This is a genomic window from Dactylosporangium sp. CS-047395 (assembly GCF_050942185.1).
GTDB lineage: Bacteria > Actinomycetota > Actinomycetes > Mycobacteriales > Micromonosporaceae > Dactylosporangium.
In genome coordinates this window covers 7,733,485-7,847,036 of record NZ_CP192015.1, presented here as the reverse complement: position 1 = coordinate 7,847,036, position 113,552 = coordinate 7,733,485, and the positions used below count along the sequence as shown (strand labels likewise).

100 protein-coding genes and 9 tRNA genes (2 of these 109 only partly in view) are annotated in these 113,552 nt (G+C 72.1%); 53 read left to right on the top strand and 56 right to left on the bottom strand.

What is annotated here, in order from left to right; translation table 11 throughout:
* A protein-coding gene (locus tag ACQP00_RS37015; protein WP_433205004.1) for an SDR family NAD(P)-dependent oxidoreductase crosses the window boundary here: on the top strand, positions 1-671 show its 3' portion. It extends 247 nt beyond the left edge of the window; 671 of the gene's 918 nt are visible here — the last part of the coding sequence; its start codon lies off the left edge, out of view; it ends in the stop codon at positions 669-671.
* On the top strand, positions 668-1,579 hold the full coding sequence (locus tag ACQP00_RS37010; RefSeq protein ID WP_433205001.1) for an SDR family NAD(P)-dependent oxidoreductase: 912 nt from the start codon (positions 668-670) through the stop codon (positions 1,577-1,579). The genes ACQP00_RS37015 and ACQP00_RS37010 overlap by 4 nt, the downstream gene beginning before the upstream one ends.
* Here the strand turns inward: ACQP00_RS37010 and ACQP00_RS37005 are convergent.
* Positions 1,564-3,120 (bottom strand): LLM class flavin-dependent oxidoreductase, encoded by a 1,557-nt coding sequence (locus tag ACQP00_RS37005; RefSeq protein WP_433204998.1) that lies wholly within the window; start codon positions 3,118-3,120, stop codon positions 1,564-1,566. The two genes, ACQP00_RS37010 and ACQP00_RS37005, sit on opposite strands and share 16 nt — an antisense overlap.
* Positions 3,121-3,166: 46 nt before the next feature.
* Positions 3,167-3,649, bottom strand: coding sequence for an HAD domain-containing protein (locus tag ACQP00_RS37000; protein ID WP_433204995.1), 483 nt, complete (start codon positions 3,647-3,649; stop codon positions 3,167-3,169).
* 371 nt (positions 3,650-4,020) lie between these two features.
* On the opposite strand from ACQP00_RS37000, the gene ACQP00_RS36995 reads away from it, so the two are divergent.
* From ACQP00_RS36995 to ACQP00_RS36950, 10 genes are all read left to right on the top strand, one after another.
* A tRNA-Ala gene (locus ACQP00_RS36995) sits at positions 4,021-4,092 on the top strand.
* 1 nt (position 4,093) lies between these two features.
* Positions 4,094-4,168 (top strand) — tRNA-Gly (locus tag ACQP00_RS36990).
* An 11-nt stretch (positions 4,169-4,179) separates the two neighbouring features.
* Positions 4,180-4,252 (top strand) — tRNA-Leu (locus ACQP00_RS36985).
* An 11-nt stretch (positions 4,253-4,263) separates the two neighbouring features.
* Positions 4,264-4,337: transfer RNA gene (locus ACQP00_RS36980), tRNA-Glu, on the top strand.
* Positions 4,338-4,341: 4 nt separating this feature from the next.
* A tRNA-Lys gene (locus ACQP00_RS36975) sits at positions 4,342-4,414 on the top strand.
* A 2-nt stretch (positions 4,415-4,416) separates the two neighbouring features.
* A tRNA-Met gene (locus ACQP00_RS36970) sits at positions 4,417-4,495 on the top strand.
* A 67-nt stretch (positions 4,496-4,562) separates the two neighbouring features.
* Positions 4,563-4,645: transfer RNA gene (locus tag ACQP00_RS36965), tRNA-Tyr, on the top strand.
* A gap of 16 nt (positions 4,646-4,661) precedes the next feature.
* Positions 4,662-4,735: transfer RNA gene (locus ACQP00_RS36960), tRNA-Arg, on the top strand.
* Positions 4,736-4,740: 5 nt separating this feature from the next.
* Positions 4,741-4,814: transfer RNA gene (locus ACQP00_RS36955), tRNA-Cys, on the top strand.
* A 129-nt stretch (positions 4,815-4,943) separates the two neighbouring features.
* Positions 4,944-5,321, top strand: coding sequence for a hypothetical protein (locus ACQP00_RS36950; protein ID WP_433204992.1), 378 nt, complete (start codon positions 4,944-4,946; stop codon positions 5,319-5,321).
* Here the strand turns inward: ACQP00_RS36950 and ACQP00_RS36945 are convergent.
* The 5 genes from ACQP00_RS36945 to ACQP00_RS36925 all read right to left on the bottom strand — a co-directional run bounded on the left by ACQP00_RS36945 (position 5,318) and on the right by ACQP00_RS36925 (position 9,841).
* Complete coding sequence (locus ACQP00_RS36945; RefSeq protein ID WP_433204989.1) at positions 5,318-5,815, bottom strand: LURP-one-related/scramblase family protein; 498 nt, start codon at positions 5,813-5,815, stop codon at positions 5,318-5,320. The genes ACQP00_RS36950 and ACQP00_RS36945 overlap by 4 nt on opposite strands.
* 28 nt (positions 5,816-5,843) lie before the next feature.
* Positions 5,844-6,578, bottom strand: coding sequence for a class I SAM-dependent methyltransferase (locus ACQP00_RS36940; RefSeq protein WP_433204986.1), 735 nt, complete (start codon positions 6,576-6,578; stop codon positions 5,844-5,846).
* Positions 6,579-6,715: 137 nt separating this feature from the next.
* Positions 6,716-7,642, bottom strand: coding sequence for a superoxide dismutase (locus ACQP00_RS36935; RefSeq protein WP_433204983.1), 927 nt, complete (start codon positions 7,640-7,642; stop codon positions 6,716-6,718).
* Positions 7,643-7,693: 51 nt separating this feature from the next.
* Positions 7,694-9,022 carry a methyl-accepting chemotaxis protein gene (locus ACQP00_RS36930; protein ID WP_433204980.1) on the bottom strand — a complete coding sequence of 443 codons (1,329 nt, stop codon included), beginning with the start codon at positions 9,020-9,022 and terminating at the stop codon, positions 7,694-7,696.
* 72 nt (positions 9,023-9,094) lie between these two features.
* Positions 9,095-9,841 (bottom strand): C40 family peptidase, encoded by a 747-nt coding sequence (locus ACQP00_RS36925; protein WP_433204977.1) that lies wholly within the window; start codon positions 9,839-9,841, stop codon positions 9,095-9,097.
* 275 nt (positions 9,842-10,116) lie between these two features.
* Between ACQP00_RS36925 and ACQP00_RS36920 the strand changes: the two genes are divergently transcribed.
* Positions 10,117-11,436, top strand: coding sequence for an ABC transporter substrate-binding protein (locus ACQP00_RS36920; protein ID WP_433204974.1), 1,320 nt, complete (start codon positions 10,117-10,119; stop codon positions 11,434-11,436).
* 24 nt (positions 11,437-11,460) lie between these two features.
* Positions 11,461-12,774 (top strand): diguanylate cyclase domain-containing protein, encoded by a 1,314-nt coding sequence (locus tag ACQP00_RS36915; protein ID WP_433204971.1) that lies wholly within the window; start codon positions 11,461-11,463, stop codon positions 12,772-12,774.
* Positions 12,775-12,871: 97 nt separating this feature from the next.
* On the opposite strand, the gene ACQP00_RS36910 is transcribed toward ACQP00_RS36915, so the two are convergent.
* Together ACQP00_RS36910 and ACQP00_RS36905 are read right to left on the bottom strand one after the other, a co-directional pair.
* A complete protein-coding gene (locus ACQP00_RS36910) occupies positions 12,872-13,699 on the bottom strand; it encodes a transglutaminase-like domain-containing protein (RefSeq protein ID WP_433204968.1) in 828 nt (275 codons plus the stop codon).
* Positions 13,700-13,708: 9 nt separating this feature from the next.
* Positions 13,709-14,533: a serine hydrolase gene (locus tag ACQP00_RS36905; RefSeq protein ID WP_433204965.1), complete on the bottom strand. Its 825-nt coding sequence runs from the start codon at positions 14,531-14,533 to the stop codon at positions 13,709-13,711.
* A 25-nt stretch (positions 14,534-14,558) separates the two neighbouring features.
* Between ACQP00_RS36905 and ACQP00_RS36900 the strand changes: the two genes are divergently transcribed.
* Entirely contained in the window at positions 14,559-15,053 is a 495-nt protein-coding gene (locus tag ACQP00_RS36900; RefSeq protein WP_433204962.1) for a hypothetical protein, read from the top strand.
* Here the strand turns inward: ACQP00_RS36900 and ACQP00_RS36895 are convergent.
* Positions 15,023-15,637: a hypothetical protein gene (locus ACQP00_RS36895; protein WP_433204959.1), complete on the bottom strand. Its 615-nt coding sequence runs from the start codon at positions 15,635-15,637 to the stop codon at positions 15,023-15,025. The two genes, ACQP00_RS36900 and ACQP00_RS36895, sit on opposite strands and share 31 nt — an antisense overlap.
* 130 nt (positions 15,638-15,767) lie before the next feature.
* Here ACQP00_RS36895 and ACQP00_RS36890 point away from each other — a divergent pair, with 130 nt between their 5' ends.
* Positions 15,768-17,417, top strand: coding sequence for a hypothetical protein (locus ACQP00_RS36890; RefSeq protein ID WP_433204956.1), 1,650 nt, complete (start codon positions 15,768-15,770; stop codon positions 17,415-17,417).
* On the opposite strand, the gene ACQP00_RS36885 is transcribed toward ACQP00_RS36890, so the two are convergent.
* The 6 genes from ACQP00_RS36885 to glgC are packed head-to-tail and all read right to left on the bottom strand — an operon-like array spanning position 17,405 to position 26,450.
* Complete coding sequence (locus tag ACQP00_RS36885; RefSeq protein ID WP_433204953.1) at positions 17,405-17,848, bottom strand: SRPBCC family protein; 444 nt, start codon at positions 17,846-17,848, stop codon at positions 17,405-17,407. The genes ACQP00_RS36890 and ACQP00_RS36885 overlap by 13 nt on opposite strands.
* Before the next feature lie 11 nt (positions 17,849-17,859).
* A complete protein-coding gene (glgB, locus tag ACQP00_RS36880) occupies positions 17,860-19,968 on the bottom strand; it encodes a 1,4-alpha-glucan branching protein GlgB (protein WP_433204950.1) in 2,109 nt (702 codons plus the stop codon).
* Positions 19,969-19,976: 8 nt separating this feature from the next.
* Entirely contained in the window at positions 19,977-21,299 is a 1,323-nt protein-coding gene (locus ACQP00_RS36875; RefSeq protein WP_433204947.1) for a maltokinase N-terminal cap-like domain-containing protein, read from the bottom strand.
* Positions 21,300-21,306: 7 nt separating this feature from the next.
* Positions 21,307-23,007, bottom strand: a complete 1,701-nt coding sequence (gene treS / locus ACQP00_RS36870) for a maltose alpha-D-glucosyltransferase (RefSeq protein ID WP_433204944.1) — start codon at positions 23,005-23,007, stop codon at positions 21,307-21,309.
* A 41-nt stretch (positions 23,008-23,048) separates the two neighbouring features.
* Entirely contained in the window at positions 23,049-25,160 is a 2,112-nt protein-coding gene (locus ACQP00_RS36865; RefSeq protein ID WP_433204941.1) for an alpha-1,4-glucan--maltose-1-phosphate maltosyltransferase, read from the bottom strand.
* A gap of 54 nt (positions 25,161-25,214) precedes the next feature.
* Positions 25,215-26,450 (bottom strand): glucose-1-phosphate adenylyltransferase, encoded by a 1,236-nt coding sequence (gene glgC, locus ACQP00_RS36860; protein ID WP_433204938.1) that lies wholly within the window; start codon positions 26,448-26,450, stop codon positions 25,215-25,217.
* A gap of 61 nt (positions 26,451-26,511) precedes the next feature.
* Between glgC and glgA the strand changes: the two genes are divergently transcribed.
* Entirely contained in the window at positions 26,512-27,696 is a 1,185-nt protein-coding gene (gene glgA, locus ACQP00_RS36855; RefSeq protein ID WP_433204935.1) for a glycogen synthase, read from the top strand.
* Here glgA and pcaD read toward each other — a convergent pair.
* On the bottom strand, positions 27,681-28,448 hold the full coding sequence (pcaD, locus tag ACQP00_RS36850) for a 3-oxoadipate enol-lactonase (protein ID WP_433204932.1): 768 nt from the start codon (positions 28,446-28,448) through the stop codon (positions 27,681-27,683). The genes glgA and pcaD overlap by 16 nt on opposite strands.
* A 199-nt stretch (positions 28,449-28,647) precedes the next feature.
* Here pcaD and ACQP00_RS36845 point away from each other — a divergent pair, with 199 nt between their 5' ends.
* The gene (locus tag ACQP00_RS36845; protein WP_433204928.1) at positions 28,648-31,137 is read left to right on the top strand and encodes an ATP-dependent Clp protease ATP-binding subunit; all 2,490 of its coding nucleotides are present in this window, start codon (positions 28,648-28,650) and stop codon (positions 31,135-31,137) included.
* 365 nt (positions 31,138-31,502) lie between these two features.
* Here the strand turns inward: ACQP00_RS36845 and ACQP00_RS36840 are convergent, their stop codons facing one another.
* Entirely contained in the window at positions 31,503-32,465 is a 963-nt protein-coding gene (locus ACQP00_RS36840) for a hypothetical protein (protein ID WP_433204925.1), read from the bottom strand.
* Here ACQP00_RS36840 and ACQP00_RS36835 point away from each other — a divergent pair.
* A complete protein-coding gene (locus ACQP00_RS36835) occupies positions 32,456-32,923 on the top strand; it encodes a hypothetical protein (protein ID WP_433204922.1) in 468 nt (155 codons plus the stop codon). The genes ACQP00_RS36840 and ACQP00_RS36835 overlap by 10 nt on opposite strands.
* Before the next feature lie 111 nt (positions 32,924-33,034).
* Here the strand turns inward: ACQP00_RS36835 and ACQP00_RS36830 are convergent, their stop codons facing one another.
* The 4 genes from ACQP00_RS36830 to ACQP00_RS36815 all read right to left on the bottom strand — a co-directional run bounded on the left by ACQP00_RS36830 (position 33,035) and on the right by ACQP00_RS36815 (position 38,224).
* A complete protein-coding gene (locus ACQP00_RS36830; RefSeq protein WP_433204919.1) occupies positions 33,035-34,456 on the bottom strand; it encodes a nickel/cobalt transporter in 1,422 nt (473 codons plus the stop codon).
* Positions 34,453-35,733: a tetratricopeptide repeat protein gene (locus ACQP00_RS36825; RefSeq protein WP_433204915.1), complete on the bottom strand. Its 1,281-nt coding sequence runs from the start codon at positions 35,731-35,733 to the stop codon at positions 34,453-34,455. Before ACQP00_RS36825 ends, ACQP00_RS36830 begins: the two co-directional genes overlap by 4 nt.
* Before the next feature lie 21 nt (positions 35,734-35,754).
* A complete protein-coding gene (locus tag ACQP00_RS36820; protein WP_433204912.1) occupies positions 35,755-37,332 on the bottom strand; it encodes a DUF4331 domain-containing protein in 1,578 nt (525 codons plus the stop codon).
* Positions 37,333-37,462: 130 nt separating this feature from the next.
* The gene (locus ACQP00_RS36815; protein ID WP_433204909.1) at positions 37,463-38,224 is read right to left on the bottom strand and encodes an SAM-dependent methyltransferase; all 762 of its coding nucleotides are present in this window, start codon (positions 38,222-38,224) and stop codon (positions 37,463-37,465) included.
* Positions 38,225-38,559: 335 nt separating this feature from the next.
* Between ACQP00_RS36815 and ACQP00_RS36810 the strand changes: the two genes are divergently transcribed.
* The 3 genes from ACQP00_RS36810 (at position 38,560) to ACQP00_RS36800 (ending at position 40,475) form a co-directional block, all read left to right on the top strand.
* Positions 38,560-39,408: a SigB/SigF/SigG family RNA polymerase sigma factor gene (locus tag ACQP00_RS36810; protein WP_433204906.1), complete on the top strand. Its 849-nt coding sequence runs from the start codon at positions 38,560-38,562 to the stop codon at positions 39,406-39,408.
* 86 nt (positions 39,409-39,494) lie between these two features.
* Positions 39,495-39,680 carry a hypothetical protein gene (locus ACQP00_RS36805; RefSeq protein ID WP_433045423.1) on the top strand — a complete coding sequence of 62 codons (186 nt, stop codon included), beginning with the start codon at positions 39,495-39,497 and terminating at the stop codon, positions 39,678-39,680.
* A gap of 33 nt (positions 39,681-39,713) precedes the next feature.
* Positions 39,714-40,475, top strand: a complete 762-nt coding sequence (locus tag ACQP00_RS36800; protein ID WP_433204903.1) for a methylenetetrahydrofolate reductase — start codon at positions 39,714-39,716, stop codon at positions 40,473-40,475.
* Here the strand turns inward: ACQP00_RS36800 and ACQP00_RS36795 are convergent.
* Positions 40,472-41,422 carry a GlxA family transcriptional regulator gene (locus tag ACQP00_RS36795; RefSeq protein WP_433204900.1) on the bottom strand — a complete coding sequence of 317 codons (951 nt, stop codon included), beginning with the start codon at positions 41,420-41,422 and terminating at the stop codon, positions 40,472-40,474. The two genes, ACQP00_RS36800 and ACQP00_RS36795, sit on opposite strands and share 4 nt — an antisense overlap.
* A gap of 75 nt (positions 41,423-41,497) precedes the next feature.
* Between ACQP00_RS36795 and ACQP00_RS36790 the strand changes: the two genes are divergently transcribed.
* The 3 genes from ACQP00_RS36790 to ACQP00_RS36780 all read left to right on the top strand — a co-directional run bounded on the left by ACQP00_RS36790 (position 41,498) and on the right by ACQP00_RS36780 (position 44,421).
* Positions 41,498-42,763, top strand: coding sequence for an amino acid permease (locus ACQP00_RS36790; protein ID WP_433204897.1), 1,266 nt, complete (start codon positions 41,498-41,500; stop codon positions 42,761-42,763).
* A gap of 36 nt (positions 42,764-42,799) precedes the next feature.
* Complete coding sequence (locus tag ACQP00_RS36785) at positions 42,800-43,141, top strand: YciI family protein (protein WP_433204894.1); 342 nt, start codon at positions 42,800-42,802, stop codon at positions 43,139-43,141.
* 86 nt (positions 43,142-43,227) lie between these two features.
* Positions 43,228-44,421, top strand: coding sequence for an RNA polymerase sigma factor (locus ACQP00_RS36780; RefSeq protein WP_433224122.1), 1,194 nt, complete (start codon positions 43,228-43,230; stop codon positions 44,419-44,421).
* A 67-nt stretch (positions 44,422-44,488) separates the two neighbouring features.
* On the opposite strand, the gene ACQP00_RS36775 is transcribed toward ACQP00_RS36780, so the two are convergent.
* From ACQP00_RS36775 to ACQP00_RS36735, 9 genes are all read right to left on the bottom strand, one after another.
* Positions 44,489-46,222 (bottom strand): MFS transporter, encoded by a 1,734-nt coding sequence (locus tag ACQP00_RS36775; RefSeq protein WP_433204891.1) that lies wholly within the window; start codon positions 46,220-46,222, stop codon positions 44,489-44,491.
* Positions 46,219-46,644: a MarR family winged helix-turn-helix transcriptional regulator gene (locus ACQP00_RS36770; protein WP_433204888.1), complete on the bottom strand. Its 426-nt coding sequence runs from the start codon at positions 46,642-46,644 to the stop codon at positions 46,219-46,221. The genes ACQP00_RS36775 and ACQP00_RS36770 overlap by 4 nt, the downstream gene beginning before the upstream one ends.
* Positions 46,645-46,838: 194 nt before the next feature.
* On the bottom strand, positions 46,839-47,570 hold the full coding sequence (locus ACQP00_RS36765) for a hypothetical protein (RefSeq protein WP_433204885.1): 732 nt from the start codon (positions 47,568-47,570) through the stop codon (positions 46,839-46,841).
* A gap of 115 nt (positions 47,571-47,685) precedes the next feature.
* Positions 47,686-48,855, bottom strand: a complete 1,170-nt coding sequence (locus tag ACQP00_RS36760; protein ID WP_433204882.1) for a cation:proton antiporter — start codon at positions 48,853-48,855, stop codon at positions 47,686-47,688.
* Between the two features lie 4 nt (positions 48,856-48,859).
* Positions 48,860-49,342 carry a cation:proton antiporter regulatory subunit gene (locus tag ACQP00_RS36755; RefSeq protein ID WP_433204879.1) on the bottom strand — a complete coding sequence of 161 codons (483 nt, stop codon included), beginning with the start codon at positions 49,340-49,342 and terminating at the stop codon, positions 48,860-48,862.
* A 41-nt stretch (positions 49,343-49,383) separates the two neighbouring features.
* Complete coding sequence (locus ACQP00_RS36750; RefSeq protein WP_433204876.1) at positions 49,384-50,121, bottom strand: IclR family transcriptional regulator; 738 nt, start codon at positions 50,119-50,121, stop codon at positions 49,384-49,386.
* A gap of 55 nt (positions 50,122-50,176) precedes the next feature.
* On the bottom strand, positions 50,177-53,407 hold the full coding sequence (gene lysX, locus ACQP00_RS36745; protein ID WP_433224120.1) for a bifunctional lysylphosphatidylglycerol synthetase/lysine--tRNA ligase LysX: 3,231 nt from the start codon (positions 53,405-53,407) through the stop codon (positions 50,177-50,179).
* A gap of 64 nt (positions 53,408-53,471) precedes the next feature.
* Positions 53,472-53,972, bottom strand: coding sequence for a hemerythrin domain-containing protein (locus ACQP00_RS36740; RefSeq protein WP_433204873.1), 501 nt, complete (start codon positions 53,970-53,972; stop codon positions 53,472-53,474).
* 15 nt (positions 53,973-53,987) lie between these two features.
* Complete coding sequence (locus ACQP00_RS36735) at positions 53,988-54,728, bottom strand: polyphosphate kinase 2 family protein (RefSeq protein ID WP_433204870.1); 741 nt, start codon at positions 54,726-54,728, stop codon at positions 53,988-53,990.
* A 75-nt stretch (positions 54,729-54,803) separates the two neighbouring features.
* Between ACQP00_RS36735 and ACQP00_RS36730 the strand changes: the two genes are divergently transcribed.
* Genes ACQP00_RS36730 through ACQP00_RS36720 form a run of 3 tightly spaced genes read left to right on the top strand, consistent with a single transcriptional unit; the run spans position 54,804 to position 57,000 of the window.
* Positions 54,804-55,838: a lysylphosphatidylglycerol synthase transmembrane domain-containing protein gene (locus tag ACQP00_RS36730; protein WP_433204867.1), complete on the top strand. Its 1,035-nt coding sequence runs from the start codon at positions 54,804-54,806 to the stop codon at positions 55,836-55,838.
* 38 nt (positions 55,839-55,876) lie between these two features.
* Entirely contained in the window at positions 55,877-56,650 is a 774-nt protein-coding gene (locus ACQP00_RS36725) for a DeoR/GlpR family DNA-binding transcription regulator (RefSeq protein WP_433204864.1), read from the top strand.
* The gene (locus ACQP00_RS36720) at positions 56,647-57,000 is read left to right on the top strand and encodes a DUF4406 domain-containing protein (RefSeq protein WP_433204861.1); all 354 of its coding nucleotides are present in this window, start codon (positions 56,647-56,649) and stop codon (positions 56,998-57,000) included. Before ACQP00_RS36725 ends, ACQP00_RS36720 begins: the two co-directional genes overlap by 4 nt.
* Before the next feature lie 53 nt (positions 57,001-57,053).
* On the opposite strand, the gene ACQP00_RS36715 is transcribed toward ACQP00_RS36720, so the two are convergent.
* Positions 57,054-58,646, bottom strand: a complete 1,593-nt coding sequence (locus tag ACQP00_RS36715; RefSeq protein ID WP_433204858.1) for a DHA2 family efflux MFS transporter permease subunit — start codon at positions 58,644-58,646, stop codon at positions 57,054-57,056.
* Positions 58,647-58,886: 240 nt separating this feature from the next.
* Here ACQP00_RS36715 and ACQP00_RS36710 point away from each other — a divergent pair, with 240 nt between their 5' ends.
* Both ACQP00_RS36710 and ACQP00_RS36705 read left to right on the top strand, forming a co-directional pair.
* Entirely contained in the window at positions 58,887-59,234 is a 348-nt protein-coding gene (locus ACQP00_RS36710) for a Fur family transcriptional regulator (protein ID WP_433224118.1), read from the top strand.
* Positions 59,235-59,337: 103 nt separating this feature from the next.
* Positions 59,338-60,567 carry a hypothetical protein gene (locus tag ACQP00_RS36705; RefSeq protein ID WP_433204855.1) on the top strand — a complete coding sequence of 410 codons (1,230 nt, stop codon included), beginning with the start codon at positions 59,338-59,340 and terminating at the stop codon, positions 60,565-60,567.
* 17 nt (positions 60,568-60,584) lie between these two features.
* Here the strand turns inward: ACQP00_RS36705 and ACQP00_RS36700 are convergent, their stop codons facing one another.
* Positions 60,585-61,610, bottom strand: a complete 1,026-nt coding sequence (locus tag ACQP00_RS36700) for an adenosine deaminase (protein WP_433204852.1) — start codon at positions 61,608-61,610, stop codon at positions 60,585-60,587.
* A gap of 102 nt (positions 61,611-61,712) precedes the next feature.
* Between ACQP00_RS36700 and ACQP00_RS36695 the strand changes: the two genes are divergently transcribed.
* On the top strand, positions 61,713-63,077 hold the full coding sequence (locus tag ACQP00_RS36695; RefSeq protein ID WP_433204849.1) for a cytochrome P450: 1,365 nt from the start codon (positions 61,713-61,715) through the stop codon (positions 63,075-63,077).
* Between the two features lie 11 nt (positions 63,078-63,088).
* Positions 63,089-64,591, top strand: coding sequence for an MFS transporter (locus ACQP00_RS36690; protein ID WP_433204846.1), 1,503 nt, complete (start codon positions 63,089-63,091; stop codon positions 64,589-64,591).
* Here the strand turns inward: ACQP00_RS36690 and ACQP00_RS36685 are convergent.
* Positions 64,536-65,954: a DHA2 family efflux MFS transporter permease subunit gene (locus ACQP00_RS36685; protein WP_433204843.1), complete on the bottom strand. Its 1,419-nt coding sequence runs from the start codon at positions 65,952-65,954 to the stop codon at positions 64,536-64,538. The genes ACQP00_RS36690 and ACQP00_RS36685 overlap by 56 nt on opposite strands.
* 83 nt (positions 65,955-66,037) lie before the next feature.
* On the opposite strand from ACQP00_RS36685, the gene ACQP00_RS36680 reads away from it, so the two are divergent.
* The 3 genes from ACQP00_RS36680 to ACQP00_RS36670 all read left to right on the top strand — a co-directional run bounded on the left by ACQP00_RS36680 (position 66,038) and on the right by ACQP00_RS36670 (position 68,901).
* Positions 66,038-66,712 (top strand): TetR/AcrR family transcriptional regulator, encoded by a 675-nt coding sequence (locus ACQP00_RS36680; protein ID WP_433204841.1) that lies wholly within the window; start codon positions 66,038-66,040, stop codon positions 66,710-66,712.
* 38 nt (positions 66,713-66,750) lie between these two features.
* The gene (gene serS, locus ACQP00_RS36675; RefSeq protein WP_433204838.1) at positions 66,751-68,037 is read left to right on the top strand and encodes a serine--tRNA ligase; all 1,287 of its coding nucleotides are present in this window, start codon (positions 66,751-66,753) and stop codon (positions 68,035-68,037) included.
* Between the two features lie 276 nt (positions 68,038-68,313).
* Positions 68,314-68,901, top strand: a complete 588-nt coding sequence (locus ACQP00_RS36670; RefSeq protein WP_433204835.1) for a TMEM165/GDT1 family protein — start codon at positions 68,314-68,316, stop codon at positions 68,899-68,901.
* Here the strand turns inward: ACQP00_RS36670 and ACQP00_RS36665 are convergent, their stop codons facing one another.
* The gene (locus tag ACQP00_RS36665) at positions 68,902-69,276 is read right to left on the bottom strand and encodes a VOC family protein (protein ID WP_433204832.1); all 375 of its coding nucleotides are present in this window, start codon (positions 69,274-69,276) and stop codon (positions 68,902-68,904) included.
* Between the two features lie 58 nt (positions 69,277-69,334).
* Between ACQP00_RS36665 and ACQP00_RS36660 the strand changes: the two genes are divergently transcribed.
* Both ACQP00_RS36660 and ACQP00_RS36655 read left to right on the top strand, forming a co-directional pair.
* On the top strand, positions 69,335-70,201 hold the full coding sequence (locus ACQP00_RS36660; protein ID WP_433204829.1) for a metal ABC transporter substrate-binding protein: 867 nt from the start codon (positions 69,335-69,337) through the stop codon (positions 70,199-70,201).
* Between the two features lie 10 nt (positions 70,202-70,211).
* A complete protein-coding gene (locus tag ACQP00_RS36655) occupies positions 70,212-71,612 on the top strand; it encodes a M1 family metallopeptidase (RefSeq protein WP_433204826.1) in 1,401 nt (466 codons plus the stop codon).
* Here the strand turns inward: ACQP00_RS36655 and ACQP00_RS36650 are convergent.
* A complete protein-coding gene (locus tag ACQP00_RS36650) occupies positions 71,575-72,288 on the bottom strand; it encodes a hypothetical protein (RefSeq protein ID WP_433204823.1) in 714 nt (237 codons plus the stop codon). The genes ACQP00_RS36655 and ACQP00_RS36650 overlap by 38 nt on opposite strands.
* Between ACQP00_RS36650 and ACQP00_RS36645 the strand changes: the two genes are divergently transcribed.
* From ACQP00_RS36645 to ACQP00_RS36630, 4 genes are read left to right on the top strand one after another with little or no spacing between them, the layout of a single operon-like run.
* Entirely contained in the window at positions 72,281-73,306 is a 1,026-nt protein-coding gene (locus tag ACQP00_RS36645; RefSeq protein ID WP_433204820.1) for an ATP-binding cassette domain-containing protein, read from the top strand. The two genes, ACQP00_RS36650 and ACQP00_RS36645, sit on opposite strands and share 8 nt — an antisense overlap.
* Entirely contained in the window at positions 73,303-75,030 is a 1,728-nt protein-coding gene (locus tag ACQP00_RS36640) for an ABC transporter ATP-binding protein (protein ID WP_433204817.1), read from the top strand. The genes ACQP00_RS36645 and ACQP00_RS36640 overlap by 4 nt, the downstream gene beginning before the upstream one ends.
* A 10-nt stretch (positions 75,031-75,040) precedes the next feature.
* Entirely contained in the window at positions 75,041-75,697 is a 657-nt protein-coding gene (locus ACQP00_RS36635; RefSeq protein WP_433204814.1) for a hypothetical protein, read from the top strand.
* A gap of 50 nt (positions 75,698-75,747) precedes the next feature.
* Entirely contained in the window at positions 75,748-76,278 is a 531-nt protein-coding gene (locus ACQP00_RS36630; RefSeq protein ID WP_433204811.1) for a hypothetical protein, read from the top strand.
* Positions 76,279-76,297: 19 nt separating this feature from the next.
* On the opposite strand, the gene ACQP00_RS36625 is transcribed toward ACQP00_RS36630, so the two are convergent.
* Positions 76,298-77,983, bottom strand: coding sequence for a substrate-binding domain-containing protein (locus tag ACQP00_RS36625; RefSeq protein WP_433204808.1), 1,686 nt, complete (start codon positions 77,981-77,983; stop codon positions 76,298-76,300).
* A gap of 282 nt (positions 77,984-78,265) precedes the next feature.
* Between ACQP00_RS36625 and ACQP00_RS36620 the strand changes: the two genes are divergently transcribed.
* The 7 genes from ACQP00_RS36620 to ACQP00_RS36590 all read left to right on the top strand — a co-directional run bounded on the left by ACQP00_RS36620 (position 78,266) and on the right by ACQP00_RS36590 (position 85,884).
* Positions 78,266-79,321 (top strand): hypothetical protein, encoded by a 1,056-nt coding sequence (locus ACQP00_RS36620; protein ID WP_433204805.1) that lies wholly within the window; start codon positions 78,266-78,268, stop codon positions 79,319-79,321.
* Positions 79,318-80,955, top strand: a complete 1,638-nt coding sequence (locus ACQP00_RS36615) for a VWA domain-containing protein (protein ID WP_433204803.1) — start codon at positions 79,318-79,320, stop codon at positions 80,953-80,955. Before ACQP00_RS36620 ends, ACQP00_RS36615 begins: the two co-directional genes overlap by 4 nt.
* A 71-nt stretch (positions 80,956-81,026) precedes the next feature.
* Positions 81,027-81,914, top strand: a complete 888-nt coding sequence (gene ppk2 / locus ACQP00_RS36610) for a polyphosphate kinase 2 (protein ID WP_433204800.1) — start codon at positions 81,027-81,029, stop codon at positions 81,912-81,914.
* 105 nt (positions 81,915-82,019) lie between these two features.
* Complete coding sequence (locus ACQP00_RS36605) at positions 82,020-82,856, top strand: MEDS domain-containing protein (protein WP_433204797.1); 837 nt, start codon at positions 82,020-82,022, stop codon at positions 82,854-82,856.
* 9 nt (positions 82,857-82,865) lie between these two features.
* Positions 82,866-84,572: a 4-alpha-glucanotransferase gene (gene malQ / locus ACQP00_RS36600; RefSeq protein ID WP_433204794.1), complete on the top strand. Its 1,707-nt coding sequence runs from the start codon at positions 82,866-82,868 to the stop codon at positions 84,570-84,572.
* Positions 84,569-85,483 (top strand): aminoglycoside phosphotransferase family protein, encoded by a 915-nt coding sequence (locus tag ACQP00_RS36595; RefSeq protein WP_433204792.1) that lies wholly within the window; start codon positions 84,569-84,571, stop codon positions 85,481-85,483. Before malQ ends, ACQP00_RS36595 begins: the two co-directional genes overlap by 4 nt.
* 77 nt (positions 85,484-85,560) lie before the next feature.
* A complete protein-coding gene (locus ACQP00_RS36590; RefSeq protein ID WP_433204789.1) occupies positions 85,561-85,884 on the top strand; it encodes a VOC family protein in 324 nt (107 codons plus the stop codon).
* Positions 85,885-85,890: 6 nt separating this feature from the next.
* Here the strand turns inward: ACQP00_RS36590 and ACQP00_RS36585 are convergent, their stop codons facing one another.
* From ACQP00_RS36585 to ACQP00_RS36540, 10 genes are all read right to left on the bottom strand, one after another.
* The gene (locus tag ACQP00_RS36585; RefSeq protein ID WP_433204786.1) at positions 85,891-86,274 is read right to left on the bottom strand and encodes a VOC family protein; all 384 of its coding nucleotides are present in this window, start codon (positions 86,272-86,274) and stop codon (positions 85,891-85,893) included.
* A gap of 7 nt (positions 86,275-86,281) precedes the next feature.
* Complete coding sequence (locus ACQP00_RS36580; RefSeq protein ID WP_433204783.1) at positions 86,282-87,898, bottom strand: fucose isomerase; 1,617 nt, start codon at positions 87,896-87,898, stop codon at positions 86,282-86,284.
* A 20-nt stretch (positions 87,899-87,918) separates the two neighbouring features.
* A complete protein-coding gene (locus tag ACQP00_RS36575; RefSeq protein WP_433204780.1) occupies positions 87,919-89,376 on the bottom strand; it encodes an FGGY-family carbohydrate kinase in 1,458 nt (485 codons plus the stop codon).
* Positions 89,373-90,341, bottom strand: coding sequence for a LacI family DNA-binding transcriptional regulator (locus ACQP00_RS36570; protein WP_433204778.1), 969 nt, complete (start codon positions 90,339-90,341; stop codon positions 89,373-89,375). Before ACQP00_RS36570 ends, ACQP00_RS36575 begins: the two co-directional genes overlap by 4 nt.
* On the bottom strand, positions 90,338-91,177 hold the full coding sequence (locus tag ACQP00_RS36565; protein WP_433204776.1) for an alpha/beta hydrolase: 840 nt from the start codon (positions 91,175-91,177) through the stop codon (positions 90,338-90,340). The genes ACQP00_RS36570 and ACQP00_RS36565 overlap by 4 nt, the downstream gene beginning before the upstream one ends.
* The gene (locus tag ACQP00_RS36560; RefSeq protein WP_433204773.1) at positions 91,174-91,761 is read right to left on the bottom strand and encodes a hypothetical protein; all 588 of its coding nucleotides are present in this window, start codon (positions 91,759-91,761) and stop codon (positions 91,174-91,176) included. Before ACQP00_RS36560 ends, ACQP00_RS36565 begins: the two co-directional genes overlap by 4 nt.
* 1 nt (position 91,762) lies before the next feature.
* The gene (locus tag ACQP00_RS36555) at positions 91,763-92,590 is read right to left on the bottom strand and encodes a carbohydrate ABC transporter permease (RefSeq protein WP_433204770.1); all 828 of its coding nucleotides are present in this window, start codon (positions 92,588-92,590) and stop codon (positions 91,763-91,765) included.
* The gene (locus tag ACQP00_RS36550; RefSeq protein WP_433204767.1) at positions 92,587-93,537 is read right to left on the bottom strand and encodes a carbohydrate ABC transporter permease; all 951 of its coding nucleotides are present in this window, start codon (positions 93,535-93,537) and stop codon (positions 92,587-92,589) included. The genes ACQP00_RS36555 and ACQP00_RS36550 overlap by 4 nt, the downstream gene beginning before the upstream one ends.
* A 1-nt stretch (position 93,538) precedes the next feature.
* A complete protein-coding gene (locus ACQP00_RS36545; RefSeq protein ID WP_433204764.1) occupies positions 93,539-94,861 on the bottom strand; it encodes an ABC transporter substrate-binding protein in 1,323 nt (440 codons plus the stop codon).
* 150 nt (positions 94,862-95,011) lie between these two features.
* The gene (locus ACQP00_RS36540) at positions 95,012-95,977 is read right to left on the bottom strand and encodes a LacI family DNA-binding transcriptional regulator (protein WP_433204761.1); all 966 of its coding nucleotides are present in this window, start codon (positions 95,975-95,977) and stop codon (positions 95,012-95,014) included.
* 86 nt (positions 95,978-96,063) lie between these two features.
* Here ACQP00_RS36540 and ACQP00_RS36535 point away from each other — a divergent pair, with 86 nt between their 5' ends.
* Positions 96,064-98,523: a GH116 family glycosyl hydrolase gene (locus tag ACQP00_RS36535; RefSeq protein ID WP_433204758.1), complete on the top strand. Its 2,460-nt coding sequence runs from the start codon at positions 96,064-96,066 to the stop codon at positions 98,521-98,523.
* Here the strand turns inward: ACQP00_RS36535 and ACQP00_RS36530 are convergent.
* Both ACQP00_RS36530 and ACQP00_RS36525 read right to left on the bottom strand, forming a co-directional pair.
* Positions 98,421-99,293, bottom strand: a complete 873-nt coding sequence (locus tag ACQP00_RS36530) for an SRPBCC domain-containing protein (RefSeq protein WP_433204755.1) — start codon at positions 99,291-99,293, stop codon at positions 98,421-98,423. The genes ACQP00_RS36535 and ACQP00_RS36530 overlap by 103 nt on opposite strands.
* 7 nt (positions 99,294-99,300) lie before the next feature.
* The gene (locus ACQP00_RS36525) at positions 99,301-99,621 is read right to left on the bottom strand and encodes an ArsR/SmtB family transcription factor (protein WP_433045243.1); all 321 of its coding nucleotides are present in this window, start codon (positions 99,619-99,621) and stop codon (positions 99,301-99,303) included.
* Between the two features lie 100 nt (positions 99,622-99,721).
* On the opposite strand from ACQP00_RS36525, the gene ACQP00_RS36520 reads away from it, so the two are divergent.
* Positions 99,722-100,582 carry a WD40 repeat domain-containing protein gene (locus tag ACQP00_RS36520; RefSeq protein WP_433204751.1) on the top strand — a complete coding sequence of 287 codons (861 nt, stop codon included), beginning with the start codon at positions 99,722-99,724 and terminating at the stop codon, positions 100,580-100,582.
* A 203-nt stretch (positions 100,583-100,785) separates the two neighbouring features.
* Here the strand turns inward: ACQP00_RS36520 and ACQP00_RS36515 are convergent, their stop codons facing one another.
* Positions 100,786-101,382 carry a TetR/AcrR family transcriptional regulator gene (locus tag ACQP00_RS36515; protein ID WP_433204748.1) on the bottom strand — a complete coding sequence of 199 codons (597 nt, stop codon included), beginning with the start codon at positions 101,380-101,382 and terminating at the stop codon, positions 100,786-100,788.
* Positions 101,383-101,429: 47 nt separating this feature from the next.
* Between ACQP00_RS36515 and ACQP00_RS36510 the strand changes: the two genes are divergently transcribed.
* Complete coding sequence (locus ACQP00_RS36510) at positions 101,430-102,647, top strand: NAD(P)/FAD-dependent oxidoreductase (protein ID WP_433204745.1); 1,218 nt, start codon at positions 101,430-101,432, stop codon at positions 102,645-102,647.
* 26 nt (positions 102,648-102,673) lie between these two features.
* Here the strand turns inward: ACQP00_RS36510 and treZ are convergent, their stop codons facing one another.
* Genes treZ through glgX form a run of 3 tightly spaced genes read right to left on the bottom strand, consistent with a single transcriptional unit; the run spans position 102,674 to position 108,681 of the window.
* Positions 102,674-104,374 carry a malto-oligosyltrehalose trehalohydrolase gene (gene treZ, locus ACQP00_RS36505; protein WP_433204742.1) on the bottom strand — a complete coding sequence of 567 codons (1,701 nt, stop codon included), beginning with the start codon at positions 104,372-104,374 and terminating at the stop codon, positions 102,674-102,676.
* 9 nt (positions 104,375-104,383) lie between these two features.
* Positions 104,384-106,579: a malto-oligosyltrehalose synthase gene (gene treY / locus ACQP00_RS36500; protein ID WP_433204739.1), complete on the bottom strand. Its 2,196-nt coding sequence runs from the start codon at positions 106,577-106,579 to the stop codon at positions 104,384-104,386.
* Positions 106,576-108,681 carry a glycogen debranching protein GlgX gene (gene glgX, locus ACQP00_RS36495; RefSeq protein WP_433204736.1) on the bottom strand — a complete coding sequence of 702 codons (2,106 nt, stop codon included), beginning with the start codon at positions 108,679-108,681 and terminating at the stop codon, positions 106,576-106,578. Before glgX ends, treY begins: the two co-directional genes overlap by 4 nt.
* A gap of 242 nt (positions 108,682-108,923) precedes the next feature.
* Between glgX and ACQP00_RS36490 the strand changes: the two genes are divergently transcribed.
* Both ACQP00_RS36490 and ACQP00_RS36485 read left to right on the top strand, forming a co-directional pair.
* Positions 108,924-110,921: an amylo-alpha-1,6-glucosidase gene (locus ACQP00_RS36490; protein WP_433204733.1), complete on the top strand. Its 1,998-nt coding sequence runs from the start codon at positions 108,924-108,926 to the stop codon at positions 110,919-110,921.
* 25 nt (positions 110,922-110,946) lie between these two features.
* Positions 110,947-112,401, top strand: a complete 1,455-nt coding sequence (locus ACQP00_RS36485; RefSeq protein WP_433204730.1) for a glycosyltransferase family 4 protein — start codon at positions 110,947-110,949, stop codon at positions 112,399-112,401.
* Here ACQP00_RS36485 and ACQP00_RS36480 read toward each other — a convergent pair.
* Both ACQP00_RS36480 and ACQP00_RS36475 read right to left on the bottom strand, forming a co-directional pair.
* A complete protein-coding gene (locus tag ACQP00_RS36480) occupies positions 112,398-113,015 on the bottom strand; it encodes a DUF2461 domain-containing protein (RefSeq protein WP_433204727.1) in 618 nt (205 codons plus the stop codon). The two genes, ACQP00_RS36485 and ACQP00_RS36480, sit on opposite strands and share 4 nt — an antisense overlap.
* Positions 113,016-113,025: 10 nt before the next feature.
* Positions 113,026-113,552: the 3' end of a DJ-1/PfpI family protein gene (locus tag ACQP00_RS36475; protein WP_433204724.1), read on the bottom strand. Its footprint extends 694 nt past the window's final position; the window shows 527 of its 1,221 coding nt (coding positions 695-1,221); its start codon lies off the right edge, out of view — the gene reads right to left on this strand; its stop codon occupies positions 113,026-113,028.

Here is a 113,552-nt window from a genome sequence, read left to right as displayed (position 1 = left end):
CTTCCGTGCGGAAGTTCGCCGAGGGCTGGGAAGGGCCGCTGCACATCCTCGTCAACAACGCGGGCGTGATGGCGCGGCCGCTGGGGCGCTCCGAAGAGGGGTGGGAGCTGCAGTTCGCGACCAACCACTACGGGCACTTCGCGCTCGCGACCGGGCTGCTGCCTGCCCTGCGCGCGGCCGGCGGGGCGCGGGTCGTGTCGGTGTCGTCCAGTGGGCATCACTTCTCGCCGGTGGTGTTTGACGACATTCACTTCGAGCGGCGGGAGTACGAGGCCTGGTCCGCCTACGGGCAGTCCAAGACGGCCAACATTCTCTTTGCCGTCGAGGGCAGCCGGCGGTGGGCCGATGACGGGATTTTCGTCAACGCGCTGCACCCGGGTTCCATTCAGACGAATCTGCAGCGGTACGTCGACCAGGCCGAACTCCAGCGCCTGCGCGAAAAGACCGGCAACCCGAACCCGGAGTTCAAGACCACTGAGCAGGGGGCGGCGACGTCCGTGCTGCTGGCCGCATCGCCGCTGCTCGACGGGGTCGGGGGCAAGTACTTCGAGAACTGTAACGAGGCCGGGCCGCACCTGCCGGGGACGCGGACCGGGGTCGAGGCGTACGCGCTCGATCCGGAGGCGGCCGCTCGGCTGTGGGACATCAGCGTCAAGGAGGTTCAGCGATGAGCACGTTCGGATTCGAGTCCACCGCGAGTGAGGTCCTCGCCGGAGTCGACCTCACCGGGAAGCGGGCGGTCGTCACCGGCGGCGCGTCCGGGATCGGCATCGAGACCGCCCGGGCCCTCGCGGCGGCTGGCGCCGAGGTGACCCTGGCCGTGCGCAACACCGCGGCGGCCGACGGGTTCGCCGAGGAGATCAAGGCCCAGGTGCGGCAGCTCGACCTGTCGGACCAGGCGTCGGTGCGGGCCTTTGCCGAGGCGTGGGAGGGGCCGCTGCACATCCTCGTCAACAATGCGGGCGTGATGGCGTCGCCGCTCAGCCGTACACAAGAAGGGTGGGAATCGCAGTTTGCGACGAACCACCTGGGGCACTTCGCGCTCGCCGTGCGGCTGCTGCCCGCCCTGCAGAAGGCCGGCGGGGCGCGGGTCGTCGCGGTCAGTTCGGCCGCGCATCTGCGGTCGGGGGTCGTGTTCGAGGACATCCATTTCGAGCGGCGCGAGTACGACCCTTGGCTGGCGTACGGGCAGTCGAAGACGGCCAATGTGCTGTTCGCGGTGGAAGCCGACCGGCGGTGGCGCGGGGACGGGATCAGGGTCAATGCGCTGAGCCCGGGCGGGATTCGGACGAACCTGCAGCGGCATGTCGACGTCGATGAGCTGACGGCGAGCGCGACCGCGGCCAACGGGGGCGTGCCGATCCGGTGGAAGACGCCGGAGCAGGGGGCGGCGACCTCGGTGCTGCTGGCCGGGTCGCCCACCGTCGCCGGGGTCGGCGGGAAGTACTACGAGGACTGCCAGGAGGCGCCGCTGAACCGGCCGGGGACGCGGACGGGGGTCGCGGCGTACGCGCTCGACCCCGGCGCCGCGAGCCGGCTGTGGGCGGTCTCCGAGCAGGCCACTCACATCACGTTGTAGGCGCTCAGCGGCTCGATCAGCTCGCGCTCCTCGTACGACAGGTGCGACAGGAGGGTGTCGGTGAGCAGGTCGACCGCCTCGCGCACCTGCTTGATGCCCTCCGGTTTCGCCACCATCGCCACGAGGGCCTGGTCCACCCGCTCCAGCACGTCGGCGATGACGTGGTGCTCCGCCTCCAGGCGGTCGACGACCGGCACGAGCCGGGGGTCGGCCGCCCGCAGGCGCGGGAACAGGCTCAGGTCCTCGATGGTGTGGTGGGTGGTGACGACGCGGCAGTAGCTCTCGCAGTACGTGCCCAGCGTCCAGTTGTTCTGCCGCATCGCCATCGTGTTGATCATCGAACGCGCCCGGCCCAGGTCCAGCGCGCCGGAGGCGACCTGGTCCACGAGGTCGCGCAGCTGCTGCAGCTCTTCGCGCAGATGATTGTGTACGTCCACGAGGTGCTGCCCCGACGCCCGCTGCCTCCCGCTGTACTGCACGGCGAGATCGCTCGCCGGGCCCGTCGGGCGCTCGGACTCGTCCCAGAGGCTCGTGCCCGACAGCCGCGTGCCGTCGTCCGGCGTCGGGGTGGCGAGGGTGGCATTGTGCTCGCGAACGGTCACCGCCGATGCGGGCTCGGGCAGTACAACCGCGGCGGTCGGCTCTTCGGGGCGGGTCCGCTCCGCCGCGACCAGCTCGCGCACCGCCGGCACCACCTCGGTGGCGAAGCGCTCCAGGTCGCTGTCGCCGCCCGCGCGGACCATGTAGACGAAGCCGCTCATGCCCTCACTGACCGCGAGCTCGGCGAGCTGCTCCACCCACACCTTGGGCGGGCCCTGCAGGAATTCACGGCCGTCACCGCGGAACGAACCGGCGATGTTGTACAGCCTGCGAATGTCCTCCGGCCGCCGCCCGGCCTGCTCGGCGGCCTCGTCGATCCGCCGGTTCGACTCGGCGAGCAGCTCGGGGGCCACGTAGGGCGAGCTGGGCAGCCAGCCGTCGGCGAGGCGGCCGATGAGGGCGAGCGCGCGCGGCTTGTACGCGCCGACCCAGATGCCGATGTCGTGGGCGGTGCCGGGGCCGGGGTGGGCGCCCTTGAGGTGGTAGTACTCGCCGTCGACGCGCACCGAGCGCTCGTCGCTCCACAGCGCCCGGATGACCGCGATCGCCTCCGCGAGGGCCTTGAGCGACTCGCCGGGCGTGCGCCGCGGGGCGCCCATCGCCTCGATCGCGTCCCAGAACCCGCCGGCGCCCAGGCCGAGCTCGACCCGGCCACCGCTGAGCAGGTCCAGGCTGGCCGCGGCGCGCGCGAGCACGGCCGGCGGGCGCAGCGGCAGGTTCGCGACGTTGGGGAACACCGAGATCCGCTCGGTGTGCGCGGCGATCACCGACAATTGGGTCCAGGTGTCGAGGAAGCGCCCCTGGTACGGGTGGTCCTGCAGGCTCGTCATGTCCAGCCCGAGCTCCTCGGTGCGCACCGCGAGCCGCAGCGCCTCGGCGGCGTCGGCCGCCTCGGCCGGCAGGAACGTCCCGAACCGCAGATCGTGGCCATAGTCGGTCATGCAGATAATATTTCACACAGAAGGTTCACGTTCAAAGTGTCGCCTCTCACCCTTGGCAGTATTCCTCGATGGCGTCGAGATGGGCGGGCGTCAGCCCGCGGCGCGGATCGGGCCGGATCAGCAGCGCCCGGCCGTCCGCGGTGAGCTCGTCGTAGAGCGCCCCCGGCTCCGGTACCTCGACGTCGTCGGTCCACACCAGCCGCCGCCCGCCGCGCAGTACGGCCCGGGCCGCGGCGAGCTTGGCCACCGAGAAGTCCGGCACCTCGCCGAACGCGCGGTCCAGGCCCGGCATCTTGAACAGCCGCTCCACCTCGCCCGGCCACGCGCACCACGTCGAGCACCAGCGCACCTCGGCCACCCCGTCGCGGTGCAGCCGCTGGATGCGCTGCACCAGGGCGGGGGCCCAGCGCAGCTTCCACTCGGCGCCGAGCGCGTACGCCCGGCCCTGAAAGGGCGCCGCACCCCAGCCCGGCCGCTTGACGTTGATGACGCCGTCGACGTCGAGCAGCCACACCGGTGGATCGCCCATGCGGCGAAGGTACCGCCTCCGGGCCGCGCGTGAAAGTCGCGATAAATGCATTGTGCGCCTCCCGGGGAATGCGTAAGGTATTCATCAGCACCGAGAAGACACCGAGCGGGAAGGAGAAGACCATGATGCGGCGCCGGGCACTCGAAGCCAAGCGGGCCAATGTTCTCCTTGCCTACGGTTATGCCTGTATGCGGGGCGGTTACGTCTCGGGACGGTGGAGCGGCTAGCGGCCTGCTAGCGACGCCTCCGCCGCCCGCCCCAATGGGGACCGGGCGGTTTTTCTTTGTGTTCTTTGACAATTCCACAGTGGATGGCACACGCATTCTTTTTCTTGGGTACCGCACGACGGATCGATGCCGCCGGCGGTCCATGGGCTTGTGGCGCAGCGGTAGCGCATCGGTCTGGCAGACCGAGGGTCAGCGGTTCGAATCCGCTCAGGTCCACGCGGTTGTAGCTCAGTCCGGCCAGAGCGCCGCCTCGCCATGGCGGAGGCCCCGGGTTCGAATCCCGGCTGCCGCTCGTGTGTGTGCGCCCTCGTAGCCCAACGGCAGAGGCACGACGTTGAGGACGTCGACGGTGCGCGTTCGAATCGCGCCGGGGGCACGCTCGTGTGTGGCGCGGTGGACGAATGGGAGAGTCGCCGGATTTTCACTCCGGAACGTTGCGGGTTCGAGTCCCGTCCGCGCTTCGACGTGCCGCTAGCTCAACTGGTAGAGCAGCCGGCTCTTAACCGGCTTGTTCGGGGTTCGAGTCCCCGGCGGCGCACTTGCAGGGTGGAGGAGTTCGGTCGTCCTCGCTGGTCTCATAAGCCAGAAACCGCGGGTTCGAATCCCGCCCCTGCGTCCACGTTCCATCTTCCTGACGGGGGACCGGCCGGTTGTTCCATCGGGGGCCGGCCGGCCTCCCCGTCCCCGCGGGCGCGCCGACGTTGGAGAGTCGGGATTGGCTGTAAACCAGTTGCCACGCGCTGAGGGGGTTCGAATCCCTCCGCCCGCACGCTTCACCGCATCTTGCCTTCGTAGCTCAGCGGACGAGAGTGCCGGTTTCCGAAACCGGAGGTCGCTGGTTCGAGTCCAGCCGGAGGCACCCGGGGCCGTATGCCCGAGCAGGTTCAAGGGGCTCGACTGCAAATCGAGACATGCCGGTTCGAATCCGGCTGCGGCCTCTTCCGCGTTGTGCCATCCACTGTGGATCCATTGCCCCGCAGGCGGAGCGTCGGCTGCTCGGCCGCCCCTCATAAGGGCGGAGTGCCCGGATCGACACCGGGGCCTGCGACCTTGCGTATGCTGCGCCGATGGTGCGCTATCAGCTCGACCCCGACCCGGCCTGGGACCTGTGCGAGGACCGCGACGGCGTGCTGACCGTCGAGTTGTCCTGGCTGCCCGACGGGCTGGCGGCCCGCACGACCGAGATCGTGGCGAGCCCGGCCCTGGTGGCCGAGCTGACCGCGGCCGGGCTGACCGGCTTCGACACCGCGCCCGCGGCCGGGTACTTCCGGGAGGACAGCTTCGTCGAGCCGGGCACCGCGCCGCCGGAGCTGGTGCGGCTGGTGCCGGGGGCCGACCCGGGCGCGGACTTCGCCTACGTCGAGCGGGCCGGCCTGACCGTCAGCGAGCGGGCCCTGGAGATCCTGCGGGCCCACTGCCGCCGCCTCGAAGCGACGGCGCTCTAGTCTTTGTCGTCTTCCTTCTTCTCGCGCTGGATCGCCAGTTCGAGGGCGAGGACGGCGCACAGGATGAGCAGGTGGTTCTCGCCGTCGGCGATGTTGATGGCGTAGCTGTCGCGGATGCTCAGCCAGCGCTTCGAGACCGTGGCCACCTCGCGGTCGCCGCGTTCGACGGTGAACTCGTGGTCGAACAGGTCGCCGGACATGGTCAGGTCGTCGGGCCCGGGCACGTCGATGGTGAACTTCTCGCGGAACGGCGTGAAGAGCTTCTTGCGGACCTCGCCCGCCTCCTCGCCGCCGATTTCGATCTGGTACGTCGGGCGCAGCGCGATGAGCTTGCGATGCACGGAGGCGACCTCGTTGCCGGACGGGTCCTCGATGACGAGCTTGTCCCGCAGGCTCAGCACCTTGCCGTCGACGTGCAGGACCTTGCGCCCGTGGTCGTCGGTGACGTCGAAGTCGTCGCCGAGGTCGAAGAAGCGCTCCTTGATGACATACATGCCATCAAGTGTCCGCCCGCCGCGCCAGTCACGCCCGGCGAGCGAGGACGAGGAAGCCGCGCAGGTCGAGCACCGTCCCGCCGCCGAGCTCGGACAGGGTCGCGGCCAGGACGTCGAGGAGGCGCTGCTGCAGCTGCGGGGACTTGGCGCGGAACGGGCCGAAGGTGCGCACCAGGCGCAGGTACTCCGGCGCCGCCATCGGCACCGTCCGGCTCGACTGGACGTCCCGCACGTCCGTCCACAGCCCCGCGCCGAGGACGTCGCGGTGGACCCAGTCATCGGGCCGTACCAACAAGGGGGACTCGTCGACCGAACTGAAGGCCCGGTCGAACGCCTGCTGGTGCGCGGGGTCGGCGTAGTCGTAGCGGTGGCCGAACACGGCGAGCGTGCCGCCCGGCCGCAGGGCGTCGCAGGCGAGGCGGTTGCGGCGGGCCGGGTCGAGCCAGTGCCAGGCGAGCGCGCACCCGACGACGTCGGCCGGGCCGGCGGCCGCGTCCTCGAACGGCGCGACGATCACGTGCGCCGCCGGGTGGCGCGAGCGCAGCAGGGCGGCCATCCGCGGGTCGGGCTCGACGCAGGTGAGCCGACCGCCGAGCGCGGCCAGGATCGCGGTGCCCTTGCCGGTGCCGGCGCCGATCTCCAGCACGTCCTGCGGCTCGCGCCCGTGGAAGGCGGCGATCGTGTCGGCGAGGTCCGGCGCGTACCCGGGCCGGGCGTCCTCGTAGACGTCGGCCACTTCCCCGAACTGCCTGCCGTCAGCCACGGTGTCAACGATCTCATGGAGCTGCACGACGCCGTCGCACTGGTCACCGGGGCCGGGCGCGGGCTCGGCCCGCACATCGCCCGCGAGCTGTCCTGAAACGCCGCCGCCGCGGGAAGCGGCGGCGGCGCAGTAGCTGATCAGAACGCGGTGATGGCGTTGGCCGTGTAGACGGTGTCGGGTCCCGGGGTCGTGGTGAAGCGGGCGTTGGGCAGGTAGAGCCGGTGCCCGAACTGCGCGATCGTCGTCGGCACGTCGAAGCGCGGGTCGGTGCGCTCGGCCCGCACCCGGCCCGTCGTGCCGGCCCGGTCGAGCTCGACCGCGACGACCTTGTTGTCGCGGTTCTGCACGACGTACAGCGTCCGCCCGGCCAGCCACAGCCCGTCGCCGTTGACGAACGTGCGGTCGCCGGTGTCGATGCGCCTGGTCGTGCCGGTGCGCGGGTCGATGCGGAACAGGAACCCGGTGTTGGACTGCACCGCGATCAGCGCCCGGCCGTCGGGCGTGGTCGCGATGCCGTTGAGGTTGTTGACGCCCGGCGTGAGCACGAAGTCGCCGGTGAGGGCGAGCGTGGTGAACGACTTCGGCAGTTCGCCGCGCCGGCCGGTGCTCACCTTGTACAGCACCGCCTGCCGCGAGTCGGTGAAGTACGCGGCGCCGTCGAGCAGGATGACGTCGTTGACGAACGTGGTGCCGGTGGTGAACTTGTAGGAGGCGAGCACCTTGCCGCCGCGGGTGTCCACGACCCGGGCGTCGCCGCCGCCTCCGCCGGCCACGAACAGCCGGCCGCGGCCGTCGGTCTTCAGGCCCAGCGAGGCGGTGCCGACCGCCGGGCTGAGCTGGGCGCCGGCCCCGCTGACGAGGTTGACGCGGAAGATGCGCCCGTCGGCGCGGGAGCCGAAGTAGGCGAACGGGCCGGGCCCGATCGCGATCCCCTCCGGCTGGAACCCGGCGGGCAGGTTGAGGGTCGTCGGCAGCGGGCGGTCCGCTCCCGAGGCGTTCGCCGCGGCCGGACCGGCCAGCAGCGTGGCCGTGATCGCGGCCGCCAGGGTCAGCACGACGGTCACTCGTCGATATACGGTCATGTCTAGTAGATACCCTCCCAGGCTGGGAACGGTTCAGGCCGCGGCGACGATGAACCGGCGGATCCGCTCCACGACGTCGTCCGGCGGCCGCAGGAACTGCACCCGGACCTCGGTCAGGTCGTCGCGGTGCACGACGTGCATGATCTGGGCGTGGGCCCGCACCGGCGCGCCGGCCACGTCGAGCTCGACGATCACGGTGTCGCCGGGTTGTACGGGTACCGCATCCGCCGCCTCGCACCGCAGCCCGCCGGTGCTGAGGTCGAGCATGCGCGCGGTCACGAACGCCGAGCCGCCGTCGACGCCGAGGCGCACCGGGCCGGACGTGGCGATCCGCTCGGCGTTGCGCCGCTCCAGCCGCTCGGTCAGCGCCGACATGGCGTGGATGCGCTCGCGCGTCTCGCCGACCCGGCCGGTGAGCCGCTCGACGGTCGCGTGCTGGTCGTCGGCGACGGTGTGCAGCACGGCGGTGGCCTCGCCGATCCCGCCGACCCCGGCCACCATGGCCCGGATCGTGTCCGCCATCTGCGCCGCGTTGCGCTCCAGGTCGGCCAGCACGGCCGCGATCCGCTCGGTCGACTCGGCGGTGCTGCCGGCCAGGTCCTTGACCTCGTTGGCCACGACCGTGAAGCCGCGCCCGGCCGCCCCGGCCCGGGCCGCCTCGATCGTCGCGTTGAGCGCCAGCAGCCGGGTCTGCGCGGCGATGCCGGCGATGAGCTGGGTGGTGCCCTCGACCTGGCGCAGGCTCTCGCCGAGCGCCTCCACGACCCGCTCGGCCTCCCCGGCCCGCTCGACCACGGAGGCGGTGGCCCGGTCGGCCGCCCCGACCCGCTCCTCGATGGTGCGGGCCGCCTGGCGCACCTCGCCGACCTGGGCCACCACGTCCTCGAGCTCGGCGGTGATCGCCCCGACGGACTCGTCGACGATGTCCTGGGCCTGTTCGCGCAGCCGCCGCTGGCCCTCGCGCTGCTGCTCGAAGCTCGCGTGCAGCTGTTCCTCGCGGACGTGGCGGGCCCGGCGCTGCCGCTCGTCGCGGTCGGCGAGGCGGTGCCGGGCGCCGTCGATGGTACGGCCGACATCCCCGAACTCGTCCCGCCCGGCCGGCAGCGCGGCGGGGGAGAGCTCGCCCTCGGCGGTCGCGGTGATCGCGGCGGCGGCGAGGCGGGCGTCGCGGCGGGTGCCCCACCACACCGCGGCGGCGAACCATCCGGCGGCGGCCGCGGCGACCGCGGGCGTCCAGTCCCGGGCGATCAGGGCGGCCACCAGCGGCAGCGCGACCAGGACCGCCATCCGGGCGCCCGTGCGCATCCGGTCGGACAGCCACAGGACCGGCGCGAGGAGCACGGGCCTGCGCAATCCGCTCATATCGGGCTGATCGGTCCGGCCGGGCACGCTTCTGAGAAGAAATGCCCGGCCGGGCGCGATCGGGGGGAGCGCCTACAGGAACCGGTAGGCCGTGCCGCCGCGGACCGGTGCCACCCGGATGCCCGCGGACGGGTTCGCCGCCTCGACCATCTTGCCGCCGCCCAGGTAGATGGCGACGTGGCCCGAGGTGTGGATGACGTCACCCGGCATCCACTGGCCCGAGGGCACCTGACGGCCCCGGGCGGCGATCTGCTCGCTCTGGTGCGGCAGCTTGATGCCGACCTTGGCGTACGCGGCCATCACCAGGCCGCTGCAGTCGTACGAGCCGGGGCCGGACGCGGCGTACACGTACGGCTTGCCGACCTGGGCGAGCGCGAAGTTCACGACGGTGCCGGCGGCCCCGGACGGGGGAGCCACATTCGACGTCGTCGTGGACGTGGACTTCTTCTTCGCGGGCGTGGACGTCGTGTTCTTCGTCGGCGCCTTCTTGGTGGGCGTCTTCGTCACGACCGGCGCGGGCGGCGGCGGTGGTGTCGCGGCGTCGCGTTGCGAGGCGGCGAGCTTGACGAAGGTCTCGCGGTGGGCACGGTCGGCGCGCTCGTAGGCGGCGAGCAGGCGCTCCTGCTCGGCGAGCGTCGGAGCGGGCGAGCCGGCCGGGGCCGCCTCGGTCTGCTCCGTCTGCGACGACGGTGCGGGTTGGGCCGCGGCGGCGGAGGGGCCGAGCCAGACGGCGGAGAGGGCAAGGGCTGCGGTGCCTGCTGCGATGCGGTGCAGCGGCTGGCGAGCGTTCAGGTCGGCTCCACGGACGGCCCGGTGCACTCTCGCGTGTCTCGGGTGGGAGTTCCGCCGTGGAGGCCGGAGCTGACCCGAAGTACCGGGCTAAACGGACATTGCGGTAGACCGGCCCCGGGTGGGGCCGTTGGCGACGCTAGGCCGGTTATGGCGCGGTCACGAACGGTCGTGACATTCCTCACCACCTATCTCACCCACTGATGTGCGGGTATCGACCGATATGTCCGTACCGACCGGACAACCTTTCCCGGCCGTTCGGGCGTCCGAGGTTTGCGGGCGATTTGCGGGCATATGCTGCCTTCATGGGGTTTCCGCGGGCGGCCGCCGTGGTCGCGGCCGTCGCGCTGCTGGCCGCGTGCGCCGGCACCGACGCCGCCGGCCCCGCCGCCGATCCCACGTGCGGCCCGTTCGCGCCGTACCAGGGGCATCGGGGCAGCACCGTCACGGTCAGCTCGTCGATCCGCGACGTCGAGGCCGACAAGCTCGTCAAGGCCTGGGAGACGTTCCAGAGCTGCACCGGCATCACGATCGACTACACCGGCCGGTCCGACTTCGAGACGGCCCTGGCCGGCGAGGCGGCCGCCGGCAAGGCCCCCGACGTCGCGCTCTTCCCGCAGCCCGGCCTGCTGGCCGCCATGGCCCGCGCCGGGCGCCTGCAGCCCGCGACCCCGGCCGTCGCGGCGAGTGTCGACAAGTACTACCCGGCCGACTGGCAGCGCTACGGCATCGTCGACGGCGTCCTCTACGGCACCCCGCTGGACGGCAACGTCAAGAGCCTCGTCTGGTACTCCCCGAAGTACTTCGCCGAACGCGGCTACACCGTCCCGCAGACCTGGGCCGACCTGCTCGCCCTCAGCGACCGCATCGCCGCCACCGGGGTCAAGCCGTGGTGCGCCGGGATCGAGTCCGGCGGCGCCACCGGCTGGCCCGCCACCGACTGGCTCGAGGACACCCTGCTGCGCACGGCCGGGCCCGACGTCTACGACCAGTGGGTCGGGCACCGCATCCCGTTCGACGACCCGCGGGTCGCCGCCGCCCTGGACAAGGCGGGCGGGATCCTGCGCGACCCGAAGTACGTCAACGGCGGCTTCGGCGGGGTCGCCAGCATCGCCACCACCGCCTACCAGGAGAGCGGCCTGCCGATCCTGCAACGCCAGTGCGCGCTGCACCGCCAGGCGTCGTTCTACACCAGCTTCTGGCCCGCCAACGCGACCATCGCCGAGGACGGCGACCTCTACGCGTTCTACCTGCCGCCGATCGACCCGTCCGCCGGGCGGCCGCTGCTGGGGGCGGGAGTCTTCGCGGGGGCGTTCACCGGGCGTCCCGAAGTGCAGGCCCTGCGCCTGTACCTCACGACGCCCGACTTCGCCGACCGCCGGGCCCGCACCGCCGGCATCGTCAGCCCCAACAAGGGCCTCGACCGCGACGTGCTCACGACCCCGATCGAGCAGCTGACCGCCGCCCTGCTCGCCGACCCCGGGTTCACGTTCCGCTTCGACGGCTCCGACCAGATGCCCGCCGCCGTCGGGGCCGGCACGTTCTGGGCCGGGATGACCGACTGGATCAACGGCGCCGACACCGCTACCGTCCTGCACCGCATCGAGACCGGCTGGCCGGCTTGATCACGTTGACCGGGTGCCGATGACGTGAAGGTGTTGCGGCGCGTACGGCGGCGGGTGGCGGATCTGCGGATCGCCACCAAGATCGTCAGTGTGTCCCTCGTCGTCACCGCGATCTTCACCGCGTCCGGCGTCGTCGGCCTGGTCAACCTGCAGCGGCTCGTCGACGAGCAGGACCGCGAGTACCGCGTCAACGTCGTCGCCCTGGACCGCATGACCACCGTGCGCTCCGCCGTCAGCGCCCAGCTCGAGGCCGTCCTCGCCTACATCCTGGCCGACCCCGGCTTCTACCGCGACACCTACGCCGAGGTCATCGTCGACTCCGACCGCGACATCGACGCCCGCATCGCCGAGCTCCGCGCGATCGCCCTGCCGCAGAGCGAGCGCTCCGGGCTCAAGGCGTTCGCGGCCACCATCACCATGTGGCGCACCGCCCGCCAGGCCGCCCTCGACGCCGCCAACGCCGGTGACCGGCAGCAGGCCGCCACCGTCGTGCTGGTGCGCTCCGAGGCCATCGCCCGCGCCGTCAAGGACCGCGCCAACGCCTTCCTCGACCAGCTCGTCGAGGCCGTCGCCGACGGCGCCCGGCGGGCCAAGGCCAACGGCATCCGCAACACCCAGCTCACCGCCGGGCTGCTCGCCGCGGGCGCCCTCACCGCGATCCTGCTCGCCGTGCTCACCGCCCGGGCCATCTCCCGGCCGCTGCGCGAGGTCGTCGACGTGCTGGCCCGCGTCGCCCGCGGCGACCTGAGCCGCCGCGTCGAGCTCGACCGCGGCGACGAGGTCGGGCAGATGGGCCGCTCCCTCAACGAGACCCTCGGCGTGCTGCGGGCCGCGTTCGAGGAGGTCCACCACCGCGCCTCCCACGACGGGCTCACCGGCCTGGCCAACCGCGCCCTGCTGCGCGAGCGGATCGGCGCGGCCCGGGCCAACGCCGTGCAGGGGCTGCCGGTGGCGGTGCTCATCGTCGACCTCGACGGCTTCAAACAGGTCAACGACGCCTACGGCCACAACGCGGGCGACTTCCTGCTCACCGTCGTGGCCGAGCGGCTCGTGGCCGGCGTACGCCCCGCCGACACCGTGGCCCGCCTCGGCGGCGACGAGTTCGCCGTCCTGCTCGACGGCGTCCCCTCGGCCGAGGACGTCTACCTGATCGCCGACCGGCTCTGCACCGACCTGCAGGAACCGGCCGTGTTCCGCCCCGACTGCGTCATCACCCCGCGGGCCAGCATCGGCGTCAGCCTGTGGGACGGCGAAGTCCCCATCGACGCCCTGATGCACGACGCCGACCAAGCCATGTACGCCGCGAAAACCGGCGGCAAAGGCCGCGTCGTGTTTTAGTGGGAGCCGGTGCGGTCTTGAGGGGTGTGGGTGGAGCGAAGCTCCCCCACCGCTTTTCAGGACATCGCACGGTATCCAACGGTGCCAGTAGGGCCATTTAGATCGATACCCAGCCGTCGAAGCCGCTGGGGGACATGCAGTGCACGCGGTTGGCCAGGCGCAGCGACGGATCGGTCTGGTACCGCTTGGCCAGGGTCCGCTCGGCGTCGAGGTCCCCGCGGTCGGCGGACAGCAGCAGCTCGGCCAGCTCGTCGGCGGTGCGGTCGGTGATCGCGCCCCACTGGTCCCACAGCAGCGCCTCGTCGCACTGCCGGTGCGCGACTTCGAGGAGCACCGAGTCGAGCAGGAACTGGTGCCCGCGGAACGGCAGGCCCGGGTCGACCCCGTACCGGTCCGCGTCGATCAGCCCCCGCCGGTGCGCCGTCCACGCCTGCGCCGCCGTGATGAACTGCGGCAGGTCGGCCGTGTCGAAGGGGTGGTCCGCCGGCTCCAGCTGCGCGTCGGCGAGCACCCAGCGGCGCCCGTTCCAGTACTCGGCGACCACGTGGTCGTAGTTCCAGTCGTCGGCGAAGTACGGCGAGAACCCGACCCGGCTGCGCGCCGGAACCTGCCGCTGCCGCAGCGCCGCCACGGTGAGCAGGGTGAAGTCCCGGCAGCAGCCGAGCACCCGCTCCGCGACCGGCCGCACCCCGTCCAGCGGCCCCGGGAAACGCTCCTGGTCGCGCTCCAGCATCCGCGACACCCACCGCGAGTCGATCTCCGCCAGCCGCGACCCGTCGAACGCGATCCCCGCCGCCCGGTAATGCACCACCACGTTGCGGACGGTGGCCATGAGCTCGGGGAGCCCGTCGGGCAGGCCGTCGAGGAGCTCCCCGAACCGGCCGGGGTCGCTGAAGCGCGACTGCTCGCGGTACCGCTGCAACATGGTTCGAACCTAGCAACTCTCGATGAGGATCCGCCCCAACGCGGCGTGGGCTTTGACGGCCGGGTGGGTGGGGCCGTAGTCGCCGGCGGCGGGGAGGGCGTCGGCGAAGAGGCTGTAGATCAGCGCCGGGGTGTCGTCCGCGGCGAACACGATGCCGGCCTCGTGCCGTGCGGCGCCGCGCGGATCGTGGTCGGCGCCGTGTTTGGTGGCGACCCTGGTGCGGGCGGGGCCGGGAAGATCGTGGCGTACACCATCGTGATAGCCGGACGGGGAGCGCAGGACGGCGAGCAGGAAGGCGGTGCTCGCCGGGGTCAGCAGACGGCCCGTGGCCAGGCGGGTGAGCAGGTCGTGGGTCTCGCGGGCGGTGGTGTCGCCGAGCAGGAAGCGGGCCGGGTCGGCCGCCGTGGGCGCGACCCGGGTGCGGGCGAACCCGAGGGAGGCGAGGATCTCGTTGATCTCGGGGGCGGGGACGAGCCGGCCGCACAGCCGCACGGCGGTGTTGTCCGAGACCAGCAGCAGGGCGGTGAGGACGCCGGCGACGGTGAGCTGGTCGCCGTGGACGGGCTGCAGGTGGTACAGGCCGCTGCCGCCGAGGATGTCGCCGCTCGACAGGCGGACGCGGTCGGCCAGGTCGAGGTCGCCCCGGTCGGCGCGGGACAGCAGGGCGGCGGCGACGAACAGCTTCTGGATGCTGTAGCCCTTGACCAGGCGGTCCTCGTCGTGGGCGAGCACCGTCGTGTCGCCCAGGGTGATCCGGGCGTGCCAGTCGCCGCCCGCGCGGGCCGTCAGGCGGGTGTACGCGCGGCGGATCCGCGTGACGGTGGGAAGGGCCACCAGCCGGAGTCTAGGGTTTCCAGCCATGGACGTTGCCGAGGCGCTGCGGGCTCACCTGGACCGGCTGGTGTTCGCCGACCGCGGCACCGACGAGGTCACCGAGCTGCTCATCGCCGCGACCGTCGACTGGGCGGTGGGGGAGGGCTGGCGGGCGTACCGGCGGGCGAAGAGCGTGGTGCCGCTGCCGCCGCCGTACGAGCAGCAGTTCTCGGTCGTCGACGTCGGCATCGCCCGGCCCTCGGCGCCGCCGCTGGTCGTCGAGGTCGACCACGCCGACCGGCGGCGGACCCTGGACAAACTCGCGGCGGAGGCGGCGGCGGGGCGGGAGGCGTTGTGGGTGCGGTGGGGGACGGGGCGGTTCGCGGTACCGGAGCGGCCTGTTCGGCTTGTGGCTTTTCAGGTCATCTCCCGGCGCGGGCCGTCGGGGTCGCGGGTCCACTCGCACACGGCCGAGCGGGCGGCGCCTGAACACTCCGCGCCGGACGGCTCCTATCGGGTCGTGCCCATCGAGGGCGACTGAGCCGCGTAGAGCTTGTCGAAGATCTGCATCGGGTCGAGCGTGGCGTACGAGCGGACGCGGGTCGCGGTGTAGTCGGACACGACCAGGGCCGCGCAGTTACGGTCGACCACGACGACCATCGGCCGGCGCCGCGTGCGCGGCTCGAACGTGATCACGAAGCTCAGCTGCGTCGGGAACGCCATGCGCAGGCAGGCCTGGTTGGTCTCGGGCGCGGGCAGGCTGTTGAGCACCTGCACGAAGCTCGCGAGGTCCTGGGTCAGCACCTGGGGCGGCGCCGTGGTGGGCGACGGGGTCTCCAGGGCCGTGTCGCACCGGGTCACCGTGTCGGCCCCGTAGGGCACGAACTCGCCGCCCGCGTCGGCGGGGAGGATCCCGGTGTCGTACCGCGGAATCGTCGAACAGTCCACCGCCTGCGACCCGGGCCCGGACACCACCGGCGACGGGTACGCGGACGGCGGCTCCATCGACGGCGATGCCGACGGGTCGATCGGCGGCGGCAGCCCCACGGCCTGCCCCGCCGCCACCGCGGCGACCCCGACGACGGCCACGGCGGCGACCCCGACGATCGCGAGCTTGGTACGCATAGCACTACGCAGTGTAGTCGTGTTGCGGGGAAGACGTCGTGGCAACAGCGGAAGGTTGCCCCGCGGCCGCAACTGTCGGTGATCGGACCTGACCGATGGACGACAGCGCCCGTACCCCAGAATGGCGCGGGTGAGCCCGACGCCCACGGTGACCATCCCCCGTCAGCGGACCGCCGGACCCCCGCCTCCACCCGCGCGGGCGCGCAGCCCGCTGATCGCGTGGGGCCTGCTCGTCGCCGGCGTCGCCGTGCTGCTGCTGGGCTACCTGCGCATCGCGCGCGCCAACACCACCAACGCCGACGGCGCGGCCAACGCCCTGCAGGCCGCGGACATCCTGCACGGCAACGTGTTCCTGTCCGGCTGGTCCCTGAGCGACGTCTCGTTCTTTCCGACCGAGCTGCTCCAGTACGCCCTGATCGAGCTCGTGTACGGCCTGAACCCGGACGTCGTGCACGTCGCGGCGGCCTCGACGTACGTGCTGCTGATCGTCTTCGCGGCGCTGGCGGCCCGCGGCTCGGCCACGGGCGCGGCCGCGTGGGGCCGGTCGGCGCTGGTCGTGGCCGCGCTGCTGGTCCCGGAGCCGCACGCCGGCTGGTCGATCGTGCTCAACACGCCGGACCACACCGGTACGGGCGTCCCGTTGCTGGTCGCGGCCCTGCTGATCGACCACCGGGGCGCGCTTCGCCGCTGGTGGCCGGCGGCGATCACGGCGCTGCTGGTGGTGGCCCAGATGGGCGACCCCCTCGCCATGTACATCGGCGCCCTGCCGCTGGCGGTCGTGAGCGCCTTCCGGATCGTTCGCGGCGGCTCGGCGTCGCGGATGCCTGACCTGCACCTGCTGGTGGCGGCGGTGTCGTCGGTCGCGATCGCGCACGCCGCGGTGGCGCTGATCGGGCGCTTCGGCGGGTACCAGGTGCACCCGCCGATCGCCGAGTTCACGACCTGGGCCGACGTGCCCGACCACCTGCTGATGCTGGCCCGCACGACCGCGGTCGACTGGGGCGCGTACTTCCCGTTCCTGGGCGGCGACGGCCCCTTCGTGACGGCGCTGAACTACGCCGCCGCGTCGGTGAAGCTGCTGCTGATGGCGGCCGCGCTGGCCGCGCTGGGTGTCACGGTGGCGGGGCTGCTGCGCCGGCGGCTCGCGGAGGACCGCACCGCGCAGTGGCTGGCCGCCGCGATCACGGTCAACCTGGCCGCGTTCGTGGCCTCGACCCAGGCGGCGGACATGGCGAGCGCCCGCCAGGTCGTCGCGGTGCTGCCGTTCGGCGCGGTGCTGGCCGGGCGGGTGTTCGGTGACCGGCTGGGCGCGTTGCTGCGCCGGCCGCCCCGGGGGATGCCCGTGCGGGCCGTCGCCGGTGCGCTGGCCGCGGTGCTCCTGGCCGCGTTCGCGGTGCAGGCGGCGATCGCGAAGCCGGCCCCGCCGGAGGCCGCGGAGGCGGCGGCCTGGCTGGAGGCGCACGACCTGCACTACGGCGTCGGCGCGTACTGGGCCTCGCACACGGTCACGGTCGCGACCGGCGGCCGGGTCCGGGTGGCGCCGATCGTCGACCAGGTCCCGCGCGCGTTCCACTGGGAGTCACGCGCCGAGTGGTTCGACCCCCGCCGCCACGACGCCCGCTTCGTGATCGTCGACCGCGAGCTGGAGCACTACGGCACGCTCAGCGGCGTGGTGATCCGCCTCGGCCCGCCGGTCCAGCAGGTCGACCTGCACCGCTGGACGATCCTCGTGTACGACCACAACGTCCTGTACCACCTGCCCCGCCATCAACGGCCCTGAGCGGCGGCACCCTCCGCGGCCTTGCGCAGCCCTTCGGCCTCCATCCGGATGTACCGGCGGATCAGGCTGCCGTAGAACAGCGTGACGACCCGGGCCAGGGGACCGGCGAAGGACAGGGTCAGCTCCGCCGTGCACGTCCCGTCGCCGTTGTCGACCGCCCAGTGCCCGCCGACGTTGTGCACGCCCGGGACCGACGAGGACGTCCACTCGAAGCCGTTGGTGTCGACCTTCGTGACGGTCCAGGTGGCCGGGCGGAGCTTCGGCTGCGTCACCACGACCGACTCGCCCACCGTCAGGGGACCGGCCGAGGAACGCTCCACAGTGGAGATCGACGCGGTCCAGGAGGGCCACTCCTGGACCGCGTTCATGATGCCGCCCACGACCGGGGCCGGTGCCGCGATCGCGATGGTGTCGCGGAAGTCCACGCTCATGGACGAAGACGTTAGCCCAGCTTCAACCACAGGGCGCCGAGCGGGGGGATGCGCAGCACGGCCGACGCCGGCAGGCCGTTGTGCGGCTCGCCCGTCGCCTCGACGGCGCCCATGTTGCCCACGTCCGAGCCGCCGTAGACGGCGGCGTCGGTGTTGAGGATCTCCGTCCAGCGGCCGGTGAAGGGCAGCCCGACGCGGTAGCCCTCGTGCGGGTGCGTGGCGAAGTTGACCACGACCGCCACGACCGAGCCGTCGCCGCCCCAGCGCAGGTAGGAGAAGCAGTTGCCGCCCGCGTCCTCGTTGTTGATCCAGCGGAAGCCGTCGGGCGTGGTGTCCTGGGTCCACAGGGCCGGGGTGTCCTTGTACACGGCGTTCAGGTCGCGCACGAGGCGCTGCAGGCCGCCGCGCATCGGGTCCTGGACGAGACCCCAGTCCAGGCCGCGCTCCTCGCTCCACTCCTGCTCGTCGCCGAGCTCGCAGCCCATGAAGAGCAGCTGCTTGCCGGGGAACGACCACATGTAGGCGAGCAGGGCGCGGGCGTTGGCGAGCTTCTTCCACAGGTCGCCGGGCATCTTGCCGACGAGCGAGCCCTTGCCGTGCACGACCTCGTCGTGGCTGATCGGCAGGACGTAGTTCTCGCTCCACGCGTAGACGGTCGCGAACGTCATCTGGTTGTGGTGGTACTGGCGGTAGATCGGGTCCTTGGCGACGTACGTCAGCGTGTCGTGCATCCAGCCCATGTTCCACTTGAAGCCGAAGCCGAGGCCGCCGGAGTCGGTGGGGCGGGTGACGCCGAGCCAGGCCGTCGACTCCTCGGCGATCATCATGATGCCGGGGTGGTGCTTGTAGACGGTCGCGTTCGCCTCCTGCAGGAAGGAGATCGCGTCGAGGTTCTCCCGGCCGCCGTACTGGTTCGGCGCCCACTGCCCGTGCTCGCGCGAGTAGTCCAGGTACAGCATCGAGGCGACCGCGTCGACCCGCAGCGCGTCGGCGTGGAACTCCTCGCACCAGTACAGCGCGTTGGCGACCAGGAAGTTGCGCACCTCCTTGCGGCCGAAGTCGAAGATGAGGGTGCCCCAGTCCGGGTGCTCGCCGCGGCGCCAGTCGCCGTGCTCGTACAGCGGCGTCCCGTCGAAGCGCGCGAGGGCCCAGGCGTCCTTGGGGAAGTGCGCGGGCACCCAGTCGAGGATCACGCCGATGTCGGCCTGGTGCAGGCGGTCCACGAGGTGGCGGAACTCGTCCGGGGAGCCGAAGCGCGCGGTCGGGGCGTAGTAGCCGGTGACCTGGTAGCCCCACGAGCCGCCGAACGGGTGCTCCATCACGGGCAGGAACTCCACGTGGGTGAAGCCCATCTCCGTGACGTACTCGGTGAGCTGGTCGGCCAGCTCGGTGTAGCTCAGGCCGGGCCGCCACGAGCCCAGGTGCACCTCGTAGATGCTCACCGGCTCCTCGTGGGTGCGCCGCGCGGCCCGGGCGGCGACCCAGTCGCCGTCCTTCCAGTCGTACTGCGACCGGTACACGACGCTCGCCGTGGCGGGCGGGGTCTCGGTGTGCTGGGCGAGCGGGTCGGCCTTCTCCACCCAGTCGTTGTCCGGGGTCAGGAGCCGGAACTTGTACTTCTGCCCGGCGGTCACCCCCGGCACGTACAGCTCCCACACGCCGCTGCCGCCCAGCGAGCGCATCGGCAGGCCGTCGTGCGGGCCCCAGCCGGTGAAGTCGCCGACGACGCGCACGCCGCGCGCGTTGGGGGCCCAGACCGCGAACGCGACGCCGTCCTCGCGCACCTGGGCGCCGAGGACGCTCCACAGCCGCTCGTGCCGGCCCTCCTGGATGAGGTGCAGGTCGAGCTCGCCGAGGGTGGGCAGGTGGCGGTACGGGTCGTCGCTCAGCGTGCCGTCGGCGTCGATGCGGTAGTCGGTGAGGGCGCCGGGCACCTGGACCTCGAACACGCCCTCGCCGTGCACCTGGCTCATCGGGTACCGCTCGCCGTCGGCGACCACCGCCACCGCACCGGCCCCGCGGCGCAGCGTGCGCACGACGGTCACGTCGCCGTTCAGGTGTGCGCCGAGGATGCCGTGCGGGTCGTGGGACCGCCCGGCGATCAGGTCGTCGAGATTCATAGGGGTGCTCACCTTGTCGTCAGGTCCGAACCGTTCACGATGCGCTCGATCGACTGCAGCGGGATCCGCAGCCAGCCGGGGCGGAACCGCGCCTCGTACGCGCTCTCGTACACGGCCTTGTCCAGCTCGTAGGCGCGCAGCAGGGCCCGGTCCTCCCGCGGGTCGTATCCGGCGGCGGCAGCATAGCCGTCGCAGAAGGCGTCCCGGTTACGCTCGACCCACTGCCGGGCCCGGCGGGCGAGCCCCTCGTCGTCCTCCTGGCCGAGCAGCAGCTGGTTCGCGGCGTACTCGTACGAGCGCAGCATGCCGGCGACGTCACGCAGTACCGAATCCGGCTTCCTTCGCTCTTCCACCGCCACCCCGGGCTCGCCCTCGAAGTCGATCAGCAGCCACGACTCCGGGGTCCGCAGGACCTGACCGAGGTGCAGGTCGCCGTGGATGCGCTGGGTGGCGACGGGGTCCTCGCCGGCCTTCTGGAACAGCGCCGCGATGTCGCCGGCCAGCGGCTGCAGGTCGGGCACCACGCGCAGGGCCGTGTCCAGGCGGGCGAGCATCGCCTCCACCGGCGGCGCCGCGCTCTGGGTGCCGAGTTCTTCCGCGAGGGTACGGTGCACGTGCGCGACCGCCTCGCCCAGCCGGGCGGACTCGCCGGCGAAGTCGCCGCCCACCTCCTCGGGCTTGAGGTCGTGCTCGGCGTAGAGGTCGCGGGCGCTGGTGGTGGCCATCGCCCAGCCCTCGGCGGAGTTCTGCGCGTACTCGGTCACCATGGCCAGCGCCAGGTCGTCGCGCTCGATCGCGCCGAGCAGCCGGGCCACGTTCGGGCACCCGGCCCGGGCCAGGACGCGGTTGAGCTCGAGGTCCGGGTTGATGCCCGGGGTGACCCGCCGGAAGATCTTGAGGATCGCCGCGCTGTCGAACACGACGCTGGTGTTGCTCTGCTCGGCGCCGCTGATCCGGGCGGGCGCGTCGACGGGCAGGGCCACCCCCGGCTCGGGCACGAACCGGACCCCGTCGACGACCGCGCCGGTGTCGATGAGGGCCAGGATCCGCTGGGCCGAGTGCTCGTCGTAGAGGGCGTCGGAGGCGGTGCGGTCGCCGTCGGCGCCGATCAGCGCGGCGGCGGACAGCTCCGCGGCCACGTCGAGGTTCCAGCCGACGAACAGCTGGTACTGCTCGGAGCCGCCGTCCTCGTAGTGCGCGTCGAGCAGCACGTGGTCCAGCCCGTCGGGCAGGTGGGTGACGGCGGCCGGTTCGACGTGGGTCAGGGTGCGGGTGCGGCCCGCGTACCACCGCTGATGCGGCAGCCAGTCGGTGTACGGCAGAGAAGTCATGGCTCTCCTAGCTCTGCTCTACCGGCGCGCTCAGCTGGAACCAGTAGAAACCGTGCCCCGGCAGGGTCAGCAGGTAGGGCAGCTGACCGATGTTCGGGAACTGGACGTGCCCCGTGAGCTCGATCGGCGTGTACCCCGCCCAGTTCTGCAGGTTCAGCTCGATCGGCTGCGGGAACCGGGACAGGTTGTTCACGCACAGCACGACGTCGTCGCCGTGCACCCGGACGAACGCGAGGATCGACGGGTTGGACCCGCCCAGCTCGCGGAACTCGCCGGCGGCGAAGGCCTCGTGGCGGCGGCGGACCTGCAGCATCGTGCGGGTCCAGTTGAGCACCGAGGTGGAGCTCTCCTTCTGCGCCTCGACGTTGACCGACTGGTAGCCGTAGACGTGGTCCTGGATCGCCGGCAGGTACAGCCGCCCCGGGTTGGCCTGGGAGAAGCCGGCGTTGCGGTCCGGGGTCCACTGCATCGGGGTCCGCACGCCGTCGCGGTCGCCGAGCCAGATGTTGTCGCCCATGCCGATCTCGTCGCCGTAGTACAGCACCGGCGAACCGGGCAGGGACAGCAGCAGCGCGGTGAACAGCTCGATCTGGTTGCGGTCGTTCTCCAGCAGCGGGGCGAGCCGGCGGCGGATGCCGACGTTGGCGCGCATGCGCGGGTCCTTGGCGTACTCCGCGTACATGTAGTCGCGCTCCTCGTCGGTGACCATCTCCAGGGTCAGCTCGTCGTGGTTGCGCAGGAAGATGCCCCACTGGGTGTTCGCCGGGATCTGCGGGGTGTGGGCCAGGATCTCCGAGATGGGGAACCGCGACTCACGCCGCACCGCCATGAAGATGCGCGGCATGAGCGGGAAGTGGAACGCCATGTGGCACTCGTCGCCGTCGCCGAAGTACTCCACGACGTCGGCCGGCCACTGGTTGGCCTCGGCGAGCAGGACCCGGCCGGGGAACTCGTCGTCGATGACCTTGCGGCAGCGGCGCAGGAACTCGTGCGTCTCTGGCAGGTTCTCGCAGTTGGTGCCCTCGGACTCGAAGAGGTACGGCACCGCGTCCAGCCGGAACCCGTCGATGCCCAGGTCCAGCCAGAACCGCAGCACGTCGATCATCTCGCGCTGGACCTCGGGGTTGGCGTAGTTGAGGTCCGGCTGGTGGGAGAAGAAGCGGTGCCAGAAGAACTGCCGCCGCACCGGGTCGAAGGTCCAGTTGGACTCCTCGGTGTCGACGAAGATGATCCGGGCGTCGCTGTAGGCCTTGTCGGTGTCGGACCACACGTAGTAGTCGCCGTACGGGCCGTCGGGGTCGCGCCGGGACTCCTGGAACCACTGGTGGGAGTCCGAGGTGTGGTTCATGACCAGGTCGGTGATGACCCGGATGCCGCGCTTGTGGGCCGCGTCGAGCAGGTCCACGAAGTCCTCGACCGTGCCGAACTCGGGCAGGACCTTGTAGAAGTCCCGGATGTCGTACCCGCCGTCGCGCAGCGGCGAGTCGTAGAACGGCGGCAGCCAGAGGCAGTCCACCCCGAGCCACTGCAGATAGTCGAGCTGGCCGATGAGTCCCTTGAGGTCCCCGGACCCGTCGGCGTTGGAGTCGGCGAAGGCCCGGACGAGGACCTCGTAGAAGACGGCCCGCTGGAACCAGCCCTCGTCCGCGGCCATGACCCGCGCTTGGCCGAAGTCGCTGGAGGACGGGTGCTCGACTGCGTCGCTCATGCTGTACCTACCTCTTGCTGCCCGTCGTCACCGGTGATGGCTCACCGGTGGCGATGCACCGTGAACACGTGCGCCGGCTCGTAGTAGGGGTCGAGCCGGACGGCGTTGTGCTGTCCCCAGTCGAAGGTCGCGCCGGTGATCTCGTCGCGCACCGTGAACCGCTCGTGCCAGTCGAAACCGAGCGCGGGCATGTCCAACGTCGTGTTACCCCACTGCACGTTGTGTGAATCCAGCGACACGATCACCAGGATCGTGTCGTCGGTCTCCGGGTCGCGCTTGGACCAGCACAGGACCTGCTCGTTGTCGATGCCGTGGAACACCGTGTTGCGCAGCCGCTGCAGCGCCTTGTGCTCGCGGCGCACCGTGTTGAGCCGGCGCAGGTACGGCGCCAGGGACTCGCCGTTGCGCTCGGCCGCCTCCCAGTCGCGCGGGCGCAGCTGGAACTTCTCGTTGTCCAGATACTCCTCGGCGCCCGGCCGGGCCAGGTGCTCGAAGAGCTCGAAGCCCGCGTACATGCCCCAGGACGGGCTGAGCAGCGCGGCCAGCACGGCCCGGATCTTGAACATCGGCGGGCCGCCGTGCTGCAGGTGCTCCGGCAGGATGTCGGGCGTGTTGGGCCAGAAGTTCGGCCGCATGTAGTCGGCGGCGGCGATCAGCTGCTCGACGTACTCCCGGATCTCCCAGCCCAGCACGCGCCAGGTGAAGTAGGTGTACGACTGGGTGAAGCCGATCTTGCCCAGGCCGTGCATCATGGCCGGGCGGGTGAACGCCTCGGCCAGGAACAGCACGTCGGGGTCGACGGCCTTGATCTCGCCGATGATCCAGTGCCAGAACCCGACCGGCTTGGTGTGCGGGTTGTCGACCCGGAAGATCTTGACGCCCTGCCCGACCCAGTGCAGGACGACCCGCAGGATCTCGGCCCGGATGCCTTCCGGGTCGTTGTCGAAGTTCAGCGGGTAGATGTCCTGGTACTTCTTGGGCGGGTTCTCGGCGTAGGCGATGCTGCCGTCGGCCCGGGTGGTGAACCACTCCGGGTGCTCGGTGACCCACGGGTGGTCCGGCGCGCACTGCAGCGCCAGGTCCATGGCGATCTCCACGCCGACCCCCTGCGCGGCGGCGACGAACGCCCGGAAGTCGGCCAGGGTGCCGAGGTCCGGGTGGATCGCGTCGTGCCCGCCCTCCTCCGCCCCGATCGCCCACGGCGAGCCGATGTCCTCGGGGCCGGCGACCAGCGTGTTGTTCGGGCCCTTGCGGTTGACTCGCCCGATCGGGTGGATCGGCGGGAGGTACACCACGTCGAAGCCCATCGCCGCCACCTGGGCCAGCCGCGGGGTGGCGCTGGCGAAGGTGCCGTGCTTGACCGGCTTGCCGCGCTCGTCGACGACGGCGCCCTCGGAGCGCGGGAAGAACTCGTACCAGGCGGAGAACAGCGCCCGCTCCCGGTCGCACCACAGCGGCAGCGCCACGCCGCGGGTCACCTGCTGGCGCAGCGGGTGCCGCCACAGCACGTCGGTGACACCGAGCGCCGGCGACACCCGCGCGAACAGCGGGATGTCGGCGTCGTCGAGCGCGCCGGCCGCGCCGAGGACCCGGCCCCGTTCCGCCTCCGGCATGCCCTCGGCCGCCTCGCGCAGCAGCGCCGCGCCCTCGGTCAGGTCGTTGGCGAGGTCCTCCAGGCCCTGCCCGGCCGCGATCTTCTTGGAGACCGCGTTGTGCCAGGTGAGGTACGGGTCGCTGAACGCCTCCACCGCGAACGTCCAGGCGCCGACGGCGTCCGGGCGGATCTCGCCGAGCCACGAGTCGGTGCCGACCGGGCCGGGGACGAGCCGGTTGAACGGCCGCTCGCTCCCGTCGGGGGCGATGAGCACCACGTTGGTGCCCATCATCGCGTGGCCCTCGCGGTACGACACGGCGGAGACCGGCACCGCCTCCCCGACGACGGCCTTGGCCGCGAAGCGACCGCCCTCGATCTGCGGGGTCACCTGCTCGATGGGGAACCGCTGGCCGACCCCGACCGCCGGGGCGTGGAAGAACGCGGCGGGCGACTCGGCGGTCTCCTGGGCCTGCACCGGCTCCTCGGACAGGGCGATCTCCGTCTCGGTCGGCTTGGTGGTCGCGATCTCGGTCTTGAGCGCCTCAGGGGGATTGCCCATGATCCTCACCGTATCGAATTGTCCGGGAGCCCGCAGGACTCGTCTTGGTATTTGTCAGGGTTCGACCCGCTGCCCCTTGCCCACGACCACGATGCCGCCCTCGGAGACGGTGAACCGCTGCCGATCGCGTTCGAGGTCGACGCCGATCTCGGCGCCCTCGGGGACGATCACGTTCTTGTCCAGGATGGCGTTGCGCACCACGGCGTGCCGCCCGATGTCCACGCCCTCCATGAGCACCGAGCCCTCGACGTGCGCCCACGAGTGGACCTTCACATTGGGGGAGACGACCGAGTTCTCCACCAGCGAGCCGGAGATCACGGCGCCGGGGGAGATCATCGAGCCGATCGCGCGGCCGACCCGCTCGCCCCAGCCGTGCACGAACTTGGCCGGCGGCCACGGGGTGTTCCCGGTGAAGATCGGCCAGTCGAAGTTGTACAGGTTGAAGACCGGCTGCACCGCTATGAGATCCATGTTGGCCTCGTAGTACGAGTCCAGCGTGCCGACGTCGCGCCAGTAGCCGCGGTCGCGTTCCGAGCTGCCGGGCACGATGTTCGTGCTGAAGTCGTACACGGCGGCGTCGTTCTTCTCCACGAAGTACGGGATGATGTTGCCGCCCATGTCGTGCTTGCTGGAGGCGTCCTGCGCGTCGCGGCTCACCGCGTCGATGAGCGCGTCGGTGGTGAACACGTAGTTGCCCATGGACGCGTAGATCTCGTCCGGCGCGTCGGGCAGGCCGATCGCGTCCTTGGGCTTCTCCCGGAACGCGCTGATCTGCCGGCCGCCCTCGCCGACCTCGATCACGCCGAACTGGTCGGCCGTCGACAGCGGCTGGCGGATGCCGGCGACCGTGGCGGCCGCGCCCGACTCGATGTGCTGGCGCACCATCTGCTCGGGGTCCATCCGGTAGATGTGGTCCGCGCCGAAGACGATGACGTAGTCGGGCTTCTCGTCGTTGATGAGGTTCAGGCTCTGGTAGATCGCGTCCGCGGAGCCGGCGAACCAGCGCGGGCCCAGGCGCTGCTGCGCGGGCACCGGCGTCACGTAGTTGCCCAGCAGCGTCGACATCCGCCACGTCTTGGTGACGTGCCGGTCCAGCGAGTGCGACTTGTACTGGGTCAGCACGACCATCTTGAGATAGCCGCCGTTGGCCAGGTTGGACAGCACGAAGTCGATCAGGCGGTAGATGCCGCCGAACGGCACCGCGGGCTTGGCGCGATCCGTGGTCAAGGGCATGAGCCGCTTGCCCTCACCACCGGCGAGGACGATCGCGAGGACGTTCTTGGCAGCCATGGGCCAGACGCTAAACGTGTCCGGCGTGTTGCGCCAGACGAACAGCAATTAGTGTTTGGGTGTGCGTGTAGACCTGCTGACTCGAGAGTACCCGCCGGACGTCTACGGCGGCGCCGGCGTGCATCTGGAGTATCTCGCCCGCGAGCTTCGCAACCTCCCGCTGGACGTGCGGGTGCACTGCTTCGGCGCGCCCCGCAGCGAGGCCGGCGTGATCGGGTACGCCGACCCGGCCGGGCTCGCCGGGGCCAACGCCGCGCTGCGGACCATGGGCGTCGACCTGGAGATGGCCGCCGGATGCGCGGGCACCGACCTCGTGCACAGCCACACCTGGTACGCCAACCTGGCCGGGCACGTGGCGAAACTGCTGCACGGGGTACCACATGTGGTGACCACGCACAGCCTGGAGCCGCTGCGGCCGTGGAAGGCCGAGCAGCTCGGCGGCGGCTACGCGCTCTCGTCCTGGTGCGAGCGGACCGCGATCGAGGCCGCCGACGCCGTCATCGCCGTGTCGGCCGGCATGAAGGCCGACGTCCTGCGCGCCTACCCCGACGTGGACCCCGACAAGGTGCACGTCGTCTACAACGGCATCGACACCGCCCAGTACGCTCCGGACCCGTCCACCGACGTGCTGGAGCGCCTCGGGATCGCCACGGACAGACCCAGCGTGGTGTACGTCGGGCGGATCACGCGGCAGAAGGGCCTGCCGTACCTGCTGCGGGCGGCCCGCGACCTGCCGCCGGACGTCCAGCTGGTGCTGCTGGCGGGCGCACCCGACACGCCCGAGATCGCGGCTGAGGTGACCGCGCTGGCCGACGAGCTCAAGGCGAGCCGGTCCGGGGTCGTCTGGGTGCAGGAGATGCTGCCCAAGCGCGAGGTCATCCAGGTGCTCACGCACGCGACGCTGTTCGTGTGCCCGTCCATCTACGAGCCGATGGGGATCGTCAACCTGGAGGCGATGGCCTGCCAGACGGCGGTGGTGGCCACCGCGACCGGCGGCATCCCCGAGGTGGTGGCCGACCGCGAGACCGGGCTGCTGGTCCCGATCGAGCAGGTCGCCGACGGCTCCGGCACGCCGCTGGACGCCGCCAGGTTCGAGGCCGACCTGGCCGAGGCGATGACCGCGCTGCTGGAGGACCCGGCCCGGGCGGCCGCGTTCGGGCGGGCCGGGCGGCAGCGGGCGGTGGACCACTTCTCGTGGGCCGCGATCGCCGACCGGACGCACGCCGTCTATCAGTCGGTGACGTGATCGGTGATGAGCTGACTGATCACGTCGGGTTGCTCGACGTTGGCCAGATGGGCCGCATTCGGTACCACCACCAGGCGGCTGTCGCGCACCCGCGCGTGGATCAGCTCGCCGTGCTCGGGTGGCGTGGCGGGATCGTCGGCCCCGGCGATGACCAGCGTCGGGGCGGCGATCCGCGGTAGCTCGTCGCGCAGGTCCATGGCGGCGATCGCCTCGCACCCGCCCGCGTAGCCCTCGGCCGGGCAGGCGGCGATCATCGCCCGGTACGGCGCCACCCGGGCCGGGAGCGCGGCCCGGTAGAGCGGGGTGAACCAGCGGCCGAGGACCGCGTCGGCCACCGGCTGCATCCCGCCGGTGCGCACCTGGTGGGCGCGCTCCAGCCAGCCGTCGGCCGGGGGCAGGTGGGCCGAGGTGCAGATCAGCACCAGGCGCTCGATGCGCTCGGGGGCGTGCGCCGCGAGCCACATGCCGACCATGCCGCCGAGGGAGAGGCCGCAGTACGAGGCCCGCTCGATGCCCAGCCGGTCGAGCAGCGCCAGCACGTCCCGGCCGAGCTCCTCGATCGCGTACGGCCCGGCCGGCACCGGCGACCCGCCGTGCCCGCGGTGGTCGAAGCGCACCACCCGCAGCCGGGCCCCGAAGCGCGTCAGCTGCGGCCGCCACATGTCCAGGTTGCTGCCCAGCGACCCGCCGAGCAGCAGGAAGGGCGCGCCGAGCGGGCCCGCGGTGCGTTGGAACAGCGTCGTTGCCGTCACGAGATCCTTCTACCACCTCGCTTCGCTGTGGGCTTAACGGTGCGGCGCCGTTGTGGCGTTATTGTCGTTCTCGGGTAGCGCGCCTGCCCGCGCCGCCGGCGGTTTGTTCCGGCGGTCAAGAGGCTTCGACTCAGCGCATCCACCTTCGGTTCGAGGGCGGGTGCAGGTCTCGGCGCCCGCCGGAAGGCGTCGATGCCCCATGTTCGAGCGCTTCACGGACACCGCCCGCCGCGTCGTCGTGCTGGCCCAGGAGTCCGCCCGCACCCTCAACCACAACTATCTCGGCTCCGAGCACCTGCTGCTCGGCCTGCTGATGGAGCCCGACGGCGTCGGCGGCGCCGCCCTGCGCGCCCTCGGCGTCACGCTGGACCGGGCCCGAGCCGAGGTCGAGGAGATCGTCGGCCTCGGCCCGAGCGCCCCGACCGCCCACATCCCGTTCACGCCCCGCGCCAAGAAGGTCCTGGAGCTGGCCCTGCGCGAGGCGCTGCGGCTCGGGCACAACCACGTCTGCACCGAGCACGTCCTGCTGGGCCTGGTCCGGGAGGGCGAGGGCACGGCCGCGCAGATCCTGGTCCGCCTCGGCGCCTCGCCCAACGCCCTGCGCGCCCAGATCATGGACACCCTGACCGGCCACCCCTCGGCCGCGCCGCCGTTTTCGTCCTCGTCCTCGTCCTCGGACCGCGCCGCAAGCCCGACCCTGGACCAGTTCGGCCACGACCTGACCGCCGACGCGCGCAACGGGGCCCTCGACCCGGTGATCGGCCGCGACACCGAGATCGAGCGGGTCGTGCAGATCCTCACCTGCCGCCGCAAGAACAACCCGATCCTCACCGGCGAGCCGGGCGTGGGCAAGACCGCCGTCGTCGAGGGCCTGGCCCAGCGGATCGTGGCCGGCGCCGTGCCCCCGTCGCTGACCGGCCGCAGCGTGTACTCCCTGGACCTGGGCGGGCTGGTGGCCGGCTCGCGGTACCGCGGCGACTTCGAGGAACGCCTCCGCAAGGTCATCAAGGAGATCCGCACCCGCGGCGACGTCATCGTCTTCATCGACGAGATCCACACCCTGGTCGGAGCGGGCGCCGCCGAGGGCGCGATCGACGCCGCGGCCCTGCTCAAGCCGCTGCTGGCCCGCGGCGAGCTGCAGACCATCGGCGCCACCACCACGGACGAGTACCGCCGCTACATCAGCCGCGACGGTGCCCTGGACCGCCGCTTCCAGCAGGTGGTGATCGACCCGCCGACGGTGCCGGAGTCGATCGCGATCCTGCGCGGCCTGCGGGCGGGCTACGAGTCGCACCACGGCGTGACGTACACGGACGAGGCCCTGGTCGCGGCGGTGCACCTGGCCGACCGGTACGTCCCCGACCGGCGCCTGCCGGACAAGGCCATCGACCTGCTGGACGAGTCGGGCGCCAGAGCCGCTCTGGCGGCTTCTTTGCCGGTCGACCGTGGTGGGGCCGCTTTGCCGGGCGACCGTGGTGGGGCCGCTTTGCCGGGCGACCGTGGTGGGGCCGCTTTGCCGGGCGACCGTGGTGGGGCCGCTTTGCCGGGCGACCGTGGTGGGGCCGCTTTGCCGGGCGACCGTGGTGGGGCCGCTTTGCCGGGTGATCGTGCTGGGTCTGCTTTGCCGGGTGATCGTGCTGGGTCCGCTTTGTCGGGCCCGGTTCCGGTTGTCGTCGACCGTGACCGGATTGCGCAGGTTTTGGCGTCGTGGACGGGGATTCCGGTGGGCGCGTTGAGTGCCGACGAGGCCACCCGGCTGCTGGGCCTCGAGGACGCGCTGCACGAACGGGTGGTGGGCCAGGTCCACGCAGTGCGTTCGGTGGCCGCGGCGATCCGCCGGGCCCGCACCGGCCTGAGCGACCCGAAGCGCCCGACGGCGTCGTTCATCTTCGCGGGCCCCTCCGGCGTCGGCAAGTCCTCCCTGGCCAAAGCCCTGGCCGAGCACCTGTTCGGCACGGAGGAGGCGCTGATCCAGCTCGACATGTCGGAGTACCACGACCACCACACCGTTGCCCGCCTGATCGGCGCACCTCCCGGCTACGTCGGCCACGACGACGGCGGCCAGCTCACCGAACGCATCCGCCGCCGCCCCTTCTCGGTGATCCTCTTCGACGAGATCGAGAAGGCCCACCCGGACGTCTTCAACGCCCTGCTGCAGATCCTGGAGGACGGCCACCTGACCGACGCCCAGGGCCGCCGCGCCGACTTCCGCCACGCCGTCCTGATCCTGACCACCAACCTCGGCACGGCGACCACCCCGGCCGGCTTCGCATCGGGCGTGGCCACCGCTATTGGTCGCGACCTGGAGCGCCACTTCCGCCCCGAGTTCCTCAACCGCATCGACGACGTGCTGGTCTTCCACGCCCTCTCCACCGACCAGCTCTTGCGGATCGTCGACCACCACCTGCTGCGGGTCACGCTGGAACTGGACTCGCGGGGCATCACACTGTCGGTGACGGCCGCGGCCCGCTCGCACCTGGCGACGGCGGGCTCGGACCCGGCCCTGGGCGCCCGCCCCTTGCGCCGAGCCGTCCAGCGCGAACTGGAGACGGAGCTGTCGACCCGTCTCCTGAACGCAACCCTGAACCCGGGCGACGACATCACCGTCGACGCCACGGGCACCCACCTGACGTTCACGGTCACGCCGGCCCCGATCGACGCGGAGCCCCCGACCCGAGTCCCCGCCTGACGACCGCTCCCGGCTGCCCGGGCACAAACACCCGGGCAGCCGCCTCCCCTCGAACGCCGTGCCAGAGTGGCGCGCCGTCAGGAGATTCGGCGCGGTCGGCGCGGGCGGCGTGCCGCGTGTCGGACGGCGTGGTCGGCGCGTGCCGCGTGCCGCGTGCCGGGCGGCGTGGTCAGCGGGTCGGCGCGTGCCGCGTGCCGGGCGGCGGGCGGCGGGCGGCGGGCGGCGTGGTCAGCGGGTCGGCGCAGTTGGCGTGTCGCGTGTCGGGCGGCGTGGTCAGCGGGTCGGCGTGGTCGGCGTCGGACTCCTGGTTCGGGTCAGGAGGTCGGGGCGGTGGCGTCGGGTCGGGGCGGCGGCGTCGGGTTGGGTCAGTAGGTCAGGGCGGCTGCGTCGGACTCCTGGTTGGGTAGCACCACCACGTCGGACGGCTGGACCTGGCGTGTGGTCTGGTCGTCGTCGAACGCGATGTCGTAGGCGGTCGGTGCACCCGAGGCGGACCAGTGTGCGCCGAGGATGGTGCCCTCGCGGTGTGGCAGCTGCCCGGGCCGGCGGACGCGGGTGCCTGGGGCGTGGCCGTCCTCGGAGACGATGAGGAGGGCGTCGAGCGTTTGGCGTACGCCCTGCCAAGGGGCCGGCTGGACCATCGGGTCGCCGGAGTAGTTCTCGGTCGGGGTGCACAAGCGGCGGTGGGCGAGGGTCAGCAGGTCGGCCGCGTACCGGGTGGCGGGCTCCGCATGATGCTGGGCTGCGACCAGGGCGCCGTCGATCCGGTGCCACCGCGCCGCGGGGCCGTCGGCCAGGAGCGCGCGGGCGGCTCGGTCCAGGTCGGAGCAGGTGATGTCGACCGCGGTCTCCTCGCCCAGTTCGGCCGTCCACGCCAGGTCGAGGGGAGCGGGGACGAGGCCGGGGCTCTCGTGGGCCACGGCGAGATAGACCATTGCCAGCAGCTCCGCCCGGTACTCGCCGCCGTAGAAGGGCAGGCCTGACATCTCGCCGGTGGGGAAGCGGTCGGTCAGGTGCCGGGCCCGACCGGTCGGGATGCGTGCCGCGATCCGGGTGGCGGCCAGCTTGGCCTCGGCGGTGCGGGCCTCGCGGCCCACGATGGTCCAGCGTCCGTGGGACAGCACTGCCGGATAGACCGTGCGGCCCGTGTTGGCCAGGGTCTCGCCGGGCGCCAGGGCGGCGGCGGCCAGTTGCCGGGCGGCGATGGAGTAGGCGACCCCGGCCTGCGCGGCGTGCGCCCGTACCGCCCGCCGACGCGCCCGATCCCGCCCTGACCGCGACTTCGCCCGCCCCCGCGCCTGCGACTGCGATGACGGCGATGACGACATCGATGGCAACGGCGACGGTGATGACGGAGATGACGATGGCGGCGGCGATGCCAGGGGTGACGACGACTGCGACGACGACTGCGACGGCGATGACGACCGCGGCGACGACGATGGCGACGACGATGGCGAGGGCAGCGACGAGGACCGCGACGATGGCGGCGGCGACGATGACGGCGGCGACGAAGGCGAGGGCGACGCGGGCGGTGACGACGACCGCAGCGATGATGGCGAGGGCGATGCCGGCGGCGACGATGGCGATGACGACGACCGCGGCGGCGATGACGGCGGTTCCGGTGGGGGTGTGGAATCCGTGGCGTCTGGGAGCGCGTGGGGTGGGGTGGGGTCCTGCGGGTTGTCGGCCATCTCGAGTCCTCCGGCGTCGACCCACGCTCGCACCGATCGGACCGGCATCGTCTCCCGCCGGGCAGCGTTGGGCGCTGACCGAATCGGTGCGCTGAGTCGGGGACTCTTGGCCTTGGGACCGGTCGGCGTGGGCGGCCGGTAAGGCTCGGGCAGGCGCGCTGCCCGAGCCCACAATACCGCTCCGCCGGTCCCGGCGCCTGCCCCGGTCAGAGGGTTACCAGGGAGCGGATCGCCAGGGCTGAGCCGACCAGGAGGACCAGGGCGGCTGTGCCGTTCGGGGCCCAGGTGGTCAGGCGGGGGCTCAGTTTGAGGCGGGCCGGCCATTGCCAGCGGTCGCGGATCCGGATCAGCAGCAGGCCGGCGGCGGTGAGGACGGCGGCCATCCCGGCTCCGTACGCGAGGACCAGCAGCACGCCGAACCACGTCCGGCCCAGGCCGATTGCGCCCAGCAGCACGACCAGCGCCGACGGGCTCGGGACCAGGCCGCCGGCGACGCCCATGCCGACGATCGCCCACCGGCTCGGGCCGTCCGAGTTGTGGGAATGGCCGTGGTCCGAGGCGTGGGAATGGCCGTGATCCGAGGCGTGGGAGTGGTGCTGACCCGACCCGTGGGAATGCCCGTGGGAGTGCCCGTGGGAGTGACCCGCAGCAATGCCCGAGCGCTGTCGGGCGCGCAGCATCCCCACGCCGACCGCGGCCACCAAGACCCCCGACACCACGCCCAGCCAGCCCAGGACACGCTCGCCCGCCAGGCCCGCCGCCGTGGTCAGCAGCAGCCCCAGCACCAGCACCCCGCCCGTGTGGGTCAGGGTCACCGTCGCGCCCACGGCCAAGGCGTCGCGAGGCCGTCCCCGCCGGCCGGCGAGGTACGCCGCCATCACCGTCTTGCCGTGCCCCGGCAGCGCCGCGTGGGCGCCGCCGAGTACGAGTGCCAAGAGCACAGCCAGGAAGCCGACCCACGGCGTGAGCGAGCGCGACCCCACGAAACCCCGCAGCACCGACTCCGCCCGCACCAGCCACGACGGCCCCCCGGCAAGAGCACCAGGCGCCGCCGAGGCATCCGTCGAGCCGCCGGGTACGACCGTGAACGACGCGCTCCGCACGGCGGGCGGCGAGCTCAGGAGATCATCCGGGTACATCCGAAGGCCGTCTGTGACCGAAGCGGTCGGCAGCGCCGAACCCGAAAGGTGCACCCCGGCGGCGGTGGCCGTCAGCTCGCGCCACCCCACCCGGTCGTCGCGGTAGCGCGAGACCACCGAAACAGGAGCAGGCGCGGACAGCGACGCCGGCGCCGACAAGCCGCACGACAAGCGGCTGGTGCGCAGGCCGCCCGAGCCCTCGGAGTACACCAGCGAGGAGGAGACCACCGAGAAGACCAGCGGCGAACCCGAGACCCGCACCGCGAACGCGGCGTTGAACGCGGCGCACTCCGTGGGAGCGGTCAGCGTCTCCTGCAGGGTGGGCAGCTCCGCGAAGTCCACCGTCACCGCCACGTCGACCTGGGACGGGGTGAACGACAGCGCCGCCAGCTGGTTCACCGAGAAGTTGCCCAGCGGGTGCGCGGACGCCGTGCCCGGCAGCAGCAGCACGCCGCCCAGCGCGATCAGCAGCGCCACGACCCACTTCACGACAGGCCCGCCAAGGTTGTGGCCGCCACCGGGGCGTCGACCGGCGAGAAGTGCGGGTTCAGCGCCAGCGCGAGTTGGAGTTGCAGCCGGGCCGTGGCCCGGTCGCCGGTGCCCAGCGCGATCATGCCGTGGTGGAAGGCCACCGCCGGGTCGAGCCGGCCGAGGGCTTCGGCCTGCTGGACGTACGGCAGGGCCTCGGCGGACCGGCCGGCGGCGTGCAGGCTCCACGCCACCGCGTCGGCGACCTCGGCGAACTGGCGGCGGTCCCACTCGCGCAGGGCCAGTTGCACGGCCTCCGCGGGGCGGCCGGCCGCCAGGGCGAGCGCGGACGCGCCCAGGTCGTCGACGCCGCCGTTGGCCTCGAACAGCTGGTGCGCCGCCTCGGCCAGGCGCAGCGTCGCCGAGGGGTCCCGGCCCGCGGCGGTCAGCATGCGGGCCTGCTCGACCAGCGCGTCGACCGTCGGCGTGCGGGCCACCACCTTCTCCAGGTCCACCAGGGCGAGGTCGAGGTGGCCGGCGGCCGCGTCCACGCGGGACTTGAGCTGCCACAGGCCCGCGGCGGTGGCGTCGGCGGCCAGGCCCAGCGTGATCTCCGAGGTCGCCGTCGCCACGTCCCCGGCCGCCCAGGCCAGCGCGGCCAGGTGCTGGTGGCAGAAGGCGAGGTCGGCGGGCTCGACGGCCAGGGACAGGGCGCGGCGCATCAGGTCCATCGCGTCGGTACGGCGGCCGTGCTGCTCCAGGTCGTACGACGCCCTCGTGTACGAGGCCAGGCCCGGTCTCAGGTCGAGCATGTGCTGTACCGCATCCGTGGCCGGCAAAGGGTGCCCGAGCTGCGTCTCCGCGTCGGCGAGCACCCCGTAGGCCGTGTCGGACCAGGGGTCGGCGGCCAGGGCCTGTTGCGCGAGGGCCCGCGCCGCGGTGAAATCGTGCCGGGCGTTGGCCAGGGCGCCCAGGCCGGCGAGGGCGGGCGGGTTGCCGGCCCGCACCTCGAGGGACTTGCGCAGCGCGCCCTCGGCCTTCGGGTAAAAGGACGGGTCGGCCGTGGCCCGCGCCTGCTCCAGATAAGCGGAGCCCAGCGCGGCCCAGGTGGTCCAGTCGCCCGGCACGCGGCGCAGGCGCTCCTGATGGGCGGCGATCGCCGCGGGAAGTCCCGCCGAGGGCCGGTCGGACGAGCCAAAAGCGGTTTCCGTGGTACCGCCGGTGCGCCCGGCCACCGCCCCCAGCCCGAGGAGCAGCGCGGCGGCCAGCACCACGGTCACGATCATGCGTACTCGCACGGCGATCGCCTCCTCATCCGCTCAGGACAGCGGCGAGCGGCGCCGCCGCCACCAGCCGACGAACAGGGTCGCGCCGAGCCCGGCCGCGAGGGCCGAGGCGCCGACGGTCACGGCGGTCATCCCGTCGTTGGACTGCGCCGCGGACGGCACGATGGCCACCGTCGACGGCGACGCGGCGGGCGCCGACGCGGCCTGCACCGAACGGGAGCCGTTGGGCAGTGCCACGTACGGGAACGTCGGCCCGAACGCGTTGTCGTTCACGTCCACCTTGTCGCCGGTGGCCAGGGCGTCGACGAGCTTGCCGGTCGCCGCCGCCCCCTCGACCGCCTGCACCGAGATGTCCACGACGTCGTCGGTGAGCCGCCGGCCGTTGGGGAAGCCCTGCAGGTCCCCGCCGAGCACCCCGAGCCGGTTCGGCTGCGCGGTGACCGGGACGCCGAGGTTGAGCCGCAGCATCTCCGACGGGCGGAAGTTCGCCTCGTTCACGTCCGCGTTGTTGAGCTGGGAGTTCAGGTCGGCCTTGATCGGGCCGCCGGCCTTGGTGGTGATGCCGGTCAGGAAGATCTCGGTGAGGTCGTTGCGGGGTGTGGCCGGGGCCGGGACCTTGTAGATGCTCTCGATGAGCTTGGGCAGCTCCGGATCGGTGACCCGCTGCACGACGGCGGGGATGCCGGCGTCCTTGTCCGGGCCGATCGCGTTGAACGCGTCCTTGAGCTCGGCCGGGATCACCACCTCGTTGACGAGCGGGTTGCCCAGCCGGGAGACCTGGACCCGCTCGGCCGTGCGGATGTCGCCGCCGGTGACGCGCGTCCTGGTCCGCTCGGTGGTGGTCCAGACGCCGATCACGGGGTTGCGCTTCGGGTCGCCCTTGAGCGCGACGTCGGTGAAGGGCACCTGCAGGGCGATGGTGTTGACGTTGTACCCCTTGAGCGTGTCCCGCCCCACCTCGCTCAGATCGCCGCCGTAGAGCAGATCGAACACGCGCAGGTCGAGGAAGAACGGGTCGTCGGCCTGGCCGGCGAACGTGTTCCAGCCGCCGGGCAGGCGCTTGTCGGCCTCGGCGCGCAGCTTCGCGTAGTCGGGCATGGTGGCCTGGCCGACCCGCGACGGGGCGACCGGGGCGCCGGTGACCCGGGTCTTGAACGGCTCGCCGTGGAACGACGACTCGAGCGTGTACGTCTGGCGGAACAGCAGGTTCTCGTCGTCGAGCGAGGTGACGGGCCCGTTGGCGTACAAAAACGTGTTCTTGCCGCGTTTGTCGACGTTCTGGAACGTCCACCGGAAGATCGCGTCGGGCTTGGCGTCGCCGTCGCTGTCGACGTTGACGAGGTAGGCGGCGTCGGTGGCGAAGGGGTAGAAGTTCGGCCCGCCGTCGGGGTCCTCGAACGGCTGCCAGTTGGCGATGAACGTGACGTAGCCGGCCCGCTCGGGGCTGACGAAGGCGTAGAGATCGGTGTTGTCGACCGACGGGTCGGCCGCGATGAGCGGCGCCTCCCGGTGGCTCGACGCGGCCGAGGACACCGGTCCCAGGCCGCCCAGCGCGACGCCGGCGGCCACCGCCGTGGCGGCGCCGGCCCGCAGGACGGTTGCGAAACGCATCTGCGTGGTCCTCCCACATCCGTGGCGGCCCGGGCTGTCGGACCGCCGTGCGGAAGGGGTTCGCGTCGATGCGTGCGGGGGATGGGTCGCTGTCGCGTTGCGGTCAGCCACCCGTCCGGACGGGCCCCGGCTACGAAGCCTTGATCCCGACCCCGCCGTAGCCGTGCGAGGTGGCGTCCTCGCCGGGGACCGGGTGCCACTGCCCGATCCACACCAGCCCGGGGTCGACCAGGTCGAAGCCGTCGAAGAAGCGCTCGATGTCGCGGTGCGGGCGGGGCACGATGGGCGCGTTGGACCGGCGGTACACCTGGGTGCCCCGCTGCGCCGGGGCCGCGTCCACGCCGTCGAGGGTCAGGTGCGACACGACCAGGGCGCTGCCGGGGGCCACGGCGTCGCGCAGCCGGGCGATGATCGCCCACGGGTCGGCCTCGTCGGGCACGAAGTGCAGGATCGACACCAGCAGCACGGCGACCGGCTCGGCGAGGTCGAGATGCCCGGCGACGTGCGGGTCGGCCAGCAGCGTCTCGGGCTCGCGCAGATCGGCGAGCGCGACCGAGACCCGCTCCTCGCCCTCGACCAGGGTCCGGGCCTGCGCGACGGCGACGGGGTCGTTGTCGACGTACGTCACCCGGCCGTCGGTCTGCTCGTGCACGTTGCCCTGGGTCGGCAGCCCCGCGCCGATGTCGAGGAACTGCCGGATGCCGGCCTCGCGGGCCAGGTGCCGCACCGCCCGCTGCATGAACCGCCGGTTGCCGTGCGCGGCCGCCGGCGTGTCGGGGAAGATCGCGAGGATCTTCTCCGCGGCCTCCCGGTCCACGGCGAAGTTGTGGTACCCGCCGAGGTAGTAGTCGTACATGCGGGCGACGTTCGGAACCGTGGCATCGATCGTCATGGCCGCCACCCTATGACCTCGCGGGAGCGAATGCGGCCCGTGACTTTTGCCCTCCGGCAAGTTCTTGTAAGGTGGGAGACGTCCCACCCCGCCGGGTGACGTATATCCCCGTGCGGCCGGGCCCGTCCAGACAAGGGCGGCTCCCCGGAGCGTGTGACGCCGGAGGTCTGCGCCGGCGCTCAAGACATGGGCGCCCTGCGTCACTCGACCGGAGTTTTCTCCCCAGGCGCCGGACTCTGCCATCAGCAGGGTATCCCGCCTGAACGCCACTGAAACGCGAACGCTTTCCCGTGGCGCCCGGTCGTGCGGTACCACAATGAAAGGCCACATCAGCCATGAGCATCGCCGTCGAACAGCACGAGCACGCCGCCACCGAGACCCAGCCCCAGACCCAGCCCCAGCAGCACGGCACGCGGGCCAACCGCGAGACCGACGCCCAGGCCAAGGCGCTGTTGTCCCTGCTGGGCGACCTGCCCGCCGGCACCGACCGGGCCAGGGTGCGGGCCCGGCTCATCGAGCTGTACATCCCGCTGGCCGAGTACCTCGCCCGCCGCTTCCGCAACCGCGGCGAGCAGCTCGAGGACCTCGTCCAGGTGGCGAACCTCGGCCTGATCAAGTCCGTGGACGGCTTCGACCCGACCCGCGGCGCGGCCTTCACCAGCTACGCCATCCCGATGATCGTCGGCGAGCTCAAGCGGCACTTCCGCGACAAGGGCTGGGACGTGCGCGTCCCGCGCCGGCTGCAGGAGCTGCGCCTGGAGATCTCCAAGATCTCCGGCGACCTGGCCCAGGACCTCGGCCGCTCGCCGACCGTGGCCGACCTCGCGGGCCGCCTCGGGGTGAGCGAGGAGGAGGTCATCGAGGGGCTGGACTGCGGGCAGGCGTACCGCGCGCTCTCCCTCGACGCGCCCGTCGGCGACGGCGGGGACGGCGGCGCCAACGGCCTCGGCGACCTGCTCGGCGGGGACGACCCGGACATGCGCAACGTGGAGAACCGCGAGGCGCTGCGCCCGCTGCTGGCCCGGCTGCCGGAGCGGGAGCAGAAGATCATCGCGATGCGCTTCCACGGCAACCTGACCCAGTCGCAGATCGCCGCCGAGCTCGGCATCTCGCAGATGCACGTCTCGCGGCTGCTGGCCGGCGCGCTCAAGGCGCTGCGGGACCAGCTGACTCGCGAGGACTGACTCGCGAGGACTGATTCTTTCCACCTGGGGGTAGCCCGGTCCGCGCCTTCCGGCGTGGGCCGGGCTCAGGCTTTATCGTGTTCTTCATGGGCAAATCGGGCAAATCGCGTGAGCTGAAGTGGGTGCTGCGGCCGAGCCACGCGGAGCTGGCGGAGCACGACGGCAAGGAGATCTACGCCTTCGGCGACACCGACATGGTGGGCCGGGTCGAGGTGACGCTGACCGACGGCACCCGGGTCCGGGTCCGGCGCACCGAGCTGATTCCATGCTGACCGCGGCGCTTGATCCCGTGCTGAAATAGCGGCATGGGTCGCGAATTCGAGGTTGTCTGCGAGATCGAGCCGCCGACCCGCCCGGACCTGCGCCACGTCCGGCACCAGATCGGCGTGCTGGCCCCGGTCGCCCACGCGTTCCTCATCCCCGACAACCACATCGGCCGGGCCACGGTCTCCAGCGTGGCCGTGGCCCACGAGGTGGCGGCGATGGGCGGGCGCAGCATCGCCTGCCTCAACTCCCGCGACCGCAACCTGCTGGGCTTCCACCGCGACCTGCTGACGGCGGCGGCGTACGGCGTCACCGAGTTCCTGTTCGTGCACGGCGACCAGCCGACCGCGGGCGGCCGCGCGAGCGAGCTCACCGTCCGCACGATGATCGCCGAGGCCCGCGCGATGGGGGAGCGCGACGGCTTCGCCCCGCCCCGCATCGGCGTCGCGGCCGGCCTGCGCAAGGTCCCGGCCTGGAAGCGCGAGGCGGACTTCGTCTTCGCCCAGATGTGCTTCGACAACGACACGCTGCTGCGCTGGCGGGAAGAACAGTGCCTCCAGCAGAAGGTGTACGCCGGGGTGCTCGTGCTGGCCAGCGCCGGCATGGCCCGCCGCCTGGCCGCCAGCATCCCCGACATCGACATCCCGGAGTCCCTGATCGACCGGGTGGCCGCCGACCCCCGGGCCGGCGTCGAGGCCGCCTGCGCCCAGGTGGCCGCCCTGCGCGAGTCGGGCGCCTTCGACGGCGTCCATCTCGTCACCGTGTCCCGCTACCGCGAGGTCGCCCTGACCCTGGAGGCCTAGCGGTGAAAGACCTGCCGATAGGTCGTCGGGGTCACGCTGGTCTGGCGGGCGAAGTGGATGCGGAGGTTCGCGGGGGTTCCGAAGCCCGTCCGGTGGGCGATGTGCTCGATCGAATCGTCCGTGGTCTCCAGTAGCTCCTGGGCCAGCCGCACGCGCTGGCCGACCAGCCACTGCAGGGGGCTCGTGCCAACGCTCTCGCGGAAGCGGCGGGCGAAGGTGCGCGGGCTGAGCCGGGCCTCGCGGGCCAGGTCGGCGACGGTCAGCGGCTGGTCGAGGCGGCGCCGGGCCCAGTCCAGCGCGCCGCCCAGGGTGTCCGGGGTGCGCGGGCGGGGCGGCGGCGCGGCGAACTGGGACTGGCCGCCGTCGCGGTGCGGCGGCACGACCATGCGCCGGGCCACCTCGTTGGCCACCGCCGCGCCGTGGTCGAGGCGGACCAGGTGCAGGCACAGGTCGATCGCCGCGCCGGTGCCGGCCGAGGTGAAGATGGTGCCGTCCTCGGTGTACAGCACGTCCGGGTCGAACGTGACCCGCGGGTAGCGCTGGGCGAAGTCGAACGCGTTCATCCAGTGCGTGGTGGCCCGGCGGCCGTCGAGCAGACCGGCCGCGGCCAGCACGTACGCGCCGGTGCAGATGGCCACGATCCGCTTGCCCCGCGCGTGCGCCTCCCGCACCACGGCCACCAGCTCGTCCGGCGGCTCGACCTGCCGGGCCCGCGCGAACGCCGGCAGGATCAGCGTGTCGGCGTCGGCCAGGGACGGCAGCGGGTGCGGGGCCTCGATGGACAGCCCCGAGCGGGCCGGGTGCCGGCCCGGGCTGGCCGCCGCGAACCGCAGCTCGTACCACGGGTCGGCCAGGTCGGCCCGGTCGATGCCGAACACCTCGCACGGCACGGCCAGCTCGAAGACCGGCATCTCGTCGGTGACCGCCACGCCCACCACATGCGCCATGGCAGAAATCTAGCGCAGAACGGCATTCCTGCCACTGGAGCGGCCGGCCGTACAACCGAAGAATCTTTGCTTGTGATGACCGTTCCGCAGGGGGCCGCCCTGTCCATCGGGGCCGTGCTCGGCACCGGCGTGATCGCCCTGCCCGCCCTCGCCGCCCAGACCGCCGGGCCCGCGTCGCTGATCGCCTGGGCCGTGCTGGTGGTGCTCTCCGTGCCGCTCGCCGCCACCTTCGCCGCCCTCGGGTCGCGCTTCCCGGACTCGGGCGGGGTCGCCACCTACGCGCGGCGGGCGTTCGGGGACCGGGCCGCGGCCGTCGTCGGCTGGTCGTTCTACTTCGCGATCCCGGTCGGCGCCCCGGCCGCGGCGCTGTTCGGCGGCGCCTACGTCGCGGCCGCGCTCGGCGGCGGCACCCGCACCACGCTGGTCACCGCCGCGCTGCTCATGCTCGCCGTCACCGCTGGCAACCTGGGCGGCGTGCGCGTCTCCGGCCGCCTGCAGCTCGGCCTGGCCGCGCTGCTCATCGCGCTGCTGGTCACCGCCACCGTGACCGCCCTGCCGCACGCGGACCTGGCCAACCTGCACCCGTTCGCGCCGCACGGCTGGTGGGCGATCGGGCCCGCGGTGGCCGTGCTCGTCTGGGGCTTCGCCGGCTGGGAGGCGGTCACGTCGCTCGCCGCCGACTTCGCCCGGCCCGCGCGGGACCTGCCCCGGGCCACCGGCATCGCCCTGGTCGTGGTGGCCGTCCTGTACCTCGGGATCGCCGCCGCCAGCGTGCTCGTCCTCGGCCCGGCGCTGACCGCCGACGCCCACGGCGGGGGAGCGCCCCTCGCCGAGCTGCTCGCCATCGGGGTCGGCGGGCAGGTCCGGGTCATCGCCGCCGCGGCCGCCGTGCTGCTCACCCTCGGCACGATGAACGCCTACTACGCCGGGGCGGCCAAGCTCGGCGCCGCCCTGGGCCGCGACGGCGCGCTGCCGGCGTGGCTCGGCCGCGGGGCCGCCCCGGGCGCCGTGCCCCGCCGCAGCCTGCTCGTCGTGGCCGCCCTCGGCGCCGTGTCGCTGGTCGTGGTGGCCGCGACCGGGACCGGCACCAGGGCCCTCGTCCTGCTCACGAGCGGCTGTTTCGTCCTGGTGTACCTCGTGGGCTCCGCCGCCGCGGTCAAGCTGCTCGAGGGCCGTTCCCGCGCGCTCGCCGTCGTCGCGCTCGTATCCTCGATCGGGCTGATGGTCGTCACCGGCTGGTACGTCCTCGGCACGCTCGTGATCGCGGCCGGCGCACTCGTGTACACCCGGAAGAAAAAATCCGCCCGCGTTGTCGATTCGGTCGAGGCCCGATTGACGTAGGAGTGTCAGTACGAACTCAATGAGACGGAGACCTCGATGGCCCAGTACCTGATCCTGATCTACGAGGACGAGGCGAGCTACGCGTCGGCCCCGCCGCAGGTGTTCCAGGAGGTCATGGACGCCCACAACCGCTTCTCCGAACAGGTCGGCGAGCTCGGCGGCACGCTGGTCGGCGGCAACGCGCTGCAGGACACCAACACCGCCACCTCGATCCGCGACGACGTCGTCACCGACGGCCCGTTCGTGGAGACCAAGGAGGTGCTCGGCGGCTACTACCTCATCGACGCCAAGGACCTCGACCACGCCCTGGAGATCTCGAAGCTGTGCCCGGCCCGCTTCGGCGGCGTCGAGGTCCGCCCGGTGATGGTCTTCGAGTAGCCGGGTTGCCTTCTTCCGGGAGCCGGCCGGACGGCACGGACGTCCGGTCGGCGATCGCCGACGCGCACCGCCGCGAGTGGGCCCGCGTGCTCGCCGCGACGGTGCGCGTCGCCCGCGACCTGGACCTGGCCGAGGAGTGCGTGCAGGACGCGTACGTCTCCGCCCTCGACGCCTGGCTGCGCCAGGGCGTGCCGGACAACCCCGGCGCGTGGCTCACGACCGCGGCGCAGCGCCGGGCGCTCAACGCCCACCGCCGGGCGGCCACCCTGCGCAGCAAGCTGCCCCTCCTGGTGGTTCCGGACAGCCCGGACAGCGCCGACGAGCCGGAGGAGATCACCGACGACCGGCTTCGGCTCGTCTTCACCTGCTGCCACCCCGCGCTGGCCCGGGAGGCGCAGCTGGCGCTGACCCTGCGGCTGGTGTGCGGCCTCACCACCGCCGAGATCGCCCGCGCGTTCCTGGTCAGCGAGCCCACCATGGCCGCCCGCGTGACGAGGGCGAAGAAGAAGATCGCCGCGGCCCGCATCCCGTACCGGGTGCCGGCGGGCGGCGAGCTGCCCGAGCGCCTCGATGCCGTGCTCACCGTCGTGCACCTGCTCTTCACCACCGGCCACGCCGCCCCGACCGGCGCCGCCCTGCTGCGCCCCGACCTGGTCGAGCGCGCCCTGGACCTGGCCCGCACCCTCGGCGCGCTGATGCCGGACGAGCGCGAGGCGCACGGCCTGCTCGCGTTGATGCTGCTGCACGACGCCCGCCGGGCCACCCGCACCGACGCCGGCGGGCGGCTGGTGCTGCTGGAGGCGCAGGACCGTACCAAATGGGATCGGAGCCAGATCGAGGAAGGCCTGGCCCTGGTCCGGCGCGCCCTCACCGGCGGCCGCCCGGGCCGCTTCGCGCTGCAGGCGACCATCGCCGCCCTCTACACCGAGGCGCCCAGCTACGCCGAGACCGACTGGCGCCAGCTCCTGGCCGTCTACGACCTGCTGCTGGCCGCCTGGCCCACCCCGGTGGTCGCGCTGAACCGGGCCGTCGTGGTCGCCATGGTGCACGGCCCGGCGGCCGGCCTGACGATCCTCGACGAGCTGGCCGCCGACCCGCGCCTGGCCGCCTACCACTACCTGCCGGCGGCCCGCGCCGACCTGCTCATGCGCCTGGGCGAGCCCGGCGCCGCCGCGGACGCCTACGACGAGGCGATCTCCCGCTGCGACAACGCGGTCGAGCGGGGGTTCCTGGAGGAGCAACTGAAACGGACGGGCCGAACACCCCACTCCCCGGGGTGATCGGCCCGCCCGTGGCGCCGTCCGGCCCGTGGCTGTAACCGGGCGGCGCCGTTCCCACAGGAGGGAGCTACTGTGCGGCCGGCTCGCTCTCGTGCTTGGCCGGCTTCACCAGCGAGGCCACGGCCCCGATGAGGGCCATCGCGATCGCCAGCCAGAACACGATGACCAGTCCGTCGTGGAAGGGGCCGGACACCAGGTGCGGGAAGAACTCCCGGCCGGTCAAGGTGTCGGCGTTCGCCTTCGGCAGGGTGCCGAGCAGCTGCGGGCCGAGCAGGGACTGGATCGGGTTGAAGCCCAGGAACGCGGCGAACAGCGTGCCCACCGGCGGCAGCGAGGCGATCGTGGCCGCCGCGCCGGACGGGACGCCCTGGGAGGTCAGGCCGCTGTTGAGCGAGTCCGGCAGGGAGCTGGACAGGCCGGCGATCATCAGCGAGAAGAACACGCCGATCGACAGGACCATGCCGGCGTTCTGGAAGGTGGCCCGCATGCCCGAGGCGGCGCCGCGCAGGTGGGCCGGGACGCTGGACATGATCAGGGAGGTGTTCGGGGCCGCGAACAGGCCGCCGCCGAGGCCGTTGAAGAAGACCAGGAGGGCGAAGGCCCAGTACGCGAAGTCGGTCGGCAGGATCAGCAGGCCGGCGAAGGACAGCGCCATGACGACCAGGCCGACGGCCGCGAAGAGCCGGGGGCCGTACTTGTCGGAGAGGTGCCCGGCGATCGGGCCGGCGGCCAGGAAGCCGACGGTGAGCGGCAGCAGGTAGATGCCGGCCCAGAGCGGGGTCGACTCGTAGGTGTAGCCGTGCAGCGGCAGCCAGATGCCCTGCAGCCAGATGATGAGCATGAACTGCAGGCCGCCGCGGGCGATCGCGGCGAGCAGGCCGGCGATGTTGCCGTACGCGAACGCCCGGATCTTGAACAGCCCGAGCGGGAACATCGGCTCGGCCACGTGCCGCTCGATCCAGGTGAAGACGCCGAGCACGGCGACGCCGCCGATCAGGCCCGCGAGCACCCACGGGTTGGTCCAGCCCTGGCTGTGCCCGCCGTAGGGCTGGATGCCGTACGTGATGCCGGCCAGCACGGCGGTCAGCCCGGCGGCGAACGTGAGGTTGCCCCACCAGTCGATCCGGCCGGGCCGGCGCAGGCCCGTGTCGTGCAGGCTGCGGTACGCCCAGATGGTCCCGATGACGCCGATCGGCACGTTGACCCAGAAGATGGCCCGCCAGTTCCACTCGGCGAGCAGGCCGCCGAGGACCAGGCCGATGAACGAGCCCGCGATGCCGGCCACGATGTTGACGCCCAGGGCCATGCCGCGCTGGGCGGCCGGGAAGGCGTCGGTGAGGATCGCGGCCGAGTTGGCCATCAGCATCGCGCCGCCGACCGCCTGCAGCACCCGCCAGCCGATCAGCCACAGCGCGCCGCCGCCGCCGTCGAACGGGTCGAGCGACAGGGCGATCGAGGTGACCGTGAACAGCGCGAAGCCGAGGTTGTAGATGCGCACCCGGCCGTACATGTCGCCCAGGCGCCCGAGCGTGACCACGAGCACGGCGCTCACGAGCATGTAGCCCATGAGCATCCACAGCAGGTAGGACACGTTGCCCGGGGCGAGCGGGTTGAGGTGGATGCCGTTGAAGATCGCCGGCAGCGAGATGAGCACGATCGAGGAGTTGACGGTGGCGATGAGCATGCCGAGGGTGGTGTTCGACAGCGCCACCCACTTGTAGTGCGGGTGGTCCTTGCCACCCGACAACGCTCCCCGGAACCCTGACGTGCGGCCCCCGGACGCTTCAAGGGTGTCGGTCACTTCGCGAGCCTCTCCAGCGCCGGCAGCGCGGCCGCAATCAGCGCCTGGTCGTCTTCGGATACGTGGGCCAGCAGGGCTTCGAGGGCCTCGGCGCGCACCGACCGGCGGCGCACGAGCAGCTCGGACCCGGCCCGGGTGATCCTGACCAGCACGGCCCGCCCGTCCGCGGGGTCGGCGGCCCGGTCGGCCAGCCCCTCCCGCTCGAGGCGCTGCACGAGCTGGGTCATGGCGGGCTGGGTGACGCCCTCCGCGGTGGCGAGCTCGGTGAGCCGCCGCGGTCCTTCGCGCTCCAGGCGCCGCAGCGTCGAGGCGGCCGTGAGACTGATGTCGTTCGGTGGGTTGCCCTGCCGCAGGAGGCTGAACGTGCGCTCGACGGCGACCGTCAGGCGCGCAGGATCCAATGCGGTTCGAGCTGCGGGCATGCCTCAATTCGTATCACGTACTTATAGAAGCGGCTTATGCAGTGCGACCAAGTTCACCCGCTCTTGACAAAGAAAGACGCCGGTCGATGTGCATCGACCGGCGTCCCTACCGTTGCCGGAAGGCTCGCTGACTTGGTGCAGCCGGGCCCCGGCCCGGTTCGTCTCCGCGAAGCGACACGAACCGGGCTGGGTGGCTACATGCAGTCGGGGCTTTCCGTGATGGTCAGGCCGTCGACCAGGTTGCCGTAGCCGTCGTCGGTGGCCGCGGTCTCGTCCGCCGTCAGCGTGACGCGGGTCGAGGTCTGGCCCGGGCCGGTCTTGTACCAGCCGTAGAGCCGCTTCCACCGCACGTCGTCCGAGGAGTTCGAGTACGCGAACTGCGAGCCGACCCCGAGCACGCTCGTGTCGTTGCGCGGGGTGCGCCCGAAGTGGATCGACGTCGCGTCCACGTCCTTGCCGTCGGAGCTGTCCCGGGCCCGGATCCAGAACGACCAGTAGATCTTCGTGTCCGGCTTGGTCTTCATGTCCTGGTAGATCGAGTTGCCGTTGCCGGTCGCGTTGATCTCGGCGAACTGCTTGCCGAAGCGCGCCATGGCGCCGTTGTTGCTGCCGCCCCAGATCTCGATCTTGCCGTCCGGGTCGTCGGTGCGCCAGCCGGGCACGTCCTCCTCGTCGAACTGCATCCAGTCCTTGCCGCCCAGCTTCGGCGTCTCGAAGCCGCCGTCGACCGTCATCTCCCGGCACGGGATCGACGCGGCCTTGGCGTTGCCCTGGTGATGGCGGGGCTGGCTGAACGTGGCCCCGCCGCTTCCGGCGCCCTTGTCGGGCTTGTGGCCGGTGCCCGCCGCGTTCGCGGGTGCGCCGATGAGCGTCGCCAGGAGCGTGGCCGCGCCGATGGCGGGCAGCATCCGGTTGTGCTTGAGCATGGTGATCCCCCGTCGTCCGCCACGGCCGCTCTGCCGTGGCACCTCCGACGTGAGCCAAACACGGTGAACTGCGCAAAACCCGGCATATGAGCGAAATTCCGCATTTCGGGCAGACTTAGGCGGCCGTTCGGTGCCGCCGGTTCAGGACCCTGGCCACGGGTTCGGCGGCCCGCGCGGCGATCGGCCCGAGCACGGCCAGGATCAGGACGTAGGCCGCCGCGAGGGGGCCCAGTTTCGGGTGGCTGCCGGCCGCGACCGCCAACCCGGCGATGACGATGTTGAACTCGCCGCGGGGGAGCAGCGCCGCCCCGGCCCGCACCCGGCCGGTCAGCGCGACCCCGGCCCGGCGCGCGGCGTACCAACCGGTGGCGAGCTTGGTGACGATCCCGGCCAGGGCGAGCAGCGCGGCCACGCCGAGCACCGGCGGCAGCGCCCGCGGGTCGGTCTGCAGGCCGAAGAAGACGAAGAACACCGCCGCGAACAGGTCCCGCAGCGGGGTCAGCAGCTGCCGGGCGGTGTGCGCGAGCGGGCCGGACAGCGCGATGCCGACCAGGAACGCCCCGACCGCGGCGGAGACCTGCAGCAGCTCGGCGGCGCCGGCCACCAGTACCGTCAACCCGAGCACCTTGAGCAGCAGCACCTCGTCGCTGTCGCTGGCCACGAAGCGCTCCACGATGCCGCCGAAGCGCAGCGCGACGAGCAGCACGAAGCTGATCGCGGCGACGGCGAGCGCGATGGCCGCGGTCCCGCCGAGCAGGCCCACGCCGGCCAGCAGCGCGGTCAGGATCGGCAGGTACAGGGCCATCATGAGGTCCTCGAAGACCAGCAGCGACAGCACCGCCGGGGTCTCGCGGTTGCCGAGCCAGCCCAGGTCGCCCAGGACCTTGGCGGTGATCCCGGACGACGTCACGTAGGTGACCCCGCCGAGCGCGACCGCGGCGACCGGGCCCCAGCCCAGGATGAGCGCCGCCGCCACCCCCGGCGCGGCGTTGAGCACGAGGTCGGCCAGGCCGGCCGGGGCCGAGGAGCGCAGGGTGCCGACGAGCTCCGGCGCGGTGTACTCCAGGCCGAGCGTGAACAGCAGCAGGATCACGCCGATCTTGGCCCCGGCGGAGATGAACTCCGTGCTGGTGCTCAGCGGCAGCACGCCGCCGGCGCCGAAGGCCAGGCCCGCGATGAGGTACAGCGGGATCGGCGAGATCGAGAACCGCAGGGACACGGCGCCGAGCAGACCGAGGGCGAGGATGACGGCGCCGAGTTCGACCAGGATGGTGTCGTGCGGCACGGCGCTACCCGTCGGTGAGCAGCGCGGCGACGCCGTTGACCCCGGCCGCGGTGCCGACCGTGACGATCAGGTCCTGGGCCCGCAGCCCGAAGTCCGGCCGGGGGCTCGCGATCACGTCGTTGCCGCGCACCACCGCCACGATCGACGCGCCGGTGCGGGTGCGGGCCTTGGTGTCGCCCAGCGTCCGCCCGGCGTAGGGCGAGTCCGGGGCGATCACCAGCTGCTCGGTGACCAGCCCGGCGACCTGGCGCTGCATCTCGGCGAGCTGCTCGACGATCCGGGCGGTGCCGAGGTACTCGGCCAGGGCGTTCGCCTCGTCGGCGTGCAGCGCCACGGAGACGACGCTGGTGTCCGGGTCGGCCTTGTCGTACACCACGAGGTCCCGCCGCCCGCTGCGGTGCGACACGATGCCGATCCGCCGGCCCCGCGCGGTGGTGACCACGTGGCTCGTCCCGATCCCCGGCAGGTCGATCCGCTCGACATCCATACCGCCATGCTAAAAGCGAAGAAGCTCCGCAAATGCCGGATTCACCCGAGAAGGGCGACGGCGATCTCGTCCGCGGCGCGGCGCAGACCGGCCGCGATGTCGTCAGCGTGGTCCGGCGTCAGCCGCGCGAGGGGCACCCCGCAGCTGATCGCGTCGGTGACCGGCAGGCCGTCCACGTGCACGGCCGCGGCGAGGCAGCCCACGCCGGGCACGAGCTCGCCGCGCTCGTAGGCGACCCCGCGCTCGCGGCAGTCGGCCAGGGCGGCGTACAGCTCGGCCCGCTCGACCACCGAGTCGCTGGTGATCGCCTCGACCCCGGCGGTGATGATCGCCTCGACCTCGGCCGGGTCCCGGGCGGCGAGGATGGCCCGGCCGCTGGCCGCGGAGATCGCCGGGAAGCGCCGGCCGACCATCGGCCCGGCGGTGTCGTCGGCCGCCTCCCGCGAGGCCAGGCACACGATTTCGGCGCCGTCCAGGCGGACCAGGCGGATCGTCTCGTCGAGCTGGTCGCGCAGCCGGTTGAGGATCGGCCCGGCGAGCCGGCCGGTGCGGTCGGCGGAGAGGTACGCGCTGATCGGGCGCAGCGCGGCCACGCCGATCGCGTAGGACATGCCCTCGGCGTCGGCGTCGACCCAGCCGCGGGCCACGAGTTTGGCCAGCCGGGGGCGCAGGAGCGGCTCGGGCAGCCCGATCTGCCGGCTGAGCGCGTCGATCGTCATCCGGTCGGACGCGGCCGCCAGCCGTTCGAGAAGGTCGAGCGTGGGGCTCTCATCGGCCATTCGGCCTGTGTTCCCCTTCGATGGTTGCTGGTAAACAATTTTTAACCATTCCAGTCTAGCGCTCGGGCTTGACAAGCGGAAACGGAAGGGTCTCCCGGATCGTCCGGCCGGTCAGCAGCATGACGAGGCGGTCGACGCCGAGCCCCAGCCCGCCGCTGGGCGGCATGGCGAACTCGAACGCTTCGAGGAAGTCCTCGTCGAGTTCCATCGCCTCCGGGTCGCCGGCCGCCGCCCGCAGCGACTGCGCGGTCAGCCGGGCCCGCAGCTCGACCGGGTCGACGAGCTCCGTGTACGCCGTGCCGAGCTCCATCCCGAACGCCACCAGGTCCCAGCGCTCGGCGAGGCGCGGGTCCGCGCGGTGCTGGCGGGTCAGCGGGGAGACGTCGACCGGGAAGTCCGTGTAGAACGTCGGGTGTACCGTGCTGCCCTCGACCAGGTGCTCGTACAGCTCCAGCACCAGCTGCCCGTGGGTCCACGCCTCGAGCCAGTGCACGGCGAGTTTGTCCGCGAGGTCGCGCAGTTCGGGTACCGACGAATCCGGCGTCACCGGGGTGCCGGCGGCCTGCGAGACCGCGGTGTAGACCGGCACCACCGGCCACTCCTCGCGCAGGTCGACCACCCGTTGCTCGCCGCGGAACTCCCGGCGCAGCACCGGTTCGTCGCCGGCGGCGGCCAGGATCAGCTCGCGGACCAGGCCGCGCATGGTGGTGTAGTCGCCGTACGCCTCGTAGGCCTCCAGCATCGTGAACTCGGGGTTGTGGGTCGCGTCGACGCCCTCGTTGCGGAAGTTGCGCCCGATCTCGAAGACCCGCTCCACGCCGCCCACGGCCAGCCGCTTGAGGTACAGCTCCGGCGCGATCCGCAGGTACAGCCGCATGTCGTAGGCGTTGCTGTGGGTCACGAACGGGCGCGCGTTGGCCCCGCCGTGGATCGGCTGCAGCACCGGGGTCTCGACCTCGACGTACGCGTGCCCGTGCAGGACCCGCCGCAGCGCGAACGAGACCGCCGAGCGGGTCCGGACCATGTCCCGGGCGGGCTGGTTGACGATGAGGTCGACGTGCCGGCGGCGGACCATCGCCTCCGGGTCGGCCATGCCCTTGTGCTTGTCGGGCAACGGTTGCAGGCACTTCGCGGTCAGCTCCCAGGCGTCGGCGAACACCGACAGCTCGCCGCGCCGGGTGGTGCCGACCTCGCCGGTGACGCCGACGTGGTCGCCGAGGTCGACGGTCGCCGCGAAGTCCGGCCGGCCGGTCAGCACCACCTGCAGGTCGCCGGTCCAGTCCCGCAGCGTGGCGAAGCACAGCGCGCCGTGGTCGCGCAGCCGCACCACCCGCCCCGCGAACGTGACCCGCGCGCCGGTGCGCGTGTCCGGGACGGGGTCCGGGTGGGCGGCCCGGATCTGGGTCACGCTGTGGGTGCGGGCGAAGCCGGGCGGGTACGGCTCGATCCCCGTGGCCCGCAGCGCGTCGAGCTTGGCGATGCGGATGCGCACCTGCTCCGGGCGCCGGCGGTGCTCGCGCACCGGCGCCGGGGCCAGCGCTGCGGCCAGCTCGGACTCGGTCAGCACGAGCTCGCGGCGGTCCTCGGTGAACGTCGCGGCCTTGCCCCGGCGCAGCAGGGTGCGCAGCGACGGTACGACCACGAAGCCCTCCGCGACGCCGGAGGCGAGCCCGACCTTGGCCAGGTCCCGCACGTCCTCGAAGCACAGGAACCGGGGCAGCCACTGCGGGTGGTACTTCACGTTCGAGCGGTACAGCGACTCCAGCTGGAACCAGCGCGAGGCGAGCAGCAGCAGCGCCCGCCACAGCCGCAGCACCGGCCCGGCGCCGATCCGCGCGCCCTCCTCGAACACCGCCCGGAACACCGCGAAGTTCAGCGACACCCGGTGCACGCCGATCCGCGGCGCCTCCCGCATCAGGGTGGCCACCATCGTCTCGATGAGCCCGTTGTCGGACTGCCGGTCGCGGCGCATGAGATCCAGAGACAGCCCGCCCGCCCCCCACGGCGTGAACGACAGCAGCGCCACCTCGCGCCCGGCCGCGTCCTGGGCCTCGACGAGCACGCACCGCCCGTCGTTGGGGTCGCCGAGCCGCCCGAGGGCCATCGAGAAGCCGCGCTCGGTCTCGGTGTCGCGCCACGCACCGGCCAGCTCGATGATCCGGGCCATCTCCTCGGCCGGGATGTCGGCGTGCCGCCGGATGCGCACCGTGTACCCGGCCCGCTCGACCCGGTGCACCGCCTGGCGGACCTGGCGCAGCCGCGGCGCGTCGAGGTCGAAGTCGCGCACGTGCAGGATCGCCTCGTCGCCCAGCTCGATCACGCGCAGGCCGGCCCGGGCGTACGCGGTCGCGCCCTCCTCGCTCGCGCCCATCACGGCGGGCGTCCAGGCGTACTCGCGGGCCTCCTTCAGCCACGCCTCGATCGCCGGCGGCCAGGAGTCGGGGTCGCCGAGCGGGTCGCCGCTGGCCAGCGAGACGCCGAAGACCACGCGGTAGGTGATCGCCGAGCGCCCCGACGGCGAGACGACGACCTCCTTGTCGCGGCGGGTCGCGAAGTACCCGAGCGAGTCCCGCTCGCCGTGCTCGGCCAGCAGCCGGCGCACCGTGCGCTCCTCGTCCTCGTCCAGCGAGGCGATCATCCGCTGCGAGCGCAGCAGGGCGAACAGGGCGGCGAACAGCGCGATCGCGCCGAAGACGCCGAGCACCAGGTTGACCCAGCCGGGCGCGCGCCCGTGCCGGCCCACGTCGAAGCCGAACGCGCCGCCCAGGACGATGCGGCCGCTGTACAGCAGCCGCTGCACGCCGTGCCCCAGCGAACCCGGGAACAGCTCGACCAGGCCCCACCCGACGACCGTGAACGCGGCCAGCAGGATCACCAGCGTGGCCAGGGCCTTGGGCAGGCTGGCCGGCTGGACCTTGGCGTCGAACTGCGAGCGCGCCAGCCACAGCACCGTCAGCAGGGCCACGGTCACCGCGAGGTTCACCGCCGCCGCGGTCATCCCGTGGAACGGCAGGTGCAGCTCGTGCGCCTCCTCGCCGCGCTCGCCCAGGTCCGACAGGACGAACACGTCGTACAGGCCCTGGACCGCGAAGATGATCCCGAGCAGCCAGAACGTGATCCGCTTGCGGTTGTGCACGCCGGCCGCGAGGGTGATCAGGAAGGCCGCGTAGCCGACGTTGGCGGGCGCGGGCACGAGCAGCGCGTCGATGCTGGCCCGGACCGGGTGGACCCGGGCGCCGAGCGCCACGCTGACCGCGGCGACGGCGCACAGGACCGCCACGACCATCAGCCCGCCGGCGAAGCAGTCCGGGATACGCGCACGTTTCACCCGGACATCATGCACTGGCCGGTCAGCTGTTCTCCTGAATGAACCGCTCCGGGTCCTTGTCGTGGAACGTCAGGCCCTTGCCGCTGGGGTGCTCGCCGTAGAAGGTCAGCCACTGCGCACCGAGCTCGATGCGCAGCTGCATCGTCGCGTGCTTGCGGAAGTCGGGCAGGACCTCGTCCTCCTCCTCGGTCAGGTGCTCGCTGTTCTCCTTGCGGGCGGCCCAGACCGCCTTCCACCACGCGTCGGAGCCGGCGGTGTGCTGCTTGGCCGCGTCGATCGCGTCGCGGATCTTGTTGTGGTCGCGGATCGCGTCGTCGGTCTCCTCCTCGGCCTCGTCGGTGTGCTGGCGCAGCAGGTGCGGGTACAGGATCCGCTCCTCGGCCTCGGCGTGGATCTCCAGGTGCAGCGCGAGCGCGTCCCAGATCGCGGCGAGCCGCTCCTCGCCGTCGGCGTCGTCGAGGCGCGCGAAGCCCCGGCGGAAGGCGGCGTGGTCGTCCAGGATGAGCGCGGTGATGTCGTCCATGCCGACCTGTTCACCTCACTCCGCGGTTTTCAAACCGTGTTCGATCGCCTGGCACACGATCTCGACCACCCGCACGCGCGCGGTGGGCTTGTCGTCGGCCGCCACGACGTGCCACGGCGCGGTCGGATGGTCGGTGCGGGCGAGCATCTCCTCGACCGCCTCCTTGTACTGCGGCCGCTTCTTGCGGTTGCGCCAGTCCTCGTCGGTCAGCTTCCACTGCCGCAGGGGGTCCGCCGCCCGGCTGTTGAACCGGCGCAGCTGCTCCTTGCTGGAGATGTGCATCCAGATCTTGACCAGGATCATGCCCTCGGCGGTCAGCGTGCGCTCGAACTCGACGATCTCGTCGTACGCGCGCCGCCACTGCTCCTCGCCGGCGAAGCCCTCGACGCGCTCCACGAGCACCCGGCCGTACCAGGAGCGGTCCAGCACCGTCATCCCGCCCCAGCCGGGCAGCACGGGCCAGAACCGCCACAGGAAGTGGTGCCGCTTCTCGTCGAAGGTGGGCGCGGCGAACTGCGACACGCGCACGTGCCGGGGGTCGAGGTGGTCGACGAGGCGCTTGATGCTGCCGCCCTTGCCGGAGGCGTCCCAGCCCTCGAACACCACGCACAGCGGCGGCCCGAGCTTGTGCTCGCCGATCTGCCCGCCGAGGGTCAGCCGCAGGCGCAGCAGGCGCTCCTGGGCCGCCTCCAGCCGCTCCAGGGCCTCGGCCTTCGGCAGGGTGTCGTCCTGGTCGACCTGGGACAGCCGCTTCATGACCACCAGATTGCCACGCAGTGTTTCGTTGCACACTTCAGGGCCTTTGCACCCTGACGGTGGGAAAGTGATCTCGTGAGCAAGCGACGCAGGACCGTGCTGCGGGTCGCCGGCCTGCTGCTGGTGCTGGCGGTCGCCGGGCTCACGCTGCGCAAGAACCTGCCCGACCTGAGTCAGACGGCCGACGTGCTGCGCTCGGCCCACCCGTGGTGGCTGGTGCTGGCCGCGGTCGCCGAGCTGACGTCCCTGCGGCACTTCGCGCTGCAGCAGCGGCGGTTGCTGGCGGGGTTCGGGGTGGCGATGTCGGTACAGCGGGCGATCGCCGTCACGTTCACGCGCTCGGCCATCTCGTTCAGCCTGCCCGCCGGGTCCGCGGTGTCGGCCGGGTTCGCGTTCCGCCAGTTCCGCACGGCCGGGGCGACCCGGCGGACGGCGGGGGCGGTGGCGGTGCTGTCCGGCGTGCTGTCCGGGGTCGCGCTGCTGCTCATGTACGGCGCGGTGGTGCTCATCCCGCGCGGCGGCGCCACCGGCAACACCGACACCCTGGTCGTCGTGATCGCGATGCTCGTCGTCGCCGGCCTGACCTTCCTGCTCGACTTCCTGCTCTCGCCGCGCCACCCGGTCCCGCCGCCCGAGCTGGAGGAAGAAGAGGATTCCGCCGGTACCGGCGGCTGGGTCGCCCGGTCCCGCGCGGCCGTCCGGCGCACGTGGAACGACCTGCACGGCCTGCCCCGCCGGTCCTGGGTGCTCTCGCTCGTGCACGCCACCGTCAACTGGGGCCTGGACTTCGCCTGCCTGGCCGCGACCGCCGCCGCGTTCGACATCGACGTGAGCCTGGTGCGGCTGGCCACGGTGTACCTCACGGTGCAGCTCGTCCGGCAGGTGCCGCTGAGCCCGGGCGGCATCGGCGTGGTCGAGGTGGCGCTGCTGGCCGGGCTGGTGTCGGCCGGCGCCGGGCACGGGCCCGCGGCGGCGGCGATGCTCGTGTACCGCCTGCTGTCCTGCTGGATCATCATCCCGCTCGGCCTGCTGACATACGCGACCCTGCGGGGCCCGAAACTTCCCGACGCGCCGCCGGTCCAGCCGCCGGTGCTGGCCAGCCGACACTAGCTTGTGAGATTTGGTAGATCGTTGTTAGATTCGGTGCCGTGCCGGTACCGGATCGCCTCGACCTGACCCTGCGGCTCGTGCGCGGCAGCGGCCGCCTCGGCCTGGCCGAGCTCGCCGAGCGGCTCGGGGTGTCCGAGATGACCGTCCGGCGCGACCTCGACCAGCTGCAGGAACAAGGGCTGGTGCGGCGGGTCCGCGGCGGGGCGGTCGCGCTCGACGTGCCGGCCGAGGCGGCCGGGTTCGCGGTGCGGGAGCGCTGGTCGTCGGCGGCCAAGGCGCGGCTCGGCCGGGCCGCCGCGGAGCTCATCGAGCCGGGTGGCACCGTGCTGCTCGACGCCGGGACGACCACCGCCGAGCTCGCCCCGCACCTGATCGCCCGGGCGCCGCTGACGGTGGCGGTGCTGAGCCTGCAGGCGGCCGTACGGCTGGCGGACCAGCCCGGCATCAAGCTGCTGATCATCGGCGGGGAGTCGCGGGCCGGTGAGCGGAGCCTCGTCGGGCCGCTCGCGCTGAGCGCCCTGGATCAGCTGCGTTTCGACACGTTCGTGATGTCGATCGGGGCCGTGCACCCGGACCTCGGCTGGTCGGAGTTCGACCTCGACGACGCGGCCGTGAAGCGGGCCGCGCTGCGCCGGGCCGGGCGGACCATCGTCGTGGCCGACCACACCAAGCTCGGCGTCCAGGCCTTCGCCCGGGTGGCGCCGCTGTCCGCCGTCGACACGTTCGTCACCGACGGTTTTGAAGGTGCGACGCTCGCGGCTCTGCAGACGGCGGGCGTGCACGTCGTGCAGGTTGAAGGAGAGCGCACATGATGATTCTGGTGGCCGGCCCGTACCGCTCCGGCACCGGCGACGACCCGGCCAAGCTGCGGGCCAACGTCGACGCCATGCACGACGCCGCCGTCGAACTGTTCCGGGCCGGGCACCTGCCGGTGACGGGAGAGGCGCTGGCCCTGCCGCTCATCGAGCGGGCCGGGTCCGGTGGCGTCGGCGACCCGGTCTTCGACGAGATCTTCCACCCGATCTCCTCGCGGCTGCTGGAGCGCTGCGACGCGGTGCTGCGCATCGGCGGGCCCTCGGCGGGCGCGGACGAGATGGTGGCGCAGGCGCGGGCCGGGGGCAAGCGGGTCTTCGCGGCGCTCGCCGACGTACCGGTGGCGTGACAGCAGAAAGGGGAGCCGAACTCGCCGGCTCCCCTTTGCTGCTCCGCGCGGAGCTAGTGGATCATCACCGGTGCGGCCTCGGCCTGGTCGTCGTTCAGGTGCGAGACCTCCTTCTTGCGCGGCAGGAAGGCGATCGGGATGAACGTGCACAGCACCAGGATGAAGCCGACCCAGAAGGTCGTCGAGAACGAGTCGGACAGGAAGTGCAGGCCCTGGTCGATCAGGCCCGGCCCGCCCGGCATCTTGGCGATGTCCGGGTTCGAGTGCGAGGCGACGGCCAGGTCGGTGATGCTCAGCGGCTCACCCGTCACCGGGTTCGTCGTGCCGGGCACCTTCGGGGCCTCGCCGGTCTTGCTGGTGAGGATGACCGACATGATGGCGCCGCCGACCGAGCCGCCGATCTGCTGCAGGATGTTCACCAGCGTGGAGCCGCGGGCGACGTCCTTGCCGGTCAACGTCTTGAGCGCCGAGGTCATGATCGGCATCATGGTGCCGCCCATGCCCAGGCCCATCACGAACAGCGAGCCCTCCAGCAGCAGGAACGACGTGTCCGGCTCGACCTGGGTGAACGAGAAGAACCCGATGGCGATGAGCGCCATCGCGAACGGCACCGTCCGCCCGACGGGCAGCTTGTCGGCCAGCATGCCGGCGATCGGCATGGTCAGCATCGCGCCGATGCCCTGCGGGGCCATGAGCAGGCCCGCGTCCAGCGTCGACTCGCCGCGCACCTGCAGCCAGTAGCTCGGGAAGAGCAGGCCGGCGCCCATGAACGCGATGATGAACACGAACAGCGAGAGCGAGGCCACCGACAGGTTGCGGTTCTTGAACAGCCGCAGGTCGAGCAGCGGGTGCTTCGGCTTGAACGAGTAGAAGACGAAGCCGATGACCAGGATCGCGCCGATGAGCATCGGGATCCAGACCTTGTTGGAGCTCATCGTCTTCTCTTCCGGCAGCGACGACACGCCGAAGAGGAACAGCGCCAGGCCCGGCGAGAGCATCAGCATGCCGATGAAGTCGAACGACTCCGACGGCTCGGTGTGGTCCTTCGGCAGCGCGAACTGCGCGTAGACCAGCGCGATGAGGCCGATCGGCAGGTTGATCAGGAAGATCCAGTGCCAGCTCGCCACGTCGATCAGCCAGCCGCCGAGGATCGGGCCGCCGATCGGGCCCAGCAGCATCGGAATGCCCAGGACGGCCATGAGCCGCCCGATCCGCTGCGGCCCGGCCGCGCGGGTCATGATCGTCATGCCGATCGGCATCAGCATGCCGCCGCCGAGGCCCTGCAGCACCCGGTAGCCGATCAGCTGGTTGATCGAGTCGGCGGTGGCGCACAGCCCGGAGCCCACGGTGAACAGGAACAGGGCCAGCATGTACAGCCGTTTGGTGCCGAACCGGTCCGCCGCCCACCCCGACAGCGGGATCACCGTGGCCAGCGCCAGCGTGTAGCCCGTCATCGTCCACGCGACCTTGGCGTAGGTCGCGTCGAACTTGTCCATGAACGTCGGGATCGCCACACTGACGACCGTCACGTCGAGAATCGACATGATCGCGCCGAGCACGACCACGCCCGCGATCTTGAATACAGCGGCATCCAGCTTGTCAGGCGCCGCCGGCGCGACTGAGCCCGCCGCTCCCTGTTGAGCCACGACCTTGCTCCCCCCACCGTGTGCGAATCACACGTACAAGTGTTTGGTTTCGGCGTCAGCCTACGCGGCCAGTGTTTCGGCTCGCGACCGAGATCCCCTGCTTACGCCGCAGGCTGACGGGCATCTTTCCGGGGGAGGTCCAACCGGATAAGGCTACGCTAAGCTCTACGGGTGAACGACCACGCCCACGACCTGGAGACGCACCCCGTCCGCCGCAACACCAGGCAGCGCGACGCCGTGATGTCGCTGCTGGGCGCCGTCGACGGCTTCTACAGCGCCCAGGAGCTGCACGTCATGCTCCGCGAACGCGGAGCGAACGTGGGCCTCACCACCGTGTACCGCACCCTGCAACTGCTCGCCGAGACCAACGAGATCGACGTGATGCAGGTCCCGGGCAGTGACACGCGTTACCGGCGCTGCAGTGACCGCCATCACCACCACCTCGTCTGCCGCGGCTGCGGCCGCACCGTCGAGGTGCTGGGGCCGGCGGTCGAACGCTGGGCCGACCGCATCGGCGAGGAGCACGGCTTCACCGACGTGAGCCACACCCTGGAGATCTTCGGCACCTGCGCCACCTGCAAGCACTGACCCACGACAGCACCGGGCTCCGGCCTTTTGGCGCTTCCTACTACGCTGTGCGTGCCGCCCCGCACCGGCGGTCAGGATCGTCGCCGGACCGCCGGAGTTCGCCGTGGACGAGATTCCCACCCCGCGCTACCACCTGCTGGCCCTGCCCAACCGGCTGCACCGGGTCGTCCGGCCCGTCTTCCCGCTGGCCGTCGCGTTCCTGTGCGGCATCGTCGTCAACGCGCTGTCCGACGCCGGCCTCACCAGCGTGGACGCCCAACTGCGGCGGATCTTCGAGGTCCAGGACCGCGGGCTGGCCGGGGTGGCGAGCTGGCTCGCGGTCGCGGTGATCGTCGCGACGCCGGTGACGGCCCTGCTCGCCCGGCGCGCACTGCCGTACACGAACGAAGCGATCCGCCTCTCGGCGATGCTCCACGCCCGGGTCAATCCGGACCTGCTGCCGTTCCACGCCGGCCGGATCGCGTGGGGCAGTCAGCTCGTGCTGCAGTACTGCCCGAAGCCCGGCGGCTGGCGCGCGGAGGAGATCGCCGTCAAGCAGCGGCAGGCGCCGTACCGGATGAGCCGCGAGCTCGCCGCGCCGTATCGCCGCTGGCTGGCGACGGAGCACGCGCGTGAGGTGCGCACCGGCACGAGCTACCAGCTGTGTGCCGACCCGACCGCGTTCTCCGATCGGCCCGAGCTCGACCTCACCGTGGCCCCGAACAAGTACGCCGAGGCCGCATACTTCGCCACCAACGTCGCCAAGCACGAGGACGACCGCCGGGCGTTCGTGCGGGCGCTCGTCACGCGGGGCAGCGTGGGATTCGCCCACTCGTTCTGCCTGCACGCGGTGGTCGCGACTGTCGACGGGCACGTCCTGCTCACCCAGCGCAGCACGAAGGTCTTCCAGTACAAGGAGGCGTGGTCGGTCTCGATCGAGGAGCGGCTCAGCGAGGAGGACCTCAGCCTGCCGCCGACCGAGGTCGTCGGGCATTGGGCGCGCCGGATGCTGCGCGAGGAACTCGGCCTGTCGGAGGTGGAGGCCGCCGACGCCCAGTCCCGTTTCCTGGCGGTCTTCCTCGAGGCCGACATCCTCAACTGCGCACTGGCCGCGGTCGTGACGCTCGGCCTGACGAAGGCCGAGCTCCACGCCATCATCGAGTCGCGGGTGCGGCACGACTACGAGTTCCAGGACTGGACGTTCGTGCGCTGGGCGGAGCTGGCCCGCGAACTGCTGGACGGGGGCCGGGTCTACCACCCGTCGTCCGGCCTTCGGATGTACCTGGCCGGGGTCGCCCACTTCGGCGTCTACGGCTTCGGCGTGCAGCTGCAGCGCGTGCGCCCGCACGGCTGAGCCTTGGGGATGCGGACCTACTTCGTCGCGGCCTCGGTGTAGGTGTCGATCTCGGCCAGCAGGGCGGCCTTGCCGGACTCGTCGAGGAACGAGTAGCGCACGCCCGTGCGGGACAGGTCGGCCACGCCGTGTTCGTCGAGGCCGAGCAGGGCCGCGGCGACCAGGTACTCCTGGTTCAGGGTGGTGGAGAACATCGGCGGGTCGTCGGAGTTGATGGTGACCGGGACGCCTGCGGCGATCAGGGCCGGCAGCGGGTGCTCGGCCAGCGACGGCACCGAGTGGGTGCAGACGTTCGAGGTCGGGCAGACCTCCAGGGCGATGTCGTGCTCGGCCAGGTGGGCCATCAGCCGGGGGTCGGACGCCGACGCGATGCCGTGGCCGATGCGTTCGGCGCCCAGGTGGTGCAGGGCGTCCCAGACGGTCTCAGGGCCGGTGGACTCGCCGGCGTGCGGGACGCTGTGCAGGCCGGCCGCGCGGGCCTGGGCGAAGTGCGGGGCGAACTGCTCGCGGGGTACGCCGCGCTCGGGGCCGCCGAGGCCGAAGCTGACCAGGCCGTCAGGGCGGTGCTTCAGGGCCGTCTCCAGGGTCACGTCGGCCGAGGGGAGGCCGGCCTCGCCGGGGATGTCGAAGCACCAGCGCAGTTCGGTGCCGTGGTCGCGGGCCACGCGGGCGCGGGCGTCCTCGACGGCCTCGCAGTACGCCTCGGCCGGGATGCCGCGGGTGATCGACGAGTACGGGGTGAGCGTGAGTTCTGCGTAGCGGACGTTCTGCGCGGCCAGGCCCGCCCCGATGTCGTACGTCAGCGTGGCCACGTCCTCGGCGTCGCGGATCAGGTCGACGACCGAGAGGTACACCTCGATGAAGTGCGCGAAGTCCGTGAACGTGAAGTATTCGGCGAGCAGCAGCGGGTCGGCCGGGACCGGGGTGCTGCCGGCGTGCCGCTCGGCCAGGCGGGCGACCGTCGCGGGGGCGGCCGAACCGACGTGGTGCACGTGCAGCTCGACCTTGGGCAGTCCGGCCACGAAGGCAGTGAGATCCCGCATGAAAAACGACCGTAACAGGTAGCCGATCGTCACCGTTCAGTAACGCGCGGGGCATCAGAAAATCATCGCGTTCGATAGCCTGAATCCCGACAAGGGGGCGGGATGACGATCACGAATACGACGCCGGTGCAGCCGACGCCGACGGTGAAGGGCGTGCCGTTTTTCGGCAGCGCGCTGGAGATGGGCAAGGACCCGTGCGCCTTCCTGGTGAAGGCGTACCGCGAGCACGGCCCGGTCTTCAGGATGAAGCTGCTGGGCCGCACCTACACGGTGCTCGCGGGGGCCGCCGCGGCCGACTTCATGAACTCCCGCGAGGGCCGGGAGTGCCTGCGCTCCAAGGAGTTCTGGCAGGGCATGGTCGACGAGTACGGCGCGACCCGCACGATCACCGGCGAGGACGGCGAGAGCCACAAGGAGCTGCGCGAGCTGATGCGCCGCGGGTACTCCCGCGACGCGATCAAGGGCCGCGTGCCCGAGCTGCTGGAGATCACCGACCGGGTCCTCGAACGGGACTGGAAGCCCGGCAGCACGGTGCCCGTGGTGCAGGGCATGCAGTACCTGGTCACCGAGCAACTGGGCGAGCTGCTCACCGGCAGCGCGCCCCGCGAATACGTGCCGGACATCCGGCTGCTGACGTTGTACGTGCTGAATGTCCTCGTCACCAAGCAGCGCCCGCGGATCCTGCTGAGGAACCCGCGGTACAAGAAGGCCAAGGCTCGTGTCTTCGAACTCGGCGACCGGATGGCGGCCGACCTGAAGGCGCGCCACGGGCAGACGCCGGAGGCCGAGCGCAACCTCGTCGAGGATCTCATCGACGCCCACCTGAACCGGCCCGGGCTGGTGCCGGCCGAGGACCTGGTGATGACCCTGACCGGGCCCTACGTGGCGGGGCTGGACACGGTCGCGAACACCACGGCGGCGTTCGTCTACGCGGTGCTCAAGCACCCCGAGGTCCTGGCGCGGATCCGGGCCGAGGCCGACGCGCTGTTCGACGGCGGCGGGCCGGTCAGCGAGGACGACGTGCGCAAGCTGCCGGCGACGCGGTACGCGCTGATGGAGACCATGCGGCTGTACCCGGTCGCGGTGACCCTGATCCGCACCGCCACCCGCGACTTCGAGTTCGCCGGGCACACGATCAAGGCGGGCGAGATGGTGTACATCGGCACGACCGTCCCGCACTTCATGGAGGAGTACTTCGCCGAGCCCGCGACGTTCGACATCACGCGCTTCGAGAAGCCGCGGGCCGAGCACCTGCAGCCGGGGGCCTACTCGCCGTACGGCCGGGGGCCGCACACCTGCCTCGGCAAGAGCTTCGCCGACGTGCAGATGGCCCTCGCGATGGCCCGGCTGTTCCACCGGCTCGACCTGGAGCTGGAGTCGCCGGAGTACACCCTGGTGACGAAGACCGCACCGACACCCGGCCCGGCGATGTCGTTCAAGGTGCGCGTGAAGGGGCTGCGCAAGTAGGTTCGACAACCATGAGCGGCCTCGCGTACTCCAGCCCCGCCGGCCGGTGGGTGCTCACCGCCACGATTCTCGGCTCCGGCATCGCGGCGATCGACGCGACGGTCGTCAACATCGCGCTGCCGGCGATCGGCCGCTCGTTCGGCACCGGCCTGCAGGTGCTGCAGTGGGTCGTCACCGCGTACACGCTGACCCTGGCCGGCCTGCTCCTGCTGGCCGGGGCGCTGGGCGACCGGTACGGCCGGCGGCGCGTCTTCACCGTCGGCGTCGTGTGGTTCGCGGCCGCGTCGGTGCTGTGCGGCGTCGCGCCGAGCGGCTGGCTGCTGGTCGCCGCCCGGGCGTTGCAGGGCATCGGCGCGGCGCTGCTCACGCCGGGCAGCCTCGCGATCCTGCAGGCGTCGTTCCGGACCGAGGACCGCAGCAAGGCGATCGGCGCCTGGTCCGGCCTCGGCGGCGTGGCGACCGCGATCGGGCCGTTCCTCGGCGGCTGGCTGGTCGGCCTGGGCGCGGACTCGTGGCGGCTGATCTTCGCCATCAACGTGCCGATCGCGGCCGCTGTCGTGCTGATCACCTGGCGGCACGTCCCCGAGTCGCGCGACGAGCAGGCCAGCGGCCACGTCGACCTGTTCTCCGGCGGGCTCGTCACGCTCGGGCTGATCGGCGTCACCTACGGCCTGATCGAGGGCCAGGCGCTCGGCTGGGGGAGCTGGCAGGTGCTGGCCGCGCTGCTCGCCGGGGCCCTGTTCATCGCCGGGTTCCTCTGGCGCCAGACCCGCCTGACCCACCCGATGCTGCCCCTGGAGCTGTTCCGCTCGGCCCAGTTCTCCGCGACCAACGTCGTGACCTTCATCGTGTACGGCGCACTCGGCGGGGCCCTGTTCCTCCTGCCGATCCAGCTGCAGCAGGTGGCCGGGTACTCGCCGCTGCAGGCCGGGGTCTCGCTGCTGCCGGTGACGATCGTGATGCTGCTGCTGTCCTCCCGGTCGGGCGCCCTGGCGGCGCGGATCGGGCCGCGGCTGCAGATGAGCGCCGGCCCGATCGTCGCCGGGATCGGCATGGCCCTGTACACCCGCATCGACGCCGACGGGGCCTATCTGACCGAGGTCCTGCCCGCGGTACTGGTGCTGGGTCTCGGTCTTGCCATCACGGTGGCCCCGCTGACCTCGACCGCGCTGTCGGCCGCGCCCGAGACCCACGCCGGGATGGCCTCGGCGGTGAACAACGACGTGGCCCGCGCGGCCGGCCTGGTCGCCGTCGCGGTGCTGCCGGCCGCAGCGGGGATCACCAGCGCGGCCTATGCCTCGCCCGATCTGCTGTCGGCCGGCTTCCACCGGGCCGTGCTCATCTGTGCCGTGCTGTGCGTGGTGGCCGGCCTGCTCGCCGCGGTGACGATCAGCAACCGCAAGCCGGCCGAGGCGCCCAGCTTCTCGCACTGCGCGGTCTGCGAACCGCCGGCGGCGGCTACACCGGTTGCAGTTCCGGCGTCTCGATCGTTGCCGTCGCCGCCGGAGTCCTGAGCCGGCGCAGCGCGACCAGCGCGATCGGCACCCCGGCGGCGACCAGGGCGGCCGCGATGACGAGCGCGAACTGGTACCCGTCGAGGAAGCGGTGCAGCGGCGCACCGCTCGCCGCGTGCTCCCGGTTGGACAGGATCGCGCCGAGGATCGTGATGCCGAGCAGGCCGAACACCTCGCGGGAGACGTTCAGCATGCCCGACGCGATCCCGGCCCGGGCCTGCGGCAGCGCGCTCAGGACCACGTTGTTGAGCGGCACCAGCAGGCCCCCGCCGAGGCCGAAGACCAGGAACCAGGGCAGGAGGTCGGTGTACCCCGAACCCTCGCCGACCGTCGCCAGCCCGCCGACGCCGGCCGCCATCAGCGCCATCCCGGCCGCGACGGTCCGACCGGCGCCGAAGCGGGCCTCCAGCCGCGGCGCGAGGGTGGCCATGACCGCCATGAGCAGCGCCATCGGGATGAACGCCGAGCCCGCCTCGGTCGGCGAGAAGCCGAGCACGTTCTGCAGGAAGATCGCGGTGAAGAAGTAGATCCCGAAGACCCCGAACGCCCACAGGCCCATGGTGGCCAGGCCGCCGCTGAACACCCGCAGCCGGAAGAAGTTCAGGTCGACCATCGGATGCTCGGTACGCCGCTCGATGACGACGAAGCCGATCGCGGCGAACACGGCCAGGGCGAACGAGGCGAGGATGACGCCGGAGGTCCAGCCGCGCTCCTCGCCCTCGATGAGCCCGTACGTCAGCGCGAACAGGGCCAGCGCGCTCGTGGCCAGGCCGGGCAGGTCCAGGCTGCGGTTCGTGGCCTTCCTGGTGGAGGCCGGGATCGACAGCGCGGCCAGGATCGCGGTGGCCAGGCCGATCGGGGCGTTGATCAGGAAGATCCAGCCCCAGGAGGCGTGCTGGCTCAGGTACCCGCCGGTCAGCGGCCCGATGGCCAGGGCCAGGGCGCCGACGCCGCCCCAGACGCCGATCGCCGCCCCGCGTTCCTTCGGATCCGGGAACAGCTCGGTGAGCAGCGCGAGCGCGGTCGGCGTGAGCAGTGCCGCGCCGATGCCCTGCACCGCCCGGGCCCCGATCAGCATCTCCTGGCTGCCGGCCAGGCCCGCGGCGACCGAGGCGGCGGTGAAGATGCCGAGCCCCGCGAAGAACATCGGCCGCATGCCGAACACGTCGGCGACGCGGCCGCCGACCAGCAGCAGGCCGGCGAAGACCAGGATGTACGCGCTCGCGATCCACTCGAGGCCCGAGATGCTCAGGTGCAGGTCGCTCTGGATCGACGGCAGCGCCACGTTGACGACGTTGTTGTCGAGGTACGTCATGAAGGTGCCCAGGGCCACGGCGACCAGGGCCAGCCAGCGATTTCTCATGGTGAACGCTCCCCCTATACGGTGTACCTGTACGTCGTACATGTACGTTGTAGAGGAGAACCCATACGTTGTACAGTTGTCAAGTGCCGCCGAAGACCTCCCTTTCCCGCACCGCCGTCGCCGACCGGGCCCTGCTCATCGGCGACAGCGAGGGCCTGGACGCGATCACCATCCGGCGCCTGGCCACCGAGCTGGGCGTCACCCCGATGGCGCTGTACTGGCACTTCAAGAACAAGGACGAGCTGCTGCTGGGGCTCGTCGACCACGTCCTGAGCGAGGTCCGCGCCGACCGCGGGACCGGCGACCCCTGGCCGGTGCAGCTGCGCGCGATGGTCGAGGCCCTGGTCCGCGCCATGCGCGCGCACCCCTGCCTGCCCGACCTGCTGCACGCCGTCGACAAGAAGGACGTGGAAAGCTTCACCCGCGCCACGAACGACTCCCTGGCGCTGCTGGAGCAGGCGGGATTCAGCCTCGAGGAGGGGTACTGGGTCGCCTCCTACCTGCTGCACTCGGCCATCGGCCTGGTGCAGGCCCAGCCCGGCTGCCCGATGTTCGTGCCCCCGGACCAGGTCGGCGACTGGCTGCGCACGCAGCGGATCCAGCTGCAGAGCCTCTCGGCCGAGCGCTACCCGCAGATGGTCCGGCTGGCCGACACGTACCAGAGCCTGCCCGACGTGGACCGCTACTACGACTTCGGGATTGCGTTGCTGATGGGCGCGGTGGAGAAAATGGCTGCGGGCCGCCCGGTAGCATCCTGAGCATCCCTATTGTTCACTGCTGGAAGGTGCGCGGCGGCATGCTCGACATCGAGTTGATTCGCAAGGACCGGGCCTCGGTCGAGGCCGGGCTGTCCAAGAGGCTCGATCCGTCCGAGGTGTCCCGCTCGCTGAGTGCGATCGCCGACCTGGACAAGCAGCGCCGCGAGCTGATCGGCGAGATCGACGCCGAGCGGGCCCGGCGCAAGGAGGAGGCGCGCGCCTTCGCCGCGGCCAAGGCGGCCGGCCAGACCATCGAGACCACCCGCGACGCCAAGGCCGCGCTGCAGGAGCTCGAGGAGCGCCTGGCCCAGACCCAGCGCGACCTCGACACCGCGATGAGCGTGCTGCCCAACCTCCCCGCCGACGACGTGGTCGCCGGCGGCAAGGAGGGCAACCAGGTGATCAAGGTCTTCGGCGAGGTGCCGAAGATCGACAACCTGCGCGACCACGTGCAGCTGTCCACCGAGCTCGGCCTGGTCGACTTCGAGCGCGGCACCAAGCTCGGCGGCTCCGGCTCCTGGATCTACACCGGCTGGGGCGCCCGCCTCGAGTGGGCCCTGATCAACTGGTTCATCGACCGGCACTTCGCGGCCGGCTACCAGTTCATGCTCCCGCCGCACCTGCTGCTGGACTCGGCCGGCTACGCCGCGGGGCAGTTCCCGAAGTTCTACGACGAGGTCTTCCACATCGCCGTCGGCGAGGGCGAGCGCGGCAAGTTCCTGCTGCCCACCTCCGAGACGGCGATCCTGGGCGCGTTCCAGAACGAGATCTTCGATACCGACGCCCTCCCGCACCGGGTGTACGCCTACACCCCCTGCTACCGCGACGAGCGCGCCGGCTCCCACTCGGACGAGCGCGGCACCGTGCGCGGCAACCAGTTCAACAAGGTCGAGATCTTCCAGTTCACCGCCCCCGAGGACGGCGAGAAGACCCTGGAGGAGATGGTCGACTACGCCGAGGGCCTGGTCAGCGACCTGGGCCTGCACTTCCGCCGCTCCCTGCTGGCGGCCGGCGACGCGAGCGCCTCGATGCGCAAGACCCTCGACATCGAGGTCTGGATGCCGAGCATGGACAAGTACAAGGAGGTCTCGTCGGTCTCCTGGGCCGGCGACTACCAGGCCCGCCGGGCCGGCATCCGCTACCGGGTGCCGGGCTCGAAGAACAACCGCTTCGTGCACACCCTGAACGGCTCGGCCCTGGCCACGAGCCGGTTGCTGCCGGCGATCCTGGAGCAGTTCCAGCAGCCGGACGGCTCGGTGCTGGTCCCGGAGGTGCTGCGCGACAAGGTCGGCACCGACCGCATCACCAGGCCCGCGAGGCGCTAGCCCCGTTTTTCCAGGCCTTTCCGGTACGGCGTGCCGCTGATCACGTCGTGCCGGACAGCCTGGATCGGGTAGGCTGGCGGGTGAACGAAGGGGAGTAGTCCTCAACTGCCCGGTCGACATACTGGCGGCGCTTGCGTCTCCCGGCCGCGCGGCTTCCGTGTTCGGGAGCGGACGAGACTTTCGACTCGCTGTCAGCTGTGCAATTCGAGCTGGACGGCCGGGTCGAGGTCGTCCAGACTCCCTCGCCTCCCGGTCTGATCCGGGAAGGGTTCTGTCTTGAGTGCGTTCCTCGCCGCCCTGGCCATCAGCTTCGGTGTCATCTTTGTGGCCGAACTGGGCGACAAGTCCCAGCTGATGGCGCTCACGTTCGCCACGCGGTTCCGGATGATGCCGGTGCTCATCGGGATCACCATCGCGACCGCGGTCGTGCACCTCGTGTCGGTCGCCGTCGGGTACGGGCTCGGGGCCACCCTCCCCACCGGCTGGATCTCCCTCGTGGCGGCGCTCGCGTTCTTCGCCTTCGGAGCCTGGACCCTGCGCGGCGACAAGCTCACCGAGGAGGAGAAGGGCAAGGCCGAACGCACCACCCGCTCGGCGATCATCGCGGTCGGTGTCTCGTTCTTCCTGGCCGAGCTCGGCGACAAGACCATGCTCGCCACCATCACCCTGGCCACCCAGCACGGCTGGCTCGGCACCTGGATCGGCTCGACGGTCGGCATGGTGGCCGCGGACGCGCTCGCCATCGTCGTCGGCCGGCAGCTGGGCCGGCACCTGCCGGAGCGGGCGATCCGCTACGGCGCCTCGGTCCTCTTCGTGATCTTCGGCATCTGGCTGCTGGTCGAGGCGCTGCGCGAGCTGCTCTGATCAGGCGAACTGGGTCAGCGACAGGTTGTTGCCGTCCGGGTCGGGGAACCAGCAGATCAGGTCCCCGCCCGGCGTGGCCCACACACCCTGGTCGTCCTGGGGCATCCCCTCGTACCGGGTGACCGTCACCCCCGCCGCCACCAGGCCGGCCAGGGTCGCCCGCAGGTCCGGGACCGACCAGCCGAGCACCGTGAACGGCTGCGCCGAGAGCTGCTCGACCTTCGTCACGCGCAGCATCGTCGGGCCGGCCCGGAACACGCACGCGAACGGGGTCTGCTCGACGAGCGGCAGCCCCAGCACGGAGCCGTAGAAGGCGCGGGACCGGTCGAGGTCGGTGGACGGTACGAACGCGATGGCGGCGGCGTCAGCGAGCATGACCCGAGTCTCTCATGCGTTTTTGACAATGGTTGTCATCACCAGGGAGACTTGCCGCATGCGAGTGCGGGCGGCGGCGATCCTGGCGGCGGCCCTGCTGTCCGTGGCCGGGAGCCTGGCCGGGTGCGCGTTCGAGCCGCCGGCCGAGGACGGGCGCGTGCACGTCGTGGCCGGCTTCTACCCGCTGCAGTTCGTCGCCCAGGAGATCGGCGGCGCGCACGTCGGGGTCGAGAACCTCACCCGGGCCGGGGCCGAGCCGCACGACCTGGAGCTGCAGCCGAGCCAGCTGGCGGCACTGGAGGACGCGGACCTCGTGCTGTACCTGCGCGGCTTCCAGCCCGCCGTCGACGAGGGCGCCGACCTGCAGGCCAAGGCGAAGACGTTCGACGTGGCCGGCGTCGCCTCCCTGCACGACGCCGACCCGCACGTCTGGCTCGACCCGCTGCGGCTGGCGGCGATCGCGGACCGGGTCGCGGACCGCCTCGCGCAGGCCGATCCGGCGCACGCGGACGAGTTCCGGCAGCGGGCGGCGGGACTGGGGGAGCGGCTTGCGGCGCTCGACCGGGAGTACACCCAAGGATTGCAATCGTGTGTGCGGCATGACGTCGTGACGAGTCATGAGGCCTTCGGCTATCTCGCCGCGCGGTATGGCCTGACGCAGGTCCCGGTGACCGGCTTGAACCCCGACGAGGAGCCCGGCCCGCAGCGGGTGCGCGACGTGGCCCGGCTGGCCAAGGAGCGCGGCGTGACCACGATCTTCTTCGAGTCCCTGGTCAGCCCGAAGCTGTCGGAGACCGTGGCCCGCGAGATCGGCGCCCGGGCGGCGGTGCTCGACCCGATCGAGGGCGTCGAGGACGGCGAGACCTACTTCACCGTCATGCGCACCAACCTCGCGGCCCTCCGCACCGCCCTGGACTGCGGTTAACCTGGTTCCGGTGCGACGCGCCCTGGCAACGACGGTCACCGCGCTGCTCCTGGCCGGGTGCACACCCGCCGAGCAGCCGATCGCCGCCGTCGAGGACCGCTCCAACCGCGACGGCACCTCGGCGCCCGTGGCGGACCCGCTCTACCCGGCGTACGGCAACCCGGCCCTCGACGTCCTGCACTACGACCTGGCCCTGACCTGGGCACCCCAGCCGCGCACGCTCACCGGCACCGCGACCATCCGCATCCGGGCGGTCCGCGCGGTGTCCGCCCTGCGCCTCGACTTCTCCCCGGCGTACTCGCTGACCTCCACGACGGTCGACGCCACCCCCGCACCGGCACACATCACCGACGGCGATCTGGTGGTCGAAAAGCCAGTGCCGGCCGGGGCGGTGACGACGCTCGTCGTGGGGTACACCGGAACCCCGGCCACCGTCCCGATGCCCTCCCACCGCGGCGACGTCGAACCCCTCGGCCTGACCGTGACCGCCGACGGCAGCCTGTGGACCATGCAGGAGCCCTACGGCGCGAGCACCTGGTACCCGGCCAACGACCAGCCCTCCGACAAGGCCCTCTACGACATCGCGGTGACCGTCCCGCCGGGCTGGTCGGCGATCGCGAGCGGCACCCCCGGCCCGAGCACCGACGGCACCTACCGCTACAGCTCCACGGTCCCGGTCGCCTCCTACCTGACCACCCTGGCCGTCGGCCAGTACACCAGGACCGCCCTGACCGGCCCGCACAACCTGCCCATCACGCTGTGGACGCGACCTTCCGACGGCGACGTGCGCCTCGATGCCCTTCGAAGGCTTCCCGTGTACGTCCAGTGGCTGGAGGACCGCTTCGGCCCGTACCCGTTCCCGTCGACGGGCGTGGTGCTCGTACCGTCCCAGTCCGCCATGGAGACCCAGCAGATGATGACCATCGGTGCCGACACGGTCCAGGACGCCCGGAGCGCCACGAACGTCCTCGTCCACGAACTGGCCCACCAATGGTTCGGCGACGCCGTGGGCCCCGCGACCTGGCAGGACGTCTGGCTGAACGAGGGCTGGGCGAGCTACATCGAGCAGCTGTACCGCACCGACGGCGACGCGGCGGCCCTGACCCGCTGGGAGCAGTCGGCCCGCGTGTCGGACGCGGACCTGCGCAAGCGCCTGGGCCCGCCGGGCCGCCCACGGGCGGACAGCTTCGCGGAGAACAACGTGTACGTGTGCCCGGCCCTGATGCTGCGCCAGCTGCACAAGGCTTTGGGCGACGAGCGGTTCTTCGCCCTGGGCCGCTCCTGGGCCGCGTCCAATACCGGGACGGCCCGCAACCGGGCGGATTTCGTCGCCTTCGTGAACAAGCAGACGGGCCGCGACTTCACGGGCCTGATCAACGCCTGGCTCGACTCCCCGACCACGCCTTCCTGATTCGGGGCGGAAAAGCGCGTGACGCATCGGCGATGATGAGCGGGTGCGGACACGGGGGCCCGGACGGTATCTGGGATGGCTGGCCTGGAAGCAGCGGTGGCGCACCGCGCTGGGCGCGCTCTGGAGTTCGCTCTGGATGATCAGCCTCGCGGTCACGCCGTACCTGATCTCCCAGGCGATCGACCGTGGTCTGCGCCCCCAGCAACCAGGCCCCCTCATCGCCTGGTCCGCCGCGATCCTCGTGGTAGGCCTGACCAACGCCGTCCTGGGCGTCCTCCGGCACCGCACCATGACCAAGATCCGGCTCGACGGTGCGCTGCGAACGGTCGATGCGGTCATGGAACACGGTGTGGCACTCGGAGCGGCCCTCCCGCGCAGTATCACCGCCGGTGAGGTCGTCACCATCGGCATCGGCGACGTGTGGCTGGTTGCCCGCGCGCTCAATGTGACCGGGCCCGGCGCCGGTGCTATGGTCGCCTACACCGTGGTTCTGGCCCTCCTGAGCCAGGTCTCCGGGATGATCACGCTGGTCGTGGCGGCGGGCGTCGTCGTCCTCGGCGTCGTCCTCGGGCCGTTGCTGCGGCGGCTCAACAGTGCCGGTGGTGCCTACCGCGAACAACAGGGGCAGCTCGCCGCGCGGCTCGTCGACGTGCTCGGGGGGGTTGCGCGTGCTCAATGGGCTCGGCGGGAAGGAGCAGCACCTCAGGCGGTACACCGGACAGTCGGAAACGGTCAGGACCGAGTGCTATCGGCTCGGGGGGCCGCTGAGCTGGATCAGCGCGCTCGGGGACGGGCTGCCGGCGATCTTTCTCGGGGCGGTGACCTGGCTCGCGGCTCGGCTGACGGTGCGCGGGGACCTGACGGTCGGGGAGCTCGTCGCGGTCTACGGGTACGTGGCCGTCCTCGTCGTGCCCACCTGGATGCTGATCCTCAGCACCGCCGACATCAGCCGCGGGGTCATCGCGGCACGGCGGGTGATCAGGTTCCTGCGGCTGCCCGTCGAAGAACCCGGGGACGGCGCCGCGCCCGGGGGACCGGCGACGCTGCGCGATCCGGAGTCCGGGGTGGTCGCCGAGCCCGGGCAGCTCACCATGCTGGTGTCGGCGCGGCCCGGGGACGCGGCGGCGGTCATCGACCGGCTCGGGCGGTACGGGCCGACCGGCGCCACCTGGGGGCGGTACCGGATCGGCGACGTCGGCAAGGAGGCGGTACGAGCGCGGATTCTCGTTGCCGATCACGACGCGGACCTGTTCGCCGGAACCCTGCGCGAGGTGGTCGCCGGGAGCGCGGGCGACGACGCCGTTCCGAGCGCGATCCAGGCCGCCGTGGCCACCGACATCGCCGGGCTCGAGCACCCCGTCGAGCGGGATGGGCGCAACCTGTCCGGCGGGCAGCGGCAGCGGGTCCGGCTCGCCCGGGCGCTCGCCGCCGATCCGGAGATGCTCCTGGCGGCCGATCCGACGTCCGCCGTCGACGCGCACACCGAGGCGGCCATCGCCGAGCGCCTCGCCGCCGTGCGGGCCGGGCGGGGGACGCTGGTGTCAACCACGTCGCCGGTACTGCTCGATCGCGCCGACGTCGTGCACTGGCTCGTCGACGGGCGGGTCGCGGCGTCCGGGACGCATCGCGAGCTGCTGGAGCGTGCACCCGGCTACCGCGACCTGGTCAGCCGCACCTTCCAGGAGACGGTGTGAGCACGCTGCCCGTCGCGGACGGCCGGCAGACCGTCAGGGCCGCGTGGCGGCTCATCGCGGCCGACCGGTGGGCCGCCGGCGGGGTGCTGCTGCTCAACGTGGTGGCCGCGGTGGCCGCGCTCGGGGGGCCGTACCTGCTCGGGTCGATGATCGACGCGGTCGGCGGGGCGGGGGCCGCCGCGCGGGTCGATCTGCTGGCCGCCGGGGTCGTCGGGTGTGCGGTCGCGCGGACGCTGCTCGAGCGGTCGGCGTTGCTGGCCGGGTACCGCTTCGGCGAGCGCGCCGCCGCCCGGATCCGGGTCGCGTTCCTCGGCCGGGCGCTCGAGCTGCCCGCGTCCGTCGTCGAGCGGGTGCCGGCCGGGGACCTGGCCGCGCGCGGGACGACCGACGTCGACGCGGTGGCGGCCACGCTGCGCGACGCGCTGCCGGCCGTGTTCCTGGCCGGGACGCAGGTGCTGTTCCTGGTCGCGGCGGTGCTCGTGCTCGACCCGCGGCTCGGGGTGGCGGGGCTGCTCGGGCTGTCCGTGTTCGTGGGCACCGGCCGCTGGTACCTGCGCCGCGCCCGGGCCGCGTACCTCGAGGAGGGCGCGGCCAACTCGCAGCTCGCGGAGGAACTGGCGGCGACGACGGCGGGTGCGCGTACCATCGAAGCCTTTCGTCTGCAGGAATCCCGGCTGGCGGCGGGACGGTCCGCGATCGCCCGCACCCGGCGCAGCCGCCTCGCGACCCTGCGGCTGCGGTCGGTCTACTACCTGGCCGCCGAGGCTTCCTACAACGTTCCGGTCGTGCTGGTCCTGCTCCTCGGCGGCCTGCTCCACCTCGACGATCGCGCGTCGCTCGGCACCGTCGTGGCGGCCGCCCTCTATCTGCGGCAGCTGATCGGCCCGATGGACGGCATCCTCACCTGGCTGGAGCAACTGCAGAGCAGCGGTGCCGCCTTCGCCCGGGTCGAAGGGCTCGCGGTGGTACCGCCGGTGCCCCCGTCCACCACCGCCCGCCCCGACGGGGATCGCATCGAGGTGCGCGGGGTCAGCTACGCGTACCCCGACGGCCCGGACGTCCTGCACGAGGTCGACCTCACCGTCCAGCCCGGCGAGCGGCTGGCCGTCGTCGGGCTCTCCGGCGCCGGCAAGTCCACCCTGGGCCGGCTCCTGGCCGGCGTGGACCGCCCGCGCACCGGCACGGTCACCGTCGGCGGGGTCGCCGTGGCCGGGCTGCCGCCGGACCTGCTGCGCCGGCAGGTCGTCCTGGTGACGCAGGAGCACCACGTGTTCCGCGAGACGGTCCGGGACAACCTCATCGTGCCCGCGCCCGACGAGCGGCTGGCCGCCGCGCTGCACACGGTCGGCGCCGACTGGGCCCTGGACCTCGACGCCGACCTCGGCGCCCACCCGCCGACCGGCGCCCAGGCCCAGCAGCTCGCGCTCGCCCGGGTGCTGCTCGCCGACCCGCACACGGTGATCCTCGACGAGGCGACCGCCCTGCTCGACCCGCGGGCGGCCCGCGCGGCGGAACGGGCGCTGGCGGCGGTGCTGCACAACCGTACGGTCATCGCCATCGCCCACCGCCTGCAGACCGCCCACGACGCCGACCGGATCGCGGTCCTGGACGCCGGCCGGATCATCGAGCTCGGCCCGCACGACGAGCTGATCGCCCGCGAAGGCCCGTACGCGCGGCTCTGGCGCCAGTGGCACGGGACGGCGGAGCCGCTGCCCGGCCACTAGGGTGCTGCGCATGGGCTTGCACTGTGGGTACCTCGTCGCCACCGCCGACCCGGACACCCTGCTGGATGAGCTGCTCCGGCACACCGGCGAGTTCGAGATCGGCGACCGCGTCGAGCGCGTCGAGGACGCCGACATCGACCCCGGCGAGTTCGAGATGCTCCTCGGGGGCGGCAGCGGCAAGGGGTACCTGCTCGACACCTCGATGATCCTGTCCAGCGACCCCGACCTGATCGTCGCCCTGTCGAGCGCCCTCGGCACGGTCGTCGGCGCCGGCGCGGAGACGGTCTCCGGCTCCTACTGGCTGACCGTCGCCCGCGACGGCGCGGCGGTGCGGCACGTGTTCGTCCAGCACGCGAGCATGACCGCCGGCCTGGCGATCGGCGACCCGCTGCCGTTCGAGGCGGAGTACCCGCTCGCCGACTCCAGCGGCGCGGGCGTCTTCGCCGCCATGGACGCCTACGGCCTCGACCCGTCGTCGTGGCTGGACTCGGGCCCGGCCACGATCGTCACGTACGACGCCACCCGCTTCCCGGAGTCGGGGCCGATCGGCGCCCTCCAGCACGAGCACCGGCGCGAGCACGAACGCCCCGACGGCGAGTGGCTCCAGGAGATCACCGTGAAGGTCGTCGAGCCGCCCCGCCGGACCGGCGGCGCCCAGGATCACTGAGCGAGCTCGGGCACGTGACAACACCGCCCGCCGGGACCCAGAATCGGCTCGTGAGCGTGACGCTGCGGGCGGTCGTCGATGTCCCCGGGGGCTGGCTCACGCTCGACGGGAGCTGCGGCGCTGACGAGGTCGGGCTGTTCGCGGCGGTGGTGGCGGACTACAACAACGTCACGGCCGGGGAGCTGGTCGCCGAGGAGCACCTGATCGCGCCCGGCGGGCTGGTGCTCGACGACGGCGTGACCGCGATCGTGCCGGGGTGCTGCTGCGGGCTCGAGGAGTGGCGGGAGTGGGTCCGGGCGGTGCGGGAGCGGTGGTCGCCGGGGCTCGGGCACGACCCGACGCCGCTGCTGTCGTTCGGGGAGCGGACGATCACGGTGTGGCAGGACACGGGGCCGCAGGGGGTGCCGCCGGTGTACGCCGGGCCGCACATCGAGCTGACCCCGGCGCACCTGGCCGAGCTGCTCGGCGGGGTGCACCGGGACCTGGTCGCGTTCCACGGGCGGCTCGCCCGGTGGGGCGGGGCGGACCTCGCCGCCCACCTGGACGAGGCGTTCGCCTTCACGGCGCCCCTCGGCCTCTAGCCAGCCGCTGGGCCTCTGGCTACTCGTGCAGGCCGCCGGCCACGACGTGGATGAAGGCGGCCTGGACGTCCTCGCCGCTCTGGGCGTTGTCGACGTACGTGCCGGCGCCGAGCGTGGACAGCGCCGTCTTCAGGCGGTCGGCGGCGTCCTTCTTGCCCAGCACGACGATGCTGATCGTGACCGGGCGCTCCTCGTCCTGCAGGTCCTTGAGCTTCTGGACCATCGTGGCCACGGCCTGGGCGTTGGCGCTGTCCTTGTTGGCGTCGTCGGTCAGGATGAAGACCTGGTTGAACATGTCGTCGTGCCAGTCGTCGCGGACCGACTGGTACGCCGCGACGATCGTGTCCAGCAGGCCCGCACCCGCCTTGTGGGTGGTCAGGGTGCTGACCGAGCGGGTGAAGGCGGCCCGGGAGGTGTCGTCGAGGCGGTCGGTGGGCAGCAGTTTGCGGTAGCCGCCGGGCTGGCCGGGGCTGATCTCCCACAGGCCGAGCCGGGAGCCGACCGGCATCAGGTCGCCCACGACGCGGCAGCCGGCCTTGAGGACCTCGATCGGCGGTTGCTTGCCGGCCGGGCCGCCGCTCGGCGTCGAGCCGCCCGAGCCCGAGCCGGTGGTGGCGCCCGCGATGTCGACGGCGATGAGCAGGTTGCTGCGCCGGTCCTCGGGGTCCCAGGTGGCGAAGACGTGCTGGACGTGGTGGGACTGCAGCACGTCGAACGGCTTCGCGGTGGGCTCCGGCAGCGCGTCGCCGCCCTCGAACTCGGGCCGCGGGCCGCCCGGGGTGCGCAGGCCGGCGACGTTCATCGCGTCTTGCACGGCGGGCGACTTGAAGGCGGTGAGCAGCTTCTGCAGCGCCGCCACCCGCTCGGGGTCGCGGGCCGCGGCAGCGGTGGGCAGCCAGGTGTACCGCATGAGCGCCGTATTGTCGGCCCCGGCGAGATAGGTGCGGTTCTGTGCCAGGTCCATGATGGGCAGCAGCGCGTACTCCGGCACGAGCCCGACCTCGCCCGCCACGTCCGGCGTCGCGGCCAGGTCGTGGTTGACGGTGCGGGTCGCCGCGAGCGTGCTGTTCAGGGCCAGCGACGAGGCGTCCATGCCCTGCTTGAGCCAGACCGCCTCGCCCACGGCCCCGGCCGCGACCAGGCCGTCGCCGGACAGCGAGGGGTCGCGCACCACCATCCGCACGCCGGAGGACTTGTTGTTGAGCAGCCCGGCCAGGGCCCACCAGCCGCCACCCTCGCCGCCCTTGATCTTGTTCGCGGTGGGGCCGTCGGTGACCATGTAGATCGGGGTGGTCGCGAGGGTCTGCCCGGCGCCGGTGTCCCGCTTGGCCTGGTTGTCCTTGTCGGTCGCGACCAGCTGCCCGGGCGGGGCGATGGTGGCCCAGGCGGCGTCGTCGGGGATCCACACGTCCGCGCTGACCTGGCCCAGCTGGCCGGCCGCGGGGCGCCCGTCGGCGCTGGTGACGTCGAGCAGCACGCAGTCGGGGCCGGTGCGCAGCTCGCGCCCGGCGGCCGAGACGACGGTGGTGAACGAGGAGGCGGTGACGACCCGCAGCGTGGTCGGGCAGCTCGCGCCGTCCTGGCCGCCGGAGTCGCGGTGCAGCGCGTACCAGCCGGCGCCCGCGACGAGGGCCACGGCGAGCACGAGCCCGACGCCGCGCAGGATCGCCCCCACCGACCGGCTTCCCGCCTGATGCCTACCCATTTCCGCCACCCTCCCCCTGGCCGCGGGCAAGTATGACATCGAGCGGGACGGATTCTGCCGCCGGTCAGCCGGTCGGCGCCCAGGCTCGGCCGTTCGGATGGTGCATTCCCCGCAGTTCAGGGCGGTCGCGCGACGCACGGTGACGCAACCGGCACGCGGACGGAAGTGGCGTCGCATGTCCGACACCAGGGACTGGAACACCATCCACAGTGGACGAAGTAAACACGCCGCCAACAGGACATTGACGGAAGGTGCTTGCCTCGATAGGGCACAATCGGGGCCGTGAAGCGGACCGGACCCCTGATCGTCCTGGTGCTCGTGCTGGTCGTCATCGGCGCCGTCGCCGGGCACCTGCTCGGCCGCGGCGCCGCGGGCGGGCCGGGCAACACGAAACAGCTCACCGCGATCGTCGGCTCCGAGAAGCTGGCGTACTTCGCCGACCCCGAGGTCAAGGCCGCCCTGGCCAGGCACGGCTGGTCGGTGCGGGCCGACGGGGTCGGGTCCCGGCAGATGCCGTCGCGCACCGGCGGGTACGACTTCGCGTTCCCCAGCAGCAAGGCCGCGGCGCAGGAGATCGCGCAGCACACCAAGCCGGCCGGGGACAGCGTCGTGGTGTTCTCCTCGCCGCTCGCCATCGCGACCTTCCAGCCGATCGTCGACCTGCTGCAGAGCGCCAAGCTCGCCGGGCGCGACTCCGCGAACGTCTGGCGGCTGGACCTCAGGGCCCTCGTCGAGGCCAACAAGCGCAACCTCAAGTGGACCGACATCCCCGGCAACACCGCCCGGCCCGTGGCCCAGAACGTGCTCGTGGCCACCACCCGGCCCGAGGACTCCAACTCCGCGGCCATGTACGCCGCGCTGCTCAACCAGGTCACCGGCGGCGACCTCAACGCCGTGGCCAAGCTCTTCACCGACCAGGGCGCGGTCGACACCACCAGCGAGGAGCCGTTCGAGAGCTACCTGCGCCGCGGGACCGACTTCGCGCCGATGGTGCTCATCTATGAGGCGCAGTTCGTCGACCACGCGGTCAACCAGGGCCTCAGCAGCGGGCAGACGTTGTTGTACCCCACGCCGACCCTGATGTGCGAGCACACCGTCGTGCCGCTCAGCCCGGACGGGATCACCGTCGCCAACCTGCTCGCCACCGACCGCGACCTGCAGCGGCTCGCGGCCAAGCACGGCTTCCGCACCGCCGACAGCACCCTCACCGCGCCCGTGTTCGCCAAGGTCCGCCCGGGCGACGCGGCGCTGCCGGACTCGATCGCCGGCGCCGTGCCCGACCCCGACTACCAGACCCAGCACGCCCTGCTGACCAAGCTCGAGGAGAGGATGGCATGAGGCGGTTCGCGGTCGCCCTGGTGGCGGCAACGTTCCTGCTCGGCGCGTGCACCGGCTCCGACGGCGCCGGCACCGCGGCCAAGCCCGGCGAGACCGAGGGGCCCTACCTCAAGGGCTCCGGCACCCTGCGCGTGCTCGCCTCCAGCGAGCTCACCGACCTGCAGCCGATCCTGGACGCGGCCCGGCAGGCCACCGGCGTCGAGGTGAAGCTGCAGGCCACCGGCACCCTCGACGGCGTCGAGAACGTCGTGTCGGGCAACGCGGCCAAGAACTACGACGCGATCTGGTTCGCCAGCAACCGGTACCTCCAGCTGCACCCCGGCGCCGGCGACCGGATCGGCACCGCCACCAAGGTCGCGACCTCCCCGGTCGTGCTGGGCGTGCGGGAGACGGTGGCCAAGCAGCTGGGCTGGACCGATCACCGCCCGACCTGGTCGGAGATCGCGGTCGCGGCCGGCGAGCACAAGTTCACCTACGGCATGACCAACCCGGCCAGCTCCAACTCCGGGTTCAGCGCGCTCGTCGGGGTGGCCGCGGCCCTGTCCGGCACCGGCGCCGCACTCAACGCCGACCAGATCGCCCCGCTCACCCCGCGGCTGCGGGCCTTCTTCGCCGGGCAGAACCTCACCTCGGGCTCGTCGGGCTGGCTCGCCGACGCGTTCGCCAAGAACGCGGCCGAGAAGAACGACCACGCCGTCGACGGCCTGGTCAACTACGAGTCCGTCCTGCTGTCGCTCAACGCCTCCGGGAAGCTGCCGGAGAAGCTCACCATCGTGTACCCGTCCGACGGCGTCGTCACCGCCGACTACCCGCTGACCCTGCTGGCCGGGGTCAACGAGCAGACCAGGACGAACTATGCCGCCGTGGCCGACTATCTGCGCCGTCCCAGCGTGCAGAAGGAGATCATGGCGAAGACGTGGCGCCGACCGGCGGTACCAAATCTGCAACTGGCTCCTGATTTCGGCCCGAAGGGCGGGGGGTCCCTGCCCGAGCTGCCGTTCCCCGGCAAGCTCGAGGCGGCCAACGCGCTCATCGGGGCCTTCGGCGACGACCTGCGCAAGCCCGCCCGGACGATCTACGTGCTGGACCTGTCCGGCTCGATGAAGGGCGAGCGGATCGAGGGGCTCAAGGGTGCGCTGACCGGCCTGACCGGCGCCGACACCAGCCTGTCGGGGCAGTTCACCCGGTTCAACGGGCGCGAGCAGGTGCTCATGATCCCGTTCAGCACCAAGCCCGGGCAGGTCAGCCGGTTCGACGTCCCCGAGGACAACTTCCAGCCGACGCTGGACCAGATCCGCGGGTACGCCGGCGGGCTCAAGGTCAGCGGGGACACCGCGATCTACGACGCGCTGTTCGTCGCCTTCGACCAGGCCGCGGCGCTGGCCAAGGAGGACCCGGACCGGTTCACCTCGATCGTGCTGCTGACCGACGGCGAGGTCACCGCCGGGGCCCGGCTCGACGCGTTCAAGGCGCGGGTGCCGCAGCTGGCCAAGGTGCCGGTGTTCACGATCCTCTTCGGCGAGGGCAACGTGGCCGAGATGCAGCAGATCGCGGACCTGACCGGCGGCAAGACCTTCGACGCCCGGACCGGTTCGCTGCCGGGGGCGTTCAAGGAGATCCGCGGGTACCAGTGAGTCTGATCTTGTAAGGCGCTGTTCAAGCCCCGGCAGTGGTCAAATGCCGGGGCTTGGGGTACCACGAAGGGATGACGGAACTCTCGCTCGACGACTACCTGGTCGAGGACGACGATGACGACGACCCCGTGCTGCTGCGCAAGGACGGTCAGCCGGTCGACACGTGGCGGGAGGACTACCCCTACGACGAGCGGATGACCCGCGACGAGTACGACCGCACCAAGCGCCTCCTGCAGATCGAGCTGCTGAAGCTGCAGAACACGATCAAGGACCGCGGCGAGCGGGTGGTGCTGCTCTTCGAGGGGCGCGACGCGGCCGGCAAGGGCGGCACGATCAAGCGCTTCATGGAGCACCTGAACCCGCGCGGGGCCCGGGTGGTCGCGCTGGAGAAGCCCAGCGAGCGCGAGTCGACGCAGTGGTACTTCCAGCGCTACATCCGGCACCTGCCCGCCGCCGGGGAGATCGTGCTGTTCGACCGGTCCTGGTATAACCGGGCCGGCGTCGAGCGGGTCATGGGCTTCGCCAGCCGGGCCGAGTACCTCGAGTTCATGCGCCAGGCCCCCGAGCTGGAGCGGATGCTCGTGCGCTCCGGGATCAAGCTGGTGAAGTTCTGGTTCTCGGTGTCGAAGAACGAGCAGCGCACCCGGTTCCTGATCCGCCAGGTCGATCCGGTGCGGCAGTGGAAACTGTCGCCGATGGACCTCGCGTCGCTGGACAAATGGGACGACTACACCGAGGCGAAAGAGGCGATGTTCTTCTACACCGACACCGCCGACGCGCCGTGGACGGTCGTGAAGAGCAACGACAAGAAGCGGGCCCGGCTCGAGGCGATGCGGCACGTGCTGACCCGGTTCTCGTACGACAACAAGGATGTCGAGCTCGTCGGCACGCCCGACCCGCTGATCATCGGCCCGGCCGCGCTGGCCGACGACAAGGCGGACGACGCGCCGCGGCTCTGAGCTTTGCCGTTGAGTAACGGCGCGCCGGAGGGTTGAGTAATACAAGTCGGGCATTCATCCGTCCGGCAATTTCGACACGCTTATTCACGTCGTAATGTGTTCCCCGTGCGGGAGCTTGGGGCGGCGTTGTTCGGCAGGCACGTCACGCTCGCTTACTCAAGTGACGACGAGATCGGCGAGCTGCTGACGGGCTTCGCGCAACGCGCTGTCACCGCAGGTCACCGCGTTGTGATCTTCCTGGACACCGATTCGGGTGACCTGGAGCGGGCGCTCGGCACCGCCGTGAGCGGTGCCGCGCCCGGGCAACTCACCACCCTGCGCTTCGGCACCGGTATGAGTGGTTCCTTCGGCGGGCCGCTGTTCGGCGTCGCGGACATGCTCGACCTGCTCGGCCGCCTCGCCGACGAGACCCTCGGCCGCGGCGGCTGGCCCGCGATCTCCCTCGCCGGCGAGATGCGCTGGACCGACCGGCCCGCCTGGACCCCGGCCGACCTGTTCGCCTACGAGCACCAGGTGAACCGCTTCTTCGGCGACCCGCGCGTCACCGGCCTGTGCCTCTACGACCGCCGCCGCTTCGGCAAGGAACTGCTCGCCCGCATCGGCGCCGTGCACCCCGGCCCGCTGCTCGGCTTCACGCTCGGCGGCTGGGGCGCCCACCTGCGCCTCACCGGCGAGCTCGACGCGTCCAACACCGAGTCGCTGCCCTCGATCCTCGACCTCGTGGCCGGGGCCGACTCCGTGGTCATGCTCGACGCCAGCGACCTGAGCTTCGTCGACGCGGCCGGGGCCGGGCACATCGTGCGCTTCGCCGCCTCCCGCCCCCGCCACCACACGGTCGTGCGCTGCTCGCGGGGCGTCCGCCAGGCGTTACAGCTCGTCGGGGCCGAGCAGGTGCCGAGCCTGGTGCTGCGAGATCGTGTCGCCGACGTCCCGGTGGGGTAAGACTGCCGCGTGTCTGAAGATTCGCTCGCGGCGCAGGCCGCGGCCCGGGGCGTGGCCACCTGGTACGAGACGGCCGGCCACCGCCGCGTCGACATCGACCCCGACGTCGTGCGGGCCGTCATGGCGCTGCTCGAACCGCGCACGGCGGGCGCGATGCCGGTGGCCGAGCCGATCGCGCTGCCCGAGGTCCCGCGCACGTGGGGATGGATGATCCAGTTGTACGGCGTGCGCTCCGCCGGATCCTGGGGCGTCGGGGATTTCGCGGACCTGGCCGCGTTCGCGCGCTGGGCCTTCCTGACCGGCGCCGGGGCGATCCTGGTCAATCCGTTGCACGCGGTGGCGCCGGTCGATCCGATGCCGTCCTCGCCGTACTCGCCGTCGTCGCGCCGCTTCGTGAATCCCGTCTATCTGCGGATCGAGGATCTCCCGGAGTACAAGAACGGCTCTGATGCGCTTCGTGCTTCGGTCGACGCCCTGCGCCCGCCGACGGCGGACCTGATCGACTACGACGGGGTCTGGCGCGCGAAGCGTGCGGCGCTCGAGGCACTTTTCCCTGGCTTGTCGGATGTTTCGGACACCGAGCCGGCGTTGCGCGATTTCGCCACCTACACGGCGCTCGCCGAGGTGCACGGCGTCGACTGGCGGGCCTGGCCGGAGGAGCTGCGCCGCCCGGGCCCGGCCGCGTACGCCGCCGCCGACCCGCGGCGGGCCGCCTTCCACGTCTGGCTCCAGCGCCGCTGCGCCGAGCAGCTCGCCACCGCCAACGCGGCCGCCGCGGGCATGGCCGTCGGCATCGTCCACGACCTCGCGGTCGGCATCGACCCCGGCGGCGCCGACGCCTGGACCCTGCAGGACGTCATCGCGCGCGGTGCCAAGGTCGGCGCCCCGCCGGACGCGTTCAACCAGCAGGGCCAGGACTGGGGCCTCGCCACGTGGAGCCCGGACCGGCTGGCGGCGACGGACTACGAGGCGTACCGCGCGCTGCTGCGCGGCATCTTCGAGCACGCCGGCGGCCTGCGCGTCGACCACGTCGCGGGTCTGTGGCGGCTGTGGTGGATCCCGCCGGAGCACGGCGCCGCGCAGGGCGCCTACGTCCACTACGACCCGGAGGCCATGCTGGGCGTCCTGATCGAGGAGGCGGTCCGCGCGGGCGCCGTCGTGGTCGGCGAGGACCTCGGCACCGTCGAGCCGATCGTCACCGAGACCCTGCAGGCCCGCAACATCCTCGGCTCCGCCGTCCTGTGGTTCACCCGCGACGACGACGGCCGCTTCATCCCCCCGGCCAAGTGGCCCGCGAACGCCATGGCGAGCATCTCGACCCACGACCTGCCGACCGCCACGGGCTTCCTGACCGGCGAACACATCCGCGCCCGCGCCGAGGCCGGCGTCCTGACCCGCACGGTCCCCGAGGAGGAGGCGGCGGCCGCGCAGGACCGCAACGCGCTGCTGGACCTGCTCTCCGCCGAGGGCCTGGCCACCCGGGAGAGCACGGACGCCGAACTCGTCGTCGCGATGCACCGGCTGCTGACCCGCACGCCGTGCCGGATCCTGCTCGCGTCGCCGTACGACGTCCTGGGCGAGGCGCGGCAGCCGAACCTGCCGGGGACTTCGCAGCAGTACCCGAACTGGCGCATCCCGCTGCCGCTCACGCTGGAGGAGCTGACCGCCGACCCGCGCATGCTGCAGATCGCGGACCTGCTGGACAATCAGGCGTGACCCACGCCGAGCTCGACATCACCGCAGATCTCGTCCACGCCCTGGTCCGCGACCAGCACCCCGACCTGGCCGTCGACCGGCCGGTGCGCTTCGGCGCGCGGGGCTGGGACAACCAGCTGTGGCGCCTCGGCGACGACCTGGCCGTCCGCCTCCCATGGGCGACGGCGTTCGCGGAGGTCTTGCTCTATAAGGAGTTCGCGTGGGTGCCGACCCTGGCCCCGTCGCTGCCGCTGCCGGTGCCGGTTCCGCAGCGCCTCGGCGAGCCGTCGGACCGCTTTCCCCGCCCGTGGATCATCACGACCTGGGTGCCGGGCGCGCCGGCGGATCGGGTGCCGGTCACGCGGTACACGGATGCGGCCCTTGCTTTGGCGGGCTTTCTGACGGCCCTGCACCAGCCGGCACCGGAGGAGGCGCCCGAAGGACGGGGACGGGGCGGGCCGCTGGCGGAGCTGGCCGGAGGGGTCGAGCGGGGGCTGGCCGAGGCCGTCGAGCGGGGGCTGGTCAAGGATCCGGATGCCGTCCGCGCCGTGTGGGCCGATGCCGTGGCCGCGCCGCCGTGGACGGGGCCGGCGCTGTGGCTGCACGCGGACCTGCACCCGGCGAACGTCCTCACCACGGACGGGACGATCGGCGGGATCATCGACTTCGGCGACCTGTGCGCGGGCGACCCGGCGTACGACCTGGCCTCGGCTTGGCTGCTGCTGTCCGACGACTCCCTCGATGCGTTCCACTCCGCGTACGGGCCGGGCGTCGACGAGGCCATGCTGCGGCGGGCGCGGGGGTGTGCGGTGACGCGGGCGCTGAGCGGCATCCTCATCGGCGACGCGGGCGACAAGGGCGAACCCGGCGGCAAACCCACCTGGGGTCCACCGGCCCACGCCGCGCTGCGCCGCCTCGTCGGGTCGGGCTGAGCGCCTGCGCCGATCCGCATATCGGGGCGGCGGCCGGGTAGTCGCGCGGGATGTTGCGTGCACGCTCGATGCGCCCGATGATTCCCGCCGCCGATCTGGCCCGGGTGCGGGAGTGGTACCGCAGCCGGCTGGGCCTCGTGCCCGTGCAGGAGCTGCCGGACTCGTTGCTGTACCGCAGCGGCGACACGCTCTTCGTGGTCTTCACCGCGGCCGATGCCGGGGCCGCGCGGCACTGCATCGCCTGCTTCGTGGTGGACGACCTGGAGGTGGTGGTGGCCGAGCTGCGCGGGCGCGGGGTCGCGTTCGAGCAGTTCGCGCCGACCCCGGTCGGGCGGGCGGCCTGGTTCAAGGACAGCGAGGGCAACCTCCTGGAGCTGATCGAGCTCGACGACCCGCGCTGAGAAGGCTCAGTCGAGGCAGAACTCGTTGCCCTCGATGTCGCGCATGTTCTGGCATGACTCGTTGACGCCGTCGGCGATCAGGAGGTCGCCGCGCGCCGCGCCCAGGGCGACCAGCCGCGCGGACTCGGACTCCAGGACCGCGAGCCGTTCGGCGCCGACCAGGCCGGTGCCGACCCGCACGTCCAGGTGGACGCGGTTCTTGACGGCCTTGCCCTCGGGGACCTGCTGGAAGTACAGGCGCGGGCCGACGCCGTTGGGGTCCACGCAGGCGGTGGTGTCGTCCGGCTCGATCACGTAGCCGAGCACCTCGCACCAGAAGCGGGCGAGGCGCTCGGGGTCCGCGCAGTCGAAGGTGACCTGAACCTGCCTGACCTGCCTGACCGACGTCATCCGGCGATCATATCGACACATTCCCGCACAGGTGGACCTCGACGCCCAGCTCGGCGAGGAGGGCGGCCTTCACCAGCAGCGCCTTGTCAGCGACAGCAGCGTCCGGGGCGTAGGCGACGTTGAGGTGGTTCGCCTTGTGCCGGGCCATGAACTGGTCGCGGGTCACGCCGTGCAGGACCGCGTGCATGATCGGCCAGGCGGGCGTGGTGGCCTTCGAGCGGCGCTGCGACTCGTCGGCCGGCAGCGACACCGCCGAGGCGCGGCCCAGGTCGGCGTGCAGCTTGCCGCCCTGGACGAAGACGCGGCTCCAGACCACCTCGCCCGGCTTGCAGATGCCCTTGATGGTGGAGCCGCCGAGCGGGAAGTACACCGGGTCCTGCCGCCAGCCCTCCGCCTCCGCGTAGCCGGTGGCGAAGTGCGAGGCCGGGACCGAGCCGGAGATCTCCCAGACCCACACGAAGGTACCGTCGAAGTCCTCGCCCCACCGCACGTCGTGCAGCGTCGTGGCCGGGTCGAGGCCCATCGCGGTCCAGATCCGGTTGGTGACGAGCGCGTCCACGGCGACGCCCTCGTCGGCCTCGTTGAAGTGCGGCAGCGGCACGCCGTCCCACAGCACCCGGGCCCCGTCGCGCGAGGTGACCGGCGGGCGGTCGGCGTTGTTGAGCAGGCCCTCGGCCAGGTCGGAGGCCGGGCAGAGGTCCTTCAAGCCTTGCTGGTACTGGATGCCGGCCGCGTCCAGGCCGAAGTCGTCGGCGATGCGCAGGGCGGCGATGTACATCTTCAGCTGCCACTGCACCTGCTCGCGGGTGAGCTCCGTGGCCGCGTCGGCGCCGAAGCGGAACGTCATGCCGGCGGCAGTGAGCCAGTCGAAGGCAGCGGAAGCCTCGGCGTCGGGGACGCGCTGCATCTCGGCCCACAGCGCGCTCTGCGAGAGCCGCTCCTTGTAGATGCCGATCGGGTTGAGCAGCTCGTCGTCGATGATCGCGTTGTACATCCCCATGCAGCCCTCGTCGAACACGCCGATGATGGCCTTGTCGGCGAGCAGCTGCGCGGCGAGCGCGCGGCCCAGGTCGACCTCGGCCGACGGTACCAACGAAGGAAGATCCCGCACGTGGGACGTGTCGTGCGGGACCGAACCGGTGGTGACCCACGAGCGCAGCCCGGCCTTGAACCAGTCGTCGGTGAAGTCGACCGACCACAGCGTGGAGTAGGGCACGCCCATCTTGGCCATGCCCGCGTTGACGCCGAGCAGCCCGACCAGGCCGGGCCAGTCGCCGGCGAAGTTGGCCACGGTCAGGATCGGGCCGCGGTGGGTGCGCAGCCCGGCCAGGATGTGGTGGGAGTACTGCCAGACCGCCTCCGCCACGATCAGCGGCGCGTCCGGCGGGATGGTCTTGAAGACCTCCAGGCCCATCCGCTGGCTGGAGATGAAGCCGTCGTGGGCGCGCCGCACGGACCAGCCGAGCTCGGCGAGCGCGGCGGTGACGGCGGCCTCCATCGCGACCTGCGTCGGCCACCCGGCCTCATTGGCGGCGGGGCGCAGGTCGCCGCTGGCGACGAGGTACGCGGTGTTCGGCTCGGCGGCCGGGCGGGTGGGTGCGGCGGGGAGGGTGTAGGTGCTCATAGGGGGTCCTCCGGGAGACGTCACGCGAGCAGCCGCTGGTGGGCCGCGAGCGTGTGGACGATGGTGCTGGTGGCCGGGTACAGGTCGCGGTACAACGCGTAGAGCTCCTCGTACACCGCGGCCGGGGCGGGCTCGACGACGTGGGCGGCCGGGTTCCAGCGCTCGATGTCGAACGCGCCGAACGTGCAGGCGGCGAGGTAGGCGGCTCCGTACGAGGCGCCGACGGTCACCCGCGGCACGACCTGGGCCAGGCCGGTGACGGCGGAGACGATCTCGGTCCACAGGCCGCCCTGGGTGCCGCCGCCGACCGCCACCACCCGCGTGATGTCCGCGCCGGCCGTGCGCAGCGCCTCGACGTTGTGCCGCACCCCGAGCGCGGTCGCCTCCAGCGCGGCCCGGTACAGGTCGCCGCGGGTGTGTGACAGGGTCAGCCCGGCGATCACGCCGCGCGCGTCCGGGTCCTGGATCGGGGTGCGCTCCCCGGCGAGGTACGGCAGCATCAGCAGCCCCCGCGCGCCCGGCCCGGACGCCTCCGCCTCGGCCAGCAGCTCGGGGTAGCCGGCCCCGGTGAGCTCGGACAGCCACGCGGTCACGGCGCCGGAGGTGGCCATCCCGCCGGCCAGGTTGCGGGTGCCGGGAAGGGCGCCGACGGTACCCCACATGACCGGGCTGGTCAGCGCCTCCTCGACGGTCGCGATGAGGAACATCGTGGTGCCGTACATGAGCATGAGGTCGCCGGGCCGCTGGGCGCCGACGCTGACCGCCTCGGTCCAGGCGTCGATGGTCCCGGCGATGACCGGGGTGCCCGCCGGGATGCCGCCGATCGCGTGCGTGGTGGCGCCGGCCACGTCGCCGGGCCAGGCCAGCGCCGGCAGCTCCAGGCCGGGCGCGACCAGCCGCGCCCAGGGCTCGTGCCACGCGAGCGCGTGCGTGTCGAACAGCGGCGTGCACTGGCTCGCCGAGTGGAAGTCCAGAACATAGGAGCCGGTCAGCTTGTACTGCAGCCACGACGCCGGCATGAACAGTCTGCGGGCCCGCGCGTAGAGCGCCGGTTCGTGCCCGGCGACCCAGGCGAGCTTCGGCCCCACGGCCTGGGACGACAGGGCCGAACCGCAGCGCGCGCGGATCGCGTCGGCGCCGCCCAGCCGCTCGGTGAGGGCGGCGATCTCGGCGGTGGCGCGGGTGTCGACGCCGTACAGGATGGCCGGGCGCAGCGGGATATCCTCGGCGTCGGTCAGCAGCACGCACGGGCCCATGCCGCTGACCCCGACGGCGGCGACGGTGACGCCGGCGGTCAGCTCCTCGGCCAGGGACACGAACTCGTCCCACCAGATCGCGCCGTCCATCTCGACGTGCCCCGGCCGCGGGCGCTGCACGGCGTGCGGGCGCACCGCCGAGCGCACCACGGTGCCGTGCGCGTCGACGAGGACGGCCTTGGTGGTGGAGGTACCGATGTCGATCCCGAAGAACAGGCTCACGTCTGCTCCCTGGTGCGCAGGACGACGGTCTTCGCGGGCCCGGCATCCCCGCCGATGCGCTCCAGCAGCAGCGTCGCGGCGGCCTCGCCGAGCTCGCGGGCCGGGACGTCGACGACCCGGATGCCGCGCCGGCCGAACGACGCGAACGGCAGGTCGCCGAAGACGGCCAGGCCGAACCCGGGCGGCGCGAGCCCGGCGTCGTGCAGCGCGTCGAGGGCACCGGCGGCCATGAGGTTGTTCGCGACCACGGCCGCGTCCGGCGGCTCCGGCAGCGCGAGCAGCTCGGCCATCGCCTGCCGGCCGCCGTCGACGCGGTAGTCGGCGTAGCGCAGCAGCTCCTCCAGGTACGCGGGCCCGGCGTGCCGGGCCGCCGCCTGCCGCCAGCCCGCCATCCGCAGCTGCGCGGTCTCGACCGAGCTGGGCCCGGTGATGCAGGCGACCCGGGTGAACCCGGCCGCGAACAGCGACTCGGCGGCGGAGCGCCCGCCGGCCCGGTTGTCGACGGTGACCGCGTCCACGTCGGCGCGGGCCAGGCTGCGGTCGACGGCGACGACGGGCCGCCGGCTGGCCACGAGCCGGCTCACGTCGCTGGCGTCGTCGGCCGGCGCGAGGATCACCCCGGCCATGTGCTCGGCGAGCGCGATGTCGATGTACGTGGCCTCCCGCTCCGGGTCCTCGTCGGTGTTGCACAGCACGACCGAGTACCCGGCGGCCCGCGCCCGGTTCTCGACCCCGCGGGCGAGCGCGGTGAAGAACGGGTTCTCGATGTCGGGGATGATCAGCCCGATCACCGCCGAGCGCTGCCCGCGCAGCCGCCGCGCGGTCCGGTTGGGCGTGAAGTCGAGCTCGGTGGCGGCGGCCCGCACGAGCCGCTCGGACTCGGCGGAGACCCGGGCGCCGTTGAGCACCCGGCTGACCGTGGCGGGGGAGACGCCGGCCTTGGCCGCCACCTCGTAGATCGTCACCACGCGCGGAAGTCCTCACCGAGCGACCGCCGCAGCGCCTCGAGCCGCCGCCGTCCGGTTTCCACACTGATGGCGGCGCCGGGGTCGAACAGGTCGAAGGCGTGCACGCCGCCGGCGATTTCGAACCGCCGCGTCGGTACTCCCTGTGCCTCCAGCCGCCGCGCGTAGTCCGCGGTCTCGTCGCGGAACAGGTCGCGGTCGCCGCAGTCGAGGTACGTGGGCGGCAGCCCGGCGAGCTCGGTGGCCCGCGCCGGGGCGGCATACTCGTCGGCCGGCTCCCCGCCGAGGTACGCGGCCCACGCCAGCTCGGACAGCCGCCGGTTCCACACGGGCGCGTCGGCGAGCTCGGTGGCGCTCGGGGTCTGGTGCCGGTCGTCGAGCATCGGGTACCAGAGATGCGCGGCCGCGATGGCGGGCCCGTGCCGGTCCCGGTTGAGCAGGCACAGCGCGGCGGCCAGCCCGCCCCCCGCACTGCGCCCGGCCACGACGACCCGCTGATACCGCTCCGCGCACCATTCGAGCGCGGCACGGCAGTCTTCGAGCGGCGCCGGGTGCGGATGCTCGGGCGCGAGCCGGTAGTCGACGGCCACCACGGCGGCGCCGAGCTGGTCGGCGAGGTCGCAGCAGAACGCGTCCTCGTACTCGGCCGCGCCCAGGAACATCCCGCCCCCGTGGATCCACAGCACGCACGCCTCGCCCGACCCGTGCACGCGCAGGTTGCCGGCGACCCGGGGTGCCTTCGCGGGCGCCACGAGGACCCGCAGGCCGTCATCGACGGCACGGACCGCCGCCACCGAGAGCGGGCCGTCCGGGAGTGCGTCGGTGAGCGGGATCATCGGGCGCCCTGCAGGGTGTCGATCTCGGCGAGGAGGGCGGTGGTCTGGCGGGCCGCGATGGTCAGCAGCAGCGGCGCGACGACCGGCGCGAGCACCCCGGCGGAGGCGGCCGCCGCGAAGGCGCCGAGCACCGTGAGGGCGGTCAGGGTCAGGGCCCAGGCGGGGCGGTACGCGGCGAGGATGACCCCGCCGCGCAGCGCCGCCAGGCCGCGCCTGCCTCGAACCGCACCGTATGCGAGCGCGTAGGGCCCGACGAGGAGGACGGCCGCGGCCGGCACGACGCCCCACGGGGCGAGCAGTGCCAGACCGGCGACCGAGAGGAGCAGGGCCAGCACCGGGTCGACGCGCCGCAGGGCGGCGAGCCCCCGGTCGTCGGCGGTGAGCGCGGCCAGGCCGGTCAGGGCGAGCGTCACCGGGAGCACGGCCGCGGCGGCGACCCAGCCGGGCGCGCCGGCGAGCAGGGCCGCGCCGAGGGGCACCGCGCTGAGTCCGAGCACCAGCCCGGCGGTCAGGTTCCGGGGCAGCTCGTGCCAGAAGGCGGTGGCGCCGGACCAGGTGAGGGCGGGCAGGGTGAGGTTGTCCATGTCAGAGCTTCAATCCACTGGAGGCGATCGATTGCACGATGTACCGCTGGGCCACGATGAACACGACCAGCACGGGCACGATGGCCATGGCGATGCCGGCCGCGATGGTGCCCAGCGAGCCGGTGGAGAACCGGCCGGCCAGCAGCACCAGGCCCACGGGGAGGGTCTGCCGGTCGGTGTCGCTGATCATGACCAGCGGCAGGAGGAGGTCGTTCCACCAGTACGTGAAGCAGAGGATGCCGAGGGTCGCGATCGACGGGCCGGACAGCGGCAGGATGACCCGGGCGAACGTCCGGAAGTGCCCGGCGCCGTCGAGCTTGGCCGCCTCCTCCAGCTCGTGGGGCAGCGCGAGGAAGTGCTGGCGGAGCAGGAAGATGCCGAACGCGCTGAAGATCCCCGGCAGGATCAGCGCCCACAGCGTGTTGGTCAGCTGCAGCTTCGACATGACCAGGAACAGCGGCACGATCGTCACCTGGATCGGGATCATGAGCGAGCCGATGACCACCGCGAACAGCACGCCCTTGCCGCGGAAGCGCAGCCTGGCGAACGCGTAGCCGGCCGTGGAGCAGGTGATGAGCTGCGCGACCGTGATCGTGGTGGACACGATGATCGAGTTCAGGAAGAACCGGAAGTACGGCACCTGGTCGGTGACCTTGCCGAAGTTCGCGCCCGTCAGGTTGTCCGGGTCGAACGTGGGCGGCAGCCGGTACAGCTCCGCGTCCGAGGCCGAGAACGCGCCCCGGAAGATCCAGAGGAACGGCGCCGAGATGGCGAGGGCGGCGACGATCAGGATCGCGAACGTCGCCAGCCGGGCGAGGATGCGGCTCAATCGTAGAACGTCCATCTTCTCGAGAGCCGGAACTGGATCGCCGTGAGGACGATCAGGACCAGCATGAAGGTGATGCCGATGGCGGAGGCGTAGCCGAGGTCGAAGTCGCCGAACGCGCGGTCGTAGAGGTACTCGACGATCGTCCGGCTCGCGTCGCCGGGACCGCCCTGGGTGAGCACGCGCGGCTCGGCGAAGATCTGGAACGAGTTGATGGTGTTGATGACGACCAGGAAGAAGATCGTCGGGGACAGCATCGGGAACGTGATGCGCCAGAACCGGGTCCAAGCGTTGGCCCCGTCGACGATCGCCGCCTCCTTCAGCGCGTCCGGGATGGCTTGCAGGCCCGCGATGTACACGAGAATCGAGAAGCCGATCGTCTTCCACGAGTTGACCAGGATCACCGAGACCGGCGCGAAGGCCGAGGACCCGAGCCAGTCGATGCGGTCGACGCCGAGCAGGCCCAGGGCCCAGTTGACCAGGCCGAGATCCTTGTTGAGCAGGAAGCGCCAGATCAGCGCGACGGCGGAGGCCGACACCACGAACGGGAACAGGTAGGACAGCCGGAAGAAGCCGCGCACCCAGCGGGGCATCCGGGTCTCCAGCAGGACCGCGAGCAGCAGGCCGACGACCACGTTGACGGCGAGGATGGCCACGGCCATGTAAGCGGTGGAGCCGTACACGCCGAGCAGCCGCTCGTCGTGGGCCAGCCGGTCGAAGTTGTCGAAGCCGACGAACTCGCCGTCGCTGAGCAGGTTCCAGTCGAAGAAGCTCAGGTACAGCACGCCCGCCGTCGGGGCGAGCACGAAGACCAGGAACGTCACGATCGACGGGGACAGGAACGCGAGGGCGGCGAGGCCGTCGCGGCGCCGGCGGCGGGGGACCCCCCGGCCGGGGTCGAGGTCGACCGCGGCCGGAGGGATGGTGCCGGGTGTCATCAGGCTCGCCATCTCAGCAGGTCACGATGCTGCTCAGCTCGCCCTGCATGTTCTTGAGGCCGTCGGCCACGCTGACCTCGCCGGCGAAGATGAGCTGCAGGTGGCGCAGGGTGGTCGACTCGAACGCGCTGTACTTCGCGGGCGCCGGGTACGGCACGAGCGTCGGGTACTTGTCGATGCTGTCGTAGTAGAGGTCGGAGTTCTTGGGCGGGACGCCGACCTTGGAGATGGTCTGGGCGAGCGAGCGCCGCGACGGGATCGAGTCGCCGGGCTTGTCGGGGGTGCCGACGTACTGCTTCTCGATGTCCTCGCTGACCGTGAACTTCTGGTACTCCCAGGCGAGGTCCGGGTTCTTCGACGACTTGAGGATCGGGTAGCCGGCGCCGCCGAAGACCGTCTTGTAGGTGTCGCCCTTCGGGTACAGCTGGATGTCGAAGGCCTTGAAGCCGGCCGGCAGGAACGTGGCGATGGGCCAGCGCCCGGCGCCGAACATGGCGACCTGGCCGTTCTGGAAGCGGGTGAACACGTCGCTCATCGGCATCGGGGCCGGGGCGACGTTCTCCTTGATGAGGTTCTCCAGGAACGACACGGCCTTGTTGACCTGTGGCGTGTCGGCCGTCGCCTGGCACACGTCGTCGCTGGTGAGGTTGCCGCCGGCGTTGGCCACCCAGGGCATGATGCCGGGGAAGATCTCGTTGCTGGCCCAGGTGAAGCCGTAGCGGTCGGGCTTGCCGTCGCCGTTGGTGTCGGCGGTGAGCTTCTTGGCCGTGGCCTCGAAGTCCGACCAGGTCCAGTCGGCCTTCGGCGGCTCCACACCGGCCGCCTTGAACACGTCGGTGTTGTAGTAGACGACCATGTCGTTCCAGCCGTAGGTCAGCGTGACGACGTCGCCCTTGACCGTGAAGCCGTCGATGAGGCCCTTGGCGATGTCGCCGGTGAGCGTCTTGGCCTCGGCGTCCTTGTCCAGGTACTTGTTGATCGGCAGCACCAGGTTGTTGGCGTGCACGAACTGGGCGCCCTCGCCGGAGATGACCATGACGTCGGGGCGCTTGCCGGAGGCGATGAGGGTGGCGACGTTGGCGTAGTAGGTGCCCCAGTTCTCGCCGGTGACGGGGGTGAGCGTCACCTTGGTGCCGGCGTGGGCGGCCATGAAGGCGTCGGCCGTGGCCTTGTTGCCGGACTCGGCGGCCGGCCCGTAGTTCCAGTAGACGATCTCCAGCGACTTGCCGTCGCCGGAGGATGCGCCGGAGTCGTCGTTCGAGCAGCCCGCCAAGGGTGTGACCGCGAGCGCGGCGGTCGCGCAGAGCAGCGCGAGCTTGCGTAACGGGGTGTTCATGAGCCTGCGTCCCTCTCGGATTGAGGTGAGGTTGGGAGGCGGTGCGGTGGGCACAGTGAAGTCCAAGAAATCGATTTCGTCAAGAACCCCTCCGCACCCTCGTCACGTCAGCCCTGATCAGGAAGTTTGCCGTGTGGTATCGATTGCAGCTCAGGGCGCCAGCTCGGCCCGCAGGACGATGGTGCGGGGCGGCTGGGCGTCCCCGCCGATGCGTTCGAGGAGCATCGTGGCCGCGGTGGTGCCCAGGTGGCGGGCCGGGAGCCGGACCTGCACCACGGCCGGCGGGGTCAGGAACATGAACGGCAGTTCGCCGACGACGGCCAGGCCGAACCTGGCCGGGTCGACGCCGTGCTCGACGATCGCCTGCAACGCGCCCACGCCCATGAGGTTGTTCGTAGTCAGCACCGCGTCAGGGGGTTCGGGCAGGTCCAGCAGCCGCCGCATGGCCGCGTGCCCGCCGTCGGCGCGGAAGTTGGCGTGCTGCAGGAACGGCTCGGGCACCGCGGCCCGCCGGGCGGTCATCACCTGCCGCCAGCCCAGGAACCGGTCCTCGGTCGCCTCGATCCCGACCGGGCCGGCGATGCAGGCGATGCGGCGGAAGCCGGCGTCGAACAGCGCCGTGGTGGCCGCGATGCCGGCCGCCCGGTTGTCGACCTTGACCGCGTCGACCGGGTACGGCGTGGTGCGGTCCACGGCCACCACCGGGCGGCCGAGCGAGGCGATCGCGCCCAGGTCGGCCTCGTCGGAGGCGGGCGCCAGGATCACGCCGGCCATCTGCTCCGACGCGGCGATCTCCAGGTAGCGCAGCTCCTTGCCGGGGTCGTCGTCGGTGTTGCACAGCACCACGGAGAAGCCCGACTCCTGGGCCCGGTCCTCCACGCCCCGGGCCAGGGCGGTGAAGAACGGGTTCTCGATGTCGGGGATGAGCAGCGCGACCACCTCGGAGCTCTGCTTGCGCAGCCGGCGGGCGGTCTTGTTCGGGGTGAAGGCCAGCTTGGCGGCGGCGTCGCGCACGGCCCGCTGCTTCTCGGGCGAGACCGTGTTGCCGTTGAAGACCCGCGAGACGGTCGCGGGTGAGACGCCGGCGAGTGCGGCTACCTCGTAGATCGTGGCCATAGCGACTGACTTTAGGGCGTCTTGACAGCGCGGGGGCAAGGATCTACGTTCCGTGAAATCGATTTCAAGTACCCCTGGAGGATCGTGTGTTCACCGGAGACGCGCGGCGCGCGGTGGCGTTCCCGCTCGGCGGGCTCGGCACCGGGCACGTGGCGCTGTGCGGCGACGGTGCGCTGCGGCAGTGGCAGCTCAACGGCCCGCCCAACCACGCCGGGCTGCTGCCCGACTCGTTCTTCGCGCTGCGGGTCTCGTCCCTGGAGCCGCCGGACGACGTGGTGCGGCTGCTGCGGGCCGCGCCGATCGCCCCGCACCCGGACCCGGCCGCGAACGTCTCCGACGCCGACGTCCCCGACGCGGACCGGGCCGCGGAGCTGGCCTCGCGCTGGCCGTTCGTGGCGGACACGACGTTCGACGCGGCGTACCCGTTCGCGACCGTGACGTACCACGACCCCGCGCTGCCGGTCGCCGTGTCGCTCGAGGCGCACACCCCGTTCGTGCCGCTCGACGCCGAGGCGAGCGGCCTGCCGCTGGTCCGCTACCGGTTCACGATCCGCAACGACAGCGCCGAGTTCCGGCACGGGTTCCTGCTCGCCGCGCTGCAGAACGCGGCCGGCTGGGACGGCGTCACGCCGATCGCCGGGACCCGCGGCGCCGGGTACGGCGGCAACGTCAACCGGGTCCTGCGCCGGCCGGGGCAGACCGGCGTGCTCATGGACCATCCGGGGCTGGCCGACGACGATCCGGCCGCAGGCGAGCTGCTGCTGTGGACCGACGCGCCCGCCGCCGTGCTGCCCCGCGCCCATGACGCCGAGGCGCTGCTGCGGTTCGTGGAGACGGTACGACTGGTGGCTCCGACGCAACTGGGCGACTGGTCCGACGCGGCGCTGCGGGCGGCGCTCGGCCCCGGCGCGTCCCCGATGCGCGTGCCGAGCGGCCCGAGCCCGGCCGGGCACACCTGGGACGCCGGCCTGGCCGCCGCGTTCGCCCTCGCACCGGGGGAGTCGACGACCATCGACGTCGTGCACGCGTGGTGGTTCCCGAACCGCTACGCCGACTTCGACCGGTTCGGACCCCAGCAGGTGTACGGCCCATCCCGCTTCTGGGTCGGCAACCACTACGCGACCCGGTTCGGCGGGGCGCTCGACGTGCTCGACGCGTACCTGGCCGACCGGGACCGGCTCGACGCCGCCTCCCGCGCGTGGGCCGACGCCGTGGCCGGCAGCGACCTGCCGGAGCCGCTGCGGGCGACGATCGCGGCGCAGCCGGCCCTGGTCCGCTCGCCGAGCATCTTCCGCACCGCCGACGGGCGCACGTTCGCGTTCGAGGGGGCGCTGGGCGCCTCGACCCGCAACTGGAACGGCGACGCGGGCGGCTCGTGCCCGCTCAACTGCAACCACGTGCTCAACTACGAGCAGGCCCTGGCCCGGCTCTTCCCGTCGATCGGGCGGGACATGCGGGAGACCGAGTTCCTCGTGCAGGCGGCCGACGGTTCGATCCCGCACCGGGTCGTGCTGCCGTTGTACCTCCCGCAGCTGCACGGGGTCGCGATCGGCGGGCCGGCCGCTCCGGCGCTGGACGGCATGCTCGGCGCCGTCCTGAAGACCTACCGCAGCGTGCTGGACGGTGCCGGGACGGATTGGCTGCGCGTACAGTGGCAGCCGCTTTTTGCTCTTATGTCGCATATCTCGGACACCTGGGATCGCGAGGGCGACGGCGTCCTCCGCGGCGAGCAGCCGGTCACGTATGACATCGCGCTGCACGGCCCCAACATGTTCGTCGGTGCGCTGTGGCTCGCCGCGCTGCGCGCGATGCAGGAGATGGCCGGGCTGCTGGGCGCCGGGGGAGACTGGGGCGCCACGTTCACGCGGGCCGCGAAGGCGTACGACGAGCTGCTGTGGAACGGCGAGTTCTACGCGCAGCCGAGCACGGGGGAGGCGTACGACTTCGGCGCCGGCTGCCTCTCCGACCAGCTGCTCGGGCAGTGGTGGGCGCACGAGCTCGGGCTCGGCCACCTGCTGCCGGTCGAGCGGGTGCGGTCGGCTTTACGGGCGATCGTGCGGTACAACCTCCGGACGCACTTCGAACCGCACGGCTATCGGGCCTTCGCCGACGGCGACGAGACCGGCCTCGTGGTGTGCAGCTGGCCGCACGGCGGGCGCCCGGCCGTCCCGCTGCGCTACTGCGACGAGGTCTGGACGGGCGTGGAGTACCAGGTGGCCGCGCACTGTTTCTACGAGGGGCTCGACGAGGAGGGCCTGGCGATCGTCCGCGGCGTGCGGGACCGCTACGACGGGACCCGGCGCAACCCGTTCAACGAGATCGAGTGCGGCGACCACTACGTGCGGGCGATGGCCGGCTGGTCGCTGCTGACCGCCTGGACCGGGGTCCGGCACGACGCGACGGCCGGGACGCGCACGGCTGGTGCGCGCCCCGGCCGGTACCCCTACGTCGCCGGCACGTCCTGGGGCTCGCTCGAGGTCCGCGTGGACGGCGGGATCTCCTGCAGCATCCACGAGTTCCCGTCGGGGTCGGCGAGCGGCACGTAGAGGATTCCGCCCATGTCCAGCACCTCGCCGGCCTCGACTCCGCGCTTGAGCAGCACCTCGCGCGCCCGGCGCACGTCGTCGACGACGAGGTGCAGGCCGCGCACGACGCCCGGCGCCTGGTCCAGCCCGGGCAGCCCGCGGGAGAGCAGGATCGAGCACGCCGACCCGGGCGGGGTCAGCTGCACGATCCGCGACCCGTCGGGCGTCTCGATGTCGTGGTCGACGGCGAAGCCGAGCTTCTCGGCGTAGAACTCCTTCGCCGCGGCCACGTCGGCGACCGGGACCGGCACCAGCTCGAGGCGCATGGAGAACTGCCCGGCGAGGTACGCGTCGAGGTTCGCGTACCCGGCGTCGAGCCCCTCCCGCATCCCGCTGCGCACCGCGTTGTCCCGCGCCTGCGCCGACACGTACGCGATGTGCGTGGTGATCCGGGTCCGCCCGCCCAGGTCGGTGAACGTGAGCGTGTTGCGGGTGGCGGGCCAGTCCCCGGCCCACGCCTCGGTCGACACGATCCGCGTCGGCCGCTCGACCTCCTCGTACGTCCCGGCGATGGTCAGCTCCTCGCCGGTCTCGGAGTGCCAGACGTACCGGAAGGGCCCGCCCGGCCGCAGGTCGATCTCGCAGACGTCCATCGTCCACCCGGGCGGCCCGAGCATCCAGTGCCGCAGGTGCCGGGCGCTCGTGTGCACCTCGAACACCAGCTCCGCGGGCGCCGCGACGACCCGCGTGATGCGCACGCCCGCCTCGCCGTCCAGCTCGAAATCGGTCACGCCGAGCTCACTGTTCATCCGTCATCCCGTCTTGTACCAGTTGCAGGTATGCGTCCAGGCGTGCGTAACTGGCGTCCCAGAACCGCCGGTACTCCTCGGCGAACGCCGCCACTTCCTTGAGCGGCCCCGCCTCGAGCCGGCACGGCCGCCACTGCGCGTCCCGCCCCCGCGAGATGAGCCCGGCCTGCTCGAGCACCCGCAGATGCTTCGACACGGCCGGCCCACTCATCGCGAACGGCGCCGACAGCTCCTTCACGCTCGCCTCGCCCGCACTGAGCCGCGCAAGAATCGCCCGCCGGGTCGGGTCCGCGAGAGCCGCGAAGGTCATACTCAGCCGATCAGTGCTCACGTCCGTACCTAACCAGTTGGTTATCTAACCTCCCGGTTACCTAAGCAGGTGGGTCCGCCCGCCGTCAAGGAGTTCCGCCGTGCGGTTCAACGCCGCGACCCCGATGGCCGCCTGGATCGCCGTCGTACCCACCCCGGACGGCCCGCTGCTGGCCCCGTGCGGCCCGCTGTTCGACGCCCGCACAAAGGCCCGGCGCGGCACCTGGCCGGCGGCGGTCCGTTCGTCGCTCGCCCTGCCCGGCGGCCGGACGCTCCTGCTGGCCGCGGGGCCGACCGGCCCGCGCCGCTTCGACCTCGCCGCCGGCGTGGAACTACCGCCGGTCCTCGACCCGGCCGAGGTGCTGGACGTGGCGGTGGCGGGCACGGTCATCGTGGGCGCGGGTCCAACGGGCGTGCACCGCTGGGACGCCGCGACGGGTTCGCGGCTTGGGCGGCGGCCGCTCGTGGGGCCTTCGCTGCGCGCGGTCACCGTGGTTTCGCGGCCGGGCGGTGGTTCGACGGTGATCGCTTGTGACGAGACCGGCCTGTACCGGTGGGACGCGGCGACCGGGGAGCCGGTGTTGCCGCCGCAGCAGACTGTGGGGTCGTCGCTGGAGGGGCTGGCGTTGGCGCCTTCCGGTCGGGAGATGCTGGTCGGGTGCGACTGGGACGGGTTCGTGCATCGGTGGGAGCCGCATACCGGCGCGGTGATCGGTTCGCCGATTCCGGTGCCGTCGCGGGCTCGGCTCGCCGGGTGTTTCGTGGGGCGGCTCGATCGGCCCTGCGCTCTGCTGCTTGTCGCTGACGGGCGGTACGACAGCGCTGTTGCCGTGGACCTGGAGCGGGGGGAGCGGGTTGCTGTTCCCGGGCTTGCTCGGGCTGTCTTCTCGCTCGACGGGGAGGTTCTGGTGGTTCTGGTCCATCCCGGCGGGGAGCTGACTGTCGAGCCGCTGTTCGGGTGACGCTTGGTCGGCCGTCCCGGAGACGACTTTGGTCGACGTTCGGTGGTCCAGGCGAGAAATCCTAAAAAAAACCGATTTCTGAGTTGTACCACCGAATGATGACCACGACGGACCAGGCAGTCCCTCTACGGTCTGGACCACCAACCTTGACCAGAGTCTGGCCGGGACCACGCTAACTCGGTCCGGCGGAATGCGGTAAAGCGCTACAAAGGGCGGCGCAGGCCATCGAGAGTAGTGGTGGTGGCCTGCGTCCAAAGAACCCCGGCGGTCTCAGCGTCGCCCAGAATGCCGCGGAGCTCCAAAGACGCCAGGCCGTGGACCAGGGCCAGCAAGAGGCGGCCGACGGTGAACTCGTCGCGGCCGGGGAACAAGCCCAAAGCCAGGCAGCGGCGGATCGTGGACAGGACGCGGTCGAAGCTGGCGTACACCAGGCGGAACACCGGATCGTCGAGGTCCGCGCCGGCTCGGACCTGGGCCATGAAGAGGTCGTAGAGCTGGCGCTTCTCGCGGGCGGCGGACCGGAAGCCGGCGATCAGCAGCGGCAGCTCGTCCAGCGGGTCGGGCAGCTCGGGGACCGCCTCGTGGTGGCGGCGCATGGTCTCGGCCACGTCCAGGGACAGGGCGCGCAGGAGGCCGTCCTTGTCGCCGAAGAGGCTGTACACCGCGCGGGTGGTGGTGCCGACCGCGTCCGCGACGCGGCGGACCGAGACTGCTGCCGGGCCCTCGGCGTAGACCAGGTCGCCGGCGGCGGACAGCAGGGCCGCGCGGGTGTCGGGGCCGTGTTCGCGGGGGCGTCCCATGCTTGCCAGCATATCGTGACGGTGTTACGTTACGGTGTATCAAAACTATGCTGCGGTACGACGTGATCGTGGTCGGCGCGCGGCCGGCCGGGGCGGCGGTGGCGTTGCTGCTCGCGCGGGCGGGGCTGCGGGTGCTTGCCGTGGACCGGGCGCGGTTCCCGAGCGACACGCTCTCCACGCACCAGGTGCAGCCGCCCGGGGTGGCGTTGCTGCGGCGCTGGGGGCTGCTGGAGGGGCTGCTGGCGGCGGGGGCGCCGATGGTCCGTACAGCCAAATTCGCCCATCCGGCCGCCGTGCTGGAGGGCGCCTACCCGGGGGCGGACGGGGTGCTGAGCCCGCGCCGGACGGTGCTCGACGCGCTGCTGGTCGGCGCCGCCCGGGATGCGGGGGCCGAGGTCTGGGAGGGGTTCGGGGTGTCCGGGCTGCGCTGGGACGGCGGGCGGGTGGCCGGGATCGACGGGGCGTTCAAGCGGGGCGGGCCCCGGTCGGTCGCGGCGAGCCTGGTCGTCGGGGCGGACGGGAAGCACTCCACGGTGGCCCGGCTGGCCGGCGCTCGCGACTATCGGGTCCGGCCGGCGATGACTGCGGCCTTCTACGGGTACGTCGAGGGGCTCGGGCTGACGGGCGGCGAGGTGTACCCGGGGCGGGGCGGGCTCCGGTCGATGTGGCCGACCAACGACGGGCTCGCCGTCGCCTTCCTGTCGGTGCCGCGGGAGCGCTTCGCCGAGGTGCGGGAGCTCGGATTTCTGGCGAGCTTCGGCGACCGGCTCGCCGGGGCCCGGCTGGCCGCGGGTGAACCGGTGCGGGCGACGGTGGACCTGCCGAACACGTTCCGCGTGCCGTACGGGCCGGGGTGGGCCCTTGCCGGGGACGCCGGGCTGGTCATGGACCCGATCACCGGCCAGGGGATCGGCAACGCCCTGCGCGACGCCGACGCGCTCGCGGCCGCGCTGGTCGCGGGGCTCGGCGGGGGTGCACCGCTGGACCGGGCGCTCGCCGGCTACCAGCGGTCGCGGGATCGGCAGCGGCGGGCGATGTACCGGCTGACGACCGGGGCGGCGGGGTTCGGGCCGGAGCGGTTCGGGTCGTGGCTGTACCCGGCGATCGCCCGGGATCCGGCGGACGTCAGCCGGTTCCTGGGCGTGCTCGCCGGGCTGACGCCGCCACTGTCGGCTTTGTGGGGATTTGCGAAAAGCCGGGCGCTCCGCATTCCGACCTTTCGCAAATATCACCCGTCAGGCGAAAAGTCCGAAATGTCGGGCTGAGGCACGAAGCCCGACATTTCGTCGCCCTACAGCACCGCCGCCGACTCGCCAGGCAATGTCAGGAGATCGGACTGCAGCAGGACCGCCTCGTCGGTGGCGAACAGCACGCACTCCGAGCGCAGCGGCACGGTCCGCGGGTCGGCGGTCAGGTTCGCCACCACGGTGTGCGCGCCGCGGCGGATCAGCAGGACGCCGTCGTCGTGGATCACGTGGACGCGGTCCAGGCGCGGGTCGGACAGGTCGGGCAGCGACTTGCGCAGGGCGATGAGGCGCCGGTACAGCGCCAGCATGTCCTGGTCCAGGCCGGCCCAGTCGAGATGGGAGCGGACGAAGGTCTCCGGGTTCTGCGGGTCCGGCACGTCGCCCTCCGGCCAGCCGTGGGCGGCGAACTCCTCCCGGCGGCCCTTCGCCACGGCGGCGGCCAGGGCCGGTTCCGGGTGGCTGGTGAAGAACTGCCACGGGGTGCGGGCGCCGAACTCCTCGCCCATGAAGAGCATCGGCGTGAACGGGGACGTCAGCAGCAGCGTGGCCCCGACCCGCAGCAGGCCCGGCGACAGCGTGGCGGTGAGCCGGTCGCCGGTCGCCCGGTTGCCGATCTGGTCGTGGTTCTGCAGGCAGACCACGAAACGGTAGCCGGGAATCCGCGCGCGGTCGACCGGGCGGCCGTGGACGCGGCGGCGGAACGACGACCAGGTGTCGGCGTGGAAGAACGCGGACTCCCAGACCGTCTTGAAGCACTCCGGGCTGCCGAAGTCGCCGTAGTAGCCCTGGCGCTCGCCGGTCAGCATCGCGTGCAGGGCGTGGTGGACGTCGTCGTCCCACTGGGCGTGCAGGCCGTAGCCGCCGCCCTCGCGGGACGTGATCAGCTTCGGGTCGTTGAGGTCGGACTCGGCGATCAGGGTCAGCGGGCGGCCGGTCGCGGCCGACAGGGCGTCGACCTCGGCCGCCAGCTCCTCCAGCAGGTGGGTGGCGCCGCGGTCGACCAGGGCGTGCACGGCGTCCAGGCGCAGGCCGTCGCAGTGGTAGTCGCGCAGCCACTGCAGGGCGCTGTCGATGATGAACCGGCGGACCTCGCCGCTGTCGGCCTCGTCGAGGTTGAGCGAGCGGCCCCAGGTGTTGGCGCCCGTGGCGAGGTACGGGCCGAACTGCGGGGTGTAGGCGCCGGACGGGCCGAAGTGGTTGTAGACGGCGTCGATGATGACGCCCAGGCCGGCCTGGTGGGCCGCGTCGACGAAGCGCTTCAGGCCGTCGGGGCCGCCGTAGCTCTCCTGCACGGCGTGCCAGCCGACGCCGTCGTAGCCCCAGTTGTGCTCGCCGTTGAAGGTGTTCACCGGCAGCAGCTCGATCAGGTCGACGCCGAGGTCCTTGAGGTACGGCAGCCGCTCGATCGCCCCGTCGAAGGTGCCGGCCGGGGTGAAGGTGCCGACGTGCAGCTCGTAGATGACGCTGCCGGCGAGCTGGCGGCCGGTCCAGGCGGCGTCGCCCCAGGCGTGGCGGTCGTGGTCGTACACCCGGCTGCGGCCGTGCACCCCGTCCGGCTGCCAGCGGGACCGGGGGTCGGGCAGGACCTTGTCGTCCTCGTCGAGCTCGAAGCCGTAATCGGTGCCGTGGCCGGCCGACGGGTCCTGCGCCGTCCACCACTGCCCGTCGGCGGTCATGGGGATGGCGGCGGTACCGCTGTGCAGCACGACACGGCGCGCGGAAGGCGCCCAGACACGAAACTCCATGGCGGTCGGTCAGCCCTTCACCAGCAGCGCGACGGGGTACGAGGCGAGCACGTCGCCCAGGGCCGGGGAGGCGGCGCCGCGCCCGGTGAGGACGTCGGTCCAGTCGCCCGGCGGGAGCTGCAGCTCCGTCTCCCGCCAGCCGCCGGCGGCCGCGAGCCCGACCGGCAGGCGGGTGGCGACGGTCAGCGCCCCGCCCCGGTCGAACGCGACGACGTGGCCGGCCGCCGGGCCGGTCGCATTCACGGGCGTGTAGCCGCCGAACAGCTCGGGGCGGTCCCGGCGCAGCCGCAGCGCGCGGCTGACGACGAGCAGCTTGGCCGCGCCGGAGACGTCGACCGGCGGCAGCGGGTGCCCGCCCGCGGCGGCGGCGTCGAGCGCGGCGAGCAGGTCGAGGCGCTCGGCGAAGTCGACGGGGCGGCGGTTGTCCGGGTCGACGAGGGAGTTCTCCCACAGCTCGGTGCCCTGGTACACGTCCGGCACGCCGGGCATCGTCAGCTGCACGAGCTTCTGGCCCAGCGCGTTGCTCCAGCCTGCCGGGGTGATCCGGGCCGCGAACTCCTGCACCGAGCGGCGCAGGTCCGGGTTGTGGAAGACCCGCTCCAGGTTGGCGTTCACGGCCGCCTCGAACGCCTCGTCCGGCTCGTCCCAGGAGGTCGAGCGGTTCGCCTCGCGGGCGGCTTTTTCGAAGTACCGTCGCAGCCGCTCTTCCTCGATCGGCCAGGCTCCGACGATGGTCTGCCAGAACAGCGCCTCGAAGGAGTCGTCGTCCAGGGGCGCGGTGCGGCGCCAGTCCCGCACGGCCGCGGCCCACTCGGCGGGGATCTCGCTGAGGACGGCCAGGCGCGCCCGCACGTCCTCGCCGCGCTTGGTGTCGTGGGTGGACAGCGTGGTCATGGTGTTCGGCCATTCGCGCAGCCGGCGGATCTGGGCCGCGTGGAACTCGCCGGGTTCGACGCCGACGCGGCTGGGATCGCCGCCGACCTCGTTCAAAGCGATGAGCCGGTTCCAGCGGTACATCGCGGTGTCCTCGACGCCCTTGGCCATCACGGCCCCGGTGAGCTGCTGGAACCGCTGCGCGAGCTCGTCGTTCGGATCCCGGAGCCGGTCGATGTCCTGCCTGCCGGCGTTCGCTGCTTCCAGGTTCTCCACGCCGTATGGGAGGTATGTCCGATACACGCGGAAATTCGCCGCCAATTCGGACAGCGCGGCCTTGTCGCCGCCCAGGCGGGCGAGGCGGTTGAGTTCCGCGCCGAACAAGCGCTTGGTCACATCCAGTTTCTGCGCGTACGCCTCGTCGTCCCACGAGTTTTCCGGCATTTCCGAAAAAGCGGGGTCGATGAACAGGCCGCACACCTCCGCCAGGGCCTCGTAGCCCGTGGTGCCGTCGACCGGCCACGGCGGCAGCGGCTCGCCCCGCTCCAGGATCTTCTCGACCAGCAGCCACGCGTCCGGCGCGTGCTCGCGCAGCCGGGCCAGGTAGCCGCCCGGGTCGCGCAGGCCGTCCGGGTGGTCGACCCGGATGCCGTCGGCGAGGCCCTCGCGGACCCAGCGCAGGATCTCGGCGTGCGTGGCGTCGAAGACCGCCGGGTCCTCCTGGCGCACCCCGGCCAGCTCGGTGACGGCGAAGAACCGGCGGTAGTTGAGCCGCTCGTTGCCCTCCCGCCAGTACACGAGCCGGTAGTGCTGCCGCTCGTGGACCTCCTGGGGGCTGCCGTCGCCGGTGCTGGCCGCGATCGGGAAGCGGTGCTCGAAGTACCGGAGCTCGCCGTCCTCGATCTTGAGGTCGTCCGTCGACGGGGAGCCGAGGACGGGCACGATCAGCGGGCCCGCGTCCCAGTCGATGTCGAACCAGTCCGCGTACTCGCTGCCGCGCCCGTTGCGCAGCACGTCCCACCACATCGGGTTGGCCGCCGGCTGGAACAGGCCCATGTGGTTCGGCACGATGTCGACGACCAGGCCGAGGCCCTCGTGCCGGAGCGCTCCCACCAGCCGGTCCAGCGCGGGTGCGCCGCCGAGCTCCGGGTTCACCACGCGGGGGTCGACCACGTCGTACCCGTGCGGCGAGCCCGGCGTGGCGGCCAGGATCGGCGCGGAGTACAGGTGGCTGGCGCCCAGCTCGCGCAGGTAGCCCGCGATGCCGGCGGTGGTGTCGAGGTCGAAGTCCGGGCGCACCTGCACCCGGTAGGTCCCCGTGGGAATGCTCATACCGTGCGGTCCAGCACGACCAGGGAGCGGTCCGGAACCGTGATCGTGCCGCCGGCGGTGTAGCTGACGCCGTCGCGGGCCGGGCCCGTCGCGGTGGCGATCACCAGTTCCCATTCCTTGCCGTACTCCTGCGACGGCACGACGAACTCGAGCGGCTCGTAGTGCGCGTTGAAGCACAGCAGGAACGAGTCGTCGACGTGCCGCTCGCCGTGCGAGCCCCGCTCGGTGATGCTCTCGCCGTTGACGAACAGCATCAGCGCCTTGCCGAAGTGGTTGTCCCAGTCCTCCTCGGTCATCGCCCGCCCGTCGGTGGCGAACCAGGCGACGTCCGGGATCGGGGTGCCCTCGGCCCGCGCGACCGGGCGGCCGGTGAAGAACCGGCGCCGGCGGAACACCCGGTGCCGCTCCCGGAACAGCGCGAGGCCGCGGGCGAAGGCGAGCAGCTGCTCGTCGACGTTGTCCCAGTCGACCCAGCTGATCTCGTTGTCCTGGCAGTACGCGTTGTTGTTGCCGCCCTGGCTGCGCCCGAGCTCGTCGCCGGCGCAGATCATCGGCACGCCCTGCGACAGCATCAGCGTGGTGAGGAAGTTGCGCCGCTGCTTGGCCCGCAGCGAGTTGATCGCCGGGTCGTCGGTCGGGCCCTCCGCGCCGCAGTTCCAGGAGCGGTTGTGGCTCTCCCCGTCGCGGTTGTCCTCGGTGTTGTCCTCGTTGTGCTTGTCGTTGTACGAGACGAGGTCGTTGAGCGTGAACCCGTCGTGGCACGTGACGAAGTTGATGCTGGCGAACGGCAGGCGCCCGTCGTCCTGGTACAGGTCGGCCGAGCCGGTGATCCGGGACGCGAACTCGCCCAGGGTGGCGGGCTCCCCGCGCCAGAAGTCGCGCACCGTGTCGCGGAAGCGGCCGTTCCACTCCGTCCACAGCGGCGGGAAGTTGCCGACCTGGTAGCCGCCGGGCCCGACGTCCCACGGCTCGGCGATCAGCTTCACCTGGTTGACCACCGGGTCCTGCTGCACGACCTCGAAGAACGTGGAGAGCCGGTCGACGTCGTAGAACTCGCGGGCCAGGGTTGAGGCGAGGTCGAAGCGGAAGCCGTCGACGCGCATCTCCGTCACCCAGTACCGCAGGGAGTCCATCACCAGCTGCAGCGAGTGCGGGTTGCGCACGTTGAAGCTGTTGCCGGTGCCGGTGTAGTCCGTGTAGTACCGGTTGTCGTCGTCCTCGAGCTTGTAGTAGTGCCCGTTGTCGATGCCGCGGAAGCTCAGCGTCGGCCCGAGGTGGTTGCCCTCGGCCGTGTGGTTGTAGACGACGTCGAGGATGACCTCGATGCCGGCCGCGTGCAGGGCCTTGACCATGCCGCGGAACTCCTGCACCTGCTGGCCGCGGTGCCGGCGGGCGTAGCCGTGGTACGGGGCGAAGAAGCCGATCGTGTTGTAGCCCCAGTAGTTCGACAGGCCGAGCTCGACCAGCCGCTGGTCGTGCACGAAGTGGTGCACCGGCAGCAGCTCCACCGCGGTGATGCCGAGGCGCTTGAGGTGCTCGATGATCGCGGGGTGGCCGATGCCGGCGTAGGTGCCGCGCAGCTCCTCGGGCACGTCCGGGTGGCGCATCGTGAGCCCGCGCACGTGGGCCTCGTAGACCACGGTGTGGTGGTACGGCACGCGCGGCGCGGCGTCGTTGCCCCAGTCGAAGTACGGGTTCACCACGACGGCCTTGGGCATGAACGGCGCCGAGTCGGCCTCCGACATGCTCTCCGGGTCGTTGAAGTCGTAGCCGTACACCGCCGGGTCCCAGTTGATGTCGCCGTCGATGGCCTTGGCGTAGGGGTCCAGCAGCAGCTTGTTCGGGTTGCAGCGCAGTCCGCGCTCGGGGTCGTAGGGACCGTCGACGCGGAATCCGTACCGCTGTCCCGGCTCGACCCCCGGCAGGTAGGCGTGCCAGACGAACGCGTCGACCTCGACGAGCTTGATCCGCTCCTCGTGGTCGTGGTCGTCGAAGAGGCACAGCTCGACCGACGAGGCCACCTCGCTGAAGATCGCGAAGTTGGTGCCCTGCCCGTCGTAGGTCGCACCCAACGGGTACCGGTTGCCCGGCCAGACCTGCATGCTTGCTCCTGCCCTTTTGCTCGGCACCGCAGTTCAACGGCGCCCTCGTTGCCACAGTGTTACGTGCGTCGAAAGTTCACGCACGGGTACGCGCGAAGCTGGCTGCCATATGCCCCGCCCGCCCAATAATGAATCGTGCTCGTCGGCGCGTCGGATTTCCGACACGGTCGCGGGATGAATCTCCGGCAAATTCAGCCGTGGCGTGCGTTTGAAACGAGGGGGAACGGATCATAGTTGGGCACATGCCCCCCGGATCGGTGATGACCTTCGGCCCGCATGCCTGCACCACCCCGGTGGGATTCGAAGCGGAATGGCTGATCACCGACGGTCTCGGGGGATACGCGACCGGCACGATCGCGGGGCTGCGCACCCGCCGGTACCACGCACTGCTCGTCACCCCGTCCCGTCAGGTCGCCCTGGCCGCCCTGGACCCCGTGCTGCGGCTGCCCGGCGGGGCCGAACACCGCCTCGCCGTGCACGAGTGGGGCTCCGGCGCGCTCGATCCGGCGGGCCACCACCACCTCGAGTCCTTCGAAATCATCGATGGTGTACCCCGCTGGCGCTGGCGATTCGGCGAATACGTCCTCGAGCGTGAGGTCGCGATGCCGCACGGGCGCAATGCCGTCGCCGTCGTGCACCGCCTCGTCGCGGCGCCCCCCGGCGCGCAGGTCCGCCTCACGCTGAGCGCGCTGTGCACCTGGCGCGACGCCGACGGCGAGCGGTTCGCCACCGACGGCGAGCTGGTCGTCGAGGACGTGTGCCGGCTCGACGGGCCCGGGTTCGTGCCGACCGGCGAGTGGTACCTCGACGCCTACCACCGCGAGGAGGCCGCCCGCGGGCTCAACCCGCTCGAGGACCTCTGGGCCGCCGGCACCTTCGCCGCCGACCTGCGCGCCGGCGAGACGCTCACGGTGACCGCCCGCTCCGACGTCGCCGACGAGACCCCGCTGCCCGACGGCCCGGCGATCGTCGAGGCGGCCCGCCGCCGGGCCCGCAAGCTGATCCGCCAGGCCGGGGCCAAGACCGCGGCCGAGCGCCTGCTCACCCTCGCCGCCGACGCCTTCATCGTCGACCGGGACGGCACGCCGGACGTGATCGCCGGCTACCCGTGGTTCGGCAGTTACCTGCGCGACACGATGACCGCCTACGAGGGCCTCTTCCTGCACACCGGACGGGCCGCCGAGGGTGCCCGGCTGCTGCGCGCGCACGCCGGCCTCGCCACCCGCATGCGCGGCGAGGGCCTGGGGGACTGCGACGGGCCGCTCTGGTACGTGCACGCCGTCGACCGGCACATCGCGCACACCGGCGACGACGACCTGGCCGCGGAGCTGCTGGCGGCGGTGGAGGGGGTGATCGTGGCGTACACGAAAGGCACCCGCGACGGCGTGAGCGTCGACCCGCTCGACGGCCTGCTCGCCCTCGACGCCGCGCACGCCGGCCTCACGTGGATGAACACCCGGCTGCCGCGCGGCCCGGTGACCCCGCGCGACGGCAAGCCGGTCGAGCTCAACGCCTTGTGGGCCAACGCCCTCGGCGCCGTCGCGGCGCTGCGCGAGCGGTGTGGCCGCGACGCCTCGGTCGTGCACAGCCGCCGCGACGCGGTCCGGGCCCAGTTCGTCAAGCGCTTCCGGGCCCCCGACGGCTGGCTCTACGACGTGGTCGACGCGGGGCCCGCGCCCTACCCCAAGGGCGGCTCCGGCGTGCACGACGACTCGGTGCTGCGGCCCAACCAGCTGCTCGCGTTCAGCCTTCCGTACGCCCCGGCCGCCGACGAGACCCGCCTGCGCGACGACGTGCTGCGGGCCGTCGGGGAGAGCCTGCTCACGCCGGTGGGACTCCGCACGCTTGCGCCGGGTGAATACGGGTACCTTGGTGCCCACCGGGGCGGCGTTGTCGCCCGGGACACGGCATATCACCAGGGAACGGTGTGGCCGTGGTGGCTGGGGCCGTACGTCGACGCGTTGTGTGCCGCCGGCCGGCCGGTGGACGCGCTACCCGTCGCGATCGAGGGACATTTGGGTGAGTGCGGCCTCGGCTCGGTCAGCGAGATCGCGGAGGGTGACGCGCCGTACCGCCCGACAGGCGCGCCGTTCTCGGCCCGCTCCGTCGCCGCACTGCTGCACGCCCGCACCGTGATCAGGCAAAACTGCAATGTGCAAGCTGCACGCCCGGCACCATCGGGAAAAGTGAAATTGGCCCGCGAAGCCGGTCCGCGGAAGCGACGGAACGCGCTACGGTGACAGTCGGCGACGAGAGGTATCCGCTATGCGCGTATTGATGATCGCCTGGGACTTCCCTTCGAGTGACGGACGAACGGCCTCGCTCGCGGCTGCCCTGGTCGCCGCGGGCCACGACATCACCGTCGTGACGCGGCACGGTTCGCCGGTGGCGTCCGGCGGTGTCCGGGTCGTGCGGGCCGCCCCCTTCGTCTCGGCGGGCGGTGACGTCGACCTCGGCGACACCATGGCGGTCAATCACCTCCTCGCCGACGCGGCGATCCGCACCGCGCCCGCCGAGGGCTACGACGTGATCCACGCGCACGGCTGGCTCGTCACGCACGCCGCGGTCACCCTCAAGGAGCACTTCGGCATCCCGTTCGTGGCCTCGCTGCAGACCACCGAGGCCGGCCGGCACCAGGGCTACCTCTCCGGCGAGCAGAGCCGGTCCGTGCACTCCGTCGAATGGTGGCTGGGCTCCGAGGCGTGCCGGGTGATCGTGCCGACCGAGTACCTGCGCTGGGAGGTCCAGCACCTGTTCGACGTGCCCGCCGAGCGCGTCGACGTGGTGCCGAGCGGGATCGACCCGGACATCTGGACCGCCGAGCCGCGGGCCGTGCTGCAGGCGCGGCTGCGCTTCGCCGGCGAGGGGCCGCTGCTGGTCTACGCGGGCCGGCTGGTCGCGGAGAAGGGCGTGCAGGACCTCCTCGAGGCGATGCCGGCGATCCGCGAGCGGCACCCCGGGACCCGCGCGGTCGTCGCCGGCGACGGGCCCTACCGGCCGTTCCTCATCGAGGAGGCGCGGCGGCTCAAGCTGCACCGGGCCGTCTCCTTCCCCGGCACCCTCGACCAGCCGACGCTCGCCGCGGTGCTGGCCGCCGCCGACGCCTTCGTGATGCCGAGCCGGTACGAGCCGACCGGGACCGTGGCCCTCGAGGCCGCCGCTTCCGGTGCGGCGCTCGTGGTGGCCTCTACCGGTGGGCTCGCCTCCATCGTCGAGCACGGGGTGACCGGCATCCGGTTCCCGGCCGGTGACCCGGACGGGCTGGCCGACGCGGTCGGGGCGCTGCTGCAGGACCCGATGTTCGCGCAGACCCTGGCCACCCGGGCCCGGGCGATGGCGCGGGAGCGGCACTCCTGGCACGCGACCGCCGCGCGGACCGCCGCCGTGTACGGCGCCGCGGTCGACGAGGCGCCGGCCTTCGAGGCGCGCCGCCGGGCCACGGTGCTCGGCAGCGGGCTTCCCGTCGTGTTCGTGCCGCCGGGGAACCTCCTGGCCGATCCGCCCCGGGTGCCGGTGGGGGAGCGGCCGTCCAGCCTGGTGCGGGCCGCGGCCGAGGAGGCCGCCTGGCAGGCGGGGGCCGACGCCGCGCGGGCGGCGCTGGCCGCCGAAGGCGGGTTCTGGTCGGAGCCGGCGGCTCGCGAGGCCGCCGATCGGGACGCCGCGGCTCGTGCCGCGGCCGCGCCGTTCGACGTGGTGATGGCCGCGGTCGAGCGCCGTTAGGCGTTGGTTGCGAGCCATTCCTGGAGTGGCCGGCAGCCGCGCAGGAACTGCTGGACGTGGGTGCGGGCCTTGGCGGTGCCGAGCCAGGGCTTCAGCGGGAACTGGTGCCAGGCGATCAGGCCCTTGTGCCGCAGCAGGTCGGCGCGGGGATGCTCCTTGTCGAACCCGCGCGGGACCGTCTTGAGCTGCTCGTGCGACGTGACCGACCAGCCGTGCGCGTCCAGTTCCTCGATGATGCGGGTGAGTGGGATGCCGGTGGAGTCGTCGGCGACGGCCTGGCGGAAGCGGGCCAGGCGCGGCGCGTCCATCATGTACGCGCCCGCCCCGGCCGCCAGACCTTCGGCCGTGAGCTGGAGATAGCCGCCGCGCTCGAAAGACGCCGCGCACGACGTCTTGTACGGGGACTTGTCGGCGCTGAACCGCACGTCGCGGTACGGGCGGAAGATCTTGGCCGGGCCGAACTCCGGCTCGAGCTCGGCGAGCAGCTCGGTCATCGGGGCGCGGACCTTGTCCTCGTACGTCGCCTTGTGCGCGGTCCAGTACGTCTTCGAGTTGTCCGCCTCGAGTCCGTCGTAGAACTCGAGCGCCTCGACCGGCCAGCCTTGGAACGTCACGCCCTGGAGCTTACGACGTGACGACGACGTGGCTGTTGGTGCGCAGGTACTCGACGATCTCCGGCGGGGCCGATCGCGGTGAGCCGGCGTCGAACGGGGGCTGCGGGTCGTACTCGACGGCCAGCTGGATCGCCTGCGCGACCGGCGGTCCGGCGATCCTCGCGGCCAGGGTGAGTCCCAGGTCGATGCCGGCGGAGACGCCGGCCGCGGTCGCGTACCTGCCGTCGATGACCACCCGGTCGGGCGACGGCTCGGCCCCGAACTCGCGCAGCCGGTCGGCGACGAGCCAGTGCGAGGTCGCTTGCCGCCCGCGCAGGAGCCCGGCGGCGGCGAGGATGAGCGAGCCGGTGCACACCGACGCCATCCACGTCGCGTGTTCGTCGACGCTTCGCAGCCATGCTCGCAGCTCGGCGTCGGCGAGCTGGGCCGCGACGTCGGGGCCGCCGGGGACGACCACCACGTCGGGCGGGGCGGCCGCGGAGAAATCAGTCTTCGGACCGAGCGACAGCAGGCCGGTGTCGGCGGAGACCGCATCCG

Coding starts and splice junctions, on each gene's coding strand:
- ACQP00_RS37010 (WP_433205001.1), top strand. CDS start 668: ATGAGCACGTTCGGATTCGAGTCCACCGCGAGTGAGGTCCTCGCCGGA.
- ACQP00_RS37005 (WP_433204998.1), bottom strand. CDS start 3,120: ATGACCGACTATGGCCACGATCTGCGGTTCGGGACGTTCCTGCCGGCC.
- ACQP00_RS37000 (WP_433204995.1), bottom strand. CDS start 3,649: ATGGGCGATCCACCGGTGTGGCTGCTCGACGTCGACGGCGTCATCAAC.
- ACQP00_RS36950 (WP_433204992.1), top strand. CDS start 4,944: ATGGTGCGCTATCAGCTCGACCCCGACCCGGCCTGGGACCTGTGCGAG.
- ACQP00_RS36945 (WP_433204989.1), bottom strand. CDS start 5,815: ATGTATGTCATCAAGGAGCGCTTCTTCGACCTCGGCGACGACTTCGAC.
- ACQP00_RS36930 (WP_433204980.1), bottom strand. CDS start 9,022: ATGAGCGGATTGCGCAGGCCCGTGCTCCTCGCGCCGGTCCTGTGGCTG.
- ACQP00_RS36920 (WP_433204974.1), top strand. CDS start 10,117: ATGGGGTTTCCGCGGGCGGCCGCCGTGGTCGCGGCCGTCGCGCTGCTG.
- ACQP00_RS36910 (WP_433204968.1), bottom strand. CDS start 13,699: ATGTTGCAGCGGTACCGCGAGCAGTCGCGCTTCAGCGACCCCGGCCGG.
- ACQP00_RS36900 (WP_433204962.1), top strand. CDS start 14,559: ATGGACGTTGCCGAGGCGCTGCGGGCTCACCTGGACCGGCTGGTGTTC.
- ACQP00_RS36895 (WP_433204959.1), bottom strand. CDS start 15,637: ATGCGTACCAAGCTCGCGATCGTCGGGGTCGCCGCCGTGGCCGTCGTC.
- ACQP00_RS36885 (WP_433204953.1), bottom strand. CDS start 17,848: ATGAGCGTGGACTTCCGCGACACCATCGCGATCGCGGCACCGGCCCCG.
- glgB (WP_433204950.1), bottom strand. CDS start 19,968: ATGAATCTCGACGACCTGATCGCCGGGCGGTCCCACGACCCGCACGGC.
- ACQP00_RS36875 (WP_433204947.1), bottom strand. CDS start 21,299: ATGACTTCTCTGCCGTACACCGACTGGCTGCCGCATCAGCGGTGGTAC.
- treS (WP_433204944.1), bottom strand. CDS start 23,007: ATGAGCGACGCAGTCGAGCACCCGTCCTCCAGCGACTTCGGCCAAGCG.
- ACQP00_RS36865 (WP_433204941.1), bottom strand. CDS start 25,160: ATGGGCAATCCCCCTGAGGCGCTCAAGACCGAGATCGCGACCACCAAG.
- glgC (WP_433204938.1), bottom strand. CDS start 26,450: ATGGCTGCCAAGAACGTCCTCGCGATCGTCCTCGCCGGTGGTGAGGGC.
- ACQP00_RS36845 (WP_433204928.1), top strand. CDS start 28,648: ATGTTCGAGCGCTTCACGGACACCGCCCGCCGCGTCGTCGTGCTGGCC.
- ACQP00_RS36835 (WP_433204922.1), top strand. CDS start 32,456: ATGACGACATCGATGGCAACGGCGACGGTGATGACGGAGATGACGATG.
- ACQP00_RS36840 (WP_433204925.1), bottom strand. CDS start 32,465: ATGTCGTCATCGCCGTCATCGCAGTCGCAGGCGCGGGGGCGGGCGAAG.
- ACQP00_RS36820 (WP_433204912.1), bottom strand. CDS start 37,332: ATGCGTTTCGCAACCGTCCTGCGGGCCGGCGCCGCCACGGCGGTGGCC.
- ACQP00_RS36815 (WP_433204909.1), bottom strand. CDS start 38,224: ATGACGATCGATGCCACGGTTCCGAACGTCGCCCGCATGTACGACTAC.
- ACQP00_RS36810 (WP_433204906.1), top strand. CDS start 38,560: ATGAGCATCGCCGTCGAACAGCACGAGCACGCCGCCACCGAGACCCAG.
- ACQP00_RS36805 (WP_433045423.1), top strand. CDS start 39,495: ATGGGCAAATCGGGCAAATCGCGTGAGCTGAAGTGGGTGCTGCGGCCG.
- ACQP00_RS36800 (WP_433204903.1), top strand. CDS start 39,714: ATGGGTCGCGAATTCGAGGTTGTCTGCGAGATCGAGCCGCCGACCCGC.
- ACQP00_RS36795 (WP_433204900.1), bottom strand. CDS start 41,422: ATGGCGCATGTGGTGGGCGTGGCGGTCACCGACGAGATGCCGGTCTTC.
- ACQP00_RS36790 (WP_433204897.1), top strand. CDS start 41,498: ATGACCGTTCCGCAGGGGGCCGCCCTGTCCATCGGGGCCGTGCTCGGC.
- ACQP00_RS36785 (WP_433204894.1), top strand. CDS start 42,800: ATGGCCCAGTACCTGATCCTGATCTACGAGGACGAGGCGAGCTACGCG.
- ACQP00_RS36770 (WP_433204888.1), bottom strand. CDS start 46,644: ATGCCCGCAGCTCGAACCGCATTGGATCCTGCGCGCCTGACGGTCGCC.
- ACQP00_RS36765 (WP_433204885.1), bottom strand. CDS start 47,570: ATGCTCAAGCACAACCGGATGCTGCCCGCCATCGGCGCGGCCACGCTC.
- ACQP00_RS36755 (WP_433204879.1), bottom strand. CDS start 49,342: ATGGATGTCGAGCGGATCGACCTGCCGGGGATCGGGACGAGCCACGTG.
- ACQP00_RS36750 (WP_433204876.1), bottom strand. CDS start 50,121: ATGGCCGATGAGAGCCCCACGCTCGACCTTCTCGAACGGCTGGCGGCC.
- lysX (WP_433224120.1), bottom strand. CDS start 53,407: ATGGTCGTGGCGGTCCTGTGCGCCGTCGCCGCGGTCAGCGTGGCGCTC.
- ACQP00_RS36740 (WP_433204873.1), bottom strand. CDS start 53,972: ATGGACGACATCACCGCGCTCATCCTGGACGACCACGCCGCCTTCCGC.
- ACQP00_RS36735 (WP_433204870.1), bottom strand. CDS start 54,728: ATGAAGCGGCTGTCCCAGGTCGACCAGGACGACACCCTGCCGAAGGCC.
- ACQP00_RS36720 (WP_433204861.1), top strand. CDS start 56,647: ATGATGATTCTGGTGGCCGGCCCGTACCGCTCCGGCACCGGCGACGAC.
- ACQP00_RS36710 (WP_433224118.1), top strand. CDS start 58,887: ATGTCGCTGCTGGGCGCCGTCGACGGCTTCTACAGCGCCCAGGAGCTG.
- ACQP00_RS36700 (WP_433204852.1), bottom strand. CDS start 61,610: ATGCGGGATCTCACTGCCTTCGTGGCCGGACTGCCCAAGGTCGAGCTG.
- ACQP00_RS36695 (WP_433204849.1), top strand. CDS start 61,713: ATGACGATCACGAATACGACGCCGGTGCAGCCGACGCCGACGGTGAAG.
- ACQP00_RS36690 (WP_433204846.1), top strand. CDS start 63,089: ATGAGCGGCCTCGCGTACTCCAGCCCCGCCGGCCGGTGGGTGCTCACC.
- ACQP00_RS36685 (WP_433204843.1), bottom strand. CDS start 65,954: ATGAGAAATCGCTGGCTGGCCCTGGTCGCCGTGGCCCTGGGCACCTTC.
- serS (WP_433204838.1), top strand. CDS start 66,751: ATGCTCGACATCGAGTTGATTCGCAAGGACCGGGCCTCGGTCGAGGCC.
- ACQP00_RS36665 (WP_433204832.1), bottom strand. CDS start 69,276: ATGCTCGCTGACGCCGCCGCCATCGCGTTCGTACCGTCCACCGACCTC.
- ACQP00_RS36660 (WP_433204829.1), top strand. CDS start 69,335: ATGCGAGTGCGGGCGGCGGCGATCCTGGCGGCGGCCCTGCTGTCCGTG.
- ACQP00_RS36635 (WP_433204814.1), top strand. CDS start 75,041: ATGGGCTTGCACTGTGGGTACCTCGTCGCCACCGCCGACCCGGACACC.
- ACQP00_RS36625 (WP_433204808.1), bottom strand. CDS start 77,983: ATGGGTAGGCATCAGGCGGGAAGCCGGTCGGTGGGGGCGATCCTGCGC.
- ACQP00_RS36615 (WP_433204803.1), top strand. CDS start 79,318: ATGAGGCGGTTCGCGGTCGCCCTGGTGGCGGCAACGTTCCTGCTCGGC.
- ppk2 (WP_433204800.1), top strand. CDS start 81,027: ATGACGGAACTCTCGCTCGACGACTACCTGGTCGAGGACGACGATGAC.
- ACQP00_RS36590 (WP_433204789.1), top strand. CDS start 85,561: ATGATTCCCGCCGCCGATCTGGCCCGGGTGCGGGAGTGGTACCGCAGC.
- ACQP00_RS36585 (WP_433204786.1), bottom strand. CDS start 86,274: ATGACGTCGGTCAGGCAGGTCAGGCAGGTTCAGGTCACCTTCGACTGC.
- ACQP00_RS36580 (WP_433204783.1), bottom strand. CDS start 87,898: ATGAGCACCTACACCCTCCCCGCCGCACCCACCCGCCCGGCCGCCGAG.
- ACQP00_RS36565 (WP_433204776.1), bottom strand. CDS start 91,177: ATGATCCCGCTCACCGACGCACTCCCGGACGGCCCGCTCTCGGTGGCG.
- ACQP00_RS36560 (WP_433204773.1), bottom strand. CDS start 91,761: ATGGACAACCTCACCCTGCCCGCCCTCACCTGGTCCGGCGCCACCGCC.
- ACQP00_RS36550 (WP_433204767.1), bottom strand. CDS start 93,537: ATGGCGAGCCTGATGACACCCGGCACCATCCCTCCGGCCGCGGTCGAC.
- ACQP00_RS36545 (WP_433204764.1), bottom strand. CDS start 94,861: ATGAACACCCCGTTACGCAAGCTCGCGCTGCTCTGCGCGACCGCCGCG.
- ACQP00_RS36540 (WP_433204761.1), bottom strand. CDS start 95,977: ATGGCCACGATCTACGAGGTAGCCGCACTCGCCGGCGTCTCACCCGCG.
- ACQP00_RS36525 (WP_433045243.1), bottom strand. CDS start 99,621: ATGACCTTCGCGGCTCTCGCGGACCCGACCCGGCGGGCGATTCTTGCG.
- ACQP00_RS36515 (WP_433204748.1), bottom strand. CDS start 101,382: ATGGGACGCCCCCGCGAACACGGCCCCGACACCCGCGCGGCCCTGCTG.
- ACQP00_RS36510 (WP_433204745.1), top strand. CDS start 101,430: ATGCTGCGGTACGACGTGATCGTGGTCGGCGCGCGGCCGGCCGGGGCG.
- treZ (WP_433204742.1), bottom strand. CDS start 104,374: ATGGAGTTTCGTGTCTGGGCGCCTTCCGCGCGCCGTGTCGTGCTGCAC.
- treY (WP_433204739.1), bottom strand. CDS start 106,579: ATGAGCATTCCCACGGGGACCTACCGGGTGCAGGTGCGCCCGGACTTC.
- glgX (WP_433204736.1), bottom strand. CDS start 108,681: ATGCAGGTCTGGCCGGGCAACCGGTACCCGTTGGGTGCGACCTACGAC.
- ACQP00_RS36490 (WP_433204733.1), top strand. CDS start 108,924: ATGCCCCCCGGATCGGTGATGACCTTCGGCCCGCATGCCTGCACCACC.
- ACQP00_RS36485 (WP_433204730.1), top strand. CDS start 110,947: ATGCGCGTATTGATGATCGCCTGGGACTTCCCTTCGAGTGACGGACGA.